General features: G+C 60.5%; 111 protein-coding genes and 1 tRNA gene (1 of these 112 only partly in view). 59 read left to right on the forward strand and 53 right to left on the reverse strand.

Going from position 1 to position 112645, the window contains the following annotated elements; all coding sequences use genetic code 11:
- Positions 1–23 precede the first annotated feature (23 nt).
- From ACST81_RS08795 to ACST81_RS08815, 5 genes are all read left to right on the forward strand, one after another.
- Positions 24–1661 carry an ABC transporter substrate-binding protein gene (locus ACST81_RS08795; RefSeq protein WP_438752546.1) on the forward strand — a complete coding sequence of 546 codons (1638 nt, stop codon included), beginning with the start codon at positions 24–26 and terminating at the stop codon, positions 1659–1661.
- 77 nt (positions 1662–1738) lie between these two features.
- Entirely contained in the window at positions 1739–2749 is a 1011-nt protein-coding gene (locus ACST81_RS08800) for an ABC transporter permease (RefSeq protein WP_438753456.1), read from the forward strand.
- Positions 2746–3675 (forward strand): ABC transporter permease, encoded by a 930-nt coding sequence (locus tag ACST81_RS08805; RefSeq protein WP_438752547.1) that lies wholly within the window; start codon positions 2746–2748, stop codon positions 3673–3675. Before ACST81_RS08800 ends, ACST81_RS08805 begins: the two co-directional genes overlap by 4 nt.
- Complete coding sequence (locus ACST81_RS08810; RefSeq protein WP_438752548.1) at positions 3672–4505, forward strand: ABC transporter ATP-binding protein; 834 nt, start codon at positions 3672–3674, stop codon at positions 4503–4505. Before ACST81_RS08805 ends, ACST81_RS08810 begins: the two co-directional genes overlap by 4 nt.
- Complete coding sequence (locus ACST81_RS08815; RefSeq protein ID WP_438752549.1) at positions 4502–5266, forward strand: ABC transporter ATP-binding protein; 765 nt, start codon at positions 4502–4504, stop codon at positions 5264–5266. The genes ACST81_RS08810 and ACST81_RS08815 overlap by 4 nt, the downstream gene beginning before the upstream one ends.
- Before the next feature lie 106 nt (positions 5267–5372).
- Here the strand turns inward: ACST81_RS08815 and ACST81_RS08820 are convergent, their stop codons facing one another.
- From ACST81_RS08820 to xylF, 5 genes are all read right to left on the reverse strand, one after another.
- Positions 5373–5678: a hypothetical protein gene (locus ACST81_RS08820; protein WP_438752550.1), complete on the reverse strand. Its 306-nt coding sequence runs from the start codon at positions 5676–5678 to the stop codon at positions 5373–5375.
- 191 nt (positions 5679–5869) lie between these two features.
- Positions 5870–5946: transfer RNA gene (locus tag ACST81_RS08825), tRNA-Arg, on the reverse strand.
- 169 nt (positions 5947–6115) lie between these two features.
- Complete coding sequence (locus ACST81_RS08830; RefSeq protein WP_438752551.1) at positions 6116–6901, reverse strand: ATP-binding cassette domain-containing protein; 786 nt, start codon at positions 6899–6901, stop codon at positions 6116–6118.
- Between the two features lie 13 nt (positions 6902–6914).
- Complete coding sequence (locus ACST81_RS08835; RefSeq protein ID WP_438752552.1) at positions 6915–8228, reverse strand: sugar ABC transporter permease; 1314 nt, start codon at positions 8226–8228, stop codon at positions 6915–6917.
- Positions 8229–8450: 222 nt separating this feature from the next.
- Positions 8451–9491 (reverse strand): D-xylose ABC transporter substrate-binding protein, encoded by a 1041-nt coding sequence (gene xylF / locus ACST81_RS08840; protein WP_438752553.1) that lies wholly within the window; start codon positions 9489–9491, stop codon positions 8451–8453.
- Positions 9492–9721: 230 nt separating this feature from the next.
- Between xylF and ACST81_RS08845 the strand changes: the two genes are divergently transcribed.
- The gene (locus tag ACST81_RS08845; protein WP_438752554.1) at positions 9722–10957 is read left to right on the forward strand and encodes an ROK family transcriptional regulator; all 1236 of its coding nucleotides are present in this window, start codon (positions 9722–9724) and stop codon (positions 10955–10957) included.
- Positions 10958–11275: 318 nt separating this feature from the next.
- On the opposite strand, the gene iolG is transcribed toward ACST81_RS08845, so the two are convergent.
- Positions 11276–12271, reverse strand: coding sequence for an inositol 2-dehydrogenase (gene iolG, locus ACST81_RS08850; RefSeq protein ID WP_438752555.1), 996 nt, complete (start codon positions 12269–12271; stop codon positions 11276–11278).
- 210 nt (positions 12272–12481) lie between these two features.
- On the opposite strand from iolG, the gene ACST81_RS08855 reads away from it, so the two are divergent.
- Both ACST81_RS08855 and ACST81_RS08860 read left to right on the forward strand, forming a co-directional pair.
- Positions 12482–12649 (forward strand): hypothetical protein, encoded by a 168-nt coding sequence (locus ACST81_RS08855; protein WP_438752556.1) that lies wholly within the window; start codon positions 12482–12484, stop codon positions 12647–12649.
- Positions 12649–12876 (forward strand): hypothetical protein, encoded by a 228-nt coding sequence (locus tag ACST81_RS08860; RefSeq protein ID WP_438753458.1) that lies wholly within the window; start codon positions 12649–12651, stop codon positions 12874–12876. Before ACST81_RS08855 ends, ACST81_RS08860 begins: the two co-directional genes overlap by 1 nt.
- Positions 12877–12881: 5 nt before the next feature.
- Here ACST81_RS08860 and ACST81_RS08865 read toward each other — a convergent pair whose 3' ends face one another.
- Both ACST81_RS08865 and ACST81_RS08870 read right to left on the reverse strand, forming a co-directional pair.
- Positions 12882–13343 carry a hypothetical protein gene (locus ACST81_RS08865; protein WP_438752557.1) on the reverse strand — a complete coding sequence of 154 codons (462 nt, stop codon included), beginning with the start codon at positions 13341–13343 and terminating at the stop codon, positions 12882–12884.
- Positions 13344–13397: 54 nt separating this feature from the next.
- Positions 13398–14375: a LysR family transcriptional regulator gene (locus tag ACST81_RS08870; protein ID WP_438752558.1), complete on the reverse strand. Its 978-nt coding sequence runs from the start codon at positions 14373–14375 to the stop codon at positions 13398–13400.
- 296 nt (positions 14376–14671) lie between these two features.
- On the opposite strand from ACST81_RS08870, the gene chvE reads away from it, so the two are divergent.
- The 6 genes from chvE (at position 14672) to araD (ending at position 23130) form a co-directional block, all read left to right on the forward strand.
- Entirely contained in the window at positions 14672–15742 is a 1071-nt protein-coding gene (chvE, locus tag ACST81_RS08875; RefSeq protein WP_438752559.1) for a multiple monosaccharide ABC transporter substrate-binding protein, read from the forward strand.
- 119 nt (positions 15743–15861) lie between these two features.
- On the forward strand, positions 15862–17397 hold the full coding sequence (gene mmsA, locus ACST81_RS08880; protein WP_438752560.1) for a multiple monosaccharide ABC transporter ATP-binding protein: 1536 nt from the start codon (positions 15862–15864) through the stop codon (positions 17395–17397).
- A gap of 2 nt (positions 17398–17399) precedes the next feature.
- Positions 17400–18599 carry a multiple monosaccharide ABC transporter permease gene (gene mmsB, locus ACST81_RS08885; protein ID WP_438752561.1) on the forward strand — a complete coding sequence of 400 codons (1200 nt, stop codon included), beginning with the start codon at positions 17400–17402 and terminating at the stop codon, positions 18597–18599.
- A 230-nt stretch (positions 18600–18829) separates the two neighbouring features.
- Positions 18830–19822, forward strand: a complete 993-nt coding sequence (gene araD1, locus ACST81_RS08890; RefSeq protein WP_438752562.1) for an AraD1 family protein — start codon at positions 18830–18832, stop codon at positions 19820–19822.
- A 73-nt stretch (positions 19823–19895) separates the two neighbouring features.
- The gene (locus tag ACST81_RS08895) at positions 19896–21329 is read left to right on the forward strand and encodes an aldehyde dehydrogenase family protein (RefSeq protein ID WP_438752563.1); all 1434 of its coding nucleotides are present in this window, start codon (positions 19896–19898) and stop codon (positions 21327–21329) included.
- Between the two features lie 61 nt (positions 21330–21390).
- Positions 21391–23130 (forward strand): L-arabinonate dehydratase, encoded by a 1740-nt coding sequence (araD, locus tag ACST81_RS08900; RefSeq protein WP_438752564.1) that lies wholly within the window; start codon positions 21391–21393, stop codon positions 23128–23130.
- Between the two features lie 48 nt (positions 23131–23178).
- Here the strand turns inward: araD and ACST81_RS08905 are convergent, their stop codons facing one another.
- The 5 genes from ACST81_RS08905 to ACST81_RS08925 form a co-directional block, all read right to left on the reverse strand.
- Positions 23179–23595, reverse strand: coding sequence for a type II toxin-antitoxin system VapC family toxin (locus ACST81_RS08905; RefSeq protein ID WP_438752565.1), 417 nt, complete (start codon positions 23593–23595; stop codon positions 23179–23181).
- Positions 23592–23831 (reverse strand): type II toxin-antitoxin system Phd/YefM family antitoxin, encoded by a 240-nt coding sequence (locus ACST81_RS08910; protein WP_438752566.1) that lies wholly within the window; start codon positions 23829–23831, stop codon positions 23592–23594. Before ACST81_RS08910 ends, ACST81_RS08905 begins: the two co-directional genes overlap by 4 nt.
- A 69-nt stretch (positions 23832–23900) precedes the next feature.
- Positions 23901–24722: a transglutaminase family protein gene (locus ACST81_RS08915; protein ID WP_438752567.1), complete on the reverse strand. Its 822-nt coding sequence runs from the start codon at positions 24720–24722 to the stop codon at positions 23901–23903.
- Positions 24723–24743: 21 nt separating this feature from the next.
- Positions 24744–25682: an alpha-E domain-containing protein gene (locus ACST81_RS08920; RefSeq protein WP_438752568.1), complete on the reverse strand. Its 939-nt coding sequence runs from the start codon at positions 25680–25682 to the stop codon at positions 24744–24746.
- 5 nt (positions 25683–25687) lie between these two features.
- Positions 25688–27082 (reverse strand): circularly permuted type 2 ATP-grasp protein, encoded by a 1395-nt coding sequence (locus ACST81_RS08925; protein ID WP_438753460.1) that lies wholly within the window; start codon positions 27080–27082, stop codon positions 25688–25690.
- A 358-nt stretch (positions 27083–27440) separates the two neighbouring features.
- On the opposite strand from ACST81_RS08925, the gene ACST81_RS08930 reads away from it, so the two are divergent.
- Complete coding sequence (locus ACST81_RS08930; RefSeq protein WP_438752569.1) at positions 27441–28331, forward strand: DMT family transporter; 891 nt, start codon at positions 27441–27443, stop codon at positions 28329–28331.
- A 44-nt stretch (positions 28332–28375) separates the two neighbouring features.
- Here ACST81_RS08930 and ACST81_RS08935 read toward each other — a convergent pair whose 3' ends face one another.
- From ACST81_RS08935 to ACST81_RS08945, 3 genes are all read right to left on the reverse strand, one after another.
- Entirely contained in the window at positions 28376–28606 is a 231-nt protein-coding gene (locus ACST81_RS08935) for a hypothetical protein (protein WP_438752570.1), read from the reverse strand.
- A gap of 156 nt (positions 28607–28762) precedes the next feature.
- Positions 28763–30304: a DEAD/DEAH box helicase gene (locus ACST81_RS08940; protein ID WP_438752571.1), complete on the reverse strand. Its 1542-nt coding sequence runs from the start codon at positions 30302–30304 to the stop codon at positions 28763–28765.
- Positions 30305–30605: 301 nt separating this feature from the next.
- Positions 30606–31706: a DNA alkylation repair protein gene (locus tag ACST81_RS08945; protein WP_438752572.1), complete on the reverse strand. Its 1101-nt coding sequence runs from the start codon at positions 31704–31706 to the stop codon at positions 30606–30608.
- Between the two features lie 15 nt (positions 31707–31721).
- Here ACST81_RS08945 and ACST81_RS08950 point away from each other — a divergent pair, with 15 nt between their 5' ends.
- Complete coding sequence (locus tag ACST81_RS08950; RefSeq protein WP_438752573.1) at positions 31722–32390, forward strand: host attachment protein; 669 nt, start codon at positions 31722–31724, stop codon at positions 32388–32390.
- A 10-nt stretch (positions 32391–32400) separates the two neighbouring features.
- Here the strand turns inward: ACST81_RS08950 and ACST81_RS08955 are convergent, their stop codons facing one another.
- Both ACST81_RS08955 and mnmD read right to left on the reverse strand, forming a co-directional pair.
- Complete coding sequence (locus ACST81_RS08955; protein ID WP_438752574.1) at positions 32401–33987, reverse strand: trimethylamine methyltransferase family protein; 1587 nt, start codon at positions 33985–33987, stop codon at positions 32401–32403.
- Positions 33988–34101: 114 nt separating this feature from the next.
- Complete coding sequence (gene mnmD / locus ACST81_RS08960) at positions 34102–34851, reverse strand: tRNA (5-methylaminomethyl-2-thiouridine)(34)-methyltransferase MnmD (RefSeq protein ID WP_438752575.1); 750 nt, start codon at positions 34849–34851, stop codon at positions 34102–34104.
- Positions 34852–34889: 38 nt separating this feature from the next.
- On the opposite strand from mnmD, the gene ACST81_RS08965 reads away from it, so the two are divergent.
- The gene (locus ACST81_RS08965; protein ID WP_438752576.1) at positions 34890–36029 is read left to right on the forward strand and encodes an NAD(P)/FAD-dependent oxidoreductase; all 1140 of its coding nucleotides are present in this window, start codon (positions 34890–34892) and stop codon (positions 36027–36029) included.
- A gap of 70 nt (positions 36030–36099) precedes the next feature.
- Here the strand turns inward: ACST81_RS08965 and ACST81_RS08970 are convergent, their stop codons facing one another.
- A complete protein-coding gene (locus ACST81_RS08970) occupies positions 36100–36489 on the reverse strand; it encodes a PRC-barrel domain-containing protein (RefSeq protein WP_438752577.1) in 390 nt (129 codons plus the stop codon).
- Between the two features lie 176 nt (positions 36490–36665).
- On the opposite strand from ACST81_RS08970, the gene ACST81_RS08975 reads away from it, so the two are divergent.
- The 7 genes from ACST81_RS08975 to ACST81_RS09005 all read left to right on the forward strand — a co-directional run bounded on the left by ACST81_RS08975 (position 36666) and on the right by ACST81_RS09005 (position 40622).
- Positions 36666–37472 carry a DUF1045 domain-containing protein gene (locus ACST81_RS08975; RefSeq protein WP_438752578.1) on the forward strand — a complete coding sequence of 269 codons (807 nt, stop codon included), beginning with the start codon at positions 36666–36668 and terminating at the stop codon, positions 37470–37472.
- Between the two features lie 131 nt (positions 37473–37603).
- A complete protein-coding gene (puuE, locus tag ACST81_RS08980) occupies positions 37604–38533 on the forward strand; it encodes an allantoinase PuuE (protein ID WP_438752579.1) in 930 nt (309 codons plus the stop codon).
- Positions 38533–39036: a 2-oxo-4-hydroxy-4-carboxy-5-ureidoimidazoline decarboxylase gene (gene uraD, locus ACST81_RS08985; protein ID WP_438752580.1), complete on the forward strand. Its 504-nt coding sequence runs from the start codon at positions 38533–38535 to the stop codon at positions 39034–39036. The genes puuE and uraD overlap by 1 nt, the downstream gene beginning before the upstream one ends.
- A gap of 42 nt (positions 39037–39078) precedes the next feature.
- The gene (locus tag ACST81_RS08990) at positions 39079–39576 is read left to right on the forward strand and encodes an ureidoglycolate lyase (RefSeq protein WP_438752581.1); all 498 of its coding nucleotides are present in this window, start codon (positions 39079–39081) and stop codon (positions 39574–39576) included.
- Positions 39577–39589: 13 nt separating this feature from the next.
- On the forward strand, positions 39590–39952 hold the full coding sequence (gene uraH / locus ACST81_RS08995) for a hydroxyisourate hydrolase (protein ID WP_438752582.1): 363 nt from the start codon (positions 39590–39592) through the stop codon (positions 39950–39952).
- A gap of 93 nt (positions 39953–40045) precedes the next feature.
- Positions 40046–40348, forward strand: a complete 303-nt coding sequence (locus ACST81_RS09000) for a type II toxin-antitoxin system RelE/ParE family toxin (protein WP_438752583.1) — start codon at positions 40046–40048, stop codon at positions 40346–40348.
- Positions 40338–40622, forward strand: coding sequence for an addiction module antidote protein (locus tag ACST81_RS09005; protein WP_438752584.1), 285 nt, complete (start codon positions 40338–40340; stop codon positions 40620–40622). The genes ACST81_RS09000 and ACST81_RS09005 overlap by 11 nt, the downstream gene beginning before the upstream one ends.
- Before the next feature lie 5 nt (positions 40623–40627).
- Here ACST81_RS09005 and ACST81_RS09010 read toward each other — a convergent pair whose 3' ends face one another.
- From ACST81_RS09010 to ACST81_RS09025, 4 genes are all read right to left on the reverse strand, one after another.
- Positions 40628–41764: an alpha-hydroxy acid oxidase gene (locus ACST81_RS09010; protein ID WP_438752585.1), complete on the reverse strand. Its 1137-nt coding sequence runs from the start codon at positions 41762–41764 to the stop codon at positions 40628–40630.
- A 131-nt stretch (positions 41765–41895) separates the two neighbouring features.
- Positions 41896–43203: a guanine deaminase gene (guaD, locus tag ACST81_RS09015; protein ID WP_438752586.1), complete on the reverse strand. Its 1308-nt coding sequence runs from the start codon at positions 43201–43203 to the stop codon at positions 41896–41898.
- Positions 43200–44438, reverse strand: a complete 1239-nt coding sequence (locus tag ACST81_RS09020) for a urate hydroxylase PuuD (RefSeq protein ID WP_438752587.1) — start codon at positions 44436–44438, stop codon at positions 43200–43202. The genes guaD and ACST81_RS09020 overlap by 4 nt, the downstream gene beginning before the upstream one ends.
- Positions 44439–44535: 97 nt before the next feature.
- Complete coding sequence (locus ACST81_RS09025) at positions 44536–45438, reverse strand: LysR substrate-binding domain-containing protein (protein ID WP_438752588.1); 903 nt, start codon at positions 45436–45438, stop codon at positions 44536–44538.
- Between the two features lie 12 nt (positions 45439–45450).
- On the opposite strand from ACST81_RS09025, the gene ACST81_RS09030 reads away from it, so the two are divergent.
- Positions 45451–45744, forward strand: a complete 294-nt coding sequence (locus ACST81_RS09030) for a hypothetical protein (protein WP_438752589.1) — start codon at positions 45451–45453, stop codon at positions 45742–45744.
- 56 nt (positions 45745–45800) lie between these two features.
- Here the strand turns inward: ACST81_RS09030 and xdhC are convergent, their stop codons facing one another.
- From xdhC to xdhA, 3 genes are all read right to left on the reverse strand, one after another.
- The gene (gene xdhC, locus ACST81_RS09035) at positions 45801–46619 is read right to left on the reverse strand and encodes a xanthine dehydrogenase accessory protein XdhC (protein ID WP_438752590.1); all 819 of its coding nucleotides are present in this window, start codon (positions 46617–46619) and stop codon (positions 45801–45803) included.
- Positions 46620–46633: 14 nt separating this feature from the next.
- Positions 46634–48976 carry a xanthine dehydrogenase molybdopterin binding subunit gene (gene xdhB / locus ACST81_RS09040; RefSeq protein ID WP_438752591.1) on the reverse strand — a complete coding sequence of 781 codons (2343 nt, stop codon included), beginning with the start codon at positions 48974–48976 and terminating at the stop codon, positions 46634–46636.
- Between the two features lie 163 nt (positions 48977–49139).
- Positions 49140–50615, reverse strand: coding sequence for a xanthine dehydrogenase small subunit (gene xdhA / locus ACST81_RS09045; protein ID WP_438752592.1), 1476 nt, complete (start codon positions 50613–50615; stop codon positions 49140–49142).
- A gap of 212 nt (positions 50616–50827) precedes the next feature.
- Here xdhA and glpK point away from each other — a divergent pair, with 212 nt between their 5' ends.
- From glpK to sbmA, 7 genes are all read left to right on the forward strand, one after another.
- On the forward strand, positions 50828–52321 hold the full coding sequence (glpK, locus tag ACST81_RS09050) for a glycerol kinase GlpK (protein ID WP_438752593.1): 1494 nt from the start codon (positions 50828–50830) through the stop codon (positions 52319–52321).
- 57 nt (positions 52322–52378) lie between these two features.
- Positions 52379–52675 (forward strand): type II toxin-antitoxin system Phd/YefM family antitoxin, encoded by a 297-nt coding sequence (locus tag ACST81_RS09055; protein ID WP_438752594.1) that lies wholly within the window; start codon positions 52379–52381, stop codon positions 52673–52675.
- Positions 52672–53094, forward strand: a complete 423-nt coding sequence (locus ACST81_RS09060; protein WP_438752595.1) for a type II toxin-antitoxin system VapC family toxin — start codon at positions 52672–52674, stop codon at positions 53092–53094. Before ACST81_RS09055 ends, ACST81_RS09060 begins: the two co-directional genes overlap by 4 nt.
- 112 nt (positions 53095–53206) lie before the next feature.
- The gene (locus tag ACST81_RS09065) at positions 53207–54265 is read left to right on the forward strand and encodes an LLM class flavin-dependent oxidoreductase (RefSeq protein ID WP_438752596.1); all 1059 of its coding nucleotides are present in this window, start codon (positions 53207–53209) and stop codon (positions 54263–54265) included.
- A gap of 77 nt (positions 54266–54342) precedes the next feature.
- Positions 54343–55092 carry a type I methionyl aminopeptidase gene (gene map, locus ACST81_RS09070; protein ID WP_438752597.1) on the forward strand — a complete coding sequence of 250 codons (750 nt, stop codon included), beginning with the start codon at positions 54343–54345 and terminating at the stop codon, positions 55090–55092.
- 84 nt (positions 55093–55176) lie between these two features.
- Complete coding sequence (locus tag ACST81_RS09075; protein ID WP_438752598.1) at positions 55177–56373, forward strand: MFS transporter; 1197 nt, start codon at positions 55177–55179, stop codon at positions 56371–56373.
- 109 nt (positions 56374–56482) lie between these two features.
- Entirely contained in the window at positions 56483–57760 is a 1278-nt protein-coding gene (gene sbmA / locus ACST81_RS09080) for a peptide antibiotic transporter SbmA (protein ID WP_438752599.1), read from the forward strand.
- A gap of 24 nt (positions 57761–57784) precedes the next feature.
- Here sbmA and ACST81_RS09085 read toward each other — a convergent pair whose 3' ends face one another.
- On the reverse strand, positions 57785–58786 hold the full coding sequence (locus ACST81_RS09085) for a polysaccharide deacetylase family protein (protein WP_438752600.1): 1002 nt from the start codon (positions 58784–58786) through the stop codon (positions 57785–57787).
- Between the two features lie 136 nt (positions 58787–58922).
- Between ACST81_RS09085 and ACST81_RS09090 the strand changes: the two genes are divergently transcribed.
- The 3 genes from ACST81_RS09090 to der all read left to right on the forward strand — a co-directional run bounded on the left by ACST81_RS09090 (position 58923) and on the right by der (position 61783).
- The gene (locus tag ACST81_RS09090) at positions 58923–59510 is read left to right on the forward strand and encodes an NnrU family protein (RefSeq protein ID WP_438752601.1); all 588 of its coding nucleotides are present in this window, start codon (positions 58923–58925) and stop codon (positions 59508–59510) included.
- Between the two features lie 108 nt (positions 59511–59618).
- Positions 59619–60290 (forward strand): tetratricopeptide repeat protein, encoded by a 672-nt coding sequence (locus ACST81_RS09095; protein WP_438752602.1) that lies wholly within the window; start codon positions 59619–59621, stop codon positions 60288–60290.
- Between the two features lie 71 nt (positions 60291–60361).
- Positions 60362–61783, forward strand: coding sequence for a ribosome biogenesis GTPase Der (gene der / locus ACST81_RS09100; RefSeq protein WP_438752603.1), 1422 nt, complete (start codon positions 60362–60364; stop codon positions 61781–61783).
- A 19-nt stretch (positions 61784–61802) separates the two neighbouring features.
- Here the strand turns inward: der and ACST81_RS09105 are convergent, their stop codons facing one another.
- The 3 genes from ACST81_RS09105 to ACST81_RS09115 all read right to left on the reverse strand — a co-directional run bounded on the left by ACST81_RS09105 (position 61803) and on the right by ACST81_RS09115 (position 63429).
- Complete coding sequence (locus tag ACST81_RS09105) at positions 61803–62192, reverse strand: type II toxin-antitoxin system VapC family toxin (RefSeq protein ID WP_438752604.1); 390 nt, start codon at positions 62190–62192, stop codon at positions 61803–61805.
- Positions 62189–62428: a type II toxin-antitoxin system Phd/YefM family antitoxin gene (locus ACST81_RS09110; RefSeq protein WP_438752605.1), complete on the reverse strand. Its 240-nt coding sequence runs from the start codon at positions 62426–62428 to the stop codon at positions 62189–62191. Before ACST81_RS09110 ends, ACST81_RS09105 begins: the two co-directional genes overlap by 4 nt.
- A gap of 80 nt (positions 62429–62508) precedes the next feature.
- Positions 62509–63429, reverse strand: a complete 921-nt coding sequence (locus tag ACST81_RS09115; RefSeq protein ID WP_438752606.1) for a sugar kinase — start codon at positions 63427–63429, stop codon at positions 62509–62511.
- Positions 63430–63661: 232 nt separating this feature from the next.
- On the opposite strand from ACST81_RS09115, the gene bglA reads away from it, so the two are divergent.
- Positions 63662–65311 (forward strand): beta-galactosidase BglA, encoded by a 1650-nt coding sequence (gene bglA, locus ACST81_RS09120; RefSeq protein ID WP_438752607.1) that lies wholly within the window; start codon positions 63662–63664, stop codon positions 65309–65311.
- On the opposite strand, the gene ACST81_RS09125 is transcribed toward bglA, so the two are convergent.
- The 5 genes from ACST81_RS09125 to ACST81_RS09145 all read right to left on the reverse strand — a co-directional run bounded on the left by ACST81_RS09125 (position 65303) and on the right by ACST81_RS09145 (position 70442).
- Positions 65303–65557, reverse strand: a complete 255-nt coding sequence (locus tag ACST81_RS09125) for a type II toxin-antitoxin system RelE family toxin (protein ID WP_438752608.1) — start codon at positions 65555–65557, stop codon at positions 65303–65305. The two genes, bglA and ACST81_RS09125, sit on opposite strands and share 9 nt — an antisense overlap.
- Positions 65554–65754, reverse strand: coding sequence for a hypothetical protein (locus tag ACST81_RS09130; protein ID WP_438752609.1), 201 nt, complete (start codon positions 65752–65754; stop codon positions 65554–65556). Before ACST81_RS09130 ends, ACST81_RS09125 begins: the two co-directional genes overlap by 4 nt.
- A gap of 61 nt (positions 65755–65815) precedes the next feature.
- Complete coding sequence (gene ade, locus ACST81_RS09135; RefSeq protein ID WP_438752610.1) at positions 65816–67513, reverse strand: adenine deaminase; 1698 nt, start codon at positions 67511–67513, stop codon at positions 65816–65818.
- Between the two features lie 131 nt (positions 67514–67644).
- A complete protein-coding gene (locus ACST81_RS09140; RefSeq protein WP_438752611.1) occupies positions 67645–68751 on the reverse strand; it encodes a branched-chain amino acid ABC transporter substrate-binding protein in 1107 nt (368 codons plus the stop codon).
- Positions 68752–69113: 362 nt separating this feature from the next.
- On the reverse strand, positions 69114–70442 hold the full coding sequence (locus ACST81_RS09145; RefSeq protein ID WP_438752612.1) for an aspartate aminotransferase family protein: 1329 nt from the start codon (positions 70440–70442) through the stop codon (positions 69114–69116).
- A 261-nt stretch (positions 70443–70703) separates the two neighbouring features.
- On the opposite strand from ACST81_RS09145, the gene ACST81_RS09150 reads away from it, so the two are divergent.
- Both ACST81_RS09150 and ACST81_RS09155 read left to right on the forward strand, forming a co-directional pair.
- Positions 70704–73016 carry a glycoside hydrolase family 9 protein gene (locus tag ACST81_RS09150; RefSeq protein ID WP_438752613.1) on the forward strand — a complete coding sequence of 771 codons (2313 nt, stop codon included), beginning with the start codon at positions 70704–70706 and terminating at the stop codon, positions 73014–73016.
- A complete protein-coding gene (locus ACST81_RS09155) occupies positions 73013–74158 on the forward strand; it encodes a Gfo/Idh/MocA family protein (RefSeq protein WP_438752614.1) in 1146 nt (381 codons plus the stop codon). Before ACST81_RS09150 ends, ACST81_RS09155 begins: the two co-directional genes overlap by 4 nt.
- On the opposite strand, the gene ACST81_RS09160 is transcribed toward ACST81_RS09155, so the two are convergent.
- From ACST81_RS09160 to ACST81_RS09185, 6 genes are all read right to left on the reverse strand, one after another.
- Positions 74153–75214, reverse strand: coding sequence for a Gfo/Idh/MocA family protein (locus tag ACST81_RS09160; RefSeq protein ID WP_438752615.1), 1062 nt, complete (start codon positions 75212–75214; stop codon positions 74153–74155). The genes ACST81_RS09155 and ACST81_RS09160 overlap by 6 nt on opposite strands.
- Before the next feature lie 365 nt (positions 75215–75579).
- Complete coding sequence (locus ACST81_RS09165; protein WP_438752617.1) at positions 75580–75921, reverse strand: ArsR/SmtB family transcription factor; 342 nt, start codon at positions 75919–75921, stop codon at positions 75580–75582.
- Positions 75922–76040: 119 nt separating this feature from the next.
- The gene (locus tag ACST81_RS09170; RefSeq protein ID WP_438752618.1) at positions 76041–76784 is read right to left on the reverse strand and encodes a HugZ family protein; all 744 of its coding nucleotides are present in this window, start codon (positions 76782–76784) and stop codon (positions 76041–76043) included.
- 81 nt (positions 76785–76865) lie between these two features.
- Positions 76866–77912: a choline ABC transporter ATP-binding protein gene (gene choV / locus ACST81_RS09175; protein ID WP_438752619.1), complete on the reverse strand. Its 1047-nt coding sequence runs from the start codon at positions 77910–77912 to the stop codon at positions 76866–76868.
- A complete protein-coding gene (choW, locus tag ACST81_RS09180) occupies positions 77909–78751 on the reverse strand; it encodes a choline ABC transporter permease subunit (protein WP_414692928.1) in 843 nt (280 codons plus the stop codon). The genes choV and choW overlap by 4 nt, the downstream gene beginning before the upstream one ends.
- A 105-nt stretch (positions 78752–78856) precedes the next feature.
- The gene (locus tag ACST81_RS09185; protein WP_438752620.1) at positions 78857–79804 is read right to left on the reverse strand and encodes a choline ABC transporter substrate-binding protein; all 948 of its coding nucleotides are present in this window, start codon (positions 79802–79804) and stop codon (positions 78857–78859) included.
- A 243-nt stretch (positions 79805–80047) separates the two neighbouring features.
- Here ACST81_RS09185 and ACST81_RS09190 point away from each other — a divergent pair, with 243 nt between their 5' ends.
- The 11 genes from ACST81_RS09190 to ACST81_RS09240 all read left to right on the forward strand — a co-directional run bounded on the left by ACST81_RS09190 (position 80048) and on the right by ACST81_RS09240 (position 90812).
- A complete protein-coding gene (locus ACST81_RS09190) occupies positions 80048–80629 on the forward strand; it encodes a thymidine kinase (RefSeq protein ID WP_438752621.1) in 582 nt (193 codons plus the stop codon).
- Between the two features lie 68 nt (positions 80630–80697).
- Positions 80698–81081 carry a c-type cytochrome gene (locus tag ACST81_RS09195; protein ID WP_438752623.1) on the forward strand — a complete coding sequence of 128 codons (384 nt, stop codon included), beginning with the start codon at positions 80698–80700 and terminating at the stop codon, positions 81079–81081.
- 164 nt (positions 81082–81245) lie between these two features.
- The gene (locus ACST81_RS09200; RefSeq protein ID WP_438752625.1) at positions 81246–82334 is read left to right on the forward strand and encodes a hypothetical protein; all 1089 of its coding nucleotides are present in this window, start codon (positions 81246–81248) and stop codon (positions 82332–82334) included.
- 189 nt (positions 82335–82523) lie between these two features.
- Entirely contained in the window at positions 82524–83672 is a 1149-nt protein-coding gene (locus ACST81_RS09205) for a hypothetical protein (protein ID WP_438752627.1), read from the forward strand.
- Between the two features lie 3 nt (positions 83673–83675).
- On the forward strand, positions 83676–85592 hold the full coding sequence (locus tag ACST81_RS09210; RefSeq protein ID WP_438752628.1) for an AAA family ATPase: 1917 nt from the start codon (positions 83676–83678) through the stop codon (positions 85590–85592).
- Between the two features lie 54 nt (positions 85593–85646).
- Positions 85647–85895: a type II toxin-antitoxin system RelE family toxin gene (locus ACST81_RS09215; RefSeq protein WP_438752630.1), complete on the forward strand. Its 249-nt coding sequence runs from the start codon at positions 85647–85649 to the stop codon at positions 85893–85895.
- A 15-nt stretch (positions 85896–85910) separates the two neighbouring features.
- On the forward strand, positions 85911–86321 hold the full coding sequence (locus ACST81_RS09220; RefSeq protein ID WP_438752632.1) for a helix-turn-helix domain-containing protein: 411 nt from the start codon (positions 85911–85913) through the stop codon (positions 86319–86321).
- A gap of 21 nt (positions 86322–86342) precedes the next feature.
- Entirely contained in the window at positions 86343–87644 is a 1302-nt protein-coding gene (locus tag ACST81_RS09225) for a DUF6638 family protein (RefSeq protein WP_438752633.1), read from the forward strand.
- Positions 87637–88785 carry a DUF2333 family protein gene (locus ACST81_RS09230; RefSeq protein WP_438752635.1) on the forward strand — a complete coding sequence of 383 codons (1149 nt, stop codon included), beginning with the start codon at positions 87637–87639 and terminating at the stop codon, positions 88783–88785. The genes ACST81_RS09225 and ACST81_RS09230 overlap by 8 nt, the downstream gene beginning before the upstream one ends.
- 13 nt (positions 88786–88798) lie before the next feature.
- Entirely contained in the window at positions 88799–88981 is a 183-nt protein-coding gene (locus tag ACST81_RS09235; RefSeq protein WP_438752637.1) for a hypothetical protein, read from the forward strand.
- Between the two features lie 151 nt (positions 88982–89132).
- Complete coding sequence (locus ACST81_RS09240; protein WP_438752638.1) at positions 89133–90812, forward strand: formate--tetrahydrofolate ligase; 1680 nt, start codon at positions 89133–89135, stop codon at positions 90810–90812.
- A gap of 333 nt (positions 90813–91145) precedes the next feature.
- Here the strand turns inward: ACST81_RS09240 and ACST81_RS09245 are convergent, their stop codons facing one another.
- The gene (locus ACST81_RS09245; protein WP_438752640.1) at positions 91146–91655 is read right to left on the reverse strand and encodes a DUF1993 domain-containing protein; all 510 of its coding nucleotides are present in this window, start codon (positions 91653–91655) and stop codon (positions 91146–91148) included.
- A 129-nt stretch (positions 91656–91784) separates the two neighbouring features.
- Positions 91785–92648 carry an extensin-like domain-containing protein gene (locus ACST81_RS09250; protein ID WP_438752642.1) on the reverse strand — a complete coding sequence of 288 codons (864 nt, stop codon included), beginning with the start codon at positions 92646–92648 and terminating at the stop codon, positions 91785–91787.
- Between the two features lie 179 nt (positions 92649–92827).
- Here ACST81_RS09250 and ACST81_RS09255 point away from each other — a divergent pair, with 179 nt between their 5' ends.
- The 5 genes from ACST81_RS09255 to queF all read left to right on the forward strand — a co-directional run bounded on the left by ACST81_RS09255 (position 92828) and on the right by queF (position 97975).
- Positions 92828–93262 carry a MarR family winged helix-turn-helix transcriptional regulator gene (locus ACST81_RS09255; protein WP_438752643.1) on the forward strand — a complete coding sequence of 145 codons (435 nt, stop codon included), beginning with the start codon at positions 92828–92830 and terminating at the stop codon, positions 93260–93262.
- Positions 93263–93337: 75 nt separating this feature from the next.
- The gene (locus ACST81_RS09260) at positions 93338–94081 is read left to right on the forward strand and encodes an SDR family oxidoreductase (protein WP_438752644.1); all 744 of its coding nucleotides are present in this window, start codon (positions 93338–93340) and stop codon (positions 94079–94081) included.
- Positions 94082–94324: 243 nt separating this feature from the next.
- Complete coding sequence (locus ACST81_RS09265) at positions 94325–96514, forward strand: anthranilate synthase (protein WP_438752645.1); 2190 nt, start codon at positions 94325–94327, stop codon at positions 96512–96514.
- Between the two features lie 76 nt (positions 96515–96590).
- Positions 96591–97514: a cation diffusion facilitator family transporter gene (locus ACST81_RS09270; RefSeq protein ID WP_438752647.1), complete on the forward strand. Its 924-nt coding sequence runs from the start codon at positions 96591–96593 to the stop codon at positions 97512–97514.
- Positions 97511–97975, forward strand: coding sequence for a preQ(1) synthase (queF, locus tag ACST81_RS09275; protein WP_438752648.1), 465 nt, complete (start codon positions 97511–97513; stop codon positions 97973–97975). The genes ACST81_RS09270 and queF overlap by 4 nt, the downstream gene beginning before the upstream one ends.
- Positions 97976–98142: 167 nt before the next feature.
- Here queF and ACST81_RS09280 read toward each other — a convergent pair whose 3' ends face one another.
- On the reverse strand, positions 98143–98721 hold the full coding sequence (locus tag ACST81_RS09280; protein ID WP_438752650.1) for a HupE/UreJ family protein: 579 nt from the start codon (positions 98719–98721) through the stop codon (positions 98143–98145).
- A gap of 290 nt (positions 98722–99011) precedes the next feature.
- Here ACST81_RS09280 and ACST81_RS09285 point away from each other — a divergent pair, with 290 nt between their 5' ends.
- Positions 99012–99593: an ATP-dependent Clp protease proteolytic subunit gene (locus tag ACST81_RS09285; RefSeq protein WP_438752652.1), complete on the forward strand. Its 582-nt coding sequence runs from the start codon at positions 99012–99014 to the stop codon at positions 99591–99593.
- A 55-nt stretch (positions 99594–99648) separates the two neighbouring features.
- On the opposite strand, the gene ACST81_RS09290 is transcribed toward ACST81_RS09285, so the two are convergent.
- The 3 genes from ACST81_RS09290 to ACST81_RS09300 are packed head-to-tail and all read right to left on the reverse strand — an operon-like array spanning position 99649 to position 100688.
- Positions 99649–100041, reverse strand: a complete 393-nt coding sequence (locus tag ACST81_RS09290) for a type II toxin-antitoxin system VapC family toxin (RefSeq protein WP_438752653.1) — start codon at positions 100039–100041, stop codon at positions 99649–99651.
- A gap of 3 nt (positions 100042–100044) precedes the next feature.
- Entirely contained in the window at positions 100045–100320 is a 276-nt protein-coding gene (locus ACST81_RS09295) for a type II toxin-antitoxin system Phd/YefM family antitoxin (protein ID WP_438752655.1), read from the reverse strand.
- Between the two features lie 23 nt (positions 100321–100343).
- Positions 100344–100688 carry a hypothetical protein gene (locus ACST81_RS09300; RefSeq protein WP_438752657.1) on the reverse strand — a complete coding sequence of 115 codons (345 nt, stop codon included), beginning with the start codon at positions 100686–100688 and terminating at the stop codon, positions 100344–100346.
- Between ACST81_RS09300 and leuA the strand changes: the two genes are divergently transcribed.
- Positions 100688–102403: a 2-isopropylmalate synthase gene (gene leuA / locus ACST81_RS09305; RefSeq protein ID WP_438752658.1), complete on the forward strand. Its 1716-nt coding sequence runs from the start codon at positions 100688–100690 to the stop codon at positions 102401–102403. The genes ACST81_RS09300 and leuA overlap by 1 nt on opposite strands.
- 328 nt (positions 102404–102731) lie before the next feature.
- Entirely contained in the window at positions 102732–104693 is a 1962-nt protein-coding gene (locus tag ACST81_RS09310) for a methyl-accepting chemotaxis protein (protein ID WP_438752659.1), read from the forward strand.
- A 71-nt stretch (positions 104694–104764) separates the two neighbouring features.
- Here ACST81_RS09310 and ACST81_RS09315 read toward each other — a convergent pair whose 3' ends face one another.
- From ACST81_RS09315 to ACST81_RS09330, 4 genes are all read right to left on the reverse strand, one after another.
- On the reverse strand, positions 104765–105595 hold the full coding sequence (locus ACST81_RS09315) for an anti-sigma factor family protein (RefSeq protein WP_438752661.1): 831 nt from the start codon (positions 105593–105595) through the stop codon (positions 104765–104767).
- A 3-nt stretch (positions 105596–105598) separates the two neighbouring features.
- Entirely contained in the window at positions 105599–106117 is a 519-nt protein-coding gene (locus tag ACST81_RS09320; protein WP_438752663.1) for an RNA polymerase sigma factor, read from the reverse strand.
- Positions 106118–106315: 198 nt separating this feature from the next.
- Positions 106316–106864, reverse strand: coding sequence for a tetratricopeptide repeat protein (locus ACST81_RS09325; RefSeq protein WP_438753463.1), 549 nt, complete (start codon positions 106862–106864; stop codon positions 106316–106318).
- A gap of 166 nt (positions 106865–107030) precedes the next feature.
- A complete protein-coding gene (locus ACST81_RS09330) occupies positions 107031–107933 on the reverse strand; it encodes a metallophosphoesterase family protein (protein ID WP_438752664.1) in 903 nt (300 codons plus the stop codon).
- Between the two features lie 87 nt (positions 107934–108020).
- On the opposite strand from ACST81_RS09330, the gene ACST81_RS09335 reads away from it, so the two are divergent.
- Entirely contained in the window at positions 108021–108509 is a 489-nt protein-coding gene (locus tag ACST81_RS09335; RefSeq protein WP_438752666.1) for an NUDIX domain-containing protein, read from the forward strand.
- Positions 108510–108512: 3 nt separating this feature from the next.
- On the opposite strand, the gene ACST81_RS09340 is transcribed toward ACST81_RS09335, so the two are convergent.
- Entirely contained in the window at positions 108513–109496 is a 984-nt protein-coding gene (locus ACST81_RS09340) for a glutathione S-transferase family protein (RefSeq protein WP_438752667.1), read from the reverse strand.
- A gap of 277 nt (positions 109497–109773) precedes the next feature.
- On the opposite strand from ACST81_RS09340, the gene ACST81_RS09345 reads away from it, so the two are divergent.
- Positions 109774–110274, forward strand: a complete 501-nt coding sequence (locus ACST81_RS09345) for a GNAT family N-acetyltransferase (RefSeq protein ID WP_438752669.1) — start codon at positions 109774–109776, stop codon at positions 110272–110274.
- Between the two features lie 409 nt (positions 110275–110683).
- Here ACST81_RS09345 and ACST81_RS09350 read toward each other — a convergent pair whose 3' ends face one another.
- A protein-coding gene (locus ACST81_RS09350) for a hypothetical protein (protein ID WP_438752670.1) crosses the window boundary here: on the reverse strand, positions 110684–112645 show its 3' portion. 108 nt of this gene lie beyond the right edge of the window; only the last 1962 of its 2070 coding nucleotides appear in the window; its start codon lies beyond the right edge, outside the window — the gene reads right to left on this strand; its stop codon occupies positions 110684–110686.

A 112645-nucleotide genomic window follows, 5' to 3' on the forward strand; every position in this document is an offset into this window, starting at 1 on the left:
GGTTTAAAAAAGGGAACGGAACGATGATGCATGCACTGAACAGACATGTCCGAATGTTGACGGCAGGCGCCGCCACGCTGATCCTGATGGCGGGCGCGCCGGCTTTCGCCGAAACGCCGGCGGATACATTGGTCGAAGGCTTTGCGATCGATGACATCATCACCATGGACCCGGGCGAAGCCTTCGAATTGTCGACGGCCGAAGTGACCGCCAACACTTACAGCTACCTCGTCCGCCTCGACCTCAACGACACGTCCAAGATCGTCGGCGACCTCGCCGAAAGCTGGACGGTTTCGGATGATGGTCTGACCTATACGTTCAAGCTGAAGCCGGACCTGAAATTCGCCTCCGGCAATCCGGTGACGGCGGAAGACGTGGCCTATTCCTTCGAACGTGTCGTCAAGCTCGACAAGAGCCCGGCCTTCATCCTCACCCAGTTCGGCTTGAGCGGGGACAATGTCACGGAAAAGGCAAAGGCGACGGACGCATCCACCTTCACCTTCACTGTCGACAAGGCCTACGCGCCGAGCTTCGTGCTGAACTGCCTGACGGCAACGGTTGGCGCCGTCGTCGACAAGAAGCTGGTTCTGGAGCACGTGGCGGCCGTCACGCCGTCTGACGAATACAAGTACGACAACGACTTCGGCAATGAATGGTTGAAGACGGGCTATGCCGGCTCGGGCGCCTTCAAGCTGCGCGAATGGCGCGCCAACGAAGTCGTGGTGCTGGAGCGCAACGACAATTACTACGGCGAAAAAGTGCCGCTCGCCCGCGTCATCTATCGCCACATGAAGGAAAGCTCCGGTCAGCGTCTGGCGCTCGAAGCCGGCGATATCGATGTTGCCCGCAACCTCGAGCCAGGCGATCTCGACGCCGTCACCAAGAACGGCGATCTTGCGACGACATCAGCGCCGAAGGGCACCGTCTACTATTTCAGCCTCAACCAGAAGAACCCCAATCTCGCCAAGCCGGAAGTGGCGGAAGCCTTCAAGTATCTGGTTGACTACGATGCGATCGGCTCGACCCTGATCAAGGGCATCGGCGATATTCACCAGACCTTCCTGCCGAAGGGCGTTCTGGGCGAACTGGATGAGAATCCCTACAAGCTCGACGTCGCCAAGGCGAAGGAACTGCTGGCGAAGGCCGGCCTCGCCGATGGCTTCAGCGTCACCATGGACGTGCGCAACACGCAGCCGGTGACGGGCATCGCCGAATCCGTGCAGCAGACGCTCGGCCAGGCCGGCATCAAGATGGAAATCATTCCCGGCGACGGCAAGCAGACACTGACCAAGTACCGCGCCCGCACGCATGACATCTATATCGGCCAGTGGGGCCAGGATTATTTCGATCCGAACTCCAATGCCGAGACCTTCACCGTCAACCCGGACAATTCGGACGAAGGCAAGAACAAGACGCTCGCCTGGCGCAATGCCTGGGACGTTCCGAAGGAATGGACGGAGCAGAGCAAGGCGGCGCTTCTCGAAAAGGACGCCACCAAGCGCGCCGATATGTACAAGGACCTGCAGAAAAAGGTGCTTGAAAAGAGCCCGTTCGTGATCGTCTTCCAGCAGACGGAAGTGGCCGGTTACAGCGCGAAGCTGAAAGGCTTCAAGCTCGGTCCGAGCTTCGACACCAACTACGTCTTCACGGTCTCCAAGTAGCCGTTGGCAGGGATCCTCCGTTGACCATTCCTGAAGCAACACAATCGGCCGGGCGCAAACGCGCCCGCGCCAAAGGCATGGCGACAAGCATTTTCCGTTTTCTCGTCGTGATCGTCACGACCTATCTCGGTCTGCTTGCCGTGACCTTCTTCATTGGCCGGGTGATCCCCATCGATCCGGTTCTTGCCGTTCTGGGCGACCGGGCGCCGACCCATGTCGTCGAGCGTACCCGCGAATTGATGGGCTTCAACAAGCCGCTCTATGTCCAGTTCTATATCTATGTCCGCGATGCGCTGACCGGCAATTTTGGCACGTCGGTGCTGACGACCAATCCGGTTATGGCCGATATTCGCCGCGTCTTCCCCGCGACGCTGGAACTGGCGACCGTCGGCACGATCATCGGCAGTTTGATCGGCGTGCCGCTCGGCGTTCTCGCCGCCGTCAAGCGTGGTTCGATCGCCGACCAGATCGTCCGCGTCGTCGGCCTTGTCGGCTATTCCGTGCCGATCTTCTGGCTGGCGCTTCTGTCGCTGCTTCTGTTCTACGCCAAGCTGCGCTGGGTCGCGTTTCCCGGCCGCATCGACATCGTCTACGAATACAGTTTCACGCCGGTCACCGGCCTGTACCTGCTGGACTCGTTGTGGCAGGGGCAGTGGGATGTGTTCCGCGATGTCTTCCGCCACATCATCCTGCCGGCATCGCTGCTCGGTTATTTCTCGCTCGCCTATATCAGCCGCATGACCCGCAGTTTCATGCTGAACGAACTGAGCCAGGAATATATCGTTGCCGCGCGCGCCAAGGGTCTGTCGGAAACACGCATCATCTGGGGCCATGCGTTGCGCAATGCCGCGGTGCCGCTGGTCACCGTCATCGCGCTCTCCTATGCCGGCCTGCTCGAAGGCTCGGTGCTGACGGAGACGGTGTTCGCCTGGCCGGGGCTGGGTCTCTACATCACCAATTCGCTGCAGAACGCCGACATGAACGCGGTTCTCGGCGGGACGATCGTCATCGGCTCCGTCTTCATCGCCATCAACATCCTGTCCGATCTCTTGTATCGGACGCTTGACCCGAGGACGCGCGCACGATGAGTGAGATCCCGTCCACGCCCATGACCCGCCGCCAATGGCTGATGTCCGACCGGCCGCAATCGCGGCTGCAGGCACGGCTTGGCCGCGCCTACATGACCTGGCAGCGGTTTTCCGCGAACAAACTGGCGGTCGCCGGTCTTTGCATCATTCTCCTGCTCATCCTGATCGCCATCTTCGCCGATGTGCTGGCGCCGCATTCACCCGTGATCGGCGATCTCGGCGGCGCGCGCCTGCTGCCGCCGGGCAGCGAGGGCTATCTGCTCGGCACCGATGATCAGGGCCGGGATATTCTCTCTCGCCTGCTGCATGGATCGCGCCTGACCTTGCTGGTCATCGTGCTGGTGGCGATCATCGCGGCGCCCATCGGTCTGCTTGTTGGCGCCGTCTCTGGTTATGCCGGTGGCTGGGTCGATGCCGTGCTGATGCGGATCACCGACATTTTCCTCGCCTTTCCGAAGCTCGTTCTGGCGCTGGCCTTTGTCGCTGCCATGGGGCCGGGCATCCAGAACGCCATCATCGCCATCGCCATCACCTCCTGGCCGCCCTATGCCCGCATCGCCCGGGCTGAGACACTGAGCGTGCGCAATTCCGACTATATCGCCGCCGTCCGCCTGATGGGAGCGTCGCCTTTCCGCATCGTCCTGCGCCATGTCATGCCGATGTGCGTGTCGTCGCTGATCGTCCGCGTCACGCTCGACATGGCCGGCATCATCCTGACGGCGGCCGGCCTCGGCTTCCTCGGTCTTGGTGCGCAGCCGCCATTGCCGGAATGGGGCGCGATGATCGCATCCGGTCGCCGCTTCATCCTCGACCAGTGGTGGGTCGCCACCATGCCCGGCGTCGCCATCCTCATCGTCAGCCTCGGCTTCAACCTGCTGGGCGACGGCCTGCGCGACGCGCTCGATCCGCGGGAGAGCGGCCAATGAGCACGATGCTTGATGTCGACGATCTCCGGGTTTCCTTTCCGACCCGTACCGGCCTGATCGAGGCGGTGCGCGGCGTCTCCTTTAAGCTCGGCCGCGAGCGGCTGGGCATTGTCGGCGAAAGCGGGTCGGGGAAATCGCAGACGGGCAGGGCGATCATGGGGCTGACGCCATCGCATGCCCGGATTTCGGCAAAGACGCTGAATTTCGACGGGATCGACCTGTTGACCGCGCCGCAGAAAGTCCGGCGCAACCTGCGCGGCAGCCGCATCGCCATGATCCTGCAGGACCCGAAATATTCGCTCAATCCGGTCATGAGCATCGGCCGCCAGATCGTCGAGACGCTGCGCACCCATGAAAATGTCAGCAAGCGCGAGGCGCGCGACCGGGCGATTGCCATGCTGGAGGCCGTGCAGATCCGCGATGCCGCCCGCGTCTTCGATCTGCATCCGCACGAAGTGTCGGGCGGCATGGGGCAGAGGGCGATGATCGCGATGATGCTGATCGCCGGTCCGGAACTGCTTGTTGCCGACGAGCCGACATCGGCGCTGGATGTAACCGTCCAGCTCGAAGTCCTGGGTATTCTCGACAAGCTGGTGGCCGAGCGCGGCATGGGGCTGATCTTCATCTCCCACGACCTGCGCCTCGTCTCGTCCTTCTGTGATCGTGTCATCGTCATGTATGCCGGCCGGATCGTCGAGGAACTGGCGGCGTCGGAGTTGGGCAACGCCAAGCACCCCTATACGCAAGGGCTGCTCAATTGCATGCCGATGCTCGGCACCAGCAGGCATCCGCTGCCGGTGCTCGACCGCAAACCGGAGTGGGCGCTATGACGGCAGGCGTTTCGGTCGAAAACCTCACGGTCGCCTATGACGATTTCCTCGCGCTCGACACTGTCAGCATTGAGATAGCGGCGGGTGAAGCCTATGGTTTGGTCGGCGAATCCGGATCAGGAAAATCGACCTTGCTGCGCGCCATCGCCGGTCTGTCGCCGGTTGCCGGCGGCCGGATCCTGCTCGACGGCAAGCCGCTGGATGTGCGCCAGCGCGACAAGGCGTTCTATCGCAAGGTCCAGATGGTCTTTCAGGATCCCTATGGTTCGCTGCATCCGCGCCAGACGGTCGACCGGCTTCTGCAGGAGCCGCTGGCGATTCACGGTATCGCCGATTCCGAACGGCGCATCCTGCAGGCGCTCGACGAGGTCGGTCTCGGCTCGTCCTTCCGCTTCCGCTATTCGCACCAGCTTTCCGGCGGCCAGCGGCAGCGCATCGCCATTGCCCGGGCGCTGATCATCGAACCGCAGGTCATGCTGCTCGACGAGCCGACCTCGGCGCTCGACGCATCCGTCCAGGCAGAGGTTCTCAACCTGCTCGAACAAGTCCGCCGCGACCGCAAGCTCACCTATATCATGGTCAGCCACGACCTCGGTGTCGTCACCCATATGTGCGAGCGCCTGGCGGTGATGAAGAACGGCAAGGTGGTGGAACGCCTGTCGTCGGCCGATCTGGTGGAAGGGCGGCTCAGTGAGGATTACACGAAGAACCTGATGGTCGCGAGCAAGGGGTTCGTGCGCGCTGTTGCATTGCCACAATAGCATTTCAGTTTTTCTAAAAGGAAATGGCCCTCAGATCAGTGATTTGAGGGGCTGACTTGCGATGGAAAAGCTTGACGGAAAAAGCGGTCATGATCTCGAAGCGGCGTCACTCCGGAAGGCTGGACGAATGTAATTCACGCCGGATACGTTCATGAAGCGCATTCGCGACGGCCTGCAGAAATTCCTTTCTACGGCTGTCCAAAGTTACCTCAGCGTCATACTGCAAGGGCTCGCGAATTTTTTCCATGAACCCCGAGTGATCAAATCGATCGGAAGCCACGTTGACTTCGACCTCGTTGGTGAAGTGAGCGACAAGGGGCTCCAAGGCGAGCCCAGTATCTTTCTGATATTGGATCGCCATATGCTGAGCGAGCTTGCGCATCTGTATATACGGGCCAAATTCGGTGCTCACTCAGCTCTCCTGTGAATCGAAGTGTGGGAGACGTAGATATATAGCCGGTAGTGACGTCGCAAGGATGCGGGTGAAATGACTTTTCTTCCGGCAAAATCCGGGCTGTTCCAACCTGGATCGGGGAAGGGTGGGTGAGCGGACTGGTCCACGTCAATTTACTTTATCAAAGTCAAAGTTTTAATGGAATTTTGTGGCGCACCCGACTGGATTCGAACCAGTGACCCCTGCCTTCGGAGGGCAGTACTCTATCCAGCTGAGCTACGGGTGCATCCGCGACGGCAAGGCGTCGAAGCAGGCTGTGAGCGGTTCATAGCCTAGGACAGGCGGCGCTTCAATGGTGAAAGCGGTTACGGTCAAAGGAAATTTCCGAGTTTTCGCCGAAATGAAAATGCCGCGCTCCGGGAGCGCGGCATCGGTTTTTCTTGGAAGTGGACCAATCAGGCCGTCTGCATGGCACCGGGGCCGGGGGTGGCCTTCGGTGGCACCTTGCCGAGGATGATCATGCCGAGCACCTCGTCCTTGGTGACGTCTTCGGTGCGGGCGTGGCCGACGACCTGGCCGTTCTTCATCACCGAGACGCGGTCGGCGAGATCGAACACGTCGTGGATGTCGTGGCTGATCAGGAAGATGCCGATGCCCTCGCGCTTCAGCTGCTTAATCAGTTCGCCGACCTGCGCCGTTTCCTGCGGTCCGAGTGCTGCCGTCGGCTCGTCCATGATCAGGATGCGGGCGTCGAACAGGATGGCGCGGGCGATGGCGACCGACTGGCGCTGGCCGCCCGAAAGCGCTTTCACCGGCTCCTTGAAGCGGCGGAAGTTCGGGTTGAGGCGGCCCATGACCTCGCGGGCCTTGGCCTCCATTGCGACATCGTCGAGCGTGCCCCAGGGGGTGCGCAGTTCGCGGCCGAGATAGAGGTTGGCGGCGGCGTCGACGTTGTCGGCGACGGCGAGCGTCTGGTAGATCGTCTCGATGCCGTAGCCCTTGGCGTCGCGCGGATTGCTGATATGGACCTCTTCGCCGTTGATCAGGATTTCGCCGCCGTCGCGTTTATAGGCGCCCGAGAGAATCTTGATCAGGGTCGACTTGCCGGCGCCGTTGTGGCCGAGCAGGGCCACGACTTCTCCCGGATAGAGATCGACCGAGGCGTTGTCGACGGCGTGGATACCGCCGAAGGAGATGGAAATATTCTTCATTTCCACCAATGGAGTGCGTTTGTCCGTCATTGTTCGAACTCCTCTACTTGGCTCGGCCGCGGTACACGGTGTCCAGCCAGACGGCCATGACCAGTACGATGCCGATGACGATGCTTTGCAGCGGCGTGTCGATGCGCAACAGCACCATGCCCGATTGCAACGACTGCATGACGATGGCGCCGAGAACCGCACCGGAGATCGTGCCCATGCCGCCGGCAAGAGACGTGCCGCCGATGACGGCCGCTGCGATCGTGTACAGTTCGTCAAGCGTGCCCTGCGCGTTGGTCGCGGCATTGAGGCGGGCGGTCGAGATCGCCGCGGCGATGGCGCAGAGCGCACCCATCAGCGCGAAGATGCGAACGGTGACCCAGCGGGTCTTGATGCCGGCGAGTTCCGCTGCTTCCGGGTTGCCGCCGATGGCGAAAACGTAGCGGCCGAAGCGGGTGCGGGTTGTGAGGAAGCTCATGGCGATGGCGATGCCGACGGCCATCAGGACCGGGATGGCAATGCCGAGCGGGATCTGCAGTCCGCCTTCCGGCCAGGGAATGTTGTGCGCTTCGGCGTATTTCTTGGCGAGGTTGACCGGCATGTAATAGCTGTTGAGCACCCAGACGGCGGCCAGAACCATGATGCAGCCGACGGCCGACAGGAAATATTCGGCCCACATCGGACGCAGCGGAAAGCCGAAGCGCTTGCGCTGCTTGCGCGAATTGATGATGGAGGCAACGATCACCAGGCAGGCCAGCACGCCGACGATCCAGCTTGCCGTTGCGCCGATCGAGCCTTCAGCGCCACCGCCCATCAGGCGGAACGTCGAGTCCATCGGGGCGACCGTCGCGCCGCTGATGACGAGGAAGGCGCCTGCGCGCCAGATCAGCAGGCCGCCGAGGGTGACGATGAAGGCGGGAACGTTGAGAAAGGCGATGATCAGTCCCTGGAACGCGCCGATTGCCGTTCCAAGAACGATGCCGACGGCAAGCGCGATGATCCAAGTTGCCGGATTGTCGAAACCGATCAGCGGCGGCAGGATCTTCGCCTGGGTGATCGCCATGATCATGCCGACGAAGCCGAGGATCGAGCCGACCGACAGGTCGATGTTGCGTGTGACGATGACCAGCACCATGCCGGTCGCCATGACGGACACCGATGCGGCCTGGACCGTGAGGTTCCACAGGTTGCGCGGCGTCAGGAAAAGGCCGTCGGTGGTGATCTGAAAGCCGATCCAGATGATCAGCAGGGCGCCGATCATGCCGAGAAGGCGTGTATCGATCTCGGTCGCCTGCAGGAAACGCTGCAGGGCAGAGCCTTGCGTCTTCAGCGTGTTGCTGGCGGGTGTGGCAATGGTGGTGTTTGCCATTTCCTGATTTCTCCCCCTTTATTGCTGTCTTCTACAGCGCCATGCGCCGGATGCCGCGCCAAGGCTGCCGTAAATGTTGTCACTGTACCACTGGGCATCATCCTTGGACCAACATGGGTCGAGGAAATGCGCCGGGTCGCGTCTGCGCATCGGAGAAGCGCCGCAACGGTGGCCGTTGCGGCGCTCTTGACGGGACCCTAGATGCCCATGGTCAGGATCGGATCAGTTGCAGACAGCAACGGTTCCGGCCTTGACGCCCTGGCAGGTTTCTTCCTTGGAGATCCAGCCGGCGTCGATGACGACGTTCAGGTTGTCCTTGGTGATCGGCTGCGGAGCGATGAAGAACGAGTTCATTTCGACGCCCTTCGGACCGCCGGAGAACTTGACCGTGCCTTCGACGGCATCCATGGCGGCGCCGCCAGCCAGAGCGACTGCGATTTCGCCGGCCTTCTTGCCGAGCTCGCGCGAGTCCTTCCAGACCGAAACGGTCTGCGTGCCGAGCGCGACGCGGTTGAGGGCAGCCTTGTCACCGTCCTGGCCCGAAACCGGTACCGAGCCAGCCAGGCCCTGGGCTTCGAGAGCCGCGACCACGCCGCCGGCCATGCCGTCGTTGGACGAAACGACGCCGTCGACCTTGTTGTCGTTGGCGGTCAGGAACTGCTCCATGTTCTTCTGTGCAGCTTCAGGCTTCCAGCCGTCGGTGTAGGCTTCGCCGACGTTCTTGATCTTACCGGCGTCCATGGCTTCCTTCAGCACTTCCAGCTGACCGGAGAAGAGGAAGTCGGCGTTCGGATCGGTCGATGCGCCCTTGATGAAGACATAGTTGCCTTCCGGCTTCACCTTGAACACTTCGCGGGCCTGCATGCGGCCGACTTCCTTGTTGTCGAAGGTGATGTAGTAGGCAGCCGGATTTTCGATCAGGCGGTCGTAGCCGACGACCGGGATGCCTTCTGCGGCGGCCTTTTCGATGGCCGGGCCGATGGCTTCCGAATCCTGGGCCAAAACGATGATGGCGTTGGCGCCCTGAGCGATCAGCGATTCGATGTCGGTCAGCTGCTTGGCGGCGGATGCCTGGGCGTCAGCGGAGATGTACTTGTCGCCCGATGCTTCGAGTGCTGCCTTGATGGCGGCTTCGTCGGTTTTCCAACGCTCTTCCTGGAAGTTCGACCAGGAAACGCCGACCACGAGGTCCTTGGCGTGCGCGACGGAGTGCAAGGATGCAATGATGGCAACGCCTGCCATCAGTTTCAAAACTGATTTCATGAAGTCCTCCCAAGTGACCGCTGGCCGTCCATGCGAACCTCCCGCACAGCCCCCGGCCAGCCAATATGCTGTCGCAAAACCGATAAGAGTTTTTTCTCGACAGTCGAGAAAATAGATGTCAGAGTTTTAGAAGGCTGTCAACAAGGCTTTGAAAAAGCTCTGGCGGAGCCGCAGATGCTTTGGGAGGGGCATGTGTTCGTGGGAATCTTCAGTGGCAACAGGGATACGCAATGCTGACAAAATCCAGCACCGAACTGGTGCGTCAGCAGAACAGCGCCCTGGTGCTCGCGACGCTCCGGCGCCTGGGCTCGCTCTCCCATACCGATATTTCCGAACATACCGGTCTGGCATCGGCCACCGTTTCGGCTATCACCGCGGACCTTGAACGTGTCGGCGTCATCGAGAAGGCGGAACAGCAGGCGCCGTCCGGTCGTGGCCGCCCGCGCGTTTTTTTCGCCCAGCGCCGCGACAGCGGGTATCTCATCGCTGTGCGCATTTCGTCCGATGCCATTCAATATTCGCTGGTCGATTATTCTGGACGGCTGATCGACCGTTTTGAGGAACCGCGCAATCACGGTTTTGCCGGGACGCGGCATTTCGCCGCCGGTTTCCTCGATGCGCTCGATCGGCTCGTCCAACGCTCGCGGCTGGAGCGGGCGCAGGTTCTTGCTGTGTCGATCAGCAGCAAGGGGACAGTCGATCCGGCTGGCAAGCGGCTTCTGTGGTCGCCGGTCCTGGGGGGAGAACAGATCGATTTCGCGGCCCTTCTGGAGCAGGAATGGCGCGCCAAGGTGACCCTGAACAACGAAACATTGCTCGTTGCCCAGGCTCTCGGCATGAAGGCGGATGCCAGCCAGAACGGCGGTTTCCGGGGGCTGGCGGCGCTGTCGCTGGGCCATAGCATCGGGCTTGGCGTCGCGCGCAAGGACAGGTTCGGGGAGTTGGAAGTCACGGCGCCGAATTTCGGCCATATGCTGCATGCTGCCAATGGCTGCCTCTGCCGATGTGGCTCTTTCGGCTGTATCGAGGCATCCGCCGGCTTCTATGGCATCCTGCGCACCGCCTTCGAGGTTCCGCCGGACACGATCCCGGCAAAGTTCGTGCCGCTTGCCGAAATGGACAAGATCGCAACGAGTGCCCGCCAGGGAAACCGCATGGCGGGGTATGCCTTCCGGCAGGCGGGTATCGCGCTCGGCAACGGTCTCTCCAGACTGCTCAGTCTCTATGACCGCATGCCGATTTCCATCACCGGGCCGGGGACGCGCTATTTCGATCTTTTGCAGCGAGGGGTCGACGAGGGGCTGGAGCAGTCGCACGAGGTTCGCCTGCAGGGGCGCCCGGAGATTTCGGTGATATTCGACGAACAGCGTCTGGTCTTTGATGGACACCTCGACAGGGCGCTGACCGATATGGATCATGACATCGCTGCCTTTCGGCCAGTTCCCGCAGCCGGTGATATCGCCTGATAAAATAGAAAGTCCGGTCAAGCCCGGCCTTCGGAGTGCTGACAAAGTCATCTTTCCGCGATTTTGGACATCGTTTGGGGAGTGCGGAGCCACCATTCTCTCCCTCATTCCCGTGCTTGTCACGGGAATCCAGCCAGCTCAAATCATTGAGCTGAAAGAGTCTTTTGACCCGACGGACGTCGGGTCGCTGGATCCCCGCCACAAGGGCGAGGATGAGGGAGAGTGGGTGTTGCCTCGTTCTCAAACAACCGGCCTGGGAGTTCGTCAGCGGTCTGAGGCCGGTCAAACCCGGCCTTTCCATAGATGTTCGAATCTGGATTACGCTTCGATGCGGATCTGGCGCTTTTCGGCGACGGACTTGACGGCCGCATCGGCGAGTACGAGTGCGGCAAGGCCATCGGCGCCGGACGGCGATATCGTCGTGCCTTTTTCGATCGCGGAGATGAAACCGGCGATTTCGTTGGCATAGGCTTCGGTGTAGCGGGTCATGAAGAAGTCGTGCAGCGGCGGGCGGGTATAGCCGTCGCCATTGGCGATCTCGATCGAGACGGCGCGCTGGTTTTCCGCCGAGACGACGCCCTTCGAGCCGTGCGCTTCGATGCGCTGATCGTAGCCATAGGTGGCGCGGCGCGAGTTCGAGATGATCGCCTGCTTGCCGGACGCGGTTTCGAGAATGACGGAGACGCTGTCATAGTCGCCGGCCTTGCCGATTTCCGGATCGACGAGAACGGCGGCGTGTGCGGTGACGATGACGGGTTCTTCGCCGAGCAGGAAGCGGGCCATGTCGAAGTCGTGGATCGTCATGTCGCGGAAGATGCCGCCCGAACGCTTGATATAATCGACCGGCGGAGCACCAGGGTCGCGCGAGATGATGGTGACCATTTCGACGTCACCGATCTTGCCATCGTCGATCGCCTTTCGCACGGCCATGAAATGCGGGTCGAAGCGGCGGTTGAATCCGACCATCAGCTTGCCCTTGGTTTCCTCGACAACCTTCATGCATTCGCGCACGCGGCCGACATTGAGATCAACAGGCTTTTCGCAGAAGATCGCCTTGCCGGCGCGGGCGAAGCGCTCGATCAGGTCGGCATGGGTGTCGGTCGGGGTGCAGATGACGACCGCATCGATATCACCGGCCTTTTCGATCGCTTCGATCGTGCGGACGTCGCAGCCATATTGTTTGGCGATCGCGTCCGCCGCGTCCGGAAACGCATCCGCCACGGCGACGAGCACCGCATCCGGATTGCCGCTGACGGCCTTGGCGTGAACCTTGCCGATGCGGCCGGCGCCGAGAAGACCAAATCTGACAGTCATGTTACATCTCTTTTCGTCGAGCGGCAGGTCGCCGCGAAGGGGGGCGGTGTGATGACGCTCACTCCGGACAGGCGTTATAGGTAGAGGTTTCGATGGTTGCGTTTCAAGGGCTTTTGGGCGCCTGACAGTCCCAAGTATAACAACCGCTCTTGGTCCATTTCATTCGATGCACATCCGTGAACTCTTGTCCCGCAGCGGATATAAATCGGAATGAAAAGTAGATTTTTTTATTTTCGGAATATTTATTCCATTCAAGATGTCTCCGTCAAGCCGTTAAAGGTGTCGTCCCCTTGCGGCGGGCATCTTTTTGGACATAAAGCTGTTGCCCTGACGCCCGGCCGTGATGGTTCGGCTTATACCGAGGATGTTTCTGCATGATGATGAAGTTCATTGACCCGGACCACCCGTTCTACCGGCCGCTCTGGGTTCGGCTTCTGATCGTCATCTTCTGCTCGGCCTGGACGGCGGTGGAATTCTACAACGGCGAGAACACCTGGGGCATGATCTTTCTCGCCGTCTCGACCTATGCCGCCTGCGTGCTGATTATTTTCTTCAAGCCCAAGACGGAAATGATCGAAGAGGCAAAGCCCGACGATCCTGCCTGAGCGGATCAGGCGATTCGCAAGCGTCTTTGCGCCTCGTCGATCAGCATGTTGGCAATCTTCATGCGGATGGTGGCATTGGCGCGGAAATCCGGATGATGGCGATCGGGATGATTGTCGGCCGCAAAGGTCCGGCGCTTGTCTGCGAGGCTCTGTTGGCTCTCTGTTCCCGTGATGCCCAAATCGGTGGCGATTTCCTCGGGGCGAACGCGGCTGAGATGATCCGGAATAACGGGAGCGGGAAGCGGCTTGGGCGGCACCAGCATGTCGTCGCCGGCCGTATCGAAATAGGCGCGCTGCACCGCGCGGCTGTCCGCCAGTCCCGCCGACACTGCGAGGTTGCCGACGAAGCCGGCATTGAGGCCGCGAATGGAAGGGGCCGTCGATTGCTCGTCGCGGAGTTCCGCCTCCGCGTCTTCTTCCGTTTTCAATCGCTCCAGCACCGACTGGAATACCGACATTCCGAACATGGCCGTCTCCATTTGCGGCGGAAATCTGAGCATATCAAGGTTTTGCGGGCCTGATCATGCCGTGCTCTGCTTCAGGATGAGATCATAGAGCAGTTTGGCGCTGGGAGGCAGGGCACGGCCGCGGGCGGTGATCAGGCTGTAGGGCCTTATCCTGATATCGAAGTCTGTTGGCAGGATACGGATTTCCCCCGCCTGGCCGCCGTTGCTGGCGATCAGATTGGCGACGTCGCGGGCGACCGGAGCGATCGCATTGGAGTTGCGCACGATGGAAATGGTCAGGATGATCGACGACGTATTGATGATCGTGGCGGGAAGGGGCGTGCCGGCCGATAAAAAACTGTCCTCGACCGCGCGCCGCAAAAGGGTTCCCGATGGTTGGAAAACCCAGTCGTAACCGGGCAGGTCGGTGGTCGCGACCATGCCCTTTTCCAAAAGCGGATGTCCTTCTCGTACGATCAGGCACACGTCTTCCTCGCCGATCTCGATCAGGTTGAATTGCCGCGGGTCAATGTCGTCAGGGATACGGCCGATGACGAAGTCGTGCCGTGCCGCAAGAAGTTCGCGCACCAGCACGTTGCTGTTCTCGATCTGGATGTTGATCTCGATGCCCGGGTAGGCGGTGGATACCTGGCGAATGGCCGGAACTGCGAGGTTGAGAGCTGGTCCGGTTACCGACCCAAGGGAAACGGAGCCACCGCTTCCTGTTCTCAACTCGTTGATTTCGCGAGCTGTTTCCCGCAGTTCGAGAAACACCGTGCGAGCCCTTCGGGCAAGTGCCCTGCCATACTGCGTCAGCTCGACGCCGCGCGCGACACGGGCGCAGAGCGGTGCCTTCAGGATGGCTTCGACTTCACCGAGCATGCGCGAGGCGGCCGGCTGCGAAATGCTCAGCGCATCGGCTGCCGCACTGATCTGACCATGGTCCTCGATGGCGAGAATCAGCTGGAGGTGACTCATTTTTAAGCCTGATCGAAAGATCCCGCGTTCGGAATAATCCGCAGGCACGGATGTGAGCAGCACCGGATCGTCCATATTTTACCCGCCTCCCGAGAAAAATCGGTTAATTTTGTGAAAAAATCACACTGTTGTCGATGATTATATCAAAAATGTTATGCGGATACACCTATATTGCATTTGACAGTTATGATGTTTGATTCCAGTTTGCAGCCATGTGCGCCAGCGTGCTCAGGAGCGTGTAAGGCCTGGGAGGGCTTTCTTTCACCCCTTAAACCTCCGCCATGGATCGTTTGGATCTCGTGGTTACGCGAAGCGCTGCACATATCGAGACGAGCCGATGCTTGTCTGGATCAACACTCAGGGAGAGATACATGAAATTGATTACTTCGCTTCTTGCCGCCGCAGCGCTCAGCGTGGCGTCGTTCGTCGTTCCGGCGCTCGCTCAGGACAAGGGCACCGTTGGCATCTCGATGCCGACCAAGACCTCGACCCGCTGGATCTCCGACGGCGAAACCATGGAAAAGCTGTTCAAGGAAGCCGGCTACACCCCGGACCTGCAGTTCGCTGACGACGACATTCCGAACCAGCTCGCCCAGATCGAAAACATGGTCACCAAGGGTGCCAAGGTTCTCATCATCGGCGCCATCGACGGCACGACGCTCTCCGACATCCTGGCCAAGGCTCACGAAGCCGGCGTCAAGGTCATTGCTTACGACCGTCTGATCCGCGATTCCGGCAATGTCGACTACTACGCAACGTTCGACAACTTCCAGGTCGGCGTTCTGCAGGCAACCAGCCTCGTGGACGGCCTGAAGAAGAACTTCGCCGGCGTGAAGCCGTGGAACGTCGAACTCTTCGGCGGTTCGCCGGACGATAACAACGCCTTCTTCTTCTACGATGGTGCAATGTCGGTTCTGCAGCCGCTCATCGACAGCGGCGACATCGTCGTGAAGTCCGGCCAGCAGGGCATGGACCAGGTTGGTACGCTGCGTTGGGACGGTGCCGTTGCACAGGCCCGCATGGAAAACCTGCTCTCCTCGACCTACACGGACGCACAGGTCAACGGCGTTCTGTCGCCCTACGATGGTCTGTCCATCGGTATCCTCTCGGCTCTCAAGGGCGTCGGCTACGGCTCGGGCGACCTGAAGACCCCGGTCGTGACCGGCCAGGACGCTGAACTTCCGTCCGTCAAGTCGATCCTGGCTGACGAACAGTATTCGACCGTCTTCAAGGACACCCGCGAACTGGCCAAGGTCGCCGTCACCATGACGGACGCCATCCTCGGCGGCAAGGAGCCGGAAGTTAACGACACCAAGACGTACGACAACGGCGTCAAGGTCATCCCGTCCTACCTCCTGAAGCCGGTTGCTGTCGACAAGACCAACGCCAAGGACATCCTGGTCGGCGCCGGTTACTACACCGAAGACCAGATCAACAACTGATCCCGTCTTTTTCAACTTGGGCCCGCGATCACTTGCGGGCCCTTTTATCTTGATGAGAGAGTTGTATTGTCGGCCTGTCTGACCTCATCATTCACGGACTGCCGCAGGAATACCTGACCATGGACAACATCATTCTGGAAATGCGGGGCATCACCAAGACGTTCCCGGGCGTCAAGGCGCTCGACAACGTCAACCTCAAGGTCCGCGAGGGTGAAATTCACGCGCTGGTCGGCGAAAATGGAGCCGGAAAATCGACACTGATGAAAGTGTTGAGCGGCGTTTACCCGGCCGGCAGCTATGACGGCGACATTCATTACGACAACGAGGTTCGCCATTTCTCGACCATTTCCGACAGCGAACATCTCGGGATCATCATCATCCACCAGGAGTTGGCGCTCGTGCCGCTTCTGTCGATCGCCGAAAACATCTTCCTCGGAAACGAAGTCGCTACCAAGGGCGTCATCGACTGGAAACACACTTTCTCGCGCACCAAGGATCTGCTGCAGAAGGTGGGTTTGAAGGAGCCGCCGACGGCCCGCATCACCGACATCGGTATCGGCAAGCAGCAACTGGTGGAAATCGCCAAGGCGCTGTCGAAGAAGGTGCGCCTGCTGATCCTCGACGAGCCGACCGCTTCGCTCAACGAAACCGATTCCGACTCGCTCCTGAAGCTTTTGATGGAATTCCGCAAGCAGGGCATGACCTCGATCATCATTTCGCACAAGCTGAACGAGATCAAGAAGGTCGCCGACAAGATCACCATCCTGCGCGATGGCGGCACGGTTGAAACGCTCGACTGTCACAACGAGGACATCAGCGAAGACCGTATCATCAAGGGCATGGTCGGCCGAGACATGGAAGACCGCTACCCGCCGCGCGAACCCAAGATCGGCGGTACGCTGCTGGAAGTGAAGCACTGGAACGTCTTCCACCAGCATCACCGTGATCGGCAGTTCCTCCATGACATCAATTTCACCGTGCGGGCCGGCGAAGTCGTCGGTATCGCCGGATTGATGGGGGCAGGCCGTACCGAGACCGCGATGAGCATTTTCGGCAAGTCCTGGGGCCACAAGATCACCGGCGACGTGTTCATGCACGGCAAGCAGGTCGATGTCAGCACCATTCCACGTGCGATTGATGCCGGTCTTGCCTATGTCACCGAAGACCGCAAGCATCTCGGCCTCGTGCTGAGCAACAACATCATGCACAACACGACGCTGTCGAATCTCGAAGCGGTATCATCGACCGGCGTGATCGACGATCGCAAGGAACGCACCGTCGCGACCGACTACAGGACGAAGCTGCGCATCCGTTCGCATTCGATCTATCAGGAAGCGGTCAATCTTTCCGGCGGCAACCAGCAGAAGGTCGTGCTGTCCAAGTGGCTGTTCACCAATCCCGAGGTCCTGATCCTCGACGAACCGACGCGCGGTATCGACGTCGGCGCGAAATATGAAATCTACACCATCATCAACCAGCTTGCCGCAGAGGGCAAAGGCATCCTCATGATCTCGTCGGAGATGCCCGAACTTCTCGGAACCTGCGACCGAATCTACGTCATGAACGAGGGATGCATCGTGGCCGAGCTTTCCAGGGCTGAAGCCAGCCAGGAGTCAATCATGCGCGCCATCATGCGTTCCGGGGAGAAACACTAATCATGGTCACCGAAACCAAAACCACCCAGTCTGTCGGCGAATATCTGCGGGCCAACATCCGCGAATACGGCCTGCTCGTCGCCCTCGTCGTCATCATGGTGTTCTTCCAGATCGTGACCGGAGGCGTCTTGTTCCGCCCCGTCAACATCACCAACCTGATCCTGCAGAACTCGTTCATCGTCATCATGGCGCTGGGCATGCTGCTGATCATCGTCGCCGGACATATCGATCTGTCTGTCGGATCGATCGTCGCTCTGACAGGCGGCCTTTCGGCCATCATGCTCGTGAAGATGGGCATTCATTATTCGCTGGTCGTGCCCCTGTGTCTCATCCTTGGCGGCGTGATCGGCGCGGCGCAGGGTTACTGGATCGCCTACCAGAAGATTCCGGCCTTCATCGTCACGCTCGCCGGCATGCTCGTCTTCCGCGGCCTCACCTATCTCGTTTTGCAGAACCGCCCGATCGGCCCGTTCCCGAAGGAATTCCAGGTCCTCTCCACCGGTTTCGTGCCTGATATCCTGTGGTTCCTGAACCCGGCTCCTGGCTTGATCACCAACATGTTTGCCTTGGTCGCCGTCCTGGCGCTGGTTGCTCTCGCCATCTATTTCGGCCTGCGCGATCGCGCGGAAAACGACAAGCACGGCACCGAGAATGAGCCCTTCGCCTTCTTCGCGGCCCAGATGGCCATCATTGCCGTGGTCGCGATCTTCCTCGGCTTCCAGTTGTCGACCTATCGAGGCCTGCCGAACGTCCTCGTCGTCATGGCCGTGCTGATCGCGCTCTATACGTTCGTCACCACCCGCTCGACGATCGGCCGCCGTATTTATGCGATGGGCGGTAACGAGAAGGCGGCCAAGCTTTCGGGTATCAACACCGAACGCCTGACCTTCTATACCTTCGTCAACATGGGTGTTCTCGCAGCGCTCGCCGGCATGATCATCGCGGCCCGCCTCAACTCGGCGACGCCGAAAGCCGGCGTCGGCTTCGAACTCGACGTCATCGCGGCCTGCTTCATCGGTGGCGCTTCCGCTTCCGGCGGCGTCGGCAAGATCACCGGTGCGGTCATTGGCGCCTTCATCATGGGCGTGATGAACAACGGCATGTCGATCATGGGTCTCGGCATCGACTACCAGCAGCTCGTCAAGGGCCTGGTCCTGCTCGCTGCCGTGTTCTTCGACGTCTACAACAAGAACAAGGGCTGATCGGTTCCGATCCGTCCCGCGTCGCCGGCATCTGCCGGCGCGCAAATCCTGGACCGGAGCGCGTCTCGCGCTCGCATCGAAACGATGACGCCCCGGCCCGCGCATTCATGATGAGACGGTGGCATGCCACCATGTGTGGGAGCGCCTGCCGTGTCTCCCGATGGGTTGTCGTTGCCGAAAGCCCCGCTTGACGCCGACCGGACAGCCCGGATTTAGAAAAGGACAAAGCTGTGCTGATTTCCCAGGTGAAGAACAATGACGGCTCGATCACGGTTGCCGTTCGTGAATTGGGCGAGGCCGCGCGCGCCGTGAAAGGCGCGGCCAGCGTCTACGCGCTGGCGATGGAAGCGGCGAATTCGGGCAAGAGCCTGAAGGCTGTCGTCGATGCGCACGGCCTTGGCGAGGAAATCGATCTTCAGGACGTCTACGCCAAGGGCCGGTTCCTGCCGCCGATCACGCATCCGGACATTGCCCATCTCCACCTCACCGGTACGGGCCTGACGCATCTCGGTTCAGCATCCACCCGTGACGCCATGCACGCTGCGGTCTCCAAGGTCGAGGGAGGCGCCACCGACACGATGAAGATGTTCAAGATGGGCCTCGAAGGCGGCAAGCCGAAGGCCGGCGAGAAGGGCGTCCAGCCCGAATGGTTCTATAAGGGCAATGGCAGCCAGGCCGTAGCCCCCGGCGGCGATCTCGTTTCCCCGTCCTTTGCCGAGGATGGTGGTGAGGAGCCTGAAATGGCCGGCATCTACGTCATTTCGGACAAGGGTGCGGCTTTTCGCATCGGCTTTGCCGTGGCCAACGAGTTTTCCGACCACGTCACCGAGCGGGTGAACTATCTCTACCTTGCGCATTCAAAGCTGCGTCCGGCAAGCTTCGGCCCGGAAATCCGCGTCGGTGAAGCCCCTAGCGATATTCGCGGCGCCTCACGCATCATCCGCGATGGCGCGGTCTTCTGGGAAAAGCCGTTCCTGTCGGGCGAGGCCAACATGTCCCATACTTTCGCCAATCTGGAATATCATCATTTCAAATACGGCATTTTCCGTGCGCCGGGCGATGTGCATGTCCATATGTTCGGGACGGCGACGCTATCTTTCGGCGACGGTATCAAGACGCAGGCCGGCGATATCTTTGAAATCGAGGCTTCCGAGTTCGGCCTGCCGCTGCGCAACACACTGGCGCTCGCCGCCGAAGACGAGATCGTGATCGGCCAACTCTGAGCGGCCGTTTTTGACAGGGCGCGTGCCTGTCCCAAGGGTGCGCGCGGACAAGAAACAAGGAGGGCTTGAGCCCATGACACTTCATCATAACCTGATCGCCGGCGAATGGGTCGGCAGCAACGGCGTCGAGAACATCAATCCGTCGAACACCAACGAGGTCGTCGGCCTCTATGCCTCGGCCAGCGCCGACGATGCCAAGACCGCGATCGCGGCCGCCAAGCAGGCTTTTCCGGCCTGGTCGCGTTCGGGCATTCTCGAACGCCATGCGATCCTAAAGAAGACGTCCGACGAGATCCTCGCCCGCAAGGATGAACTCGGCCGCCTGCTGGCCCGCGAAGAAGGCAAGACCCTGCCGGAAGCGATCGGCGAAACCATCCGCGCCGCCCAGATCTTCGATTTCTTCGCTGGCGAGGCGCTGCGTCTGGCCGGTGAAGTTCTGCCGTCCGTGCGCCCGAATATCGGCGTCGAGATCACCCGCGAGCCGATCGGCGTCATCGGCATCATTACGCCGTGGAACTTCCCGATCGCCATCCCCGCCTGGAAGATCGCGCCGGCACTCTGCTATGGCAACACGATCGTCTTCAAGCCGGCCGAACTGGTGCCGGGCTGCTCCTGGGCGATCGTCGACATCCTCCACCGCGCCGGCCTGCCGAAGGGCGTCTTGAACCTCGTCATGGGCAAGGGCTCGGTCGTGGGGCAAGCCATGCTCGAAAGCCCGGATCTTGCCGGCATCACCTTTACCGGCTCGACCGGCACCGGCAAACGGGTGGCAAGCGCCTCCATCGAGCATAACCGCAAGTTCCAGCTGGAAATGGGCGGCAAGAACCCGATGGTCGTGCTGGAGGACGCGGATCTCAGCGTTGCCGTCGAAGCAGCCGCCAATTCCGGCTTCTTCTCGACCGGCCAGCGTTGCACGGCCTCCTCGCGCCTGATCGTCACCGAAGGCATCCATGACAGGTTCGTGGCGGCCCTGACCGAAAAGCTGAAGACGCTGGTGGTCGATGATCCGCTGAAGGCCGGCACCCATATCGGACCGGTCGTCGACGAACGGCAACTGGCGACCGATACCGACTATATCGCCATCGGCCGCCAAGAAGGCGCCAAGCTTGCCTTCGGTGGCGAGACGATCAAGCGCGACAATCCCGGTTTCTTCCTGCAGCCGACGCTGTTTACCGAGGCCACCAACCAGATGCGCATCAGCCGCGAGGAAATCTTCGGCCCGGTCGCATCGGTGATCCGCGTCAAGGATTACGAGGAAGCGCTGGCCGTTGCCAACGATACGCCATTTGGCTTGGCGGCCGCTATCGCCACGACGAGCCTCAAGCATGCGACGCACTTCAAGCGCAATTCGGAAGCGGGCATGGTGATGGTCAACCTGCCGTCGGCGGGCGTGGACTTCCACGTCCCGTTCGGCGGCCGCAAGGCCTCCTCCTTCGGCTCGCGCGAGCAGGGCAAGTACGCGAGCGAGTTCTTCACTGTGGTCAAGACTGCCTACACGCTGGCGTAAGTTTTCCGGTCGGATCGGTCACGGCGGCCGATCCGGTCCGGTTGTTCAAAGGACAAGGACAATGCATAAAAAAGCGGAATGGCCGCGCAGACTGAGGTCGCAGGAATGGTACGGCGGCACCAGCCGTGACGTCATCTATCACCGCGGCTGGATGAAGAACCAGGGATATCCGCACGACCTGTTCGATGGGCGCCCGGTCATCGGCATCCTCAACACCTGGTCGGATATGACGCCCTGCAACGGCCATCTGCGTGAGCTGGCTGAGAAGGTGAAGGCGGGCATCTGGGAAGCCGGCGGCTTTCCGATGGAAGTGCCGGTGTTCTCGGCCTCGGAAAACACCTTCCGTCCGACCGCGATGATGTACCGCAACCTTGCGGCGCTCTCGATCGAGGAAACCATTCGCGGCCAACCGATGGACGGCTGCGTGCTGATGGTCGGCTGTGACAAGACCACCCCGTCGCTGCTGATGGCGGCCGCCTCGGTCGACCTGCCGTCGATCGTCGTCACCGGCGGCCCGATGCTCAACGGCTATTTCCGCGGCGAGCGCGTCGGCTCCGGCACGCATCTGTGGAAGTTCTCCGAAATGGTGAAAGCCGGCGAGATGACGCAGGACGAGTTCCTAGAGGCTGAAGCCTCGATGAGCCGTTCGTCGGGCACCTGCAACACGATGGGCACGGCTTCCACGATGGCCTCTATGGCCGAAGCGCTCGGCATGGCTCTCTCCGGCAACGCCGCGATCCCGGGTGTCGATAGCCGCCGCAAGGTCATGGCACAGATCACCGGCCGGCGTATCGTGCAGATGGTCAAGGACGACCTGAAGCCCTCCGACATCATGACCAAGCAGGCCTTCGAAAATGCCATCCGCACCAATGCGGCGATCGGCGGCTCGACCAACGCCGTCATCCATCTCCTCGCCATGGCCGGCCGCGCCGGCATCGACCTGACGCTGGACGACTGGGACCGTTGTGGCCGCGATGTTCCGACGATCGTCAACCTGATGCCGTCGGGCAAATACCTGATGGAAGAGTTTTTCTACGCCGGCGGCCTGCCGGTCGTGCTGAAGCGTCTCGGCGAGGCCGGCCTCTTGCACAAGGATGCGCTCACAGTGTCCGGCGAGACCGTCTGGGATGAAGTCAAGGACGTCGTGAACTGGAACGAGGACGTCATCCTGCCGGCGGAAAAGGCGCTGACGCAATCGGGCGGCATCGTCGTCGTGCGCGGCAACCTTGCTCCTAAGGGTGCTGTCCTGAAACCGTCGGCCGCTTCGCCGCATCTTCTCACCCATCGCGGCCGCGCCGTGGTGTTCGAGGACATCGACGACTACAAGGCCAAGATCAATGACGACAATCTCGACATCGACGAGACCTGCGTCATGGTCATGAAGAACTGTGGTCCGAAGGGTTATCCGGGCATGGCCGAGGTCGGCAATATGGGCCTGCCGCCGAAGGTGCTGAAGAAAGGCATTACCGACATGGTCCGTATCTCGGACGCGCGCATGTCCGGCACCGCCTATGGTACCGTCGTGCTGCACACCTCGCCGGAAGCCGCCGTCGGTGGCCCGCTGGCCGTCGTCAAGAATGGCGACATGATCGAGCTGGACGTTCCGAACCGTCGCCTGCATGTCGATATTTCCGACGAAGAAATGGCACGCCGCCTGGCCGAGTGGAAGCCGAGCCATGAACTTCCGGCGTCCGGTTATGCCTGGCTGCACCAGCAGCACGTCCAGGGCGCCGACACCGGTGCCGACCTCGATTTCCTCAAGGGATGTCGTGGTAGCGCGGTTGGCAAGGACAGCCACTGATCGGTTCAGTTCAACCAGCGAGTGGCCGGTTTTCCGGCCATTCTTCTTCTATCGGGGAATCGCCAAGGCTATTCCAAGCTGGCCGGCTGCAGCCGCCAAGGCTTTATCCTTGGTAGCGAGGGATGCTCCACTGCGCGCGGCGAGTTCAAGGTAAGCTGCGTCATAGCTCGTCAGCTTATGCGTTCTGGCAAGAGATAGTGTCTCGCTCCATGCTCTGCCTGCGGTTTGTGGATCCGTCTCAATTGGCATCCGAGTAATCAATTCGAGTCGTTGAGATATCTCGGCGGCTGAGATACGCCCACGCCTTTCTGCCTGGAGAAGTACGTTTGCAAGCTCCAGATGGAAGAGCGAGGGAACAAGGCCGCCGCTGGCGATTATATCCTGTGTCACCGCATCGGTTTCGTCCGAAGCCTCATCCTCAAAACACCACGCAAGTGCGATCGAAGCGTCAATGACAATTGTCATTTCCGACCTTCATCGCGTAGTTCTTTCCAAGAAAGATCGCCTAGCGTATTGCTCCGTCGCAGTTCCTTCAATTTTTGAAAGGCACTCTGAGGCGTGGTGGCCTCATCGGGTTCAGCACTCACGAGCCGGGCAATTGCCCTTCCATGTTTGGTGATGGTGATTTCTTCACCATTTGCAACGCGGTCCAGCAATGAAGAAAAATGCGTCTTGGCTTCAAATGCACCAATTTTTGACATGAAGCGCCTCCAGTTCTGGTTTGAATTTTAAACCAGAACTCAAGGCAAGTAAACGCTTCCTTGCGACAGTTACTGACTCTGCGTCTGGCTTTGCCCCTGCTGCTCGACCGTGACGGCCACCTTCAGCGCTTCGGTCGCCGAACCGTGGATCAGGCCGGAGATAGGGGCGGCATCACGATAGTCCAATCCGCAGGCGATGCGGACATAACGATCGTCGGGGCACATCTTGTTGGCGGCATCGAATCCCACCCAGCCGAGACCACTGAGGTGGACTTCGGCCCAGGCGTGGCTTGCCGTTTGCTCCGGCAGGTTTTCCATCATCAGGTAGCCGGAAACATAGCGGGCGGGCAGGCCGAGCGTGCGGGCGGCTGCGATCATGATATGGGCGTGGTCCTGGCAGACGCCGCTCTTTTGCACCAGCGCCTGTTCGGCGGTTGTTTCCGTTCCGGTTTCGCCTTGCCGGTATTCCACTGTTTCGGCGATCGTTTCCATCAGCGCGTGCATTTTGGCAAGATCCGTGTCGCCGGCCATCGCCTTGGCGAGGTTGCGGATCGGCTTGCTCGTCTTGGTCAGCGGCGTCTCGCGCAGGTAAAGCCACAGCGGTGCATAGGATTGGTGCGCGCCGTAGACGCCGGCCCGATCCTCTGTGTCGACCTCGCCGGTTGCGATGATGCGAATGAAGGTCTGATCGCCGTTGACGCTGACGAGACTGACGCGATTGCCGAAATGGTCGTCATAACCCACCTCCATCTTGGCGCCCTCGACGGATGTCTCCCAACTGATGACGGTTTGTCCCGGCTGCGTCAGCGGCGTCAACCGCAGGCGCTGCAGCGAATATTGCACCGGCTCGTCATAGGTGTATTCGGTGGTGTGGCTGATCTTCAGACGCATCGGTCTCTCCCCATCCGAATCTCAGTAGAAGCGGTAGCCATCTGAGATTTCCTGTCCCAAACGGTTGTTATGGCTGATGAAATTCTCGATATATTCGTGCAGGCCCTGGTCCATCACATCCTTGATCGAATGGCTGCGCAGTGACGACAGGGTTTCTTCCGCCGTTGTGTGCGCCGCATGGCTCTCGCCATATTCGCGCGAGAGATAGCCAAGATTGCTGACGATCTTGTCGTAGCAATAGGCAAGCGAGCGCGGCATGCGTCCGTTGAGGATCAGGAAGTCTGCGATATTCGACGGCTTGTATTCGGCCTCGTAGACCCAGCCGTAGGATCGGTGCGCCGAGACGGAGCGCAGGATCGATTCCCACTGAACATTGTCGATCGAGGAACCGACCTGCGAGACCGCCGGCAGCAACACGTAATATTTGACGTCGAGGATGCGGGCCGTGTTGTCGGCCCGTTCGATGAAGGTGCCGATGCGCGAAAAGTTGAAGATCTCGTTGCGCAGCATCGTGCCGTGGAAGGCGCCGCGGATCAGGCCGGTCTTCCGCTTGATGCCGTCGATCACCTCGGGCAGTTCCGCCGCCTTGATGCGGCGCGCCAGGATGTTCTTCAGGTCCAGATAGCACTCATTGGTCGCTTCCCAGGTCTCCCGAGTCAGCGCGGTGCGGACCATGCGGGCATTGCTGCGGCCGGCGTCGATGCAGGACATGACGCTCGACGGATTGGAACGGTCGCGCAGCAGGAAATCGATGGCGTCGGCGCTGGTCAGCTTTTCATAGAGATCGTCGTAGATGTCACGGACACCCGAACTCTGCAGCACGCCGTCCCAATCGTCTTCCGTGGCTTCCGAGCGTGTCAGCGACATGCGCAGGCCGGCATCGATCAGGCGGGCGCTGTTTTCGGCCCGCTCGATGTAGCGGAACATCCAGTAGAGGCCGTTTGCGGTTCTTCCAAGCATGCGTATCAGTCCTCCAGAACCCAGGTATCCTTGGTGCCGCCGCCCTGGCTGGAATTCACCACCAGCGAGCCGGCCTTCAGAGCCACGCGGGTAAGGCCACCCGGAATGATCTGCACCTTGTCTGAGACGAGGACATAGGGACGAAGGTCCACATGGCGTGGAGCGATGCCCTTGTTGACGAGGATCGGCACCGTCGAGAGCGACAGTGTCGGCTGGGCGATGTAATTGGCGGGGCGCGCTTTCAGCTTTTCGGCAAAGAGCGCCCGTTCCTTCTTCGAGGCCGTCGGCCCGACCAGCATGCCGTAGCCGCCGGATCCATGCACTTCCTTGACGACGAGGTCGGCGAGGTTGTCGAGCACATATTGCAGGCTATCGGCTTCCGAACAGCGCCAGGTCGGCACGTTTTCGAGCAGCGCCTTGCGGCCGGTGTAGAATTCGACGATCTCCGGCATATAGGAATAAATCGCCTTGTCGTCGCAGATGCCCGTTCCCGGCGCGTTGGCGATGGTGATGTTGCCGGCCCGGTAGACATCCATGATGCCGGGAATGCCGAGCGCCGATTCCGGCTTGAATGTCAGCGGATCGAGATAGTCGTCATCGACGCGGCGGTAGAGCACGTCGATCGCCTCATAGCCACGCGTGGTGCGCATCTTCACCTTGCCGTCGATGACGCGAAGATCCGAACCCTCGACCAGTTCGACGCCCATCATGTCGGCGAGGAAGGCATGTTCGTAATAGGCGGAATTGTAGATGCCGGGCGTGAGCACGGCGACGCGCGGCTTGCCTTCGCAGCCGGGAGGCGCCAGCGACGCGAGGCTGTGGCGCAGAAGGTAGGGATAGTTCTCGACCGGGCGCACACGGTTCTGATGGAAGAGTTCGGGAAACATCTGCATCATCGTCTCGCGGTTTTCCAGCATGTAGCTGACACCGGACGGCGTGCGGGCATTGTCTTCCAGGACGTAGAACTGGTCTTCGCCGGTGCGCACGATGTCCGTGCCGACAATATGGGTATAGACACCGCCCGGCGGACGGAAGCCGATCATCTGCGGCAGGAAGGCGACATTGCGCTCGATCAGTTCGCGGGGGACGCGGCCGGCCTTGATGATTTCCTGCTTGTGATAGATGTCGTCGAGGAAGGCATTGAGGGCAATGACCCGCTGTTCGATGCCCTGCGCCAGCTTGCGCCATTCACGGCCGGAAATGATGCGCGGTATCAGGTCGAAGGGGATGAGCTTTTCGGCGCTGTCCGCGTGTCCGTAGACCGCGAAAGTGATGCCGGTCTTGCGGAAGATATTCTCGGCCTCTTTCGATTTTGCAATCAGGCGGGCCCGGTCCTGGCTGGCGTACCAATCATTATAAGTCGAGTAAGGCTGGCGCGGGCTATTGTCCGCATTCATCATTTCGTCAAATGCCAACGGTGTGATCCCCTTTTTTGTCATTTGAGTACAACAACAGGGGCAATGCAAGAACCATGCACGTTTCAGGGCAAAAGAAATTCCGGTGGAAGATCGCCGCTTTTTTAAGCCAAGACCGGCCTTTCTGCTGACTTATGCTGCAGGCTGAGAGGATTTGCAGCGCAGCTACATTGTATGTCCTTGAACGGCAGAAGCCAGTGTCCGGCACAGGCATCATTTTTGCCTGTTTTATGGGCGGTTATCTTGTTGGCCCGGAAGGTCAATATCAGGAATTTTGTTTTGACCATCAATGGCGGGCGCTCTATCGCAGTCTGCGATCACGATACCCTATCAGGAACCCCATATGACCCTCGACCGCCTGGCCCCGGCCATTTTCGTTATGCTCTGGTCGACCGGATGGGTGATCGCGAAATATGCGGATATCTACGCTGATCCGCTGACATTCCTGGTGCTGCGCTATTTCGGGGCGACGCTGCTGTTCATCGGCTTCTGCGTGGCGACCGGCGCGGCCTGGCCGAAGACCTGGACGGCGGCCGGGCATGCCATCGTGTCGGGAATCTTCCTGCACGGCCTTTATCTCGGCGCCGTCTGGTGGTGCATCGGGCAGGGCGTTCCGGCGGCGATCTCCGGCATAATCGCAGGGCTGCAGCCGCTGATGACGGCCGCCGTCGCTCCGGCCTTGCTGGGTGAGAACCTGTCGGGCCAGCAGAAGATCGGGCTCATTCTCGGCTTTCTCGGCATCGGCCTCGCAGTGCTGCCCAAGGTCCTGGTGATCGACACCGGGGCAACGCCGATCCACCTCTTTCCGGTCATCGTCAATGTTATCGGCATGGCGGCGGTCACCTATGGCACCATCTACCAGAAGCGGCATTTGCAAGAAGGTGACATCCGTTCGACCGCTGCCCTGCAATATATCGGTGCGCTGATCGTCACCCTTCCGGCCGCGTTTTTTCTGGAGGATATGCGCGTCGTCTGGAGCGTCCAGCTGTTCGCCGCCTTGGGATGGGCGGTGTTCGGCCTGTCCATGGGAGCGATCGTCCTGCTGCTTTACCTGATCAGGCGGGGACAGGTGTCACGCGCGGCATCGCTGATCTATCTCGTGCCACCGCTTGCCGCTGTCCAGGCCTGGCTGTTCTTCGATGAGGCCCTAACGCTGCCGATGATCATCGGCACGTTCATCGCAGTTGCCGGCGTCTACCTCACCAATAGAAAGCCTGCACCCGCCAACGCTTGAGCGCGGCGGGCCGACGTACATCATTTGAATGAGGGGTGGCGCGCTCAGGCGGTTGCGCCGTGAGCCGGGCCTTCTTCCTTCACCTCGCGCGGTGTCGGTGTGGTGATGACGCCGTGATTGGGATCATGCACGTCCTGGCCCTTGGAGCCATCGGCCGCCACCGGAAGTTCACGGGCCTTGCTGCTGCGCTGGGTGTCGCGCAGGCTGGTTGCTTCATCGATCAGGGCGGTCAGTTCGTCTTCGGAGAAGTCGGAAAGGTCAAACGTCTTGGCCATGATGGTCTCCTTTTGGCGCGTTTATCTCAGGGGATAAACGCACGACATCCGAAATCGACCAAGGCAATGGGCAATTTTTTCTAAGGGGGAGACGAAACGCAAACGGCGGGATTTTCATCCCGCCGTCGTCTTCAATAACAATGCCTTCGATAAGGCTTACGCCTCATCACGGCGCTGGCCGTTGGCGCGCTTGCGCTGGGTTTGGGCGCCGGGGCCGGTGGCTTCGCGGTTCTGGTTGGCGCCGCCATGGTTGCGGTTACGCCATTCGCCCTGTTTCTGGCCGGGACGTCCGTTGCGGTTGCCGCCCGGACGCTTGGCAAGCGCCTGTTCGTGGGCAGCCTGCGCTGCCGGACCCTGACCCTTGCGATGCTGCTTCTTCTGCTGGTTGTCGCCGACAAGAAGATCGTCACCGGCAAACGGGCTCGGGGCTGCACGTTCGGTGCGATGAACGTTGTCGCTGCCGCCTTGCGGACGCGGACGACGCTCGTTGTGGCCATTGCCGGCCGGACGCGAGGCGTTGCGTGCGCCATTGCCGCCACGGGCACCCTTGGGGCGCGCACGGTCGGCCGGAACGTCGCCGCTGGCAACGGCGATCTCGATGTTCATCAGGCGCTCGATATCGCGCAGAAGACGGATTTCGTCGGGTGCGCAGAAGGCGATCGCGATGCCGTCGCGACCGGCACGGGCGGTGCGGCCGATGCGGTGAACATAGGCGTCGGGAACTTCCGGCAGGTCGTAGTTGTAGACATGTGTGACGCCGGGGATGTCGATGCCGCGAGCGGCGACGTCTGTCGCCACCAGCACGCGGGTTTCGCCGTCACGGAAGGCCTTCAGGGCACGCTCACGCTGGCCCTGGCTCTTGTTGCCGTGGATCGAGGCGACGGAGAAGCCGACATGGTCCAGATGCTTCATCAGTTTTTCGGCACCATGCTTGGTGCGCGAGAAGACCATGGCACGGCCATCGGGATTTTCGGTCAGCGTCTTCTTCAGGATTTCCGTCTTCTGGCTGGCGCCCTGGACGAAGTGGACAAACTGCTCGACCTTGTCGGCAGCCTTGCCCGGAGGCGAAACTTCGACGCGCTTCGGATTGCTCAGATATTCGGCTGCCAGATCAGCGATTGCCTTCGGCATCGTGGCCGAGAACAACAGCGTCTGGCGGTTCTTCGGAACCAGCTTGGAAATCTTGCGCAGGTCATGGATGAAGCCAAGGTCCAGCATCTGGTCGGCTTCGTCGAGCACGAGGTAGCGGGCCTGCGTCAGCGTCACGGCCTTGCGGGCAATAAGGTCGAGAAGACGACCGGGCGTCGCGACGAGAATATCGACACCCCGTGACAACTGCTCGGACTGCTTGTTGATCGACGCACCGCCGACGACGAGACCGATCTTAATCGGGGTCTTCTTGACGAAGTCCTTCAGGTTGGCGGCGATCTGGTTCACCAGTTCGCGGGTCGGGGCGAGAACCAGGGCCCGGATGTTGCGCGGATCGGGGCGCTTGCCGTCGGCCATCATCTTTTCGATCATCGGCAGGCCGAAAGCGGCCGTCTTGCCGGTGCCGGTCTGGGCAAGACCGATCAGGTCATGGCCTTCCATGACGAGCGGAATGGCTTGGGCCTGGATCGGCGTCGGCGTTTCGAACCCGAGGGAGGAGAGGGTCGAAAGCACGTGCTCGGAGAGGCCAAGGTCTTTGAAAGTGGTCAATGTAGTGCCTTTATCGGGGGCGCAAAACGAATAGCGCCGGAACTGCACCATGCGGTTCCGGTTTCGCTTCGCGTCAAGAACCCCGCGTGATTTGGGAACTTGTGGGTTGATTAAGCTGTCTGCGCTGCATTTTGCCACGTTTGGCAAAACATTTCTGGATGCGCTTATCCTTCGTTACGGATCGGTTTGATCCCGCAGGGCTCGCTCACGCGGCGGCCGGAAGGTGACGCTGCGCCTCATGTCGTTGTTTTGCCGTCAAAAGTCAAGGGATAGTTTTTGCAGATGCGAAGAGGCTGGCCCATCAGTTCATGGTGAGCGTGAAATCACCACACGCCAGAACCGCGCCATTGATGAGGATCTCGATGCGGTGGCCACCTGGATAGTACTGCCGGGTAGTGATCGCCCGCATGGCATGACTGCGCGCCATGTCGATGGTTTCGCCGGGCTTCAGCGTCAGGCTCTTCCATTTGAAGACCTTGGGCGCCAGGCTGCCATTGGCTTTCCGGTGATGGATCGCATAGTCGATCATCAATTGCTGCGATGCATCATCATCATTGGTGACGGTGAGCGAGAAGGCGAGCGAATTGCCGAAATTCACCACATCGTTGTCGATGCTCAGAGTGGCGCGAATGCCGGTGCTTGGTGCGAAACCAAAATTGGCGAGCGCCATGGCATCGCCCTTCTTCAACAGTGTTCGAGAGGCATGCCGCAGCAATTGCCGCCGTTCGGATGAAGCTCCGCTGATATGCCGCCCGACGAAGGCGGCGACAAGGGCAGGGTGGTCCTTGGCGATGTCGTTGAGGCTGTTGGCGACAGAGCGGCGGACATAATCTTCGGGGTCGTCGAGCAGGGCGGTGAGGATCGGCAGAATCGGTTGCGGATCGCGCATCAGCGCCGGCAGGCGCATGGCCCAGGGCAGGCGCGGGCGGGTGCCTTCGCTGGCGAGCCTGCGGACATGGTGGTTGGGATGAGACACCCAACCCCCGATCGTTTTCAGCGCACGGGTCTGATCGGCATGAATGAACGGACGGATACCGAACTCGGCGGTGAAATGCGGCGTCAGTTGCTTGAGGAGTTCCAAGGACAGATCGAAATGGCCAAGTCCGTTCTGCGCCACGAACTGGCTGATCGGCAGCAGAGCCCAGCCGGTGATCCCGGCGCGACCGTCCTGCGGCAGGCTGGCGGACAGGATGGCGGCCGCTTTTTCGAAATCCTCCGGCAGGGTTTCGCCGAGCGCATCGCGGATCTGCAAGGCGCGCTGCATCAGTTCCAGCCGGTCCATGTCCCGGCTTGCCCGTTCCACGAAGCGGTCGCTGTCGAAACTGGTCGAATGTTGCGCGATATGCCCGGCCATGGATCGGACGAGGGCCGGGTGAAGCAGGTTTTTTAGCGGTTCAGGCATGGCGCGGGTCCGGATGTGATTCTTGAAGACCATAGCTGCTGTTTGGCCGCGAATGTAGCCAAGCCTGGCCTCGGCCTCCGGTTCTTCCGGTCTTCGCGAAAAATCTCGGGAACCTTCCTTTTTCCTGCGGCGTTGGTTCTCTCGCGTCGCTCGTTCCCCACGGGCGGCGAGGTGTTCGATCCTGCGCCGCCGGCGCTGGGATCATTGAACGCCGAGATCACGCTCGAGGAGACGAATATGACCACCACATGGATTCTTGCCGCCGACGGAAATCAGGCCCGTCTATTGAAGGGCGTGAACTTTCTCAAGGATGGACCCCAAAGCCCCGAGCAGGAAATTTTTCAACTGGAACCCAAGCGCGTCCAGGACATCATGGCCGACAAACCGGGCCGCAGCCATTCGTCGAATGGGCAGGGACGGTCGGCAATGGAATATTCCAGCGATCCGGTGCGCGAGGAGCAGCAGCGGTTCACGGCGGAAATTGCCAGCAAGATCGACGGATATGAGCAGGAGGGCGCCTTCGACCGCCTCGTCGTTTGCGCCGCGCCCCAGACCCTCGGTGACCTGCGTTCCATGTTGTCGACGGCGACGCGCGCAAAGACGACGGTGGAGATCAGCAAGGACTACAGCAAGATGCCGACGGATAAGTTGATCTCGTCCGTCCGTTCCGCCATGTCCAACTGATCGCTGATCCTCAAAAGTCCGTCGGGACGCCACCTTCGGCTTTCCGGCGGGCGACGAAGGCATCGAGCTCCTCCTCGATTGCCGGATCGAGCGGCGGCTTTTCGTATTCGTTCAGCTTTTCCTTAAACACGCGGTTGGCGTGATCATAGGTGGTCGGCCGGCCGGCTTCCGTCCAGGTTTCGAAATTGCGCCAGTCCGACAGGATCGGCGAATAGAAGGCCGTCTCGTAGCGCGACAGGGTATGGGCGGTGCCGAAATAATGGCCGCCGGGGCCGACATCGCGTACCGCGTCGAGACCGAGCGCATCCTCGCTGACATCGAGCGGTGTCAGAAACTCCGCCACCATCTGCAGCATATCGACATCGAGAATGAATTTCTCGAAGGACGCGGTCAGGCCGCCTTCGCTCCAGCCGGCCGAATGCATGATGAAATTGCCACCGCCCTGCGTCAGCGCCCAGAGCGACAGGGCAGATTCATAAGCTGCCTGCGCGTCCAGCGTATTGGAGGCGTTGGTGTTGGACGTGCGATAGGGGATGCCGTAGCGACGCGCCAGTTGTCCGCCGGCGATGACCGCCTTCATGTATTCCGGCGTACCGAAGGCGGGTGCGCCCGTCTTCATGTCGACATTGGAGGTAAAACCGCCATACATGGCCGGCGCGCCACGGCGAACCATCTGCGTGAACGCGATCCCGGCCAAGGCCTCGGCATTCTGCTGCACGACCGCGCCGGCGATGGTGACCGGCGCCATGGCGCCTGCCAGCGTGAATGGCGTGACCACGACGACCTGATTGCGCGACGACATTTCCATAATGCCCTGCAGCATCGGCCCATCGAGACGCAGCGGTGAGGATGTGTTGATGATGGTGAAGAGCGACGGCTCGCGCTCCATCTGCTCGGCGGTGATGCCGCGGCCGATCCGGGCGATTTCCAGCGCGTCGATATTGCGCTGCTGGCCGAGAGAATAGCAATGAAACACCTTGTCGGTGAGCTTCACCATGTCCGACAGGCAGTTGAGATGACGCACCGAGGCATGAATGTCGATCGGCTCGACCGGATAGCCGCCAGTCGTATGGATGATGTCGTAGGACTGGGCGAGCTTCACCAGCTTGCGGTAATCCTCCTGGTTGCCGGCGCGGCGACCGCCTTCGCGATCCGCGACGAAGGGAGCGGAGGCGATCTGCGCGAAGACGAGGTTGTTGCCGCCGATCTGGACATTGCGGATCGGATTGCGTGCATGCATCGTGAAGCCTGATGGCACGGACGAGATCATGTCCATGATCAGGCCGCGATCGAAGCGGACGCGGTCAGTGCCGGGCATGACGTCGGCGCCGGCTGCCTTCATCCGCTCCCGGGCTTCCGGCAGGATGACGTCCATGCCGATCTCTTCCAGAATGGTCAGCGAGGCGTCGTGGATCGCTTCGAGCGCTTCCTCGGTCAGGACGGTGGATTTTGCGATGGTGTTGACGAGGTTCAGATATTTCGAACTTCCGGCGCCCTTTCGCGGACGGTCCGCACCGCGCCCGCCGGTTCGGCGGCGACGCTCTACCGGCGCATCGGTATCGCTCTGGGGGACTTGCGGAAAGTCATTCTCACTCATGGTTTTTCCATCGGTTTGGACAGAGGCGCATGGTGCAGATTCGACGTCGTTTATGCGCCACCATTTGCGACAGCAAAAATCCCTGGGAGAGAAGGCCGTTTTTGGGGCTGGCTTTTACGCGACGTCGGATGACGATTTCACGCCGCTGAGCATTTCGCGCTTGCTGCCAAATCCTTTTCTTCGCTCAACGGCAAAGCCGGCTGCCTGAAGATTGCGGCGTACGAAACCGGCCGCGGCATAGGTGGCAAACGTGCCGCCCTCGACCGTCTTGCCGTGGACGCGGCGCATCAGCGCTTCCGACCACATGTCCGGATTGCGCCGGGGTGCAAAGCCGTCGAGATACCAGGCATCGAAATGGGGATCGAAACCATCGATCTCATCGAAAGCGTTGCCGCAGGCAACCGTGAGCCGGAGGTTGCCGGGGAAATCCAAAGTGACATGGCCTATGGGCGCTTCCGGCCAGGCATCGCATAGCGCCTGCCGCTCGGCGGCGATTTCGGGCCAGCGCGACAAAGCCTTGCCGATGTCATCGGTCTGCATGGGAAACCGTTCGAACGAGACGTAGTGCAGCCTGCTATCCGGCGTCCGCGTTTCCGTCCAACGTCGCCAGGTTTCGCAGAAATTCAGACCGGTGCCGAAGCCCAGTTCACCGATGGTGAAATCCTGTTGCTTTGTCCAGCGTTGCGGCAGGCCGTTGCCTTCCAGAAAGACATGGCCGCATTCCAGCCGACCATCTTCTCGGCAATAAAAATGATCGCCAAATTCCTGCGAATAGGGCATATCGCCCTCGTGCCATTCGAGGGTCGACTGATCCGGAATTTTCGCTTCTGGCGCAGATGCAAGATCGGGGTGTTCGGTGGACATGCCGAACCGATAATCTCCACGTCCGGGAAGGTCAATCGATGACGGATCTGTTGATCGTCGGCGGCGGTATCATGGGGCTCTGGGCGGCCGTGATGGCTGAGCGGGCCGGGCTGAAGACGGTGCTGATCGAGAAAGACCGCATCGGGGCGGGTTCCAGCGGCGGCGTCGTGGGCGCGCTGATGCCGCATATGCCGGATCGCTGGAATGACAAGAAGCAGTTCCAGCTCGATGCCCTGGTCTCGCTCGCAGCCGAGATTGCCGCGCTTGAAGGGCAGACGGGGCTATCCGCCGGTTACCGACGTTCGGGACGGCTCATTCCCTTGCCCAAACCGCACCTGCGCACGATCGCACTTCGCCACGAACAGGACGCCTTAACCAACTGGCGTGTCGGCGACCGACAGTTTTTCTGGCATGTTCGTGACGATTCACCATTGGTCGGTTGGCCGCAGGGCGAGGCGATGGCAAGCGGCGTGGTGCTCGATACATTGGCTGGTCGCGTCGATCCGCGCCGGATGCTGGCGGTGCTTGCAACTCATCTTCGCGGTTCGAGCCTTGTCCGGATTGATGAAGGGAGAGAGTTGCTTGATCTCGATCCAGTTACAGGGCGGGCGTTCCTTGCCGATGGAGAAATGCTTTCCTTCGGTGCCTGCATTCTTGCTGCCGGCGTTCAATCCTTTGCGCAACTCGACAAGCTGGAAACGGCAGACGCAATCCCGACCGGCGTTGCGGTCAAGGGTCAGGCAGCCGTTTTAAAGGCCGATATCGATCCCTCTCTCCCGGTTATCTTCCTGGATGGCCTCTATGTGATCCCGCACGACAACGGCTTCGTGGCCGTCGGCAGTACGAGCGAGAACAGTTTCACCGATCCCCGATCGACGGACGAGCAACTGGAAAGCCTCCTCGACCGGGCGAGGGCCGTTGTGCCTCTCCTTCGTGATGCGCCGGTTGTTGAACGCTGGGCCGGGTTGCGCCCCAAAGCGATCGGCCGTGATCCGATGGTCGGGTGTCATCCGGATTTTGAAAAGCTCCATGTTTTGACAGGTGGTTTCAAGATCAGTTTTGGCCTTGCACATCGGCTGGCCGAAAGCGTCATCGGTGAGATCATCGGCCGCACAGATATAGCACTGCCGGAATCGTTTCGCTGCCACCAGCATTTTTCGCTATCGAAAAAATCCTGAACGCAAAACCCCGAAGTTGGCGCTCCAACTTCGGGGGCGGTTCGATAGCAGGGCTTCCTGCGCGGGATGCTTACATCCAATAGGGCGGGACACCGTAATAGTCGTAGACGCGACGCCCATTTTCCTTGTTCCAGTCGTATTCTTCGTCACTGTGATATCTTGGCGCTTTTTCGACCTGTTCACGGGTCACATCGGTGCGGTAGCCGCCAAGGTTTTCGTCATAGCTCAGCTTGCTCCAGGGCAGCGGATAGTGATCCTCACCAATGCCGAGGAAGCCGCCAAAGCCCAGCACCGCATAGGAGACGCGGCCACTGCGCTTTTCTAGGATCACGCGCTCGATCGAGCCGATATGCTTGCCGTCCTGGCCATAGACCCTGGTGCCCTCGACCTTGTCGCTGGCGATCAGGTCATGGGTTTCCCGGATGTCGGCATCCTGAAAATTGCTGGTCTGGTAGGTCATTGTTTTTCTCCTCGTTGTTTTCACGGATTAAAACGAGGCGGGGCGCTGTTGGTTCCTTCAGCATTCACGCAACGCCGCCCGGTGATTGCAATTTTGTACCCATCCAACTTCGTCATTCTGTCACGCAAATCACTTAACTCCGGTCCCAGATTTCAAGTTGGAACGGAGCGAGCCCGATGCGGTACGCGATCTATTACACGCCGTCGATGTACGACCCGCTGTCGGTCGCCGCGGCAGGCTGGCTTGGCCGCAACGTTTATTCCGGCGAAGCGCCGGAGGCTCCGTCAATCGCCGGTTTCAGCCGGCAGGAGCTTGCCTTTCACACGGCCGTGCCGCGCCGCTACGGCTTTCATGCGACAATCAAGGCGCCCTTCCGGTTGCATCCGGATACCGATGAAGCTGCTTTGCTTAAAGCCTTGATGCATTTCGCCAGCACCATGACGCCATTTGAAATTCCGCGCGTGGAAATCGCGCGGCTGGGCGAGTTCTTCGGGCTTGCTCCGTCGGTTCCCTGCGAGCAGATGAATCATTTGGCGGCGTCCGTCGTGCAGGCATTCGATGCGTTCCGCGCGCCGCTGACCGATGTGGAAATCGAGCGGAGGGATCCCGACCGCCTCACGGCGCCGCAATTTTCCAACATGCATCGCTGGGGGTATCCCTATGTCATGGACGAATTTCGTTTCCACATGATGCTGACGGGTCCCATCCATCCAAAGCTGAACATGCGTTTTGAAACCGCTCTGCGTGATTTCTTCACGCCGGTTCTGGTCGCCCCCCTGAGGATTTCCAGCCTCGCTCTTTTCGTCGAGCAGGAGCCCGGTGCACCGCTGAGGGTTCATTCGCAGCACCCGCTCGGCAAGCTTTCGGCGCATCATCCGGTGTCCGGCGGCGTGCGGACGATGGCCGCGGCGGTCTCGAACGGTCCACGCATTTCAGAAAGCCGGGCGACCCTGGCGGCCCGCCGTCTGCAGGCCAGTTGCTAAGAGACTGGCGCGGGGAACCACTTCCGACGCGTGAGAATTTTCACGTCAGGACAGGCCGGGATTTTTGCCATTTTCACCTCGACTTTCCAGTCTCGAATGCTACCGTTCCGGCACATTCGAGGGGTGATTTGATGGTGGAACAATCTTATCCGCGTGATCTCGTCGGCTATGGCCGCAATCTTCCGGACGTCCGCTGGCCGGGCGATGCGCGGATCGCCGTGCAGTTCGTCGTGAATTATGAGGAGGGCGGCGAAAGCTCTATCCTTGACGGCGACAAGGTGTCCGAGATGCTGTTGTCGGAGATCGTCGGCGCGCAGGCTTGGCCGGGCCAGCGCAATCTTAACATGGAATCGATCTACGAATACGGATCGCGTGCCGGCTTCTGGCGGCTGTGGCGGCTGTTCACCAGCCGCAATGTCGATGTCACCGTCTATGGCGTCACGCTTGCCATGGCCCGCAATCCCGAAGCCGTCGCCGCCATGAAGGAAGCCGGCTGGGAAATCGCCAGCCACGGTTATCGCTGGCTGGAATACAAGGATTTTTCCGAAGAGGAAGAGCGCAAGCACATCCGCGACGCCGTGCGCTTGCATACGGAACTCACCGGCTCGCATCCGCTCGGCCTGTATCAGGGCAAGCCGTCCTCCAACACCTTGAAACTGCTGCTGGAGGAGGGCGGTTTTGTCTATTCTTCGGACAGCTATGCCGACGAACTGCCCTATTGGGTGCCGGGCCTGACCGAGGACAAGCCGCATCTGATCATACCTTATACGCTTGATGCCAACGACATGCGCTTTGCAACGCCGCAGGGGTTCAATTCCGGCGATCAGTTCTTCGCCTATCTCAAGGATACGTTCGACGTGCTCTATGCCGAGGGCAAGGAGGGCAGCCCTAAGATGATGAATGTCGGCCTGCATTGCCGCCTTGTCGGTCGGCCCGGCCGCGCGGCGGCGCTGGCGCGTTTCGTCGATTACGTGCTGAGCCATGAGAAGGTCTGGATCCCCAAGCGCATCGATATCGCCCGGCACTGGCATGAGCATCACAAGCCGGAAGGAGGCCTGTGATGGACAACGCAGCCCGGTTCGTCGAGCGGTTCGGTGGCGTTTTCGAGCATTCGCCATGGGTGGCGGAGCGTGCGTTTCTCGATCATCCTCAAATCGCTTTGACTTCGGACGCCGTGCATGCGGCCCTCGTCGCATCGTTTCGCGCCGCAAGTGACACCGAGCGCCTGACCGTTCTTCGCGCGCATCCTGATCTTGCCGGCAAGCTGGCTGTCGCGGGCGAACTGACCGAGGATTCGAAGGCCGAGCAGGCCTCGGCCGGGCTCCATCGCCTGACGCCATCCGAACATCGCCGCTTCACCGATTTGAACAGCGCCTATACCGACAAATTCGGCTTTCCCTTCATCATCGCGGTCAAGGGATTGGGCAAGGACGATATTCTCTCCGCCTTCGAAAGCCGGGTTGACAACACGCCGCAACAGGAATTTGAAACGGCAACGAAACAGGTCGAAAAGATCGCCCTGCTGCGATTGCGCGCCATGCTGCCCGGAGAAGACAATGCCTGAAATGAAATCGTCGCGACTTCGTCACGCGGGGCAACTGCACTGATGGCCCGCATTCTGACGATTGAACCGCTGACGCAGGCCGCCTTTGCTCCCTTTGGTACCGTCATTGGGGCCGAACCTGCCTCGATGCGGCTGATCAATGGTGGCACGACGGAACGTTTTCACGCGCTTGGCGCGGCCGACGTGGTCGGTGACGGTGCCCGTGTGATCATCAATATCTTCCGTGGTCAGCCACGCCGTTTTCCCTACACTCTCGATATGATGGAACGCCATCCGCTCGGCTCGCAGAGCTTTTCGCCAATCGGCGGTGGTAGTTGGCTCGCGATCGTGGCGCCTGATGAGGGCGGAAAGCCGGGCCTGCCGCGGGTTTTCCTGGCGACGGGCGCTGAGGGTGTCAACTACGGCCGCAATGTCTGGCATCATCCGCTGATGTCGCTGGATGCCGTCAGCGATTTTCTGGTTGTCGATCGCGATGGCCCGGGCAACAATCTCGAGGAAGTGTTTTACGACGAGCCCTTCGTCATTCCTTATCCTTTGTGAAAGCGAAATCTCCATGAGCTCATCCGGCCGGCTGACCACCCATGTCCTTGATACCGCTCTTGGAAAGCCGGCGCAGGGACTGAGGATTGATCTGTTTCGGATCGAGGGGGATGAGCGGACATTGCTGCGCTCCGTCGTCACCAACAGTGATGGCCGGGTCGATGGGCCGATGCTGGAGGGCGATGCTTTTGCTACCGGAACCTACGAATTGCTATTCCATGCCGGCGATTATCTGCGTGCCGACGGCGCCACCTTGCCGGACCCGGCCTTCCTCGATCTCATCCCCCTCCGCTTCGGTATCGCCGATGCGGGCAGCCACTATCACGTGCCGCTCCTGCTATCGCCGTTCAGCTATTCGACGTATCGGGGGAGTTGAGGGCGCGGTGCGAAATCGGGAGTGGCTGGTCACTTTAGATTGCTGAATTTGTGAATTGTAGTTCACGATTTTTGCTATAAACTGGGCTCGAAAATGGAAGTGCGCCAAACTCTTATCTTCCGGAACTGGCTTGACGGACTAAAGGATACGAGAGCCAGAACGCGAATTGCGCAGCGTATCGTACGTCTTCAGGCGGGCCTGTTTGGAGACGCGAAGTTTTTCGAAGGTATCGGCGAGCTTCGTATCGACCATGGTCCAGGTTACCGCGTCTACTTTGTCCAGCGCGGCGCCGTCGTCGTCATTCTTCTCTGTGGCGGCGATAAAAGTACGCAAGACAAGGATATCAGGAAGGCCAAGTCGATGGTGGACGATCTGGATTTTGGCAATGGCAATTGAAACACTGCCGTTTGATGCGGCCAAATATATCGACACGCCGGAAGCACAGGCCGAACTTCTCAGCGACGCGTTTGAGAGCGGCGACGCCGCCTATATAGCTGCGGCGCTTGGCACCGTCGCCCGTGCAAAAGGCATGACACAGGTCGCGAGGGATGCGGGCGTAACGCGAGAGGCGCTGTACAAAGCCCTGAGCTCGGAAGGCGATCCGAAGCTTTCAACCCTGCTTGGGGTGATCAAGGCACTTGGCGTCAACCTGACCATCACTTCGGTCTAAACAGATCATTCCGCAATCACATCCCTGTTGATATCCCGGATATCCCGCTTGCCGCAGAGCGCCATGGTAATGTCGAGTTCCTTGCGGATGATTTCGAGTGCGGTCGTCACGCCGGCCTGGCCGCCGGCGCCGAGGCCGTAGAGGAAGGGGCGGCCGATATATGTGCCCTTGGCGCCGAGCGCGACGGCCTTCAGCACATCCTGACCGGAGCGGATACCGCCGTCCATGTGAACCTCGATCATGTCGCCGACCGCATCGACGATCTTCGGCAGCATGCTGATGGAGGAAGGGGCGCCGTCGAGCTGGCGGCCGCCATGGTTCGATACGATGATCGCGTCGGCCCCGGTGCGTGCGGCCATCTTCGCGTCCTCGACATCGCAAATGCCCTTCAGGATCAGCGGTCCATCCCACATTTGCTTGATCTCGGCGACGTTTTCCCAAGACAGTTGCGGATCGAACTGCTCCGCCGTCCAGGACGATAGCGAGGAAAGATCGGACACATTCTTGGCGTGGCCGACAATATTGCCGAAGCTGCGGCGCTTGGTCTGCAGCATCTGCATGCACCAGAGCGGCCGCGTCGCCATCTGCCAGATATGTTTTGGCGTGAATTTCGGTGGTGCCGAAAGGCCGTTGCGCAGATCCTTGTGGCGCTGGCCGAGGATCTGCAGGTCGAGCGTCAGCACCAGCGCCGAGCACCTTGCGGCCTTGGCGCGGTCAATCAGGTTTTTGACGAACTCCCGGTCGCGCATGACGTACAACTGGAACCAGAAGGGCTTGGTTGTTACCGAAGCGACGTCCTCGATCGAGCAGATGCTCATCGTCGACAGCGTGAAGGGGACGCCGAACGCTTCCGCCGCCTTTGCCGCCAGCATCTCGCCATCGGCATGCTGCATGCCCGTCAGGCCCGTCGGCGACAGCGCCACCGGCATCGACACCTTCTGGCCGATCATCTCGCTTGCCAGCGAGCGATTGGTCATGTCCACCAGCACGCGCTGGCGCAGCTTGATCTTGTGGAAATCCTCCTCGTTGGCCCGGTAGGTGCCTTCGGTCCATGCGCCGCTGTCGGCATAGTCGAAGAACATTTTTGGTACGCGACGCTTGGCAAGTGCCTTGAGGTCACGGATTTCGAGGGTTTTGGCCATGGCACGGATTTCCAGCTGACGGGATGCCCCGGCAATATCATGTTTCCGAAACCGATGTTAAGAGTGAAAAGGCAAAGAGGTAAAATAATTTTACCTCTCTTGATGCGTCGCCTATCCCTCGCGAAAGGTCGTCAAAGCGCCGCCTTCATCGCCACACCCGCCACATAGGTTTCCGCGATCGCCCGGTCGTCGCCCATGGTCTGCAGCAGGAAAAGCTCGTCGGCCAGCGAGTTGACGACTTCCGCCTTCAGCGCCATGGCGGGCGTTGCCGCCATGTTCAGGATGATGAAATCGGCGTCCGTGCCGGGTTCCAGAGTGCCGATTCTGTCTGCCAGCGACAAAGCCTGCGCGTTGCCTGCTGTCATCAGGTAGAAACTTTCGAACGGGTTCAGCCGTTCGGCCAGCAATTGCTGGATCTTGTAGGCTTCGTCCATCGTCCGCAGCATCGAATAGCTGGAACCGCCGCCGATATCGGTGGCGATGGAAACCCGGACGGGCTTTTCGCGCCGCAGCAGCGACTTCAGCGGGAATAGGCCCGAGCCGAGGAAGAGGTTGGAGGTCGGGCAATGCACGGCGATCGAACCGGTTTCGCTCATGGCGTCCATTTCCCGTTCGGACAGGTGGATGCAGTGGCCGAACAGGGACTTTGGACCGAGCAGGCCGTAGCGTGCATAGACATCGGTGTAGTCGATGGCCTCCGGATAGAGAGAACAGGTGAAGTCGATTTCATCGCGGTTTTCGGAAAGATGTGTCTGCACATGAAGGTCGGGGAATTCGCGAACCAACGCCTCCGCCGCGGACATCTGTTCCGGCGTCGAGGTGATGGCGAAGCGCGGCGTGATGGCGACGTGGCTGCGGCCCTTGCCATGCCATTCGGCGATGACGGCGCGCGTCTCGTCATAGCCCATTTGCGGTGTGTCGAGGAGGCCCTGCGGCGCGTTGCGATCCATCATCACCTTGCCGGCGACCATCCGCATGTTGCGGCGCATGGCTTCGGCGAAGAAGGCATCGGCCGATGTCTTGTGGACCGAGCAATAGGCAACGGCCGTGGTCGTGCCATGGCGGATCATTTCGTCGAAGAAATGCCGGGCGATCCGCTGCGCATGCTCTGTCTCGACGAAGCGGCATTCCTCGGGAAACGTATAGGTGTTCAGCCATTCCAGGAGGTTGGCCGCATAGGAGCCGATCACCTGCATCTGCGGGAAATGCAGGTGCGTGTCGATGAAACCGGGCAGGATGAGATGCGGCCGGTGGTCGATCTCAGCCATGCCTTCCGGCGCGCCTGCCTTGACGGCCTCATAGCTGCCGCTCGCCAGGATCAGGCCGTTATCGATCAACAGCGCGCCATCCGCTTCATAGGTATAGGCGTCGTGATCGTCCATGCCCGTTGGCATGCGGTTGAAGCTCAGCGCGCGGCCGCGGATGAGGGTAACGGTCATTCCGGCTTGCCTTCCTGTACGGCGCTTTCGAACCATGCGGTCAGCAGCGCGCGCTCGTCCGCTGTCATGTCGGTGATATTGCCGGGCGGCATGGCATGGCTGCGGCCGGCCTGGATATAGATTTCGCGGGCATGGGCGGCGATCTCGCCGTCGTTTTCCAGCATGACGCCCTTCGGCGGACGGTTGATGCCTTCATAGACGGGCTCGGCCGAATGACACATCGTACAGCGTGTCCCGATAGCATCGCGCGCTGCGGGAAAGTGACTGTTTTCGGTGAATTGTCTCAAGCGGGGAGAGAGTTCGGCGGTTTCGTCGGCCACCGGCAGTTTCGGAACCGTCGAGAGCCACATGATAAGGATAAAGATGATCAGGGTGACGATCCACGTCCAGGTTGGCTTGCCCTTGCGGGCATGGGTCGTGTTGAACCAGTGGCGAATGGTGACGCCCATCAGGAAGACAAGGGCGGCGATGATCCAGCTATAGGCCGTGGCGAAGGCCAGCGGATAGTGGTTCGAGAGCATGAAGAAAATGACGGGCAGCGTCAGGTAGTTGTTGTGCAGCGAGCGCTGCTTGGCGATGACGCCGTATTTCGGGTCGGGTGTGCGGCCGGCAATGAGATCGGCGACGACGATCCTCTGGTTCGGCATGATGATGAAGAAGACATTGGCCGACATGATCGTGGCGGTGAAGGCGCCGAGATGCAGGAACGCGGCGCGGCCGGTAAAAACCTGCATATAGCCCCAGGCCATGGCGACCAGCGCGACGTAAAGGATGCCCATCAGCGTCCAGGTGTTCTTGCCGAGCGGCGATTTACAGAGCAGGTCGTAGAAGACCCAGCCGATGCCGAGCGATGCCAGCGAAATCAGGATGGCGGTGGTCGAGGAAATATCCAGCACATGACGATCGACGAGGAACAGATCGGCGCCGCCATAATAGACCAGACAGAGCATGGCGAAACCGGACAGCCAGGTGGCGTAGCTTTCCCATTTGAACCAGGTCAGGTGCTCCGGCATGGCCGCCGGCGCGACGAGGTATTTCTGGATATGGTAGAATCCACCGCCATGGACCTGCCATTCCTCGCCATAGGCGCCGACCGGCAGATGCTCGCGCTTCACCAGACCGAGATCGAGCGCGATGAAATAGAAGGACGAGCCGATCCAGGCGATGGCGGTGATGACGTGCAGCCAGCGGACGGCGAAGCTCAGCCATTCCCAGGCAATGGCGTATTCATACATGCAAGTTTCCCTTTCTTGCCTCCCGCTTCGGCACTGTGCGAAAATTTCTGTCGGGAGGGAAGAGGGCGAATTTCGCGGCCGATTGCTTTCCCGTGTTTTACGACGAGCCTTCCGGGGTTTTCAACTGTTGCAAGATCCAGTCGCGAAAACCCTTGATCTTTGGGGAATGCCGCCGCGCTGTCTGATAGACAATCCAATATTGGTGGCCATCGTTGCCGCGCAGGTCGAAGGGTTGGTAAAGCCGCCCGAGCGCAATGTCGTCAGGGTAGAATTCCGGCGTGAGAATCGCGACACCCTGACCGGCAATCGCCGCGCGGGCCTCGAAGGATTGCGCACCGAGACGGCTGGCCGGTCGGCTGGCCAGATCGGCGTCATCAACGCCAGCCGCCGTAAACCAGTGTGCCCACCAGGGATCGCCGGGATCGATGATCCGCAGTTTGAGGAGATCACGGGGCGTGTGGATGCCGCCGACGCTTTCGGCGAGTTGCGGACTGAGCATCGGCGTGAAGTCGACGCTCATCAGCGGATGGCTGGTCAGGCCCGACCAGTCTCCTGTGCCGGAGCGGATGGCGAGATCAACCGCTTCACGATTGAAATCGACAATGGTTTCGCTGGTCGTCATGCGCACCGCGACGCTCGGATGCTTGAGCTGGAACGAACCGAGATGGCGAGCGAGCCACTGCGACGCGAAGGTGGGTGTCGAATGGATGAGAAGCGTGGCCTCCGCATCGTTGCGAACGCTTGCCATGGCGTCCCGCAGCAGGTCGAAAGCTTCCCCGACCTTCGGCGCCAACATTTCACCCGTTCTGGTCAACTGAATCTGGCGTGGCCGGCGCAGAAACAGCGGCTCGCCGACATTGTCCTCTAGGAGCTTGATCTGGTAGCTGACCGCCGTCTGGGTCATGCCGAGTTCTTCGCCTGCCTTGGTGAAACTGCCAAGCCGTGCGGCGGCTTCGAAGACGCGCAGCGCGTTCAAGGGAAACTGTTTCGACATTTTCATGGATAAGTTCTCTTGATGCATGCAGACGGTTGTTCGATTGGAAATGGAGCATGTTTGCGGGCATCCTGCAATCACGATCTTCCCAAGAGAACAGGTGCTGTCATGGAATGCCAAGTTGTTGAAAAATATGAAATCCGCTCACCATCCTGGTTTCAGCGCACATGGTTTTCGCTGCGCCGCGGACTGGCCTGGACGCAACCCCGCTACCCTAGGCTCGACCTCGAAGTCATGTCCGATTACATGAAACGGGACATGGGTTTTCTCGATGGGCGCGACCCGCATCAAGATACCGATCTGCCGGGATGATCTACCTGATCGCGGGTGGGAGCGCATCGGGTATGCGCTCCCATTGACGAAACTGTCTACCCCTGCGCCCGATGTTGTGTCAGCGCCACGAGAATTTCGGCTGAGGTCATGGCGGCGATGATCGCGGGGCGCTTGTCAGCGACGGTCTTGCCGCCGATCGGCAGGACGAGCCGGTTGATCGCCTCGCCGTCCAGACCTTCCTTGCGGGCCCAGCTTGCGAAGGTCGCGCGCTTGGTCTTCGAGCCGATCATGCCGACATAGGCGAGATCGTTTCGGGAGAGCGCCTCCTTGGCGATCAGGAAATCCAGCGCATGATCATGGGTCAGGATGACGACGGCGCCGCCCGGGGCGATGTCCTTGACGATCGATTCCGGCATGGCGACCAGCCGATGATGGGCACCGGCCGACATCAGGTCGAACTCGGTCTTGCGTGTTTCCACCGCATAGGTCTTGAACGGCAGTAAAAGCAGTGCGTCGGCGAGGGCGCGGCCGACATGGCCGGCGCCGAACAGCCAGACTTCCGGGAATGCTTCCAGCCGCGCCTTTATCCTGTCGTCGAGGGCCGCGCGGGCCTCGTCGTCGCCGATGCGGAATGTCAGGATCACCCGGCCGCCGCAGCACTGGCCGATATCGGGCCCGAGCGGAATATCCATCTCGAAGGTGTCGCTGATGCCGGCCAGGAGTGCACGGGCATTATCGATCGCCACATGCTCCATCTGTCCGCCGCCGATCGTGCCATGCGCGTCGGTCGGCGAGACCAGCATGAAAGCGCCGGTTTCGCGCGGCGTCGAGCCCAGTGCCTGGCTGATCTCGACGATGACGATCCTGTATTCGCGCTCCAGAAAGGCTTCGAGGCTATCGACTGCAAAGTTCATTTCAGGTCTGCTTTTCAGGCTTTCGTGGCGCGCAGCCGCTCGACGGCCATCAGCACGCGTTCCGGTGTCGCGGGTGTATCGAGCCGCGGGCATTTCTTGTAATCGGCGATGCTGGCGACGGCCATGGACAGCGCCTCCAGCACCGAGATCGGCAGCATGAAGGGCGGCTCACCCACGGCCTTGGACCGGCCGATGGTCATTTCGGCATTCTCCGCCCATTCGGCCAGCTTGACGTTGAAGATTTTCGGACGGTCGGAGGCGAGCGGGATCTTGTAAGTGGAGGGTGCATGGGTGCGCAGTCTGCCCTTGGCGTCCCACCAGAGTTCCTCCGTCGTCAGCCAGCCCATGCCCTGCACGAAGGCACCCTCGACCTGGCCGATATCGATGGCCGGATTGAGCGACTTGCCGACATCGTGCAGCACGTCGACCCGGTCGACCATGTACTCGCCCGTCAGCGTATCGATGGAGACTTCGGAGACGGAGGCGCCATAGGCGAAATAGTAGAATGGCATGCCGCGACCGGTGTTGCGATCCCAGTGGATTTTTGGCGTCTTGTAGAATCCGGCGGCCGACAGTTGCACGCGGGCGAAATAGGCCTGCTTGATGAAATCCGGGAAGGGGACAAGTTCCTCGCCGATCTTCACATGGTTGGGCACGAAGCTGACATTTTCCGGATCGGTCTGCCAGCGTTCGGCGGCGAAGGTGACCAGTCGATCCTTGATCTGGCGCGCGGCGTCGTAAGCCGCCATGCCGTTGAGGTCAGAGCCGGAGGAGGCCGCCGTCGCCGAGGTGTTCGGCACCTTGCCGGTCGTCGTCGCCGTGATCTTCACATTGGTGATATCGACCTGGAAACTGTCGGCCAGGACCTGCGCCACCTTGGTATAGAGGCCCTGGCCCATTTCGGTGCCGCCATGATTCAGGTGGATCGAGCCGTCCTGATAGACATGCACCAGCGCGCCGGCCTGGTTGAAGGCGGTCATGGTGAAGGAGATGCCGAATTTCACCGGCGTCAGCGCGATGCCCTTGCGGATGATGCGGCTGGTGCGGTTGAAATTGATAACGGCCTTGCGCCGCGCCTGATAGTCGGCACTTTCCTCCAGTTCGGCAACGATGCGCTGGATGATGTTGTCCTCGACCTCCTGGTGATAGGGCGTCAAGGTGCGGCCGGAGCCTTTCTCACCATAGAAATTCAGCTTGCGGATCTCAAGTGGATCCTTGCCGAGCGCATAGGCAATTTCCTCGATGATGCGCTCGCCGCCGACCATGCCTTGCGGTCCGCCGAAGCCGCGATAGGCGGTGTTGGAGACGGTGTTGGTCTTGAGCGGCTGCGAGGTCAGCTTCACGTGCGGATAGAAATAGGAACTGTCGGCATGGAACAGCGCCCGGTCGGTGACCGGGCCGGAAAGATCGGAGGAATAACCGCAGCGCGCGGCATAATTGGCCTTGACCGCATGGATGCGGCCGTCATCGTCGAAGCCGACGTCGTAGTCGACCAGGAAGTCATGCCGTTTGCCGGTCGCGGTCATGTCCTCGTCGCGGTCCGGTCGCAGCTTGACGGCGCGGTTGAGCTTCTTGGCGGCGACGGCGGCGATGGCCGCGAACTGGTTGCTCTGTGTTTCCTTGCCGCCGAACCCGCCGCCCATGCGCCGCACTTGCACGGTCACGGCATTGGACGGCACGCCGAGCACATGGCCGACCATGTGCTGCACTTCGCTGGGGTGTTGGGTCGACGACCAGACGGTGATCTCGTCGTCTTCGCCGGGAATGGCAAAGGCGATATGGCTTTCGAGATAGAAATGCTCCTGCCCGCCGATCCGCATGCGGCCGGTCAGGCGGCGCGGAGACAATTCCAGTTCGGCTTCCGCGTCGCCCCGTGCCAGCGTCAGCGGCTTGGTGACGAGTTCGGCGCCGTTTTCCAGCGCGTCGAGGATATCCGTGTGATGCGGCAGGTCGCGATAGGTGATCTTCGCTCTGCGCGCCGCGCGCCGGGCGATGTCACGGGTTTCCGCAATGACCGCGAATGCCGGCTGACCGTGAAACTGAACGAGGCCATCGGCCAGAACCGGTTCGTCGTCGAGATGGCTGGGGCTGATATCGTTGGAATGCGGCATGTCCTTCGCGGTCATCACCCAGACGACGCCGGGCGTTGCCTCGACCTCCGACAAGTCCATTGCCGTTATCTCGGCATGGGCACGGTCGGTCATACCGAGCGCGGCGTGCAGCGTTCCAATGGGTTCGGCGATGTCGTCGATATAGTCTGCGGTGCCGGAGACATGCTTGTGGGCGCTGTCGTGACGGAGGTTCGCATGCATGCCGCCGGCGATGGTCTTGCGCGCCTCGAAGGTAGAGTTGTCCATTAGAGCGGTCTCCATTTGCGTAGCCCCTCATCCGCCCTGTCGGGCACCTTCTCCCCGTTTTGACGGGGAGAAGGGACAAGCGGCAACCTCGATCGTCCCCTCTCCCCGCGAGCGGGGAGAGGGCTAGGGTGAGGGGCATTTTTCAAGAATGTTATATCCTGATTCACGCCACCACCTCGAACCTTTTGATTTCCGCCCTTTCGCCGGATGTCTCCAGAAAAAACCGTAGCAACAGGTTTTTCGCCGTCAGCGTCCGATAGGCGGCGGTGGCGCGCCAGTCTGTCAGTGGCTGGAAATCAATTTCGAAGGCTGGTTGCGCCAGCGTGACGGTTTCCTCGTTCCAGGTCTTGCCGATCAGCGCCGCCTCGACGGTCTTTGCGCGCTTCGGCGTTCCCGCCATGCCGCCGAAGGCGATGCGCGCATCCATGACCCGGTTTTCGCGATCGAGGGTCATCCGGAACGCGCCGCACAGTGCGGAAATATCCTCGTCGCGGCGTTTGGAAATCTTGTAGACAGCGAAGCGATCGTCTTTCGGCAGGGGCGGAATGAAGATGCTCTCGACGAATTCGCCCGGTGTCCGGTCCTGCCGGCCATAGTCGATGAAATAGTCTTCAAGCGGCACGGTGCGCTGCCCAGCGGTGGAGCGGAGCGTCACGCTGGCCCCCAGCGCGATCAGCGGCGGCGGACTGTCGCCGATCGGCGAGCCGTTGGCTATATTGCCGCCGATCGTACCCATGTTGCGCACCTGCTCGCCGCCCAGGCGATCAAGCATGCGGCCGAACGCCGGATAGGACTCGGATATGGCGGAGAAGGCGGCGGAATAGCTGACGCCGGCGCCGATGGAGAGGCCGTCTTCGGTCCTGCGGATGGATTGCAGATCGTCGATGCCGTTGATGAAGATCACCGGGTTGAGCGCGCGCATCTGTTTGGTGACCCAAAGGCCGACATCGGTGGAGCCGGCGACGATCGTTGCCATCGGATGCGCGGCCAGCGTATCTGCGAGCGCCGCGGCACTGCCGGGGATGATCAGGGTGCTGTCGCCATCGGAAATCGTGATTGTTTCTTGGGAACGCATCACGGCAAGCTTGGCCCTCACGTCCGCCCGCACTTTCAGGATCGGATCGAACACCGCATTCGGCCGCGCCTGTGCCACAGCCTCCGCCGCCCGGATGATCGGCTCATATCCGGTGCATCGACAGAGATTGCCTTGCAGCGCCTTTTCGATATCGGCCCGCCCCGGATTGTCGTTTGAAAGCCAGAGGCCATAGAGCGACATGACGAAGCCGGGCGTGCAGAAGCCGCATTGCGAGCCGTGATAATCGACCATGGCCTGTTGCACGGGATGAAGCGTGCCATCCTTCGCCGCCAGATGCTCGACGGTGACCACATGGGTGGCATTGAGCGAGCCGGTAAAACGGATGCAGGCATTCACGCCTTCATAAACGAGATCGTCTCCCGAAAGACGCCCGACCAGTACCGTGCAGGCACCGCAGTCACCCTCGGCGCAGCCTTCCTTGGTGCCGGTCAACCGGCGTTCAAGGCGCAGGAAATCCAGGAGCGTTGATGTCGGCTTCAGACTGTCGAGCACTACCTCCCGATCGTTGAGGATGAAACGGATGCTGCCGGCCGACTGTGTCATGCGGACTCTTCTTCTTATTTCGGTGCTTGAAACTATGCCCGAAACCGCCACCGTGACAATTGTGTTTTTGCCATCGTGCCCCGGACTTTTCGCAAGCGCGAGGGTGCGTTTTGTTTTCGTTTGACATTCGTTTTTGCATCGTATTGAAGTTTTTGAAATGGTTTGCCGTCTTGAGGAGAGATAGCGCACCGACAAACGCCGGGGAGGGCAGGATGGGCGGATATATTCTTGCAATCGATCAGGGCACGACATCGAGCCGTGCGATCGTCTTCGATAAAAACCAGAAAATCGCCGGGTCCGGCCAGAGGGAATTCAAGCAGCATTTCCCGAAATCCGGCTGGGTCGAGCATGATCCGGAAGAGATCTGGGACACCGTTGTTTCGACCATCAAGCAAGCGCTCCGCAACGCTGGCATCGAGGCCGGCGACCTCTCTGGAATCGGCATCACCAATCAGCGAGAAACTGTCGTCGTCTGGGAGCGCGAGACCGGAAAGCCGATCCACAATGCCATCGTCTGGCAGGACCGCCGCACCGCCTCCTATTGCGACAAGTTGAAAAAGCAGGGCTTTGAAAAGACCTTCACCAAAAAGACCGGCCTGCTGCTTGACCCGTATTTTTCCGGCACCAAGCTCTCGTGGATGCTGGCCAATGTTAAAGGGGCACGCACGCGGGGCGCTAAGGGCGAATTGTGCTTCGGCACGATCGATGCGTTCCTGATCTGGCGACTGACGGGCGGAAAATCCTTCGTGACCGATGCGACCAACGCGTCGCGCACGCTGATGTACAACATCGTGACCAACGAATGGGACAGCGAACTGCTCGAAATCTTGCGGGTTCCCGATGCGATGCTGCCGCAGGTGCTGGACTGCGCCGCGGACTTTGGTGTGACGGACGCTTCCGTGATCGGCGCCGAAATCCCGATCCTCGGCGTCGCCGGCGACCAGCAAGCGGCGACGATTGGTCAAGCCTGCTTCCAAGCGGGCATGATGAAATCGACCTATGGCACCGGCTGCTTCGCGCTGCTGAACACAGGCAAGGATATCGTTCGCTCGAAGAACCGGCTGCTGACAACCATTGCCTATCGTCTGGATGGCGAGACGACCTATGCGCTCGAAGGCTCAATCTTCGTCGCCGGTGCTGCCGTGCAGTGGCTGCGCGACGGACTGAAGGCGATCAAGTCCGCGTCCGATACCGGCACGCTCGCCGAACAGGCGGACCCGTCGCAGGAAGTCTATCTCGTGCCCGCCTTCACCGGTCTCGGCGCGCCGCATTGGGACCCGGATGCCCGTGGCGCGATCTTCGGCATGACCCGCAACACCGGCCCGGCCGAGTTCGCGCGCGCAGCGCTGGAAGCCGTGTGCTATCAGACGCGCGACCTGCTCGATGCCATGCACAAGGACTGGAAGAGCGACGGCAAGGAAACGGTCCTGCGCGTCGATGGCGGCATGGTCGCCTCCGACTGGACGATGCAGCGCCTGTCCGACCTGCTCGATGCGCCGGTCGATCGACCGACCATTCTGGAGACGACCGCGCTCGGTGTCGCCTGGCTTGCCGGCAGCCGGGCAGGGGTCTGGCCGAACCAGCAGGCATTCGCCAAGTCCTGGTCCCGCGACCGCCGCTTCGAACCGACCATGGACGACAAGACGCGCGCCGGGAAAATGAAGGGCTGGCGCAACGCGGTGAAGCGAACGCTGACCGAGGTCTGATTGATTCTGCCTGCTGAATGTAGTAACGTTGCTACAATTGAGCTTGAGAGGTGTTTCATGACCACCATGTCCAGCCGGGAGTTCAACCAGGAAACTGGCCGCGCCAAAAAAGCGGCGGAAATCGAGCCGGTTTTCATCACGGATCGGGGCGAGCCGTCGCATGTGCTTTTGTCGATCGAGGAGTACCGGAAACTGACAAGCAGTCACCTCTCGGATACGGAAATCGCTGGTCAACCGGTCAGGAAGACCATCATCGAGCTTCTTGCGATGCCAGGATTGGAGCAGGTCGACGATGACTTTGAATTTCCCGAATTGAAAGGGGATTGGGGCCTCAAAATTCCTGATTTCTCATGAACTACATACTCGATACGAATGTGATTTCCGAGTTTCGGAAGGCCGCCAACAGCAAATGTCATCCGTCCGTCAAAGATTGGGTGGAGGCGGTTGATCCGGACGCGCTTTACTTGTCCGTTATCACGATCATGGAGCTTGAACTCGGTTATCTGTCGTTGCGCCGCCGTGATCAGGTGCAGGCCACGCGGCTAAAAATCTGGATTTCGGAATATGTCCCGAGAGTCTTTCGGGACCGCATTCTTGTCTTTGATAACGACGTGGCTCTTCTCTGCGCAGGATTGCACGTCCCCGACAGGCGGCCGGAGCGGGACGCAATCATCGCGGCCACCGCGCTTCACCACGACCTCACCGTGGTGACGCGCAATATCCGGGACTTCAATGGCACCGGCGTCCGGTTGCTTAATCCGTGGGAAACCTGATCCTTGCCGAAACACACTGTTTCGGCCGCCATGCTGTCATGTATCCATGAGATTGATTATCTGAACGCTCGAAACACCCCTTCGCCCAAAGGCTGACAACAGGTAGCATCCCATGGAACTCGGACTTTACACTTTCGGCGACGTTCATCCCGAGGCCCCGACAGGCCGCGGCCGGGAGGGCGAGGAGCGGGTGCGCCATCTGATCGAGGAGATCGAACTGGCCGATCAGGTCGGGCTCAATGTCTTCGGCCTGGGCGAGCATCACCGCCCGGACTATGTCGCCTCGGCGCCGGCGATGATCCTGGCTGCAGCCGCATCCCGTACGAAGAACATCAAGCTGACGAGTGCCGTGACGGTGCTGAGTTCCGAGGACCCTGTGCGGGTGTTCCAGCAGTATTCGACGCTCGACCTCATTTCCAACGGCCGGGCCGAGATCATGGCCGGGCGCGGTTCGTTCATCGAATCCTTCCCGCTGTTCGGCTACGACCTCGAAGATTACGACCAGCTTTTTTCCGAAAAGCTCGACCAGCTGCTGGCGATCCGCGACGGGGAGACGGTGAGTTGGGCCGGTGAAAAGCGCGCACCGATCAATGGGCGTGGCGTCTATCCGCGTCCGGTCAACGATCCGCTGCCGGTCTGGATCGCCGTCGGCGGAACGCCGCAATCGCTGGCGCGCGCCGGCGTTCTCGGCCTGCCGGTGGCTCTGGCGATCATCGGTGGCGAGCCTGCCCGCTATGCGCCGCTGTTCGACCTCTACCGCGAATCGGCGCGCCGGGCCGGGCAGGATGCATCGACCTTGAAGACCAGCATCAATGTCCACGGCTTCATCGCCGATAAGACCGAGAAGGCAGCCGATCAGTTCTATGGCCCGCAGGCCGAGGTGATGAACCGGATTGGCCGGGAACGCGGATGGGGGCCGACCAACCGGGCGCATTTCAACCAGTCAATCGGACCGAACGGCAATCTCTTTCTCGGCGATCCCGATACGGTGGCCGAGAAGATCATCCGGCATCACGCGATCTTCAGGAACGATCGTTTCCTGCTGCAGATGGCGATAGGCCTGATGCCACATGACCAGATCATGCGGGGCATCGAGCTTTACGGCACAAAGGTCGCGCCGCTCGTGCGTGCTGCCCTTGCCGATGGCAACAAACCGGCACAAACCGCCTGAAATTGCCGATTTTCTTGTGATCTACGTCTGGATCGACGGCTTTCGGCGCGTTACATGTCTGCCGAAAGCGAGAGACGATGACCCTCAACAATGACGAAGATCTGGAGCGGCTGAAGGAAATCGGCCGTATCTGCGCCAATGCGATACAAGTGATGGCGGGAGCAATGGAACCGGGCATGACCACGGCCGAGCTCGATGCCATCGGCCGCAAGGTGCTGGAGGATGCGGGTGCGCGGTCGGCGCCGGAGCTTTGCTACGATTTTCCGGGGGCTACCTGTATCAGCGTCAACGAGGAAGTGGCCCATGGCATTCCGGGGACGCGCGTCATCCAGGCCGGCGATCTTGTCAATATCGATGTCTCCGCTGAAAAGAACGGATTGTTTGCCGATACCGGCGCGTCTTTCGCTTTGTCGCCCGTCAAGCCGCAGATCGAGCGCCTCTGCCGGGATGGCAAGCGCGCAATGTGGGTTGGGTTGAACGAGGTGAAATCCGGCAAGCCCTTGGCGGCGATCGGCAATGCCATCGGCGCCTTCGCCAGGAAAAACCGCTATACGCTTGTCACCAACCTCGCCAGCCACGGCGTCGGCCGTTCGCTGCACGAGGAGCCGACCGAGATCGCCACCTGGCCGGACAAGCACGAAAAGCGCCGGATGACCGAAGGCATGGTCTTCACCGTCGAGCCGTTCCTGTCGCTCGGCGCGCAATGGGCCGAAGGCGGCGACGATGCTTGGACGCTCTACAGCGAGCCACGCGCGCCGACGGTGCAATACGAGCACACGGTCGTCGTCACGCGAAACGGGCCGCTGGTCGTCACTTTGCCGGGCTGACCTATCGCACGCATTCACGCCGTTGAACGACAGCATCAAATTTTGTCGATTGTGCCGTGCATGTTGCATTGCGATATGTGAGCTATGAGCATTGCAGACACTCCCCGGAATGAAAGCCTGGCGGCAACCGCCGTCGCGGGCGCTATCGCCATGGCGGTTGCCATGGGCTTCGGCCGCTTTTCCTATACGCCGATCCTGCCGGGGATGATGGCCGGGCTTGGCCTGTCGCCGGCTGATGCCGGCATCATCGCGTCGGCCAATTTCATTGGCTATCTCGCTGGCGCCGTTGCCGCCGGCTACGGCTGGGCCGCCGGGCGCGAACGGCTGATCAGTCTCTCGGGGCTTTTCGCCACTGCGATCCTGCTTCTGGCGATGGGGCTGACCTCATCGCTCACGGCCTTTTCCGTCATCCGGTTCCTCGCCGGCGTGGCGAGCGCTTTCACGATGATCTTTACCTCGGCCATCGTGCTGAGCCGTGGGCTCGCCGCCGGCAATCCGCATGTGCAGGCCACCCATTTCGGTGGAGTTGGCATCGGCATCGCGGTTTCGTCGGTCATGGTTTTCCTGCTGCCCGCGCAAGGGTTTGGTACTGTGGCGGGCTGGCAGGCGTCCTGGTTCGGCGGTGCGGTCATCGCCTTTGCCGGGACGGCCATCGTGGCCATGCTGCTGCCGCGCGGGCCGGCGGTGGGCGCTTCGAGCGTGAGGGAAAAACCACTGATCTGGACGCGACCGCTGGTGGTTGTCACTTTGACCTACGGCCTGTTCGGCTTTGGGTATGTGATCACCGCAACCTTCCTTGTTGCCATGGCGCGGCAGGGTGCGACCGATCATACGGTCGAGTTTCTCGCCTGGCTGATCACCGGTCTCAGCAGCGCGGTCTCGGTCTTTCTATGGCGCTATGCCGTTCCCCGCCTCGGCATTGTCGGCGTCTATCTTGCCGGCATGTTCGTCGAGGCCATCGGCCTCGTTCTCGTGGTTGCGCTTCCGTCTCCCGCAGCGCCCCTGATCGGCGGCCTGATGCTGGGCGCCACCTTCATCATGGTCACCGCCTACGGTCTGCAGATCGGCCGGGCGCTGGCGCCGCAAAGCCCGCGCAAGGCGCTCGCCTTCATGACCGCCGCCTTCGGCGTCGGCCAGATCATCGGGCCGCTGGTGGCGGGGTGGCTTGCGCAAGGCAGCGGCAGTTTCGGCTTGCCGACCCTTCTTGCGGCCGGCGTGCTGCTTTTCTGCGCGGCCCTGATCGGCGTGGAAATGCGGCGCATCGTGGCGGCGAGCCGATAGGCGGTTCCCGATTAAATAACGGTAACATTAGCTTGACGTGATTGGCAGGGCAGGGCTTTTGCCCTAGGTTCCGGCAAACCATGCTTCACCGCCAACGAAAGCGTTTGACTTGTTCATTTCCTTCTTTCCCCATCCACGTTTGTTCTTTCCGTCCGTTCTCGTCTGGGCGCTGCTTTCGGTTGCGGTCTGGTACGCCGGGGGCGAACAGTTCGGTGCGCTTATCGGACTTCCGCCGCTCGCTGCGGGTCAAGAGCCCGTCATTGGCGTTTCCGTCTTTTGGTCTGCCTCCTTTTTGTGGTTCTATATCTATTACGCGGTAATGGTCGGGCTGTTTTCAGCCTTCTGGTTCACCTTCCGCCCGCATCCCTGGCAGATGTGGTCAGTGCTTGGCTCAGCGCTCATCGTCTTCACGACCTATTTTTCCGTTCAGGTCAGCGTTGCCATCAATGCGTGGTACGGGCCCTTCTACGATATGATCCAGCGGGGTCTTGCGCGCACTGCGCCCATCCCGACCGCGATGGAATATTATCTGGGCATGGTGGGTTTTGCCGGTATCGCGTTCGTGGCGATCACTGTTGGCGTGCTCAACCTGTTTTTCGTCAGCCACTACGTTTTCCGTTGGCGCACGGCGATGAACAATTTCTACATGTCCCACTGGGACAAACTGCGCCACATCGAAGGGGCTTCCCAGCGCGTGCAGGACGACACCATGCGTTTCTCGCGGACAATGGAAGGGCTCGGCGTCAGTCTCGTCAGCTCGATCATGACGCTCGTCGCTTTCCTGCCGGTTCTGTTCAAATTCTCAAGCACCGTGACTGAATTGCCCTTGATCGGCGAAATCCCGCACGCACTCGTCTGGGCGGCCGTTTGCTGGTCGCTGTTCGGGACAGTCTTTCTGGCATTGGTCGGGATCAAGCTTCCGGGGCTGGAGTTTCGCAATCAACGCGTCGAAGCAGCCTATCGTAAGGAACTCGTCTACGGTGAGGACCATGCCGACCGAGCGCAGCCGCCGACGGTGCGAGAACTCTTTGCCAATGTTCGCAAGAATTATTTCCGGCTTTACTTTCACTACATGTATTTCAATGTCGCCCGCATCTTCTACCTGCAGGCGGACAACCTTTTCGGCACGCTCGTTCTGATCCCGTCGATCGTGGCCGGCAAGTTGACGCTCGGCGTCATGAGCCAAATTCAGAACGTCTTCGGTCAGGTCCGTGAATCCTTTCAATATCTGGTCAATTCATGGACGACGATCGTGGAACTCCTGTCGATCTACAAACGACTGAAGGCATTCGAGGCGGCGATCTACGACGAGCCATTGCCAGAAATCGACCAGCGTTACCTTGCGCGTGAGGAAACCGACGGCGAGTTCGTGGCCGAGAGGCCGTAAACGCGGAAGATGCGACGATAAACTTCAAAAGGCGGAGCGGTCCGCCTTTTTCTGTTTTTCGATCAGCGGCAGGGCTTCGGCGTAGCTGACGCAGGCGACGTCCGGTTTGCTGCAGGTTTCGGTCAGGAACCGGTCGAGCGCGCGCCAATAGGCGCCGCCGTTCATTTCGACGAAATGGAAGCCGAGCTGCAGCGGAATGCGGCTGCCTTCATATTCGTGCTGGAAGGCCTTGTGATAGGCGTCGAGCGTGCGTTCCTCGAACGTTGCGCTGTCCTTGCGGTTTTCGACGCCCATCGAATGACGGACGAAGAGATTGTAGTCCATGCCGATGACGCGGCGCTGGCTGGGGCCTTCGGGGATGAGCGGCAAGCCGAAACGCGGCATGCCGTCGGCAGACGCCGGCCAGTCCGGTCCCTTGGTGACGAGACTGGCGTCATAGACAAAGCCATGTTGTTTCAAGGCCGGCAGCAGCCCGTCGCTCAGCGAGAGATAGGGCGCGCGAAAACCCTTGATGTCGTGATCGACGAAATCCGTCCAGCCCTGCGGCTCCTCATTGCCGATGCCACCAGCCTTCCAGGCGTTTTCCAGCGCGGAATGGAAGGCGGTGAATTCCCCGTTCCAGTCTTTCTCGCTCCAGTCCTTGCCGTCGAAATGACCGCAGGCATGGCTGCCGATATCGTGGCCGTCGAGATGCGCCTGCCAGATATGGCGGGCCCGGGTCTGGATTTCCTCCTGGCTCTGGGCAAAGCCGACATTGGAGCGCCCGGTCTTGTGGCCCGGTGCCTGATAGGCCTTGCCGCCATCCGCGCGCGTCATCAGGAAGGTACAGGAGAGGAAATAGGTGAAATGCGCGCCCGTGCGCCTGGCCATGTCGAGGCTCCTGTCCCACAACCGGTTATCATGCGCGCCGTCGAACGAGATGATGACGATCTGCTTGGAAGGGGCGGATGCCGACGGCTGCGTGGCGCCGGCAAGCGTCGGGGTCAGTGTCAGCGCGAGAGCCAGGGCGGCGGAAAATCGGGGCATGCGGAAACCTTGGACGGCAGGGGCGGGATTGTGTTCCCTGCGCGCAGAATGCGGCAATCCCGTGATTGGCCTTTCAACTTCGCGATGATCCGGCTATGCGAGAAGATAGAAAATTTCACGGAAACGGATGGATATCATGGCATTGCTTATTCTGGGGATCGTCATTTTTCTGGGCATGCATCTGGTGCGCGTCGTCGCCCCCGGGCTGCGCACGTCCATCATCGAGAGCCGTGGAAAAAGCACCTGGATGGGGCTTTATACCATTGTCAGCCTGATCGGTCTCGGCCTCATCGTCTATGGTTTCGGTGAGGCGCGGATGACCACCGGCATGCTTTACGACCCGCCGGTCTTCCTTCGTCACATTGCCCTGCTGTTGATGCTGCTCGCCTTCATCTGTCTTGCCGCCGGCTTCCTGCCGGCTGGCCGCATCGCCGTCGCGCTGAAGCATCCGCAGATCCTGTCGATCAAGATCTGGGCCTTGGCCCATCTGCTCGCCAACGGCGAGACATCTTCCGTCATTCTGTTCGGCTCGTTTCTGGCTTGGGCGGTGATCATGCGCATTTCGATGAAGAGACGACAGCGGGCGGGCGAGCAGGTGCTGCCGGTGTTCCGTTCCGGCTCCAACGACATCCTGGCGATCATCATCGGCCTCGTCGCCTATGGGCTGTTTGTCTGGAAATTGCATGAATGGCTGATCGGTGTCGCACCGATTGTGATGGGGTAACAGGCGCTAATTCACGCTGCCCCCTTACAACGGACGCAAAATACGGTAGAAGCGCGGAAATCTTTACATTCATCACTGCAGGGAAGGCCGGGCGACCGGAACTTACGAATGGCGAACCAGGACGACAGTTTTATCCGTGAGGTCAATGAAGAACTCCGTTCCGAACAGGTGAAAGCCGTCTGGACGCGGTTCGGCAGCGTGATCGTCGGGATCGCCATTCTGATCGTGCTCGGCACGATCGGTAAGGTCGGCTACGAATATTGGCATGAGACCTCGGCCTCCAAGTCCGGAGACCAGTTCCTCGCGGCGCTGACGCTGTCGAAGGAAAACAAGACCGACGAGGCGATCGCCGCCCTGAACACGCTCGAGAAGGATGGCTACGGCGCCTATCCGGTTCTGGCCAAGATGCGGGCTGCAACCATGCAGGCGCAGAAGGGCGATGTCGCCGGCGCCGTGCAGGTCTTCTCCGATATTTCCAAGGATGCCAGCCTGCCGCAGGCGATGCGCGACGCAGCCCGCGCCCGTGCTGCCTACCTACTCGTCGATACCGGTACCTATGAGCAGGTTTCGGCCGAGGTCGAGCAGCTTGCCGTTCCCGGCAATGGCTTGCGCCATTCGGCACGTGAAGCGCTGGGTCTCGCAGCCTACAAGAGCGGCGACATGGCCAAGGCGAAAACCTGGTTCCAACAGATTGCCGACGATCAGGAGACGCCGCGCAACCTGGCCAACCGTGCCCAGATGCTGCTCGACCTGATCACCGCGAGCGGAAAGGCCTCCTGAAGAGGCGCGCACACGAAACCTCAGGACGCCGCGGACTGATTCGCATCAAGCCCTGAAGACAGGATTAATCGATGAACTTCACCGTCGCCATCGTTGGGCGCCCCAATGTCGGAAAGTCGACGCTTTTCAACCGGCTGGTTGGAAAGAAGCTGGCGCTCGTCGATGATACGCCGGGCGTGACCCGCGACCGTCGTCCGGGCGACGCCAAGCTGGTCGATCTTCGTTTCACCATCATCGATACCGCCGGTCTCGAGCAGTCCGGCCCGGAAACCCTGCAAGGCCGAATGTGGCTACAGACGGAGGCTGCGATCGACGAGGCCGACCTGACACTATTCGTGGTCGATGCCAAATACGGCCTGACGCCGGCGGACGAAACGCTGGGTGAAATGCTGCGCCGCCGCGGCAAGCCGGTGGTGCTGGTTGCCAACAAGTCCGAAGCCAAGGGCTCGGATGGCGGTTATTACGATGCGTTCACGCTGGGGCTCGGCGAACCCGTCGCGATCTCGGCCGAACATGGCCAGGGCATGATCGACCTGCGCGACGCGATCGTCGCTGCGATCGGCGAGGACCGTGCTTTTCCGCCCGAGATGGACGAAGCGGAGACCAACATCGACCTCAGAGGCGACGAAGAGATCGAGGACGAGGAGTCCGAGCCCGAATATGACGAGACAAAGCCGCTGCGCGTCGCCATCATCGGCCGCCCGAACGCCGGCAAGTCGACGCTGATCAACCGCTTTCTCGGTGAGGATCGTCTCCTGACCGGCCCAGAGGCCGGCATCACCCGCGACAGCATTTCCGTCGAATGGGACTGGCGCGGCCGCACCATCAAGATGTTCGACACCGCCGGCATGCGCAAGAAGGCGCGCGTGCAGGAAAAACTCGAAAAGCTCTCCGTCGCCGACAGCCTGCGCTCGATCCGTTTTGCCGAAGCCGTGGTCATCGTCTTCGACGCCACGATTCCGTTCGAAAAGCAGGACCTGCAGCTCGTCGATCTCGTGGTGCGCGAGGGCCGTGCCGCGATCCTCGCCTTCAACAAGTGGGACCTAGTCGAAGACCCGCAGGCATTGCTGGCCGATCTGCGCGAGAAGACCGAACGCCTGCTGCCGCAGGCGCGCGGCATCCGCGCCGTGCCGATCTCCGGCCAGACCGGCTACGGCCTCGACAAGCTGATGCAGTCGATCATCGACACCGACAAGGTCTGGAATCGCCGCATCTCGACGGCGCGCCTGAACAAGTGGCTGGAAGGCCAGTTGATCCAGCATCCGCCGCCGGCAGTTTCCGGCCGCCGCCTGAAGCTGAAATACATGACCCAGGTCAAGGCCCGGCCGCCCGGCTTCATGATTTCCTGCACGCGTCCTGACGCCGTGCCGGAAAGCTATCTCCGTTACCTGACCAACGGTCTGCGCGTCGATTTCGACATGCCGGGCGTGCCGATCCGCATTCATCTCAGGGCCGCCGACAATCCGTTCGAAGGCCGGAAGAAGAAGCGGTAGGACGGGGAGCGCTGTAGACCTACCAGGTGATGCAGGTTGGGCTGTAGGCTGCAATCTTGCTGTCGCGGGTGACCAGAATCAACGGCTCGGTGATGGCTTGCGCGATCAGCAGGCGGTCAAAAGGGTCGGCATGCGGCGTGACGACTTTCTCTGTCGCCGCCGCATGTTCGGCGGTGATGTCCAGAATGCGGCTTCCGGCGTTGTGGAAATGACGAATGGCGTCATATCCGCTGAAGGGTATGGCCTTATCTCTGCCAACCATGAACTTGATCGAGATTTCCCAAATGCTCGCGGTGGAAATATACGTCTGATTGTCCGAATCCCTGAGGATGGCTTTGATTCTGGAGGACAGCATTTCAGGCGACGCGATCGCCCATATTGCCACATGCGTGTCCAGAAGAAGCTTCATTCGTTCTTCAATCCGAAAAGCTTGGCAACCTCTTCATCAAGAGCATTGAAATCTTCCAGCGACATCGGGGGAAACCGGCCTTCCAGCAGTCCGAGATGCATCCCTTTTTTTTCGCTTTGTGCGAGTGGCACCAGCCTTGCCGCCGGCTTTCCGTCGCGCGCGATGATGATCTCGTCCTCGGCGCCGCTTTCAACGGCACTGACAAGCTGAGAAAGACGCGTCTTGGCTTCCAGCATGTTGACGGTCGTCATGATCGGTCCCTTGGCTAAGCTTGACCAAAGTTAGGGCCGGAACACCGAAATTGCAAGCTTTTCACTTACCGCAGGCATTCCAGCTTGTCTTTCGCAACAAGCGCGCCGTGATGCTGAATCACTGCCGCGGCCGTTGCTGCCGCGAACTTGGCTGCGGATTGTGCGTCGCCGTTGACCGCATAGTGGGCCAGGAACGCGCCATTGAAGCTGTCACCGGCGCTGGTCGTGTCGACGATCTTGTCCACTTTCGCGGAGGCGACGAAAACGGGGGCGGCATCTCCGAAGGCGAGGGTAACGCCGGCTGCGCCATCCTTGACGACGACATTGTCGACGCCGAGGTTGCTGTAGCGTGAAATCGTTGCCGCCACATCCGCATCGCCGAAATGCGTCGCTTCGTCGTCGAAGCTCGGCATCACGAGACTTGCCGCACGGGCGCCGGCAGTAATGGTGTCGCGCATAGTGCCCTTGTCGTCCCAGAGACGCGGCCGGATATTCGGATCGAAGACCACCGTCTTGCCCGCTGCCTTCGCGCGGCGCAGCTCCGAAAGCAGCGTCTCGACCGCCGTCGGCGCGAGGATGGCGAGCGTGATACCGGAAAAGACGATGATGTCGGAGGCATCGATGGCGCCGCGCAAATGATCGGCGTCGTCGGCCAGGGTCTTGGCGGCGGAGACGGAGCGCCAATAGGAGAAGCTACGCTCGCCGTCCTTCAAGTGGATCATGTAAAGCCCGGGCGAGCGGCCCTCGATGCGGCGAATGTGGTTGATTCCGACACCGGTGCTTTCGATGAAGGCCAGCATGTCGTCCGACACCGTGTCATTGCCGACTGCCGTGAGATAATCGACCGACCAGTCCTGCGGCAGGAAGATGCGAGCGTAATAGGCGGTGTTGAACGTATCGCCGGCATAACCCTTGCGAAGCAGATCCCCTTCGGCCTGCATGAGTTCCACCATGCATTCACCGATCGAAAGCAGCCTGTCCGCCATGAATCCCCCCGCTGGTTGCGCCCTTATACGAAAGTCGAGATACGGCTTACCGGCATGGAAGGCAAGCGAATGCCGTCATCGCCATTCAGGGAACCCGGCCGATCCAAGGTCGTCATATCGGCATTGTCCGCTCCGCTACCGTCAATCTCCGCCGAGGTTTGAGAATGCCGTTTACTCCCTGCAGCCGCAACGATACATCTTGGACATATCCTTGTGATCGCGGAGTTTTTTGATGGCACCTTCCCTGAAGTCCAATCCCGATTGGTGGCGCGGCGCGGTGATCTACCAGGTCTATCCACGCTCCTTTCAGGACACAAAGGGCGACGGGGCGGGCGACCTCAAGGGCGTGACGCAGCGGCTTGACTATATTGCCAGCCTCGGCGTCGATGCCATCTGGCTATCGCCCTTCTTCACCTCGCCGATGGCCGACATGGGTTACGACGTTTCGGATTACTGCGATGTCGATCCGATGTTCGGCACGCTCGCCGATTTCGACGCGCTGTTGAAGAAGGCGCATCAACTCGGCATCAAGGTCATCATCGATCAGGTGATTTCCCATACATCCGACCAGCATCCCTGGTTCAAGGAAAGCCGCTCCGACCGAACCAACGCCAAGTCGGACTGGTATGTCTGGGCCGATCCGAAGCCGGACGGTACCGCGCCGAACAACTGGCTGTCGATCTTCGGCGGACCGGCCTGGGAATGGGACGGCGTGCGCAAGCAATATTACATGCACAACTTTCTAGGCTCGCAGCCGGATCTCAATTTCCACAATCAGGACGTTCAGGATGCCCTGCTGGAGACCGTGCGCTTCTGGCTGAAGCGCGGCGTGGACGGCTTTCGCCTCGACACGGTGAATTTCTATTTCCACGACAAGGAACTGCGCGACAACCCGCCACTCGTCCATGACGAGGACGCGATCGGGCTCGATGCGCCCGACGTCAATCCCTATGGCATGCAGAACCATCTCTATGACAAGACCCAGCCGGAAAATATCGGTTTCCTGCAGCGGTTTCGCGCCCTGCTCGACGAGTTCGGCGATCGCGCGTCGGTGGGCGAGGTCGGCGACGGCGCGCGCTCGCTGAAGACGGTGGCGGCCTATACCAGCGGCGGCGACAAGCTGCAGATGTGCTACACGTTCGACCTACTCGGGCCTGATTTTACCGCGACCCATATCCGCCGTTGTGTCACCGCCTTCCAGGACGCGGTCACCGATGGCTGGGTCTGCTGGGCCTTCTCCAATCACGACGTTACCCGCCATATCAGCCGTTTTGCGCAAACGATCGAGGAGCGCGACCGCATCGCGAGGCTGGCGATTTCGGTGCTTTCGGCGCTGCGCGGCTCGATCTGCCTCTATCAGGGCGAGGAACTGGCCTTGCCGGAAGCCGAGCTCGAACTCGCCGATCTGCGCGATCCCTACGGCATCCGCTTCTGGCCGGCCTTTAAGGGGCGCGACGGATGCCGCACGCCGATGGTCTGGGAGAAGGATGTTGACTATGCCGGCTTCTCCGACGTCAAGCCGTGGCTGCCGGTCCCGAAGGAGCATCGCCCGCTCGCCGCCGATGTGCAGGAGGGCATTCCGGACTCCGTCCTCGCGCACTACCGCCAGACGCTCGCCTTCCGCAGGGAGCATGCTCCGATGCTCGATGGCAGCATGAGCTTCGTCGAGACAAATCAGGACCTCCTGATGTTCATTCGCGAAAAAGCCGGCGAAAAGCTGCTGTTCGTCTTCAACCTTCGGCGAGGGCCGCAGACGGTGTCGCTGCCCAAGGGCGTTGTGATCGCCGAGGCCGTGCCGATGCCGGGTTTTGCGCCGCTGTTCGAAGGCGGTGAGATATCGCTCGAGGCGCTGGATGTATTTTGCGGGCGGATGTCACTGTAGCAGCTTGTCATACTGAGCGTGCGAACCGATCCAGAACCAGATGACATCGTCATTGTCCCGGACGGCCAGCGCACGCCAGGATGAGCCGACCCGTACTGACCAGAAACGCCCGACCTGTTTGAAGTGCAGGGACGGATGTTTTGGGTCTGCTTTCAATTTCTCAAAATTGTTGTCGGCGATTTCGCGAACATGCTTGGGCAGCTTGTCATAGGCTTCCCAAAAGGCAGCCGTTGCATGATGCCTCACAGGCTGCGAGACCGGCCGGACTTGAAGTCCGAAAGCGCTGCGTCAGCGAGTGCGTCCAATGCGCCACTCTCTGCGTCCTTGGCGAACTGCGTATCCCATCGCGCGGCTTGAAGGTCATCGAACCAAGCCGCGAACGCTTTCAGTTCTTCTGGGCCGAGTTCAGAGACGGATTTTTCGATCTGTTCCAATTTGGTCATGCCTAAGCTCCTATATCCGGCAGTTTAAGCTCGGGAAGTGGCCGTTCCAAGCGAAATGATCTCACCCGATCAACGCAAATTTATCCACATCCACCAGACCCATGTCCGAAATCTTCAGGTGCGGGATCACCGGCAAGGGCAGGAAAGCGAGTTGCAGGAAGGGTTCCTGCAGGGTGGCTCCGAGCGCAAAGGCGGCTTCGCGCAGGTGGTGCAGCGTGTCGCGTACGCTCTCGTAAGGTTCGAGACTCATCAGGCCGGCGACGGGCAGCGCGATTTCGCCGGTGACCTTGCCATCTTGGACGACGACGAAGCCGCCCTTGATCTTTCCCAGACGATTGGCGGCGAGCGCCATGTCGTCCTCGTTGACGCCGACGACACAGATATTGTGGCTGTCATGGCCGACCGTCGAGGCGATCGCTCCCTTCTTCAGGCCGAACCCCTGGACAAAGCCGTTGGCGTGATTGCCATTGACCCCGTGTCGCTCGATGACGGCGACCTTGATGATGTCGCGGCCAAGATCGACGCCTGCCTGGTTGCCCGATGCCGGCAGCTTGAAGCGCCGGTGTTCGGTGATGATCTTGCCCGGTAGGGCACCGATCACCGAGGTCTCGCCTTCCGCATAGGGCACGCCGAAATCGGCGGCGTTCACGTGGCCCGCCTTGACACTGTCGAGGCCGATGGGGGCAACGGCGCGGCGGGTCGCGAACAGGGCGTCGTCGACGCGACGGCCAGCGGCGAAAACCATCTCCGCCTTGCAGTTTTCGAGGGCGTCGATGACCACGAGATCGGCCCGCCAGCCAGGCGCGACGAGGCCGCGATCCCGAAGGCCGAAGGCGCGGGCAGCCGAGATCGAGGCGGCGCGATAGACCGCCAAGGGCTCGACGTCGTTGGCGATGGCTTCGCGGATCATGTAGTCGAGATGACCCTGTTCGGCGATATCGAGCGGGTTGCGGTCGTCAGTGCAAAGCGCCAGGAACGGCGACAGGCGCTCCGTCAGAATCGGCAGCAATGCATGCAGGTCCTTGGAGACCGAGCCTTCGCGCACGAGGATGTGCATGCCCTTGCGGATTTTTTCGAGCGCTTCCTCGGCGCTCGTGCATTCATGATCGGTGCGGATGCCGGTGGAGAGATAGCCGTTGAGATCGCGCCCGCGCAGTAGCGGCGCATGGCCGTCGATGTGGCCGCCCTGGAAGGCTTCCAACTTGGCGAGGCAGATCGGGTCCTTGTGGATGACGCCGGGGAAGTTCATGAATTCCGCAAGGCCGATGACTTTTTCATGGTCGCGGAAGGGCAGCAGTTTCTCAATCGGCAGATTGGCGCCGGAGGTTTCCAGATGCGTTGCCGGCACGCAACTCGAGAGCTGGACGCGGATATCCATGATCGTTTCAAGGGACGAATCCAGGAAGAAGCGGATGCCGTCTGTGCCGAGCACATTGGCGATCTCGTGAGGATCGCAGATTACCGTCGTCACGCCATAGGGCAGGACGCAACGGTCGAATTCATGCGGGGTGACGAGCGAGGATTCGATATGCAGATGCGTATCGATGAAACCGGGAACGATGATCCGGCCGGAAATATCGATCTCCTGCGCGCCGCTGTAGGTACCGCAGGTGCCGACGATCCGGTCGCCGCTGATGGCGATGTCGGAGGCGACCAGTTCGCCGGTGACGAGATCGAAGAAGCGGCCACCCTTGAGCACGATGTCTGCTGGCACGCGTCCCGTGCCCTGATCGATCAGCGTTTCCAGTCTCTTGCTCATGATGATCCTGCTTCCTGCCTGCTGTTTGCTGCCAGCATAAACGCTGTCGCGCTATAATGCACAGGGATAGCGAGGATCATCCAAATGAAAACGGGCGCCGAAGCGCCCGTTTCCGTCAGAGTGGAGCCCGCTTATTCGGCGGCGACGATCTTGCCGGCGTCCCACTTGTAGAGCGAGAAGCTCTGCGAGGTGAGGTCGCCGTTTTCGCCATAGGTGACGTCGCCGATCGCCGTCTTGATCGGCTCGCCGGCCTTGAGCGCGGTGGCAACAGCGGTTGCATCCTCGGCGCTGCCGGCCTTTTCGATGCCGGCCTTGATGACTTCGACGGCGGCATAGGCGTTCAGCGTAAAGGCTTCCGGCGGAATGTTGGCGGCCTGCAGCGCGGCAACGGCGGCCTTCGAGCTGTCGTTCTTCAAAGCGTCGGACGCGTTGGTGAAGACCGTGCCGGCTGCCGCATCCGTGCCGATGCTCCAGAATTCGGTGTTGGACAGGCCGTCGCCGCCGATGACCTGGATCGGGGCGGAGATGTCATGCAACTGGCGCACCAGAAGGCCGGCTTCGGGATGGTAGCCGCCGAAATAAAGGATATCGACTTTCTCAGCCTTCAGGCGTGTGGTGATCGCGCTGAAGTCCTTTTCGCCGGGTGTCAGCGAATCGTTGAAGACTTCCGTCACGCCACCGGCGTTCAGCGTTGCCTTGAAGGAATCGGCGAGACCCTTGCCGTAGGCGCCCTTGTCGTTAAGGATGCCGATGCGCTTGTCCTTGAACTGCTTGAGAACATAGGCTGCAGCGACTTCAGCCTGCTGATCGTCACGGCCGCAGGTGCGCAGGATCGTCGCCAGACCGCGCTTGGTGAGATCGGGCGTCGTTGCCGTTGGCGTGACCATCAGCACGCCGTTTTCAGCCAGGACATCGGATGCCGGCATGGCGACGCCCGAGGTTACCGGGCCAACGACGAAGCGGATGCCGTCGCCGACGATCTGGTTTGCGGCCGAGACACCCTGCTTGGGTTCACCGGCATCGTCGGTCAGCTTCAGCACGACCTGTTCGCCGAGAATGCCGCCGTTCTTGTTGATCTGATCGACGGCGACCTGTGCGCCATTCTTCACCTGATCGCCATAGGCGGCGACGGGACCGGTCAGCGGCGCAATCAGGCCGATCACGATTTCCGCATGGGCGAGCGGCGAAAACGCCAGCGAGGCGGCGAGCGTGACGCCAGAGACTATCTTAAAGTTCATCTTGCTTCTCCTTGAATGGGTTGGTTCCCCCGCAGCGCCAGCGTCGTGATCGCCAGCCGCACGGGGACAGTCCCTCCGGTCGAAGCAAGCTTACGCTGGATGGGTTCCCCTGTCTTCTGCGAACAGGCCTTTCCCATGTCCAAGGGTCTATGAACCCCTCGCGGATTCCGCAAGGCGGTTTTCTAGGCAATTGCGAAATATTTGTTCAATTTACCGTATTGGGACGGCCCCGGACGGTCGCAGGATCGGATGGCGGGGAATGTTTCTTTCGCAGGTGGCTATTTTGCAGTTTTCCTGCTGTTGTCCCCGCCTGACGAGCGCCCTCTCGCCAAGCGGGAAAGGGCACTCGCCGGTTTCGCTCATCAGGCGTTGGCAATCAGTACCTTGCGGATACCGTCGATCAGTTCGTCGATCTGGGCCTTCGAGATGATCAGCGGCGGCGACAGCGCGATGATGTCGCCGGTGGTGCGGATCAGGTAGCCGTTCTCATAGGCTTTCAGGAAGGCGGAGAAGGCGCGCTTGGTTGGTTCGCCTGATATCGGGGCAAGCTCGATCGCGCCGATCAGGCCGATATTGCGGATATCGATGACATGCGGGCAGTCCTTCAGCGAATGCAGCGCGTCGGCCCAGTAGGGGGCGAGTTCGGCGCCACGGGTGAGCAGGCCTTCGTCGCGGTAGGTGTCGAGCGTGCCGAGTGCGGCGGCGCAGGCGATCGGGTTGCCGGAATAGGTGTAACCGTGGAAGAACTCGATCATGTGTTCCGGGCCGTTCATGAAGGCGTCGTGGATTTCCGCCGTGACGAACACCGCGCCCATTGGAATGACGCCGTTGGTCAGGCCCTTGGCGGTGACGATCATGTCCGGTTTGACGTCGAAATACTGGGCGGCGAACGGGGTGCCGAGACGGCCATAACCGGTGATGACTTCGTCGAAGATCAAGAGGATGCCGTGCTTGGTGCAAATCTCGCGCAGCTTCTGCAGGTAACCCTTCGGCGGGATGAGGACGCCAGTGGAACCGGCAACCGGCTCGACGATGACGGCGGCGATGGTCGAGGCGTCATGCAGGGTGACGATGCGTTCCAGTTCGGTGGCGAGGTCTGCGCCATGCTCCGGTTCGCCCCTGGTGAAGGCATTCTTTTCCGGCAGATGGGTGTGGGGCATGTGGTCGACGCCCGACAGAAGCGTGCCGAACATCTTGCGGTTGGAGACGATGCCGCCGACGGAAATGCCGCCGAAGTTGACGCCATGATAGCCGCGCTCACGGCCGATCAGGCGAGTTCGCGAACCATTGCCCTTGGCGCGGTGATAGGCGAGCGCCACCTTGAGTGCTGTCTCGACCGATTCCGAGCCGGAATTGGTATAGAGCACATGTTCCATGCCGTCGGGCGCGATGTCGATCAGGCGGTTGGCCAGTTCGAAGGCCTTGGGATGGCCGAGCTGGAAGGCGGGCGCATAGTCGAGTTCGCCGGCCTGCTGCTGAATGGCTTCGGTGATCAGTGGCCGGCAGTGGCCAGCGTTTACGCACCAGAGGCCAGCCGTGCCGTCCAGCACCTGTCGCCCGTCATGGGTCGTGTAGTGCATGTCCTTCGCCTTGACGAACATGCGGGGTTCTTTCTTGTACTGCCGGTTGGCCGTGAACGGCATCCAGAAAGCTCTGAGATCGTTGGGCGTGGCATTGAGGCGGTTGGACATCGTGTTCTCCGTGGCGTTTTTGCCTGGCGGCCAAAGCCAGGGTATCAGGCTGAATCTTTTACCTGATGGTCAAACTATCAGCGCGCCTTGCAGCGTCAAGCCTTGGCCAGATGTTCCAGGCCTCCGGCGATAGCGCTGAAATAAACGGTTTCTTGAGCATGGCGGCAGGAATGGGCGTGACATCGTCTTCGTCTTTTCCGAAGTTTAACGTGTTCGGACACAGTGTCTCGCCGCGCCCCGACATTTGGCTTCAGGATGAAGATGTTGCGAAAAACCCCTGTCTGCCCGAAGCTGGTCTGCCTGACGCTGGTCTGCCTGACGCTCGCTGTCGTTTTTCGTCTTCCGGCGCAGGCCGCAAACATGATCACAGATGGCACGTTCGAAAACGGCTTGGATGGTTTCTGGGCTACCGGTGGCGTGACGCTGTCGCGGGAAAAGGGAAGACTCTGCGCCGACGTCGAAGCGGGCGGGCAGCCCTGGGATCGGTTGATGGGCGTCAACGATCTGCAGTTTACGTCAGATATATCCTATCAACTGACCATGACGCTCGAAGCGCGCGAGGACCATTCGTTTCCGCTGCTCGTTCAGCGCAACGCGGATCCCTGGACCGCGCAGGCGACACTCGAAGCCGCCACCAAAAACGGCAAGCAGGCATTCTCGTCGGTGTTCAAGGCGACCGATGCGGAGCCGGCCCAGATCCTCTTTCAGCTTGGTGGCGCCGTAAATCCTTGGCGGTTCTGCCTCGACGACATCACCGTCGATGAAGCCAAACCGGAGGCGATTGCTGCCGCAGCCGCCATTTCAGCCGTTGCAAAGCCCGCGCCGCATGCATTGCCGGCTCTGGTCAACCAGACAGGCTATTTCATTGATGGCCCGAAGCGGGCGACGATCCTTTCCAAAGGCACCGAACCGATGGCCTTTCAGCTAGAAGATGCGGCTGGTGCGGTGGTCGGCGAAGGCATGACCGCGCCCGGCGGTTTCGACCAGACCGTCGGTTCCGAAACGCAGATCGCCGACTTTTCCGCCTTCACGACGGCGGGCGAGGGATACCGGTTGATCGTCGGCGGCAAGAAGAGCTATCCGTTTTCTGTCGGCAGCGATGTCTATGGCAAATTGCGCGTCGATGCGTTGTCCTGGTTCTATCCGCAGCGCAGCGGCATCGAAATTCAGGGCGATATTGCCGGTGAGGCCTATGCGCGGCCGGCCGGCCATGTGCAGGAGGGGCCGAACCTCGGCGATATCGACGTTTCCTGCCTGACCGGGAAGACGGCGGCGAAGCTCTACGGCAAGGACTGGACCTGCGATTACACGCTGGATGTCTCGGGTGGCTGGTATGACGCCGGCGACGAAGGCAAGTATGTGGTCAATGGCGGCATCGCCGTGGCGCAGCTTCTCGGCACGTTCGAGCGCGGACTGCTGTATGGCAAGGGAGCATCACCCGTCATCAGCGACAGCCTGTCGCGCATTCCCGAGAATGGCAACGGCATTCCCGATATTCTCGACGAAGCGCGCTGGGAGCTGGAATTCCTTCTGAAGATGATGGTTCCGGACGGTCAACCCATGGCCGGCATGGTGCATCACAAGGTGCATGATATCAGTTGGACCGGCGTGCCGATGTTGCCGCATCTCGATCCCGAGGAGCGCGTCCTCCATCGCCCGTCGACCGCCGCCACGCTCAATCTGGCCGCCGCCGCAGCGCAGGGCGCACGTCTTTTTGCGCCCTATGACGCGGCATTTTCACAGCGCTTGCTGGCGGCGGCGGAAAAAGCCTGGCTTGCCGCCGCTGTCAATCCGGTGCTGTTCGCGCCGGAATCGGACGGTCTGCAGGGCGGCGGCGATTATCACGATACCGACATTACCGACGAAACCTACTGGGCGGCCGCCGAACTCTATATCACCACCGGCGAAGCGAAATACCTGACGACGCTGAAGGGCTCTTCCTATTGGGCCGGTCCGGTGTTTCCCGCTATCGGCGCCTTTGATTGGCGCAGTGTCGCCGGACTGGCCCGGCTCGACCTTGCCTTGTTCGGCGATCGCTTGCCGGAGGATGACAAGGCTACGATCCGCGCCTCCGTGGTATCGGCTGCGAAAAATTTCATCGGACTTCAGAAAAAGGAACCTTTCGGCCATATCTACCGCCCGGCGAATAACCGCTATGACTGGGGTTCCAACCAACTCATCCTGCACAACATGATCGTCGTTTCCGCCGGCTATGACCTGACCGGAGAAAAGGTCTTCCTCGACAGCGTCCGCGAAAGCATGGATTACATCTTCGGGCGCAACGGGATGAACCTGTCCTATGTCACCGGCTATGGCAGCGTCTTTTCCAAGAACCAGCATAGCCGCTGGTATGCGCATCAGGTTGATGACAGCCTACCCAATCCACCTGTTGGGACACTGGCCGGCGGACCGAACTCGACGCTGGTCGATGCGGTCGCGCAGGCGAGGCTCAAGGGCTGCATGCCGCAGATGTGCTATATCGACGACATCATGGCCTGGGGTACCAACGAAATGACGATCAACTGGAACGCGCCGCTGGTCTATATCGCGTCCTTCCTGGCGGATGCCCGATGAGCGGACAGACGGGCATTGCTTTCATCGGCACCGGCTTCGTCGCCGATTATTATATGACGACGCTTGCCAATCATCCGAAGCTGCGTCTGGTCGGTGTGTGGGACATCGATCCCGCCCGCCTCAAGCAGTTCTGCGACTACTGGAACGTTCGCGCCTATGCGTCGCGTGAGGAGTTGCTGGCTGACCCCGCCATCACCATCGCCGTCAACCTGACGACGCCGGAAAGCCATTACCCGGTCAATAAGGCGAGCCTTGTTGCTGGCAAGCATGTCTATTGCGAAAAGCCGCTGGCGATGACGGTCGAGCAGGCGCGCGAGGTCGTGGCGACGGCCGAGGAGAAGGGGCTGATCCTCGCGGGTGCGCCGGCCAATGCCCTGAGCGATGCCAAGGCGCATTGTGGGGATATCCTCGCCTCCGGGGTCATCGGGATACCGCGCCTTGCCTATGCGGAGATGGAGGACGGGCCGGTCTTTCTCGACAACTGGCAGGACTGGCGAAGCCGTTCCGGTGCGAAATGGCCGGGGGTGCATGAATTCGAGATCGGCTGTACGCTGGAACATGCCGGCTACGCCACCAGTTGGCTGGTCTCACTGTTCGGTCCCGTCGCCAATGTCGCTGCTTTTTCGGCGCTCACCTTTCCGAACAAGGGGCCGGGGACGGAAAGCCTCATGCTCGGGCCTGATTTTTCGACGGGCTGCCTCACCTTCCAGTCGGGTCTTGTCGCCCGCCTGACCAGCGGCCTTGCCGCACCGCGCGACCGGTCCCTCACCATCATCGGCGACAAGGGAACCATCGTCGTTCGCGATCTCTGGGATAACCGCTCGCCCGTTCACGTCTCGCTGGTGGGTGCGAGACGCCCGCTGCGGCACCGGCTGCTGGAGCGCATCGAACGCCAGATCAAGCGCAAATTGCCGCTCAACCTGATGGCTGGAAAGCCCGTGCCCTATCCACAGGCTGCAGCGAAGAACGCGCTGCCGGCTTACCCTTCGCAGATCGATTTCGTCCGGGGTATTGCGGCGCAAGCAGAGGCGATCGCTGCCAGGACCCAACCAGTCTTTTCGGGCAAGACCGCGCTGCATCTGACGGAAATCGTCCTGGCGCTCAATGCTGGCAAGCGGGACTACACGCCGACCGGCCTATGACGCAGGCTCAGCCAAGACGGTTTCGATGATGCCGAGTGCCGCGATACTGGCACTGAGCGGCATCGTGCGGCTTTCGCGATCGCCCTGAAGAATGGCCTTGCTCGCGGCCTCGATCTCGAATTGCAGACCGTTTCCGGCGAAGCCGTGGGTGTGGACCGTGAGGCCGGGCAGGGGCAGTCTGGCTGCAAGCTTGCCAATCAGGCGGGAGAGACGACCGGAGCCAGAAGGCGTTGCCAGCCACCCTATCAATCGATTGCGTATGACGAACACGCGACTTGCGCGCAGGAACGGAGCATCAATGACGATGCTCCCGGTCTCGCCTTCGATAACGAAGCGATTGCCACCGTTTCGATCGAAGCCGCAGCTGATCTGGGCCGCAAATCCGTCATAGCCAAGCCGGAGATCGGCCGCCATGTCGACGCCGGTCGGAGCAGCGCGCCAGCGGCCGGTCACCGATCCGGGGACGCCGAACAGCGCCAGCGCCAGCGCGATCGGATAGGTGCCGAGGTCGAACAGCGAACCGCCACCAAGGGATTTCGAGAAGAACCGGCTCTTGCTGTCGAAGGGCCTGACATAGGCAAGCTCGGCGCGAACGCCGGTGATGGCGCCTATGGTTTTGTCGGCCAGCAGCGTGCGGACATGATCGACCGCCGGCAGGAAGACGGTCCAGAGCGCTTCCATTGCAAAGGTCTGTTTTTCGTTCGCAAGATCGGCGATCTGGCGGGCCCGCGCCGCCGTCGTGACCATCGGCTTTTCGATCAATACCGGCTTTCCGGCGCTGAGCAGCCGCTGTGCCGCATCGAAATGGGCGGTGTTCGGCGTGGCGATGTAGACGGCGTCAATCTCTGGATCATGCGCCAGCGCATCGATATCCTGAACGACACGCAGGCCGCCGAAACGCTGCGAGAAGGAATTGGCAGCGTCGGGTGTACGCGAGCAGACCGCCGTCAGCCGTGCATGTCCGGCCAACTCCATATCCTGTGCAAAGGTCGCCGCGATCGACCCGGTTCCGAGGACCGCCCAGGCAATCGTCCTGTCGTTTTCACTGTCATTCATGGCACGGATACTGCACGCCAACTCTCAAGGGCGCGTTAAGCGTTGAAAAGGGTTGACGCCGACCATTGTGGATTGCGCAACTCTGCAAGCTTTGCACAACCCTTTCGTGCGATTGAAGGCCGTCCCGCAGCTGGAGTGGTGGATCAAGGGCAATTGCCGCTGCTTCGTGAAGGGCACATGACCTTCGTCCGTCGCGTTCGACAAATCGGTTGGATGCGGCGGGCGAATTTGCCGGCTGGATCGAGACCCAGGCTATCGTGGCGAGGTGCCATCGGCCCGGCTGGTATCAGCGACCAGCGGTCGATCCAAGTCTGATTTTGGAAAATGGATATGGACGGGGGCCGGCGAGCGGCCCCGGTCAAGGATCAGGCAGTACGGCGTTGGGCGAGCTTTTCAGCTGCGACAGATTCTTCGCCGTAGATATCTTTCAAGGTTTTCAGCACTTTCAACACTGCATCCGACGAGCTGGAATAGTAGATCGTCTGCGCATCCCGGCGGGTGGTCACCAGATTCTGGGCACGCAATTTCGACAGGTGTTGCGACAGGGCAGACTGGCTGAGGCCGACCTGGTTCGCCAAGGCACCGACAGCCATTTCCTCGTTCACCAGTGAACTGAGAATCAGCAGGCGCTTGGGGTTTGCCATGGCCGACAGAAACTCCGCAGCTACTTCAGCCTTGTCGTGTCTCTGAGGGGAAATCGTTTGCATTCGGTACTCCATGCGAAGATCACATCACGCTTGGTTATGATTGTGAGTGTTAGATAATTAGGCGTGATGAATAAAAGGACAACCACCCACTGCAAGAATTCGGGGTAGGTGAGGTCTGGTTAACCGTAAAGTTTAACCAGCATCGCCCGTAATTCCGCCGCGGATTGCAGCGGAGAGTCGTATTCAAGGCGCTTCAGCTGGTCCTTTTGCGCCAGATCGAGACCATCAGCATCGAGCCCCGTGATTCGCCAAGCGTTTCCCTTGGCGGCGCAGTAAACCTGAGCATAGCGGCTCGCCGCGTCCGCATGATCGGTATTCATGTGATCAATCGCGCGGGTTTCCATCGCTGCGATCTCGCCGATCGCCGGCGAGTGGATCAGGAGGTCGGCTCCCTCCAGAGCATAGGCACGGCCGAAGCCGCCGTTCAGGCCGGCGCGCTCGGGCACCAGCCTGAAGAAGGCGAAGTCCGGAAAGTCGACATAGAGCTGAGACTTGGGATGACGACGGACAAAACGCTCGCGGATGCGGATATGCGCATCACTGTCGCGCGCAATTTTCTCGGCCTGGCATTGAACCGTCAGGCGGGGGTGGGCGAGAGGATCGCCCTTGCCGATCTCGCCTGTCAGCAGTGAGCAGCGCCGGTCGGCGGAGAGCGCCTGCGTGTGGGTGGAGAGGGCGGAGACGAGGATGACCGGCGTGCCGTCGGTATCGATGCCGAGGAGAACACGGCTGACGAAGGGAAAGCCGTCGCTTGCTGGTTCGATGACGGCCATGGATGCGCTACGGGCCGAGCGCAGGGTAATGCGGGCGAGCTTGCGGGCCTCGTCGTCGGTATCGCGCAGGACGGAAGGTTTGTCGGCCATCGGCTTGCCTCGTGTTTGAACGCAGGACGCCCGGAACGATGGGGTCCGGGCGTCCTTATAGTGGCGTCGAGGCGGTTGCGGTCAAGGTCTGTTGCGGTGACGTGTTAGACCTTCCACGACGTTCTGGGCATTGATGGTGCCGACGATGGCGCCGTTGTCGACGACGCCGATGCTGCCTGGCTGGCGCGACATGGCGTCGAGAATGTCGATCAGCGGCGTGGTCGGCTTGGCGGTGGCCGAGACGCCGACGGCGCTGTCGGTGCGGTTGACGCCCTGGCTCATCACGTCCATCGCCGTCAGCATGGTGATCGGGTTCATGTGCTGGACGAAATCGGCGACATACTGATTGGCGGGATTCTTGACGATATCCTGCGGTGTGCCGCACTGGATGATGCGGCCGCCTTCCATGATGGCGATGCGGTTGCCGATGCGAAACGCTTCGTCGAGATCGTGGCTGACGAACAGGATGGTCTTCTTCAGGCGCCGCTGGAATTCCAGCAATTCGTCCTGCAGACGCGTGCGGATCAGCGGATCGAGCGCCGAGAAGGGCTCGTCCATCAAGAGGATCGGCGCACCGGTCGCAAAGGCACGGGCTAGGCCGACGCGCTGCTGCATGCCGCCGGAAAGCTCCTTGACCTGGCGGTTGGCCCACTTGGTCAGGTTGACCAGTTCCAGCTGCTCGGCGACACGCGCCTTGCGCTCGTTGTCCGGCACGCCGGCAAGCTCAAGCCCGAAGCCGACATTGTCTTCCACCGTGCGCCAGGGCAAAAGCGCAAACTGTTGGAACACCATGGAAACGTCATGCATACGAAAATCGCGCAGCGATTTCGCCGAGGTCTTGTAGGGATTGATCGAACCGTGCCGGGTCTTGACCTCGACTTCGCCGCGCACCACCGGAGCAAGCCCGTTGACGGCGCGCAGCAGGGTCGACTTGCCCGAGCCGGACAGGCCCATCAGGACGAGGATTTCGCCTTCTTCGATGGACAGCGACGCATTGGCGACGCCGAGCACCAGACCCGTCGCGGCGCCGATCTCGTCGCGGCTCTTGCCCTGATCGACCATGGCAATGGCGGCATCCGGCTTGTTGCCGAAGATGATATCGACATTCTTGAAAACGACGGCGGTCATGCGCCTTCTCCTTCATCGGACGAACGGAACAGACGGTCGAGAATGATCGCTAGAATGACGATGCAGAGGCCGGATTCAAAGCCCATGGCAATGTTGACGGTATTCAAGGCGCGCACGACGGGAACGCCGAGACCAGCGGCACCGACGAGCGCGGAGATGACCACCATCGACAGCGACAGCATGATCGTCTGGGTCAGGCCCGCCATGATCTGCGGCATGGCGAAGGGCAGTTCGATCTTGCGCAGCACCTGAGCCGGGGTCGCGCCGAAGGAGACGGCGGCTTCGACCAGTGAAGGCGGCGTTGAAATGATGCCGAGGCGCGTCAGCCGGATCGGCGCCGGAATGGCGAAGATCACGGTGGCGATCAGGCCGGGCACCATGCCGAGACCGAACAGAACCAGCGCCGGGATCAGGTAGACGAAGGTCGGAATGGTCTGCATCAGGTCGAGGATCGGCCGCATGACGGCATAGACCCATGCCCGGCGGGCGGCAGCGATGCCGAGCGGAATGCCGACGGCCATCGAGACGAAGCTGGCCGCGAGCACCAGCGCCAGCGTCTCGGTCGTCGCCTTCCAGTAACCGAGGTTGATGATCAGCAGCAGGCCGAAAAGCGTGAACAGCGTAACGCCGATCGATCGGCGGAACCAGTAGGAAAGGCCGGTCACGATCGCCACGACGATCAACGGATGCGGTGTCTGCAGTATCCACAGGATCACGTTGACGACGCCCGCGAGGACGGCGGAGACCTGGTCGAAGAAACCGGTGAAATTGGTGGTCAGCCAAGTGAAGAAACTCTTCGCCCAGCCGCCAATGGGTATGCGTCTGTCAGGATTGGTCAGCCATTCCACGGAAAATCGCCTGGTTCTTGGAGCCGATGATAGGAGCGGAAGCGCAACAAGCGCGCTTAAAAAAGGCGGGGACTGTGCCCCGCCTTCATCTAACGGTCAGAGACCGAGCGCGGTCTTCACCGCAGCCAGTCCGTCGCCACCGTCCTTGGTGGTGACACCTGCGAGCCAAGGCTCGACGGCGGTCGGATTGGCCTTCAGCCAGGCATTGGCAGCTGCTTCCGGATCCTGGCCGTCATTGAGGATCTTGCCCATGATCTCGTTTTCCATCGGAAGCGTGAACTTCAGATTGGTGATCAGCTTGCCGACATTCGGGCATTCGGTCGTGTAACCGGCGCGCACATTGGTGAATACGGTTGCGCCACCGAAGTTTGCGCCAAAGATATCGTCGCCGCCGGAGAGATAGGTCAGCTTGAAGTTGGCATTCATCGGGTGCGGTTCCCAGCCGAGGAAGACGACCGGCGTTCCATCCTTTTCGGCGCGGGCGACTTGCGCCAGCATGCCTTGTTCGGAGGATTCGACGACTTCAAAGCCCTTGAGGCCGAACGTATCCTTGTCGGCCATGTCGATGATCAGGCGGTTGCCGTCATTGCCCGGCTCGATGCCGTAAATCTTGCCTTCGAGCGCATCCTTGTGGGCGGCGATATCCTTGAAATCCTTGATGCCGAGCTCGGCGCCCTTGGCATTGGTCGCCAGCGTGTACTTGGCGCCCTCGAGGTTCGGACCGAAGGATTCGACCGACTTGTCGTCGAGGAACGGACGAACGTCGTTTTCCTGAGTCGGCATCCAGTTGCCGAGGAAGACGTCGATGTCCTTGTTCTTCAGCGACTGGTAGGTCACCGGAACGGACAGGACCTTGATATCGGTCTGGTAGCCGAGGCCCTTCAGGACCGATGCGACAGTTGCCGTCGTAGCGGTGATATCGGTCCAGCCGACATCCGCAAAGCGAACGGTGCCACAGCTTTCCGGCTCCGCGGCATAGGCGGACGTCAACGCGGACAGCGATACAGTTGCGGTCAGCATGAATTTCAGTGTCAGTCTGGTCATCGTGGTTATTCCCCTGCCTTTTGATTTTAGCCAATCACCAAATGTCCGCCAGTTCAAGCGCCCTGATGTTGGCTCAAGTGTATTGGGACAATCTCTGGACACGCCCGCGTAAAACGACGTGAAATGTCGCATTGCTAATGTTCTGCGGATCGCTGTCGATTTTCTGTGACTTTCGCGCCCGCGCTCTGGTCTTCCTCGCTCGGCCTGTTCATGAACAAGCAGCAGCATACAGAAGAGGACGCAATGGCAAAACTGTATTTCAGCTACGCCACGATGAACGCCGGAAAATCGACGATGCTCCTGCAAGCGTCCTACAATTATCGCGAGCGCGGTATGCGGACGGTGATCCTGATCGCGGCCTTCGACGACCGGGCGGGCAAGGGGCGCGTATCGTCCCGCATCGGCCTGTCGGACGACGGTATCGCCTTCAAGCATGAGGACAATCTCTACGCGCTGGTCGAGCGCATGCATGCCGAGGATCCTATTGCCTGCGTCTTTGTCGACGAGGCCCAGTTTCTCGGTGCGGACCAGGTCTGGCAGCTTGCGCGCGTCGCCGACCGGATCGGCATTCCGGTGATGGCATACGGCTTGCGCACCGATTTTCAGGGCAAGCTTTTCCCCGGTTCGGAGGCGCTCCTGGCGATCGCCGATGAAATGCGCGAAGTCCGCACGATCTGCCATTGCGGCCGCAAGGCGACGATGGTGGCGCGGATGGATGCCGAGGGCAATATCGTGCGCGAAGGCGCGCAGGTGGATGTCGGCGGCAATGAGAAATATGTCGTCTACTGCCGACGCCACTGGGACGACATTATGAATGAGGGTTGAGGCGGCTATCGCGCCAGCCTTGCTCCGTGTCATGATGGGGATCCGCACCGTCCGCCGCAGGAGTTCGCATGCCGTCGCGCCTCGTTCTGATCAGTTTTTTTCTCTGTCTTGGTAGCGGCCTTGCGCATGCGGGCGGTGATGCGAGCGCCGGCGCGCAGGTCTTCAAGAAATGCGGTGCCTGCCATACGGCAACCGAGCCGGTAAACCGCGTCGGGCCGAGCCTGATGGGCGTGGTCGGCCGTCCGGTCGCGACCTTTCCGGATTATAGCTATTCGAGCGCGATGTCGGATTTCGGCGCCGACGGCAAGGTCTGGGACGAGGATCGGATTTCCGAGTATCTTCTGGCGCCGAAAGCCATGGTTCCGGGCACCAAGATGAGCTTTGCTGGCCTGAAAAAGCCGCAGGATGTCGAAAATGTCATCGCCTACCTGAAATCGACGGCGACGAATTAGGCCGGCTTTCATCCGCCGGCGTGACGACCAATGTGATACGGAATTGAAAATCGGCAAGTGGGGCTTGAGCTTCACCTTGCCGTTCCCATTATATAAGCTGATGTCACGACTGAATAATTAGGCTGCGCGATGCGTTAGCATCGGAGCAACAAGGGGAAAAACCGATGGCGACACTTCAGAATTTTGAGAGCGAAATCGAAAAGACCCGCGGTATCGTCGAGCAGATGCGCGGCAAGATGGATCAGTCGGCGGTCGTGCTCGACCAGTTCGCCAAGTCCGATACCAAGCTCGGCGACGCCAATTTCGACATCGAAAATGCCCGCATCCAGGATGTCATCAACCAGCAAAAGGTGATGGAAGGCAATATCGCCGACCTGATCATCGGCCTGGAAGATGCGACCAATGCCTTCGGCTCCGAATTCGAGAGCATGAAGAGCTACACTGGCTACGAAAAGTTCATCGGCATATTTTCCAAGCAGAGCGCGCAGCGTATGCGCACCGATCGTGTCCGCAACATGTCGCTTGCCGGCAACCTGCAGGAACTTCTGGCCAAGTCCGACACGATCGTCGGCATCCTGAAGGAACAGAAGAGCGTTCTCGACCAGCGCTACAAGACCTCCGAGGCGAGCCTCCTGCAGGTGATCGAGCGCCGCAAGGGCACGATGGCCAATCTGCAGGAAACCCAGAAGCGGATCGAGGAACTGAACCCGCTGCTGATGGACATCGAAAACAGGATCGCCGCCTCGACCGACCAGATGTCCCGCACGCAGTTGGAGGGCGAACGTTCGGTGCTGGCGACGGAATATAACGAGAAGCAGGCCAAGGAACAGGAACTCTTGGCCGAGAGCCAGACCTACGAGCGTTATACCTCGATGTTCCAGACTTTCGTGGACAGTCTCAACAACCAGATCGCCGCGCAGAATACGCTGATCAACAAGCTGACCATCGATACCGAGCAGCGCATCGTGCTTTACAAGGCGCTGGAAGATTCGCTGAAGACGGCGGCGCAGCAGGATGTGGCGCACAAGATCAACACGCTCGGCAGCCAGGTCGATACCGCCGCTGAAGAGACCATGGCCGGCATCGGCTCCGCCTCGCAGCGCCACATCGGCGATCTCCTGGAAATGCACGAAAAGAACATGCTCTCGACCCAGGACATCCAGCGCCGCAAGAAGCTCGCCGACGACGCCTTTGCCAGGCGCTTCCAGGCCGTCATGGACAAGCACAATTCCGCGAATTACGTGAAGCAGTGATCTGCGCATGTTAGCGGACTACAATTTCGTGATGCCCCTCACCCTAGCCCTCTCCCCGCACGCGGGGAGAGGGGACGACGGAGATTGCCGCTTGTCCCTTCGCCCCGTTTACGGGGAGAAGGTGCCCGACAGGGCGGATGAGGAGCAATTGGAAGAAAAGGCGTTTTTTTATTTACAGAGCATGCCGTCATGAACGCCGCATCCGAAGGCAGTGTCGGCCAGTATTTCGCCTCGATCCGTGCGGCGCTCGGCGGGCTGGAAATCTTTCTCGGCGACCGCAACTCGCCGCTCTACAAGAACACCGTCGTTGGCGAAGTGATCGTGCCCTATCTGGCCCGGCTGAAGGCGTCGTTTTCCTGCTGGGAAAACCGCATCGGCTTCATCGAGCAGTTTCGCATTTCCCGCGCGGAAAGCGGCTTCCCGGTGTTCCAGAACGTACTGGAGCTGGAAAACGACCGTCAATCGGCCGAAAAGCGACTGTCCGGCATTCCGGTCGCCGATGCACTGCGCCAGGAAATGGCTGATTTCATCCTGCGGCAGAAGGCTTTTCCGACTGCGCTGCAATCGCGCATGGCCGAGCGGCTCTATCTTGAGCAGATCGGCAAGGGCGATATCTTCTCGCCCTTCATCATGCCCGAGACGGTGCGCGTCGCCGTCAATCCGAAGACCATGCGACCCTATTACATCGTCTGCTGGGGCGCCTTCGACGGTGCCAGCACCTTGCCGATGGTCTACATGGCGACGATCGAGGATTCGTCGGAGAAGATCGCCAAGATGCTGGTGACGCCGGACGGCAAGCTCAATCCGGAGGTCGATATTCCGCTGCCGATCGGCGGACTGCTCAATCCGGAATTCGCCAGTCGGTTCGATGATTTCGCATTGAAGAACAGCGCCTATTCGCTGACGCCGGTGACGATCGCCACCAATCTCGACCGGGATTTTCCGGAACTACGGCCCAAGCAGTTGCGCCGTCTCGTGCTCGGGCCGTTTTATTCGGCCGGGATTACCGAAAACAACGCCAAGATCAACGATATCCTCTCCAAGGTACGCAAGCCGGAAAACGCCTGGCTTCTGACCTGGACGGTGCAGGAGGTCTTTTCCAAGGCCGAACGCCCGGCCCAGCGCGGCTTCTGGTCATCGACGCCGCCGAGCGAGGAATTTCATATCGATACCGACAATCTGGAAGCGACCCGCATGGGTGTCAGCTCCTACGAGAAGCACGCGCTTGTTCCGCACGAAGCCTATCAGGCGCTCTATGCAGCCGGCGACGCTGCGCAGATTTTCGGCGACTACAAGGTGCATGTGATATCCGGCAACCAGGTCATCAGCGAGGTGTAATCCATGTCCCTGAACGCGGGTTTGACGACGTTGCACGAGGACGACATTGCCAAGCATCAGGCGGTTGCGCAAGGCCTCGTGACGCGGCTTATCATCCTGGAGGCGGATGATCCCTCAAATGGAACGGCAATTGCCGGCACCGGTCGTCGCTTCGTCTCTACCGTTTCCACCGGCGGGCAGCGCCGCACCCGCGAGGTGGAACTGGTCAAGACCATCCAGTCGATCCGCTCCGCCGACCCGCTGTTTTCGCCTGCCCAGCATGCTCTTCTCTACCGTGCTCGCCGTGGTGCGCAGGTGGCGCTGGCCGTTGGAGACGTTTTCGCCCGCCAGACAAATCTCGAAGGCCTGCAGTCGCGCAACGCGACGTCGCCGCTGTCAGGGGACGATGCGGCCCAGTTCAAGGCGCTCTTGTCCGCCTCCGCCTATATCGCCGCCTTCACATTCGCCGCCTATCTCGGCGCCACCCTTGCCGGCGACAGCGAGCCGGTTGAGGATGGGGCGGAACCGGACTTCCTATTCGATACGCCGCAGGATGCCCTGAAGGGCATGATTTCGGCGCTGGACAAGACCATAGCCGGTGCGCCCGACGATGCGGCGCTGACCAGCCGGGCGCGCGCCTTCGCGCGGCTCGCGCTTGAAGGGTTGATCGGCCGCAAGGCCCGCTTTACCGGGCTTGCGAGCTTCGAGAATGTCCATATCCGGCTCGATCAGGACGATTTTACGCTGGATGGTTTCGACGTTGCGCCGGGACAGAAGCGCAAGCCGCTGGTGATGACCTTCAAGAAGCCGGAGGAGATCATCGGCAACCACATCGCCAAATATCAGGCGCTGAAACTGTCGAAGATGCTGATGGCCTATGATTTCGAGCGGCAGATGAACCCGTTTGTCGAGCTTGGCGGTTTCCTCTTCACCTTCATCGGCGACGGCATGCCCGGCACCGGCAAGACCATCCTGATCCAGATGCTGGCCGGCCTGCTGAACGATTACTGCCAGATTGCCGGTTATGCCTTTCACTACGAGAATTTCGGCGTCGACCAGATTTCGTCCTATCAGGGCAAATCCGGCCAGAACTGCAAGGCCTTCGTCAACAATGTCATCAACCCGAAGGCCATCGGTTTCGGAACCGTCGACGACGTGGACCAGGTTGCCGCCAAGCGCTCGGACGACCGGGCGTCGGCCGGCCAGCACGAGGTGACGGCGGTGCTGATGGAAAGCTTCGCCGGCGCTTCGACTGTGATCCGCGGCAATTGCAGCTTCGGCATGTTCTCCAACTATCCGGAAAATGTCGATGATGCCCTGCGCCAGCGCGCCGGCGCTCGCTGGCTGGTGGATGGCCCGCAGTTTGAGGGCGACTACATCGATATTTTCGCGATGCTGGTCGGCAAGAACCACAAGATCCCGCTCGGCCAACACCAGCTTTTCGCCGGCCAGGAGATCAAACAAGCCGTGTCGCAATCCTACGCTGAGCATGCCCACCCCAAGGAGGAAGGCCTGCTTGCCGTCTGGGAGCGACACGAAAAGGCGGAAGGCAAGATCGAGACGCTTGCCGACGTCGGCTCCTACCTGCACATGATCAAGGAGGCCGAACCCCGCTTTACCGGCCGTGCCATCAAGAACATCACCGATGCGATCAAGATGCGCGCGATGGATGTCGATCTTCCCGACGACTGGTTCGTCACGCCGCAAGCCTTCATGCACAAGAACTACGATGAGAAGAAAGCCATGATCGAGGATCTGCGCGGCCCGATCACGCTGGACATGGTGCTGCAGGAGATCAACCGCTATGCCGACAGCGAATTCCGCTACACCGACAAATCCGACGACGCCGCGGTCACCGACATCATCCGGCGTGAGCGGCAGCGCGAAAAAGCGATCCGGGAGATCGAGGCCATGAAGGCAGACGGGCGATGGCAGGGGTGACGATTAGCTGATAGCGAATTCTGTTGCGGATAGGGGGAGCGAACTGTAGAATTCATGAAGACGATCATCTTCCATAGTTCTGCAATAAAGGCTTTGGCGCGAATTCCCGCCAATGAGGCCAGAAAGATACGGCAAAAGATATCGCTCTATGCGGCCGACCCGAATGCCCTGAAGGGAAATGTTAAAAAACTGCAAGGTCGTGAGGGTTATAGACTTCGTGTTGGGAATTGGCGGGTCATTTTTGACGAAGATGGCGAAGTGCTCGACATTTTGGACATTGGAAGCCGTGGCAGCATCTACTAGACAAGAGGTATCATCATGAACACGGTGACCGCGTTTAAAACGCCGAGTGGCGACGAGATGGTCGTTCTGCCACGGGCCGAATATGAGACGCTCGTCGATATGGCCGAGATGGCTGCGGATGTTGCCGCCTATGATGAGGCAAAGAGGCGCATCGCGGCGGGCAATGACGAGCGTGTTCCTGCTGAATTTGTCGATCGCCTCATCGACGGTGAAAACCCGATCCGCGTGTGGCGGGACTTTCGTGGTTTGACGGGAAAGGAACTTGCAAACCTGGCCGGTGTCAGTGCGGCTTATATTTCCGAGATGGAAACGGGAAAGAAGGAGGGGAGTCTCTCTGTCCTCAAGGCCATCGCCAAAGTTCTTCGTATTGATCTCGACCATCTGGTTTGGGTCCACGAAGAATCGCCGTCCACTGATGGCCTATAAACGCAAAATCGCAGCAAACGCATGAAACGCCTCCTCGAAGCCGAACTCATATATGGTCGTCTGCTCGAAATTTCCGAGCCTCACCTGATTGCGCGTTACAACAAGGCGCTGCAGGGCTTTGGCCTGCGTCCGACGGCATTGTCCTCCTTCCGGATCGACATGACGGGCTTTTCGCCGGAGATCGCCGACGAACTGGGCGACCGCGATTATCTTGATCCCAATCGAGTCAACCGGCGCTTCATCATCATGACCCCGAGCCAGGAAGAACTGCCGGTCGTTCATACCAGCTTCTCCAACACCGCCGCTTTGATGCACGAGTTCTTCTCCGCCAATGCGCGGGCGATCAACGCGGTGACGATCAAGGATGCGCTTTACGGCGAGATCGAGGATTCCGTTTCGGCCGTCGAAGATATCGACGATCTCCTGTCGATCAACGAGGTGCGGTTTCGTGTCATGTCGGCCGAGGACATGCTCGGCAAGGCGGCGGAACTGCGGGCCTTGATCGATCGGCTGAAAACGGTGCCGACCGCCTGGTCCGACGACGCCATGCTCAATCGGATGGTCGAGCTTGCCAAATTGACCGGCGACATCCGGGAAAACGCGCTGGTTCCCGACAAGCTGGTGTTTCGCCATGACGCCTTCTGGGCCAATCATTTCGGCGGCGTCTATGTCTTCCTCGACGAAAAGACGACGACGGTTATCTGCGATCCCTCGGTGCCGGGCTTTCGCCGGTCACGTCCCTGGCAGGTCAGCTATATCAGCCTGTCCGATCCGCTGCGGATCTACGAATTCCTGGCATCGACCAACCGGCTGCAACTGCCGCAGGCATCCTGGGTGGAAAGCTCGGGCCTCTACCAGCACCGTTCGGACATGATCCTGCGCGGCCTCGTCAACGAGGCGGATCCGACCACCGATATCAATGCCATCGACGCGATCTGGCTGCAGACCTGGATGCACCGCAATTCCGCCCGCGTGGCAGCGGATGGGGCCTATCCGTTCCTGCAGAACATGCTGCGGACCGTGCTTGCATCGGGAACGGTCAGGATGCAGGACGTTACGCCGGAAAACCGCTTCCTGCTGGTGCGCGCCGCGCCCGATCATCCGGATCAATGGCTGACGAACCGGCTGATTTCACAGCTCGTGCCGCGTGATTTCGTATCGCGTTTCGTCTTTGACAAGCATGGCTTCTATGCCGCCTATGAGCATTACAGCGAAAAGTTCAGGGAATATGTTGTGGCGACGCTGACCGGCACATATCTCAGAGACAAGGTGGCGTTTCGCAAACGCCTTTACGGGTTGAAGGAGGATAACAGCAATGCTTGATCCGATCGTCGCGTTTTTCCAGCGTGTGTTTGCAGCGATCGGCCGGGGCATTGGCCTGGTGGTCTCCTGGATACTCTATCCCTTCATCACGGTTGCCAATTGGTACCGGGGCCGCGCCTGGATCATCAAGGGACCGATCGGCATCGGTCTCCTGGTTCTCTTTGGATTTTATTTCTATTTCATCTGGCAGACGCAGGTCTGGACGGGTTTCAACCCCGATTATGTCAATGACTACAATTTTGCGCAGCGCAAGCAGGACGCTGGGGTTGCAGCTACCGATACCAATACAACGGCGGCGGCCAGCGAGGCATCCGAGCCTGCGCCGAAAACCTGCATACGTTCGGCGGTGGTGGATGTGACGGCCGACCTGATCGACCAGAATGTCGATCAGAATGCATGGATTTCGTCGATGTTGCTCTACAAGCTTGGCTTCTTTGGCCTGGATTGGGACAACACGCCCTGGTTCGACAACAAGGCTTCCTTCCAGCGCGGCGTCAATCAGGCGGTGCGACGTACATCGGTGGAACTGGTCGATTCGCTTGGCCGCGTGCGTGGTACGTCCGGCGTCAATGCGGATCTGCAGCGTGCCCGGGGCAATATCCAGTTCGACGAGGAGACCTGGTATTTCGGTTCGGATTCGCTGCTGCCGAAGACGCCGACACCGACCTATTATCGCACCGCGATGGAAGATCTGCGCAAGTTCAACACGTCTCTCGAAGCCTGCGAGGCGATCTTCGATGGCCGCTCGGACAACCTGATCGAATTCCTCGATCGCATCGCCAATGATATCGGCTCGACTTCGGCGATCATCCGCGAGCGCTCGGAATTCCACAATGGCGGGTGGTTCGACACGCGAGCCGACGACCGGTTCTGGTTCGCCTACGGTCAGCTCTATGGCTATTACGGGATCCTCGCCGCCGCCGGTGCCGATTTCGATGCCGTCATCAAGGCGCGTGGCATCGACCCGATCTGGCAGGAAAGCATCAAGCAGCTTCGCTCGGCCCTGAATATCCAGCCGGCCATCATTTCGAATGGCCGCGAGGATGGCTGGATCATGCCGACGCATTTGGCAACGATGGGCTTTTACATCCTTCGGGTGCGTTCGAACCTTGTCGAAATGCGCGATATCCTGGCGCGGTGAAAAAGGTGCATTGGTGCGCCCGATCGTCCGGCTGACGGCGGGTTTTCTTCTCTGCCGCGTCTGCGGCAGGCAGGCGCTTGCCGAGGAAAAGCTGCGCACGCCGCCGCAGTTTTCGCCGATGGTGTTTTCTATCGTGCGCAGCGCGATTACCGCTGCTGCAGGCGTGCCGGTACTCTCCGGCCCGCCGCATCCATAGTCGCAATTACAACAGCCCTCCGGCGGCATGTCGTTCCGAACGCATCATCTGTCGTTTTTGGTCCATTTGACGGCAAATTAAGATATGGAAAGCGGCGTCAATTCAGGCTCTTATGCTTCCTAATAAAAAGGGTGGAAGGGAGAGACACCAAATGGCCGACGTGAAGTCCGATATCGAAATTGCACGTGCAGCGCAGAAAAAACCGATCCTCGAGGTTGGCGCAGGACTTGGAATTCCCGCGGAAGATTTGCTTCCATACGGCCATGACAAGGCAAAGATCAGCGCCGATTTCATATCCCGCCAAAAGAGCAAGAAGAACGGCCGCCTGATCCTCGTCACGGCGATCAATCCGACGCCCGCGGGCGAGGGCAAGACGACGACCACGGTGGGGCTCGGTGACGGCCTCAACCGCATCGGCAAGAAAGCGGTTGTCTGCATTCGTGAGGCATCACTCGGGCCTTGCTTCGGCGTCAAGGGCGGTGCGGCGGGCGGCGGCTACGCACAGGTGGTGCCGATGGAGGACATCAACCTGCATTTCACCGGCGATTTCCATGCCATCACCTCGGCCCATAACCTGCTGTCGGCGCTGATCGACAACCATATCTACTGGGGCAACGAGCAGAATATCGATATCCGCCGCGTCGCCTGGCGTCGGGTCATGGACATGAACGATCGCGGCCTGCGCCAGATCGTCGGTTCGCTCGGCGGCGTCGCCAACGGGTTTCCGCGCGAGACGGGCTTCGACATCACCGTCGCCTCGGAAGTCATGGCGATCCTGTGCCTGTCGACCGATCTCAAGGATCTGGAAAAGCGCTTGGGCGATATCATCGTCGCTTACAGGCGCGACAAGACACCGGTCTTTGCGCGCGATATCAAGGCCGACGGCGCCATGACCGTACTGCTCAAGGATGCGATGCAGCCGAACCTCGTGCAGACGCTGGAGAACAATCCCGCCTTCGTGCATGGTGGGCCATTCGCCAATATCGCCCACGGTTGCAATTCGGTGGTGGCGACGACGACGGCGCTGAAACTTGCCGATTATGTCGTGACGGAAGCCGGCTTCGGCGCTGATCTCGGGGCGGAAAAGTTCTTCGATATCAAATGCCGCAAGGCGGGGCTGAAGCCGGACGCCGCCGTGATCGTTGCCACGGCGCGGGCGATGAAGATGAATGGCGGCGTGAAGAAGGAGGACCTTGGCCAGGAGAATATCGAGGCCGTGCGCAAGGGCTGCGCCAACCTTGGCCGGCATATCCAGAACGTCAAGAAGTTCGGCGTGCCGGTCGTCGTGGCGATCAACCATTTCACGCTGGACACCGAAGGGGAAATCCAGGCGATCAAGGATTTCGTTGCCACGCTCGGCGCCGAGGCGGTGCTCTGCAAACACTGGGCGCAAGGGTCTGCCGGGATCGAGGATCTCGCCCACAAGGTGGTGGAACTGGCTGAAAACGGCCGCTCGCAGTTCTCGCCGCTCTATCCCGACGACATGCCGCTGTTCAAGAAGATCGAGACCATCGCCAAGGACATCTACCATGCCGGCGAAGTGATCGCCGACAAGTCGGTGCGCGACCAGTTGAAGACCTGGGAGGATCAGGGCTATGGCCATCTGCCGATCTGCATGGCCAAGACGCAGTATTCATTTTCGACCGACCCGAACCTGCGCGGCGCCCCGAGCGGCCATACCGTCCCTGTCCGCGAGGTTCGCCTGTCGGCCGGCGCCGGCTTCATCGTCGTCATCACCGGCGAGATCATGACCATGCCGGGCCTGCCAAGAGTGCCGTCGTCGGAGAAAATCTATCTCAACGCGGACGGTTTCATCGAAGGGCTGTTCTGAAACGGAAAGACCGGCCGCGCTTTTGCCGCGGCCCATCCCGTTCATCCGTGAGCCTATTGGCCCTTAGAGCATCGTTCCCTTAATACGCCCCATTCTGCTGGAAGGAATTTTGGCCAGAACCAAGGCGGCTGGCGAAAAGCGCAGCAAAAGCTGCGGTTGAGACGGCCACCGCCGGTGGTGGCCAAAATTCATCCAGCCCTTCGGGTTGGCTGAAAACGGCCGCCCACTGCGGCGGATGGCTGGACCGATGGATGTCGCATCGCTCTGCGCCATCCTTCTTGTGGATCGGCCGTTTTGAGCCAACAGAATGGATCGTATTAAGGGAACGATGCTCTAGTTGTAAGCACCGAGAAAATCGGCCTTACCGACGGCGACGCCCTGGTTGCGCAGGATGTCGTGGGTCGTCGTGACGTGGAAGAAGAAGTTCGGGATGGCGAATTTCAGCATGTAGTCCTCGCCGGTGAAGCTGAATTTCACCTTGCCGAAATTGATGTTCACCTCCCGCTCGTCGCTGCCTTCGAGATCGGACGGCTTTACGGTTTCCAGGAATGCGATGGTCTTGGCGATGCGCTCGCGCAGTTCGGCGAAGGTCTTCTCGTCATCCGGAAAGCTGGGTGCGGCCACGTCGCTCAGGCGGGCGATCGTGTTCTTGGAGGTGTCGCTGACGCGCTGGATCTGTCCCGACAAAGCCAGCATGTCCGGCGCGAGGCGGGCGCTGAACAGATCGTCAAGCGGAATCTCGTGCTCGGCCGCATGCGCCTCCGCCTTGTCGAGCAGGTTCGCTAGAATGTTGAGGCCGCGAATAAAGACCGGCACGGAGAGCTTATACATGGAAACGGGCATGAAACATTCCTTGTGGAGAGAGGCAGGCCTGCGTTCAGGCCAACGCTCGATGCAGATGGGGTGCGATGCCGCCTCCGGCAAGGCGAGGCACGGCTGCTCGCAAAGTATTTCCTAAACTGCGCGGATGCCTCACCGGCAGTAGCGATAGCCACCCTTGCGCTCGATCACGTCGAAATGCAGGTGGTTCTCGTGCGCCTCGTCGCTGCCGGGGTCGAGCACGGTCTCGAAATAGAGGCAGCCGGTTGCCGTCACCGCCCGCTGGAAGGCTCCTGCCAATGTCGAATCCTCGTCGCGCGGCTGGATTTCGATCGACGTGCCGCTCTTGAAGGTGAAGGATGCGATGTCGATGGCATTGCCGCGCGCGTGCTCGGATATCTTTCCTGCCTTGGCATTGTTGCGCAGCCGACAGATATAGCTCGACGCTTGGTTGATCGTCGTCATCGGTCCTTCCTCGTCAAGTGCTGCCTTCGCCGCCGGCAGGACGGCATCCTTCGTCCATCGCGCCAGTTCAAGCGCTGTTTCGCAACGCATCGTGCCTTCGGGCTTCAGGCTGATGCCGGGCAGCACGGTGGTGACCGTCAATGGCTTGTCGATGCCGCACCCCTTGCCGTCATCGATCCGCGTGGTTTCCTGGAAGCCCGCGCCGATTGCCTTCAGGTCTGCGAGGCAGGCGGCATACTCCTTGCCGTCTTCCGGCTTGATCGTCAGCACCGGCTCGGGTTTTACCTCCGGCTTCTCGATTGTGGCCTTGTCTTCCGTGGGCGAGGTGTCCTTCTTGTCTTTTTCCACCGCCGCCGGCTTTTCCTTTTCCTCCTTTGCAGGTTTCCGCGCGTTCCTGTCCTTCTCCTCGGCCTTCCTATCACCCGGCTTTTCGGCCGGTACGGGAACCTCGACGGTCACCGGTTTCTTCTCGGGGAGGGGGCCTTGTTTGGGGAGGGCTGCGCTGGACAGGACAAGGATGGAAGCGAGCGAAAGGGCGATGCGAAAAGACATGGAAAGGCTCCGTTTTCTGCCGGAGATGGCAGGGGTTCGGTTCACAACGCTTTTGGGCCGCGCGAGGTTGCATCGGCGATGTCCACCGGCCGTCCTTTTGTCGGAGGGAACGGGGCCGATTTTTTCCTTTTCATAAATCGTAGTTGACAAAGTGCATATACACATCTATTTGTCTTCTCATGAGATCGCAGTCATCAATCACCACCTGCAATTGCTTTGCCATTCGCCAGGCTGCGCGCTTCGTCTCGCAGCTTTACGAGCGGCATTATGCCAGGGCAGGGATCACGGCGGCGCAGTTTTCATTGCTGGTCTATATCGCCGAGGCGGAAAAGACCGGCATGGCCGAGATCGCCGAGGCCATGGTGATGGATCGCACCACGCTGGTGCGGGCCTTGAAGCCATTGGAGCGTGACGGTTATGTGGTCAGCGTGCCGGAAGGCAAGGGATCGCGCAAACTGCTTCTGATGCTGTCCGATGCCGGGCAGAGGAAACTGGCGGAGGGAGCCGAATGCTGGCATGCCGCACAGGCCGAATATGTCGAACTGGTCGGAGCAGAGCGGGCGGATGAACTGCGCCAAATGCTTCTTTCCGTGCCGACCGGCATCGCAACCTGAGAAACATGAGGCCGAAACATTCGGCTTTTTTGATATCACAAATAGTGCATATGCACTTTTATAAGGAAGAAACTGATGTCGCAGAGAATCGAAAATTCCGTCGCGCTCGTTACCGGCGCCAACCGTGGTATCGGCCGCGAATTCGTCGCCGAACTGCTTCGGCGCGGGGCAAGCAAAGTCTATCTCGGTGCCCGCGATCCGGCAGCACTTGCCGATCTGGTTGCACTGGATCCGAAGCGCCTTGTTCCGCTCAAGCTGGATGTCACGAATGCGGCGGATATCGCCGAGGCGGCGAAGGTAGCGACAGATGTCACGCTGCTCATCAACAACGCCGGTTTCGCCGGTGAGCACGGCGTCTTTTCGACACCGGATCTGTCCGTCGCCCGTGCTGAAATGGAAGTGAACTATTTCGGTGTTCTGGCGCTGTCGAAAGCCTTTGCGCCGATCCTCGCCAAGGCAAGCCAGAGCAGCATTGTCAACGTCCTGTCGTTCCTGTCGCTGGTGACACTTCCCTCCGCCGGCACATACTCCGCCTCGAAAGCGGCCGGTCTGGCTGCGACCCGTTCCATCCGCGCTGAACTGAAGGGGCAGGGGACACAGGTGATCGCCACCATGCCGGTACAGGTGGATACGGATATGGGCAAGAACCTGCCCGAGCCGCGCCTGAAGCCTGTCGAAGTCGCGTCGGAGACGCTGGATGGTGTCGAAACCGGTGCCGAGGAAGTGTTCCCGGGCGAACTGACCCGCAATGTCGCAGCCGCCTTTGCCGCTGATCCGAAGGGTGTGCAGGCGCATATGTCGACTCGTCTGCCGGCCTGATCAACGTCGAAGTCGCGGCGGAAAATGGCAATTATTTTTCCGCCGCCGCCCGCTTGCACAATCCTCTCTCTCACGCTAACAATTCTGCCATGACACAGGCACGCAACATTGCAATCTGGTGGTGGGCTCGCTGAAGCGGCCTTGACCAGTCATGCGTGATTGAGACGATAAGCCGCCCGGAAGTTTCGAGGCGGCTTTTTTGTATTCGGGCCGCAGGAATGCCGGGCCTGAATGGAGCGACAGATGGCGACGACAATTCTTGCAGACGGCGGGGAAGCCTACACCACCAAGGGCGGCATTTCCGTCACCCGCCGGCGGCGCGAGGCTCCTTATGGTGAAGCGATCTCCAGCTATGTCGACAAGCTCGACGAGCGCCGGGGCGCGGTCTTCTCCTCCAACTACGAATATCCGGGCCGCTACACCCGCTGGGATACGGCCATCGTCGATCCGCCGCTGGCCATCTCCTCCTTCGGCCGATCGCTGTGGATCGAGGCCTATAACGAACGCGGCGAAGCCCTGCTGTCGATGATCTCCGATCATCTAACCGGCATCGCCGACATCACGCTCGGCGCATCGACGCCCCGCCGGCTCGACCTGACGATCAACATGCCGGACCGGGTGTTCACCGAAGAAGAACGCTCGAAGATGCCGACGGTCTTCACGGTGCTGCGCGCCGTTACCAGCCTGTTCTATTCGCAGGAAGATTCGAGCCTCGGTCTTTACGGCGCCTTCGGTTACGATCTGGCCTTCCAGTTCGATGCGATCGAACTGAAACTGAAGCGCCCGGACGATCAGCGCGACATGGTGCTGTTCCTGCCCGACGAAATCCTGGTCGTCGACCACTATGCCGCCAAGGCCTGGATCGACCGCTATGATTTCGCCAAGGAGGGCCTGACCACCGAGGGCAAGGCAGGGGATATCGCCTCCGAACCGTTCCGCACGGTCGACAGCATTCCACCGCATGGCGATCATCGTCCCGGCGAATATGCCGAACTGGTCACCAAGGCCAAGGAAAGTTTTCGCCGCGGCGATCTCTTCGAGGTGGTTCCCGGCCAGAAATTCTTCGAGCGCTGCGAAAGCAAGCCGTCGGAAATTTCCAACCGGCTGAAGGCGATCAATCCGTCGCCCTATTCCTTTTTCATCAATCTTGGAAACCAGGAATATCTGGTCGGCGCGTCGCCGGAAATGTTCGTGCGCGTTTCCGGCCGCCGGATCGAGACCTGCCCGATTTCCGGCACGATCAAGCGCGGCGAGGACCCGATCGCCGATAGCGAGCAGATACTCAAGCTGCTGAACTCGAAGAAGGACGAATCCGAACTCACCATGTGCTCCGACGTCGACCGCAACGACAAGTCGCGCGTCTGTGTGCCCGGTTCCGTCAAGGTCATTGGCCGCCGCCAGATCGAGATGTATTCGCGGCTGATCCACACGGTCGATCATATCGAAGGCCGGTTGCGCGACGACATGGATGCTTTCGACGGCTTCCTTTCCCACGCATGGGCCGTCACCGTCACCGGCGCGCCGAAGCTCTGGGCGATGCGGTTCATCGAAAGTCATGAAAAAAGCGCCCGGCTCTGGTATGGTGGCGCGATCGGCATGGTCGGCTTCAACGGCGACATGAACACCGGCCTGACGCTGCGTACCATCCGCATCAAGGACGGTATTGCCGAGGTGCGCGCCGGTGCCACATTGCTCAACGACAGCAATCCGGAAGAAGAAGAAGCCGAAACCGAACTGAAGGCATCCGCCATGATCGCAGCGATCCGCGACGCAAAATCCGCCAACAGCCGTGGCACTGGTCGTGACGTCGCTTCCGTTGGTAACGGCGTCAACATCCTGCTGGTCGATCACGAGGACTCGTTCGTCCACACGCTGGCAAATTATTTCCGTCAAACAGGCGCGACGGTCACCACCGTACGCTCGCCGGTCGCCGACGAAATTTTCGATCGCGTAAAGCCCGATCTCGTCGTCCTGTCGCCCGGTCCCGGCATGCCGAAGGATTTCGACTGCAAGGCGACGATCAAGAAGGCGCGCGCCCACGACCTGCCGATCTTCGGCGTCTGCCTCGGCCTGCAGGCGCTGGCCGAAGCCTATGGCGGCGATCTTCGCCAGCTTGCCGTTCCCATGCACGGCAAACCCTCGCGCATCCGCGTGCTCGAGCCTGGCATCGTCTTCTCGGGTCTTGGCAAGGAAGTGACGGTCGGCCGCTATCACTCGATCTTCGCCGATCCCTCGACCCTGCCGCGCGATTTCATGATCACGGCTGAAAGCGATGACGGCACGATCATGGGGATCGAACATACCAAGGAGCCGATCGCCGCTGTTCAGTTCCACCCGGAATCGATCATGACACTCGGCGGCGATGCCGGCATGCGGATGATCGAGAACGTGGTGGCCCATCTGGCCAAGCGGGCGAAGATCAAGGCTGCCTGACAGAGCAGGGCCGCAAGGTTGAAAACCGTCGCGCCCGCAAGGACGCGGCGGTTCTTTTATTGAAATGGAGCCGGAAATGGCAACTGACAGTCACAAAAACAAGGCGCAACGCCTGGCGTTCTGGGGCATTCCGCTTGCCATTCTGGTGCTCGGCCTGAAACTGCTCGCCTGGTGGGTGACGGGGTCGGTGGCGCTTCTGTCCGATGGTCTGGAATCGATCGTCAATGTCGTGGCCGCCATCGTCGCCTTCCTCGTCATCGGTTATGCGGCCAAGCCGGCCGATGCGGGCCATCCCTTCGGCCATTACAAGGCGGAATATTTCTCGGCGGTCATCGAGGGCGTGCTGATCGTCGTGGCGGCATTGCTGATTGTCTGGGAAGCGATTCCGGCGATCCTTTCGCCGCGCCTGCCGGAAGCCCCGATGCTCGGCCTCGCGATCAATTTTCTGGCCGGTGTCGTTAACGCGGTCTGGGCCTATGTGTTGATCCGCGCCGGCCGCGCTCTGCGGTCGCCTGCACTGACAGCGGACGGTCACCATATCCTTTCCGACGTCGTCACCTCGATCGGTGTGCTGATCGGTCTCGTGCTGGCGATCGCCACCGGATATGCCCTGCTTGATCCCCTGCTTGCCGTGTTCGTTGCCTGCAACATCCTCTACCAAGGCTGGAAGGTGATTGCCCGTTCGATTGATGGCCTGATGGACAAGGCCGTCGCTGCCGACGAGGAAGCGGCGATCAAGGCGGCAATCGCCGCCAATGCCACCGGTTCGCTCGGTGTTCATGACCTGAAGACCCGGGAGGCGGGATCGGCGATCTTCGTCGATTTCCACATGGTCGTTCCCGCCGTCATGCCGGTTGGTGAAGCGCATGATATTTGCGATCGCCTTGAAGACGCCATACGAACGGTCAATCCCGGAGCCAAGATCGCCATTCACGTGGAGCCGGAGGGCGAAAAGGCCCATGGCATCCGCGTCAAGGTCAGTGAAGGAATGAAATCATGACCCAGACGGATGTTTCCGGGCTCTCCCAGCTCGGCCAGAACGTCGCTTCTCCGACGAGCCCGGAAGAGGCCATTCTCGAACGTGTGCCGACCGGTCATGCCGGCACGGATTTCGTCGTTCGCTTCACCGCGCCGGAATTCACCTCGCTCTGCCCGATGACCGGCCAGCCGGATTTCGCCCATATCGTCATTGATTATGTGCCGGACGGCTGGCTGGTCGAATCGAAGTCGCTGAAGCTCTACCTGCATTCGTTCCGCAATCACGGTGCGTTTCACGAGGACTGCACGATCGATATCGCCAAGCGACTGGTCGACCTGCTCGCTCCGAAATGGCTGCGGATCGGCGCCTATTGGTATCCGCGCGGCGGTATCCCGATCGACGTCTTCTGGCAGACCGGCAAGGTGCCGGAAGGCGTCTGGCTGCCGGATCAGGGCGTTCAGCCCTATCGCGGGCGCGGTTGATCTCAAAGACAACGGCGGGCCGAAAGCTCGCCGTTTTTGCGTTCGGAATGTGTCGTCTTTCTCGGCCGTCCCCATTCTCCGTCATGCTCGGCCTTGAGCCGAGGAGCCACGGTTTCCGTCATGGATAGTCGGGTCAAGCCCGATCATGACGAAACGAGGGGGGCAGATCAGCCGAGGATCAGGGCCAGGCCGGCAAAAGCGGTGAGGCCGCCGAGCACGCGCGACAGAGTGCGGCCCGCCGAAACCCGGCTAATGCCAAGCCCGAGGCCGATCCCGGCGATATGCAGCAGCGATGTTGCGATGACGAAGCCGGCGCTGAAGGGCAGCGTACCGGCAACACCCAGTTCGTCGCCATGGGCATAGCCGTGGAACAGGGCGAAGATGCCGACGATCGCGGCGCAGGCAGTGGTTTCCAGCCGCACGGCCATCGCGACCAGAAGGCCGAGAGCAACGATCGAGGCGAGGATGGCCGGTTCCACGAAGGGCAGGGGCAGGCCGGTCATGGCAAGCCCGAAGCCCAGCGCCATACTACCGACGAAGGCTGACGGAACGGCCCAGAGCGCCCGCCCGCCGATCTGCGCCGCCCAGAGGCCAACGGCGATCATGACGAGGATATGGTCCAGTCCCGACAGGGGATGGCTGATGCCGGCGAGTAGCGAACCGTGTTCGACCGGATCGAGATGGGCAAAGGCGGGAGCGGTCGATGTGACAAAGGCAACTGCTGCAAGAAGGATACGTCTTTTCATTGTGGTCCCCATTGAAGGACGGGAGCGTGGGAGGCGGCCCGCCGGATGCGAATTCATGACGTCGGCATCTTATTGGCGATTGATCGTGTGTCCATACGGCAATTGCCTCAGGTCGCGGCTAACGGCTGTCGCGCCGGGGAGGAAAATAAGCCGATCCGTCTTTACCATAGCGAAAATTGACGTGCGGATTGCCCTTTCATCGGCATCCGCTTTTGTTGCATTGTTTTCGCAGTCGAGTCGCCTTATCTGACAGCGGCAGGACATTTGATTTATTTTGCGGGAGACTTCGCATGAACGAAGAAGACGACGACAAGACAAAGGAACTGCCGCTCGGCAAGGAAACGGAGGCGAACCTTTTCAAGTCGCGTTCGATCTTCATCTATGGCCCGATCACCCAGGAACTGGCGCAGAAGGTCAACACGCAACTGGTGGCGCTGTCCGCAGCCAGCGACGAAGACATCCGCGTTTACGTGAACTCGCCCGGCGGTCACGTCGAATCCGGCGATTCCGTCCATGACATGATCAAGTTCATCAAGCCGAAGGTCTGGATGATCGGAACCGGTTGGGTCGCCTCCGCCGGCGCGTTGATCTATGTATCGGCGCCTAAGGAACGGCGCATCTGCCTGCCGAACACCCGTTTCCTGCTTCATCAACCGTCGGGCGGCACCCGCGGCATGGCATCGGACATCGAGATCCAGGCCCGCGAAATCATCAAGATGAACGAGCGCCTGAACAGGATCTTCGCCGAAGCCACCGGCCAGCCCTACGAAAAGATCGCCAAGGACACGGATCGTGACTACTGGCTCTCAGCCGAGGAAGCCAAGAGCTACGGCCTGGTTTCGCGGATCGTGACGTCGCAGGCTGATATCTGAAGGCTGCCTGCATCGAGCGTGCTAAACCCCACTGGTTCGTCCGGTGGGGTTTTTGTTATGCGCCTGCGGTGGCTGAGAGCGGGTGGCCGGATAGTGCGGCATCGAGCGTGACGAGCCTCATGCCTTCGACGGCGCATTGCGCCAGCAGAAGGCGATCAAAGGGATCACGGGTGGATGGTTCCGGCTGGATGCTCTGCAGCGCATGGTGCTCGTCGATCGGAACAAGCTGGATGCCATAACGTCGTGCCGTTTCCGGAAGTTCTTCGAGGTTCGACTTCAGGGCAAGTTTTCCGAGGCGATATTTTATTGCAATTTCCCAGAGGCTTGCGACGCTCAAATGGAATTTGGCCTCTGGATTCGCTATCTGCTGCCGCAACGATACAGGCAGCGCGGCGACGCGTTCTTCGACGATTGCCAGGAAGATGTGCGTGTCCAGCAACCGATCCATAAGCTATTCGCCGTGTATCGGGGGAAGGGGCGTCAGCAGGAAATCTTCAGGTAGTGGATCATCGAAATCGACGGGGATCTCCTCAAAGAAGCTGCTAATCCCACGCTCCTTCTTGTAGGCGCGGCCGCCTTCCCAATCGATGCCGCCTTTCTTCTTTGCCGGAACCAGTTCCATCACCGGCTTGCCATTGCGGGTGACGGTAATCGTCTCTCCGCCCTCCACGCGGCGGGCGAGTTCGGTCAGCTTGTTCTTGGCTTCGCGGATCGGGATCTTGGTCATGCAAGCAATGTAGCTGCAAGTGGCTACAATTTCAATATCCCGATCAAGACTTGCCCTTGCTTCTGTCTACGGTTATAAACCGCTTCATGTCGAACACAGGCGCCATCATCGTCGAACAGATTTCCCGCGGGCAGGTTGCCATCGCGGACCGTTCGCGCGCCTCGCTTCTTCTTCTCGGCCTTATCAGCGGTTGCCGGGTTCTTTGAAGGAGCGCCCGGTGGCCCAAAGCCCACCGGCCCCAGCTCCTTGCCCTTCCTGAAATTCAGAACCGAAAAGAACCCGAGAGCCAGCATTTTGCCGTCGCAATAGGACCGTCGATCGGTTATTGCATGCGGGAAATGCGCCTCACAGATGAAGAGAAGCCGCAATGATCATGAAATCCCACACCGTCAAGCAGGGCATGCCCGAGGCTGCGGTCAAGTATCAGCCCTATCCGCAGATCAATATTCCGGACCGGACATGGCCCGGCAACACCATCACCAAGGCGCCCATCTGGTGCTCCGTCGATTTGCGCGACGGCAACCAGTCGCTGGTTGACCCGATGGGTCACGACCGCAAGGCCCGGATGTTCCAGCTGCTGCTCGACATGGGCTTCAAGGAAATCGAGATCGGCTTCCCGTCGGCCTCGCAGACCGATTTCGACTTTGCCCGCTGGTGCGTCGAGGAAGGCAATGTGCCTGATGACGTGTCGCTGCAGGTTCTGGTCCAGTGCCGTCCGGAACTGATCACGCGCACGTTTGAAGCCCTGCGGGGTGCCAACAAGCCGATCGTGCATTTCTACAACTCGACCAGCGAATTGCAGCGCCGCGTCGTGTTCGCCAAGGATGTGCGCGGCATCAAGCAGATCGCCACCGATGCCGCCAAGATGATCGCCGACATGGCCGCCAAGGCCGCCACGAAAGAAACGGGCGGTTTCCGATTCGAATATTCGCCGGAAAGCTTTACCGGCACGGAACTGGAAGTTTCGCTGGAAATCTGCAACGCCGTTGCCGAGATCATCCAGCCGACGCCGGACAACAAGCTGATCCTCAACCTGCCGTCGACCGTCGAGATGGCGACGCCGAACATCTATGCCGACCAGATCGAATGGATGTGCCGCAATCTCGACAACCGCGAAAACCTGATCATCTCGCTGCATCCGCACAATGACCGCGGTACCGGCATCGCCGCCACCGAACTCGGCCTGATGGCCGGCGCCGATCGCGTCGAGGGCACGCTGTTCGGCAACGGTGAGCGCACCGGCAATGTCGATGTGGTGACCCTGGCGCTCAACATGTTCACGCAAGGGGTCGATCCCGAGCTGGATTGCTCCGATATCGAGCGGGTGAAGGAAGTCTACGAATATTCCAACCAGATGACGATCCCGGAACGTCACCCCTATGTCGGTGAACTGGTGTACACGGCCTTCTCCGGCTCGCACCAGGATGCCATCAACAAGGGCATGAAGGCGATCAAGCAGGCCAACAAGCCGCTGTGGGAAGTGCCGTACCTGCCGATCGATCCGCAGGATGTCGGCCGGTCCTATGAAGCGATCATCCGCATCAACTCGCAGTCCGGCAAGGGCGGCATCGCCTATATCCTGCAGCAGGACTACGGCATCAACCTGCCGCGCAACCTGCAGGTGGAATTCCGCGAGGATATCCAGCGCATTACCGACGAAGAGGGCAAGGAACTGCCGTCGAAGGCGATCCACGCACGCTTCATCGAGCGTTACGTCGATCAGCCCGGCGCCCGCATCAAGTTCGTCGATCACCATACCTATCCGGTCGGCGAACACCGGGGCGTGCGCGTCGTCGCCGCCGAAATTACCGACAGAGGCGAGACCAAGCGGATCGAGGGCAAGGGGACGGGGCCGATCGACGGTTTCATCAATGCGCTGTCGATCTATCTCGGTGTCGAGATGTCGGTTGCCGATTACTCCGAACATTCGCTGCAGCACGGCTCGAATGCGGCAGCCATCGCTTATGTCGAGGTGGAGTATCCCGGCGGCAAGCTGTTCGGTGTCGGCATCAATACCAATATTGTCGCGGCCTCGCTCGAAGCCATCGTTTCTGCCGCCAACCGGGTGCTTGAACAGAAATAACAGCCTGTTCCGCGGTCCATAGATCGAGGTCATCACCAGGATGGCCTCGATAGCGGTTGGTTGACGTGATGAAATATCGATCATTTTGCGTGTAAATCGTTCAGTAGAATTCGCGCTATAGTTTTAACTGTTTGTTAAAACAGTTTATTAACCACAACACGCTAATATGTGCTTCCAGCAAGACGGTTGGACAAACAGCGCCATATTTGGGCCTGATGCCATGATGGCATGCCCGATCCCGGTTCGCGCCGGGATGTCTTGAACATTCCCCTTCATTTGAAAGCGTCGCTGGTGCCTTTGCGCGTGCCGGCCAGCAAGAGGATTCAAGATGAAATCTATTTCGCGATTTGGCATTGGAATGCGCCTCAGCATCGGCTTTGGCTTTCTCGTTTTGCTTATGCTTCTCCTGACCCAGCAGTCTGTGTCGCGGGTCAACGAAATCAATGAAGACCTTGGCAAGATCAACGACGTCAACAGCGTCAAGCAGCGCTTCGCCATCAATTTTCGCGGCAGCGTCCATGACCGCGCCATCGCCATCCGCGACGTGACGATCGTCGAGACGGCGGAAGAGCGCCAGACGGCCGTGGCCCTGATTGCCAAGCTGGCTGACACCTATGCCGCCAACGAAGTGAAGATGAAGGACATGATTGCTTCGCCGGCCGGCGCCTCCGACCAGGAGAAGACGATTCTCGCCGAGATCGCCGACATCCAGTCCAAGACCAATCCATTGGTTGCCGAGATCATCGCGCTTGAAGACAAGGGCGATAAGCCCGCTGCCAAGAAGATCCTGCTGGAGCAGGCCCGTCCGCTCTTCGTTGCCTGGCTCGGCGCGATCAACAAGTTCATCGACTATCAGGAGGCGCTCAACAAGTCCGTCGGCGGCGACGTCCGCTCCATGGCAAGCGGCTTCCAGACACTCGCTCTCGGATCGCTCGGCGGCGCCGTCGTTCTGGCGATGATCGCAGCCTTCTTGGCAAGCCGCTCGATTACCGGCCCGATGGCCAAGCTGCAGGACGCCCTGCGTAAGATGGCCGAAGGCAAGCTCGAAGGTGACCAGGCGCTTGACGCCCGCCACGACCAGATCGGTGATCTCGCCCGCGCTGTCGGCGCCGTCCGTGACGCCGTCGGTTCGCAGGCCGCCCGGCAGGCCGAAAGCGATGCGCAGCGCGCCGCCGCCGAACGCACGCAGATGGAAGACACGGCCCGTCAGCGCGACGCGGAAGCCATGCAGACCAATCATGCGGTGTCCCAGCTTGGCCAGGCGCTCGAGGAAATGGCGAACGGCAATCTGGAGTTCCGCCTGTCGGAACCGTTCGGCTCGACGCTCGATGAACTGCGGATCAACTTCAACCATTCCGTCGACAAGCTGCATTCGGCCCTGAAGGCGATCGGTGGCAATGCCTTCTCGATCGACGCCGGGGCACGGGAGATCAGCGGCGCTGCCAATGACCTCGCCCGCCGCACCGAGCAGCAGGCCGCTTCCATCGAGCAGACGGCGGCGGCACTCGATGAAATCTCGACCACGGTCAACGATTCGACGAAGCGTGCGGAAGAAGCCGGCAGCCTGGTCGCCAAGACCCGGGAAAACGCCGAACGCTCCGGCGAAGTGGTCAAGCGTGCGGTCGCCGCGATGGGCCAGATCGAGGGATCATCGAACGAGATCAACAATATTATCAGCGTCATCGACGATATCGCCTTCCAGACCAACCTGCTGGCGCTGAACGCCGGCGTGGAGGCGGCTCGTGCAGGGGAAGCGGGCAAGGGCTTTGCCGTCGTCGCACAGGAAGTGCGTGAACTGGCCCAGCGCTCCGCCAACGCGGCCAAGGAGATCAAGCAATTGATCAACAATTCCGGCGAACAGGTCCGCTCCGGCGTGACGCTGGTCGGCGAAACCGGCAAGGCGCTGACGGAAATCGTCGCCGAGGTTCAGGAGATCAACCGTCACGTCAATTCGATCGTCGAGTCCGCCAAGGAACAGTCCGTCGCGCTGAAGGAGATCAACACGGCGGTCAACACCATGGATCAATCGACGCAGCAGAACGCGGCGATGGTCGAGGAAACCTCGGCGGCCAGCCAGAAGCTCGCCATGGAAGCCGCGTCGCTCTCCGATCAACTTGCCAAGTTCCGCTTCGAAGGCGGCGGCAATGCCCGCCATGTGCAGGCAGCCGGTCCATCATCCATACCGCGCTCGTCGCCCGCCGGCGCCATGATCCGCAAAGTCGCCTCGGCCTTTGGCGGCCGCGCAGCCGCTGCCCAAGCCCAACCCTCCGGCGACTGGCAGGAATTCTGATCACTGGCAACGGAAATGGAAAAGGCCGCATCCTTCGGGGTGCGGTCATTTCTTTTGAGAGTGAAGAAATTTCAGATCGTCGCGGAAACCGCATCTGCCAGCTGCTGCAGGCTGGCATCCGCGGACGGGCCGACGACCACATAGGACACACCGGACTTCTGCCAGGAAATCATCGCGATATCATCGCGCATGCTCTCCGTCATCTTGCTGTCGGCGGTGCCCGGCTTGCTCTTCAGAAAACAGATGGCGAAAACGTCGCCGTCCTCGTTCTTGTACATCAACTGCGCCACCGGCTTGCCGGCCGCCACGAGAAGGCGGGCGCCTTCGAAGGTGAGGCCCTTTTCGATAAGGTTCGGAAGGGCAAAGTTCACGCCGACGCTTGCCGACAGCCAGCTTTCGATCCTGTCGTCGGTGGCCGGCACTTCGACCAGACGTTCGGCGGTCTGGCGGGAATAGATGCGGTGATAGTCGGCGATGTCGTCGAGCCAGGTGCGGGCGGACGCCACGTTTGTCGGTGTCATGCCGTCATTGCCGGTTTTGCCGATGATGAAACCGGTAGAACCACCAATGAGCAACAGCGCGATCGAGGCGGCAAGCGCGCGCGGCCACAGGCGAACCTTCGCCTGGCGCGGCGCGGATGTCACCACGCGCTCTGCCTTCGGATTGGCGCCGGGACCCTGCTTGATCTGGCGCACCAGCGACAATGGAACCGGGTCATGCAGGAATTCCTCGAATGCCTTGTTGCCGAACGCATTGCCGGCTTTCAGCATTTCCAACACCAACCGGGCTTCGTCGTCACGCGCCACCAGTTGTTCGAGTTCCTTGCGTTCCGTTTCGTCGACTTCGCCGTCGATATAGGCCGACAGACGAACTTCGAGCGCGAGCCCTTTCGTGTTTTGCAACGCTCAGGCCCTCCTTTCCGTCGTCTCAGTAATCATTGCGGCCAGACGCATGCGCGCCGTCGAAAGCCTGCTCATCACCGTGCCAATCGGGATTTTCAGGATATCGGCGGCCTCCCGGTAGCTGTGGCCTTCGACATTGACGAGAACGAAGACGCTCGCCAGACCTTCCGGCATGGACAGGATCATCTTGTGCAACTGGTTGGCGTAAACGGCTTTTTCGCCTGACGGCTCGACGGACAGTTCATCGTTTTCAGAAGCATCGACGGTCCCGCCGCCGGTGCGCACCTTGCGCTTTCTGATTTCATCGATCCACAGGTTGCGTGTCATTGCGTATATCCAGCTTTCGAGCCGCCCTTCGCCGTTCCAGAGATGATAGCGGGTGATGGCCCGCTCGCAGACCTCCTGCACCAGGTCATCGGCATCGGCGGCATTGCGCGTCAGTGTCATGGCGAAACGGCGCAACTTGGGCAGCACACTGACCAAGTCCCGTCTGAATTCGTTCGATTCTGCCGCTGGACGCATTGCTCTTCCAAAGAAACGTTCCGGATCGGGGCTTTATTCACCCCTGTCGAAATACACGCCGTTGATATGAAACATTTGACCCATGGTCTGCAAGTCGAGAGCGGGCCGGAAGAGCATATTTTGCCACATCGGGAGAGTTCCCGATATCAAATAAGAGGCCGGGCACACCAAAAAGCGAAGCGCGGCCTGACCACGAGATCAATACTGACGGACACCGCCGAGCGACTGCAGAAGCGCCCGGTAGGCCCAGGTATTTTCGCCGCCACGGTCACGGATTTCGAGCAACTGGACCTTGGCTTCCTCTGTTCTGCCCTGTTCGACCAGCGCCTGGCCCATATAGGAGCGGGCCAGGATATAGTTTTCGTCCGCCTGCAGCGCGCGCTTGTAATAGGCCATGCCGAGTTCCATGCGGCCGGCCTTGCGGTTGGAATAGCCGCGATAATTGAGGATGCGGGCACTGTTCTGGTCGCGGACCGCGTCCAGCACCTTCAACGAATTTTCATACTGGCCGGCATAGGCGAGTTCCCGTGCCGCCTTGAACAGCGTGTCGTCGTCCAGCCCGCTCTTCTTGGGATCGACGCATTCCTTCTTGTCCTTGTCCCAGACCTTTCCGTCCTTGCATTCGGTGGAAGTCTTGGTTTCTTCCGGCGGTTTGGTCGTGTCTTCACCCATCGCCCACGCCGTCTGGCCCAGGGCAAACGTGGAGGCGGCAGAGAAAAAAGCGATCAATGCAAACTTGCTGTTCATCATGGTCCACTCCTGGCTGAAACTGCATCCGGCAAACCGGTTGGGCACGACATCTCCGATGTCGGCCGCCCCGTCTTCCGGTCAGTCCTGTATGACGGACGACGAGCCCCGATTATTTCGCGAGCATAACGCCTTTTATGGCTTTGGCGAGTGACGGTGCGCTAATTTAGAACCGTGTCGTTTCCGCCAGCGTCACCGAACGGCCATCCATTGTCAGTTCGAACCGCTCGCGAATGAGGTTCCATTGTCCGGGGCTGCCGGAGATGGAAAACAGGTTGAAGGCCGCCGGCGGTTTCTTGCCGCCGCGACCTTGCGAGGCCGAGGCGATACCGACGACGGGCACCGGTTTCACCTGGCCTTTCAGCGAATAGACGGTGTTGAGATGCGTGTGTCCGTGCAGCACGAGTTCGGCCCCACCGGCCGAAATCGTCGCGGCAAAGCGTCGGATGCCGAGCATGCGCTTGTGCATCGAGGTCGCGCCCTGGATCGGCGGATGATGGATCATCACGACGCGGAACAGTCCGGCCTCGCCGGCGGCGCGCAACAGGTTCACGGTCTCGCGGGCCTGCCGGCTGCCGAAATAGCCGCTGGCGGCAAAGGGCGGGGTCGCGACCGCTGTCGAGCAGCCGATCAGGGCGACCGGCCCCCGGATGCGCAGATAGGGATAGCAGTGAAAATCCTCATCCCATTCCGCCGGGCCGCGCTCGCCGCGCATGAAGGGATACCAGGCCTTGGTGGTCTTCTCGTAGGCACCCGGCACGTAAGCGTCGTGATTGCCCGGCACGACCGAAATGTTCTCCGGCTCGCCGGCTGCCTTCAGCCATTCCGTCACCACCTCGATCTCGCGCGACGAGGCCAGATTGACGAGATCGCCGGTGATCGCCAGATGATCCGGGGCGACGCGGTCGATTTCGTCCATCAAAAGGTTGAGCGTATCGCCGACCAGATGGTTGCGGCGGTTACGGTGCCAGTTGACAAAACCGGTGATCCGCTTCGACAGGAGTTCTCGGATCGAAAGGTCGGGCAGGGGGCCGAGATGAATGTCGGAAATATGCGCGAGTTTGAACATGTTCCGTACCTAGCGCATATTCCTGAAAAGGGGAATCATTCGAGGGATTTTATCCTCGGCTGGAATCAGGGGAGGAAAATCAACGGCATGACGGAAACGCCGCCGGAAATGCGCAATTGGAGAGCACGACTCGTCACCCGCCTGATTCATGGCTATTTCGCCTTCGCGCGAGGGATGACCATGGGGGTACGGGCTGCCTGTTTCGACGAAGAGGGCCGGATCTTCCTGGTCCGGCATTCCTACGTTCCTGGCTGGCACATGCCGGGCGGCGGGCTGGAACGGAGCGAAACGGCGTTGGTGGCGCTCGTCAAGGAATTGCGCGAGGAGGGCAACCTCGAAATGAGCGAGAAGCCGGAGCTTTTTCATGTCTATTTCAACCGGCTGACCAGCAAGCGCGATCATGTCCTGTTCTATCGATGCCAGAATGTGCGGCAGATGAGCCCGAAAAAGCCGGATTTCGAAATCGTCGAAACTGGCTTTTTCGCGCTCGATGCCCTGCCGCCCGATACGACGCCGGCAACGCACCGGCGCCTGGCGGAGCTTGCCGGCGAGACACCGCCGTCCGACGTCTGGTAGCGATCAGGCTGCCAGTTTTTCACGTCCATGCGGTGCGTCGAGGTCCAGCACCGGGCCGACGGGAACGACACCGGTCGGATTGATCATCGTATGGCTGCGGTAATAGTGCTCCTTGATATGGCGCATGTTGACCGTCTCGGCGACACCGGCGACCTGGTAGAGATCCTGCAGATAGGCCTGCAGGTTCCTGTAATCGGCGATGCGGCGAATGTTGCACTTGAAGTGGCCGACATAGACCGGATCGAACCGCACCAGCGTCGTGAACAGCCGCCAGTCAGCTTCTGTGATCGTGCTGCCGGTCAGGTAACGGCGGGTCGAAAGTCGCTCTTCCAGTTCGTCCAGAACGTCGAACAGCACGGTGACATTCTCCGCATAGGCGTCCTGGCTCGTCGCGAAGCCGGCCTTGTAGACGCCGTTGTTGACGGCGTTGTAGATGCGGTCGTTCAGGGCGTCGATCTCGCCGCGGAGCGCCTCGGGATAGAAGTCCACGTTGGAGCCGGTGATTCCGTCGAATGCCGAATTGAACATGCGGATGATTTCCGAGGATTCATTGGAAACCATCCTGTTCTGCTTCTTGTCCCACAGGACCGGAACAGTGACACGGCCGGAATAGTGTGGATCGGCCTTGACGTAAACCTGCCACAGCGCGTCCGATCCGAACAGGTGATCGACGGTGCCGCCGATCTCGTTCTTGAATTCCCATCCCTTCGACAGCATCAGCGGATCGACGATCGAGACGGTGATGAGGTTTTCGAGCTTCTTCAGCTTGCGGAAGATCAGCGTCCGATGCGCCCATGGACAGGCAAGCGAGACATAGAGGTGGTAACGGTCCGCCTCCGCCTTGAAGCCGCCCTCGCCGGAGGGACCGGCCGAACCATCTGATGTGATCCAGTTGCGGAACTGCGATGCTGCCCGCTTGAAATGGCCCTTCGTTTCCTTGGTGTCGTACCAGACGTCGTGCCAGACGCCATCTACCAGCATGCCCATCGTTCGGTCTCCTGCGGCGTGATCGCCGCTCATGTGTGTATTCGTTGCCTCTAGATAGCGCTTAAATTCAAAGCATATAGTCCGCGGATGCTGAACAGTGCGTTTTGGGCTTTGACGCCGGGATTTTTTCTGCTATCGGGCCTGACGCAATTTTTCATGCCGACGGATTCTATCGATGTTTTTCCCGGGAAGCCCACGACGACGCTGATGCTGAAAACGCCTTGAGGGCGTAGCCATCACCTTTTATCCGTCTCGTATGCCCGGTTTCCCGATGTTCATGAAAAAGCACGACCTCGTCTATCTCACCGAAGACGCTTCCCACGACGCAGCCATCGAAATCATCAATGAAGAAGCCTTTGGCCCCGGCCGCTTCGCCCGTGCGGCGGCGCGAATCCGCGAGCAGGGGCCGCACGACCTGTCGCTCTCCTTCGTCTGCGCCGACGATGGCGAGACGATCGCCTCGGTGCGGATGACGCCGGTTTGGGCGGGAACCGTCAAGGGCCACCTTCTCGGGCCGCTCGCCGTTCGTCCCTCGCACAAGAACCGCGGCATCGGCCGCGAACTGGTGCGCATCGCCGTCGAGGCAGCCAAGCGCAAGGGTTCGGAAGGCGTCATCCTCGTCGGCGACCCGCCCTACTACCAGCCTCTCGGCTTCCAAAAGGTTGCCTATGGCGCGCTGACCTTTCCAGGGCCAGTCGATCCCAACCGGGTTCTCGTCGTGCCGATGAAGGACGATGTCCATGCGGGTTTGAAGGGTGAAATCCGCTGGCGGGGTTGATCGGTTTCCGTCAGGTGCGCGGCGGATAGGCCCGCCCGGCATGGGGCAGGAAGGTCGGCTGCATACGCCGCTGGGAACCCATCGATTCTGGCCTGCCGACGGGGAAGTTGATCCGGTCTGGACGCGGCTGTGCCGATTCTGTGAAGCTCGGCGAAGAGCAAACCGAGGGCCGACACTTTGGCCCCTCATCCGCCCTTCGGGCACCTTCTCCCCGCGCGCGGGGAGAAGGGAGGAGCAAGTCGCGCCTTTATATGCAATAGCCCTACCGCTGCGGAGAGATGGGACGACGGGGTTGCCGCTTGTCCTTTCTCCCCGTTGAAACGGGGAGAAAGTGCCCGAAGGGCGGATGAGGGGCTCTGCTTTACGGCGAAACGGGAGATGATCATAGAAGCGCTGCCGCCAAATACGCTCACCGTCCCTCGCGATGCCAGGTCGCAGACAGCACGAACAGCAGCGCCGCCAGGCCGAGGAACCCGGCAAACAGCGACAGCGAGTTGATGCCCTTCAGCACCGTCTCGTCGGTCATGCGCAGCGACAGGCGCTGGTCGTCGGCGACGCGAACGGTGCCGCGGACGGGCAGGATCGGGGGCAGGTCGATCGGGCCGTCGGCGCTGGCGAGGCGGCGGACAAGGCCTTTGGTTTTTTCCGCCCAGGGCGTCAGCGTTTCCGTCGTCGAGATCGTTGCCTTGAATTCGGGCGCATCGACGCTGCCGACATGGACCAGCGTGTTCAAGTCGCCATTGGTGACCTCGAACAGGCCTGTCTCGGTGGTCTTGATGCTCGCCTTGTAGAGGCCGGGTTCGCCTTCGCTGAGCGTCACCTGTTCGCTCTTGCCGGAAGGGTAGGTGAGCATGGCTGCACCCGGATCGCCGGTGATGGTCTGGCGGGCGATTTCGAGTGTGCGGCCGCTGGCATGCGCCGTCAGGGCTTCTTCCTCCAGCGCCGGTTCCTGCATCAGCCAGTGGGCGGTGCGCCGATAGAGCGAGACGCTCGGGCCGCCGCCCTCGAAGCCGCGCGCCCAGAGCCAGCCCTGATCGGACAGCAGCATGGCGACGCGGCCCTTGCCGACGCGGTTGAGCACCAGCAATGGCTTGCCGTCGGCAGCCTGCATCACGGTCTGGCCGAGAGGCCGATCGACATCCACCGTGCGGAACCAGCGGCCCCAATGCGGCGGCTCGCTGTCGGCGCCTTCGAGGCCGCGGGTGACGGGGTGCTTCTTGCCTTCGTCGGAGAGGCGCGGATAGAAGGCTTTCTCGTTCATGAAGCCTGTGGGGCTTGCGGGCAGCACGGCCGATAGCGGCGTGGTGGCGATGGAATCGTCACCCGCATGTTCCGGTCCGGCGGCGATCAGCAGCGCGCCGCCGTTTTCGACATATTGGGCGATATTGTCATAGTAGAGAATCGGCAGCACGCCGCGATGCTGATAGCGGTCGAAGATGATCAGGTCGAATTCCTTGATCTTGTCGACGAACAGTTCGCGAGTCGGGAAGGCAATCAGCGACAGTTCGTTGATCGGCGTTCCATCCTGCTTTTCCGGCGGCCGCAAAATCGTGAAGTGCACGAGATCGACGGCGGCATCGGATTTCAGTAAGTTTCGCCAGGCCCGCTCGCCCGCATGCGGTTCGCCGGAGACCAGCAGCACGCGCAGATTTTCGCGGATGCCGTCGATGACATGGACGGCGCGGTTGTTGGTATCCGTCACTTCGCCAGGAACGCCGGCTACGGCAAATTCAAGGATATTGTTGCCGCCACGCGGGACGGTGAAGGCGAAGGGCACGTCGGTACCCGGTTCAGCCATTTCCGTGGCGATTTCGTTGCCATTGAGGCTGATGGTGACCTCGGACGTGCCACCGGGTGCTGCGCCATCATCGACGATGCGGAAGGAGACTTTCTGTTCCTCCCCGACGATGCCGAAGCGGGGTCCGCTAACGATCTCGATGCGGCGATCGTACTCGTCCGGCTTGCCGGTGATCAGCCCGTGGATCGGCGCGTCGAAGCCGAGCGGCTGGTTGACGTCTGGGACGTCGTGGATCTGGCCGTCGGTGATGAAGATTGCGCCGCCGACGCGGGCGGGCGGTACATCGGCAAGCGCCGTCTGCAGCGCCGTGAACAGTTTGGTGGAGGGAGTTTCCGTATCCTCGTCGTCGGCGGCCTCAACGATGCGCCCCTCGATCTGCGGGAACTTGGCCAGCCACTCCTTGAGCGTCGCAAGTGCCGCATCCGTCATGTCGCGGCGGCCGGCATTGTCCTGGCTCTGGCTGCGATCGACGACGACGCCGACGATGGTCGACAGCGGCTCGCGCTCCTCCTGGAAGAAGACCGGATTGGCGATGGCAAGGCAAAGTGCCGCGAGTGCCGCCGTGCGGAATGC

Source organism: Pararhizobium sp. O133 (assembly GCF_051669845.1).
Lineage (GTDB): Bacteria > Pseudomonadota > Alphaproteobacteria > Rhizobiales > Rhizobiaceae > Pararhizobium.

What these genes read in the sequence shown, in the direction of transcription:
- ACST81_RS08795 (WP_438752546.1), top strand. Translation starts at nt 24, where the DNA reads ATGATGCATGCACTGAACAGACATGTCCGAATGTTGACGGCAGGCGCC.
- ACST81_RS08800 (WP_438753456.1), top strand. Translation starts at nt 1,739, where the DNA reads ATGGCGACAAGCATTTTCCGTTTTCTCGTCGTGATCGTCACGACCTAT.
- ACST81_RS08805 (WP_438752547.1), top strand. Translation starts at nt 2,746, where the DNA reads ATGAGTGAGATCCCGTCCACGCCCATGACCCGCCGCCAATGGCTGATG.
- ACST81_RS08810 (WP_438752548.1), top strand. Translation starts at nt 3,672, where the DNA reads ATGAGCACGATGCTTGATGTCGACGATCTCCGGGTTTCCTTTCCGACC.
- ACST81_RS08815 (WP_438752549.1), top strand. Translation starts at nt 4,502, where the DNA reads ATGACGGCAGGCGTTTCGGTCGAAAACCTCACGGTCGCCTATGACGAT.
- ACST81_RS08830 (WP_438752551.1), bottom strand. Translation starts at nt 6,901, where the DNA reads ATGACGGACAAACGCACTCCATTGGTGGAAATGAAGAATATTTCCATC.
- ACST81_RS08835 (WP_438752552.1), bottom strand. Translation starts at nt 8,228, where the DNA reads ATGGCAAACACCACCATTGCCACACCCGCCAGCAACACGCTGAAGACG.
- xylF (WP_438752553.1), bottom strand. Translation starts at nt 9,491, where the DNA reads ATGAAATCAGTTTTGAAACTGATGGCAGGCGTTGCCATCATTGCATCC.
- ACST81_RS08845 (WP_438752554.1), top strand. Translation starts at nt 9,722, where the DNA reads ATGCTGACAAAATCCAGCACCGAACTGGTGCGTCAGCAGAACAGCGCC.
- iolG (WP_438752555.1), bottom strand. Translation starts at nt 12,271, where the DNA reads ATGACTGTCAGATTTGGTCTTCTCGGCGCCGGCCGCATCGGCAAGGTT.
- ACST81_RS08855 (WP_438752556.1), top strand. Translation starts at nt 12,482, where the DNA reads ATGAAAAGTAGATTTTTTTATTTTCGGAATATTTATTCCATTCAAGAT.
- ACST81_RS08860 (WP_438753458.1), top strand. Translation starts at nt 12,649, where the DNA reads ATGATGAAGTTCATTGACCCGGACCACCCGTTCTACCGGCCGCTCTGG.
- ACST81_RS08865 (WP_438752557.1), bottom strand. Translation starts at nt 13,343, where the DNA reads ATGTTCGGAATGTCGGTATTCCAGTCGGTGCTGGAGCGATTGAAAACG.
- ACST81_RS08870 (WP_438752558.1), bottom strand. Translation starts at nt 14,375, where the DNA reads ATGGACGATCCGGTGCTGCTCACATCCGTGCCTGCGGATTATTCCGAA.
- chvE (WP_438752559.1), top strand. Translation starts at nt 14,672, where the DNA reads ATGAAATTGATTACTTCGCTTCTTGCCGCCGCAGCGCTCAGCGTGGCG.
- mmsA (WP_438752560.1), top strand. Translation starts at nt 15,862, where the DNA reads ATGGACAACATCATTCTGGAAATGCGGGGCATCACCAAGACGTTCCCG.
- mmsB (WP_438752561.1), top strand. Translation starts at nt 17,400, where the DNA reads ATGGTCACCGAAACCAAAACCACCCAGTCTGTCGGCGAATATCTGCGG.
- ACST81_RS08895 (WP_438752563.1), top strand. Translation starts at nt 19,896, where the DNA reads ATGACACTTCATCATAACCTGATCGCCGGCGAATGGGTCGGCAGCAAC.
- araD (WP_438752564.1), top strand. Translation starts at nt 21,391, where the DNA reads ATGCATAAAAAAGCGGAATGGCCGCGCAGACTGAGGTCGCAGGAATGG.
- ACST81_RS08905 (WP_438752565.1), bottom strand. Translation starts at nt 23,595, where the DNA reads ATGACAATTGTCATTGACGCTTCGATCGCACTTGCGTGGTGTTTTGAG.
- ACST81_RS08910 (WP_438752566.1), bottom strand. Translation starts at nt 23,831, where the DNA reads ATGTCAAAAATTGGTGCATTTGAAGCCAAGACGCATTTTTCTTCATTG.
- ACST81_RS08915 (WP_438752567.1), bottom strand. Translation starts at nt 24,722, where the DNA reads ATGCGTCTGAAGATCAGCCACACCACCGAATACACCTATGACGAGCCG.
- ACST81_RS08920 (WP_438752568.1), bottom strand. Translation starts at nt 25,682, where the DNA reads ATGCTTGGAAGAACCGCAAACGGCCTCTACTGGATGTTCCGCTACATC.
- ACST81_RS08925 (WP_438753460.1), bottom strand. Translation starts at nt 27,082, where the DNA reads ATGATGAATGCGGACAATAGCCCGCGCCAGCCTTACTCGACTTATAAT.
- ACST81_RS08930 (WP_438752569.1), top strand. Translation starts at nt 27,441, where the DNA reads ATGACCCTCGACCGCCTGGCCCCGGCCATTTTCGTTATGCTCTGGTCG.
- ACST81_RS08935 (WP_438752570.1), bottom strand. Translation starts at nt 28,606, where the DNA reads ATGGCCAAGACGTTTGACCTTTCCGACTTCTCCGAAGACGAACTGACC.
- ACST81_RS08945 (WP_438752572.1), bottom strand. Translation starts at nt 31,706, where the DNA reads ATGCCTGAACCGCTAAAAAACCTGCTTCACCCGGCCCTCGTCCGATCC.
- ACST81_RS08955 (WP_438752574.1), bottom strand. Translation starts at nt 33,987, where the DNA reads ATGAGTGAGAATGACTTTCCGCAAGTCCCCCAGAGCGATACCGATGCG.
- mnmD (WP_438752575.1), bottom strand. Translation starts at nt 34,851, where the DNA reads ATGTCCACCGAACACCCCGATCTTGCATCTGCGCCAGAAGCGAAAATT.
- ACST81_RS08965 (WP_438752576.1), top strand. Translation starts at nt 34,890, where the DNA reads ATGACGGATCTGTTGATCGTCGGCGGCGGTATCATGGGGCTCTGGGCG.
- ACST81_RS08970 (WP_438752577.1), bottom strand. Translation starts at nt 36,489, where the DNA reads ATGACCTACCAGACCAGCAATTTTCAGGATGCCGACATCCGGGAAACC.
- ACST81_RS08975 (WP_438752578.1), top strand. Translation starts at nt 36,666, where the DNA reads ATGCGGTACGCGATCTATTACACGCCGTCGATGTACGACCCGCTGTCG.
- puuE (WP_438752579.1), top strand. Translation starts at nt 37,604, where the DNA reads ATGGTGGAACAATCTTATCCGCGTGATCTCGTCGGCTATGGCCGCAAT.
- uraD (WP_438752580.1), top strand. Translation starts at nt 38,533, where the DNA reads ATGGACAACGCAGCCCGGTTCGTCGAGCGGTTCGGTGGCGTTTTCGAG.
- ACST81_RS08990 (WP_438752581.1), top strand. Translation starts at nt 39,079, where the DNA reads ATGGCCCGCATTCTGACGATTGAACCGCTGACGCAGGCCGCCTTTGCT.
- uraH (WP_438752582.1), top strand. Translation starts at nt 39,590, where the DNA reads ATGAGCTCATCCGGCCGGCTGACCACCCATGTCCTTGATACCGCTCTT.
- ACST81_RS09000 (WP_438752583.1), top strand. Translation starts at nt 40,046, where the DNA reads ATGGAAGTGCGCCAAACTCTTATCTTCCGGAACTGGCTTGACGGACTA.
- ACST81_RS09005 (WP_438752584.1), top strand. Translation starts at nt 40,338, where the DNA reads ATGGCAATTGAAACACTGCCGTTTGATGCGGCCAAATATATCGACACG.
- ACST81_RS09010 (WP_438752585.1), bottom strand. Translation starts at nt 41,764, where the DNA reads ATGGCCAAAACCCTCGAAATCCGTGACCTCAAGGCACTTGCCAAGCGT.
- guaD (WP_438752586.1), bottom strand. Translation starts at nt 43,203, where the DNA reads ATGACCGTTACCCTCATCCGCGGCCGCGCGCTGAGCTTCAACCGCATG.
- ACST81_RS09020 (WP_438752587.1), bottom strand. Translation starts at nt 44,438, where the DNA reads ATGTATGAATACGCCATTGCCTGGGAATGGCTGAGCTTCGCCGTCCGC.
- ACST81_RS09025 (WP_438752588.1), bottom strand. Translation starts at nt 45,438, where the DNA reads ATGAAAATGTCGAAACAGTTTCCCTTGAACGCGCTGCGCGTCTTCGAA.
- xdhC (WP_438752590.1), bottom strand. Translation starts at nt 46,619, where the DNA reads ATGAACTTTGCAGTCGATAGCCTCGAAGCCTTTCTGGAGCGCGAATAC.
- xdhB (WP_438752591.1), bottom strand. Translation starts at nt 48,976, where the DNA reads ATGGACAACTCTACCTTCGAGGCGCGCAAGACCATCGCCGGCGGCATG.
- xdhA (WP_438752592.1), bottom strand. Translation starts at nt 50,615, where the DNA reads ATGACACAGTCGGCCGGCAGCATCCGTTTCATCCTCAACGATCGGGAG.
- glpK (WP_438752593.1), top strand. Translation starts at nt 50,828, where the DNA reads ATGGGCGGATATATTCTTGCAATCGATCAGGGCACGACATCGAGCCGT.
- ACST81_RS09055 (WP_438752594.1), top strand. Translation starts at nt 52,379, where the DNA reads ATGACCACCATGTCCAGCCGGGAGTTCAACCAGGAAACTGGCCGCGCC.
- ACST81_RS09060 (WP_438752595.1), top strand. Translation starts at nt 52,672, where the DNA reads ATGAACTACATACTCGATACGAATGTGATTTCCGAGTTTCGGAAGGCC.
- ACST81_RS09065 (WP_438752596.1), top strand. Translation starts at nt 53,207, where the DNA reads ATGGAACTCGGACTTTACACTTTCGGCGACGTTCATCCCGAGGCCCCG.
- map (WP_438752597.1), top strand. Translation starts at nt 54,343, where the DNA reads ATGACCCTCAACAATGACGAAGATCTGGAGCGGCTGAAGGAAATCGGC.
- ACST81_RS09075 (WP_438752598.1), top strand. Translation starts at nt 55,177, where the DNA reads ATGAGCATTGCAGACACTCCCCGGAATGAAAGCCTGGCGGCAACCGCC.
- ACST81_RS09085 (WP_438752600.1), bottom strand. Translation starts at nt 58,786, where the DNA reads ATGCCCCGATTTTCCGCCGCCCTGGCTCTCGCGCTGACACTGACCCCG.
- ACST81_RS09090 (WP_438752601.1), top strand. Translation starts at nt 58,923, where the DNA reads ATGGCATTGCTTATTCTGGGGATCGTCATTTTTCTGGGCATGCATCTG.
- ACST81_RS09095 (WP_438752602.1), top strand. Translation starts at nt 59,619, where the DNA reads ATGGCGAACCAGGACGACAGTTTTATCCGTGAGGTCAATGAAGAACTC.
- der (WP_438752603.1), top strand. Translation starts at nt 60,362, where the DNA reads ATGAACTTCACCGTCGCCATCGTTGGGCGCCCCAATGTCGGAAAGTCG.
- ACST81_RS09105 (WP_438752604.1), bottom strand. Translation starts at nt 62,192, where the DNA reads ATGAAGCTTCTTCTGGACACGCATGTGGCAATATGGGCGATCGCGTCG.
- ACST81_RS09110 (WP_438752605.1), bottom strand. Translation starts at nt 62,428, where the DNA reads ATGCTGGAAGCCAAGACGCGTCTTTCTCAGCTTGTCAGTGCCGTTGAA.
- ACST81_RS09115 (WP_438752606.1), bottom strand. Translation starts at nt 63,429, where the DNA reads ATGGCGGACAGGCTGCTTTCGATCGGTGAATGCATGGTGGAACTCATG.
- bglA (WP_438752607.1), top strand. Translation starts at nt 63,662, where the DNA reads ATGGCACCTTCCCTGAAGTCCAATCCCGATTGGTGGCGCGGCGCGGTG.
- ACST81_RS09130 (WP_438752609.1), bottom strand. Translation starts at nt 65,754, where the DNA reads ATGACCAAATTGGAACAGATCGAAAAATCCGTCTCTGAACTCGGCCCA.
- ade (WP_438752610.1), bottom strand. Translation starts at nt 67,513, where the DNA reads ATGAGCAAGAGACTGGAAACGCTGATCGATCAGGGCACGGGACGCGTG.
- ACST81_RS09140 (WP_438752611.1), bottom strand. Translation starts at nt 68,751, where the DNA reads ATGAACTTTAAGATAGTCTCTGGCGTCACGCTCGCCGCCTCGCTGGCG.
- ACST81_RS09145 (WP_438752612.1), bottom strand. Translation starts at nt 70,442, where the DNA reads ATGTCCAACCGCCTCAATGCCACGCCCAACGATCTCAGAGCTTTCTGG.
- ACST81_RS09150 (WP_438752613.1), top strand. Translation starts at nt 70,704, where the DNA reads ATGTTGCGAAAAACCCCTGTCTGCCCGAAGCTGGTCTGCCTGACGCTG.
- ACST81_RS09155 (WP_438752614.1), top strand. Translation starts at nt 73,013, where the DNA reads ATGAGCGGACAGACGGGCATTGCTTTCATCGGCACCGGCTTCGTCGCC.
- ACST81_RS09160 (WP_438752615.1), bottom strand. Translation starts at nt 75,214, where the DNA reads ATGAATGACAGTGAAAACGACAGGACGATTGCCTGGGCGGTCCTCGGA.
- ACST81_RS09165 (WP_438752617.1), bottom strand. Translation starts at nt 75,921, where the DNA reads ATGCAAACGATTTCCCCTCAGAGACACGACAAGGCTGAAGTAGCTGCG.
- ACST81_RS09170 (WP_438752618.1), bottom strand. Translation starts at nt 76,784, where the DNA reads ATGGCCGACAAACCTTCCGTCCTGCGCGATACCGACGACGAGGCCCGC.
- choV (WP_438752619.1), bottom strand. Translation starts at nt 77,912, where the DNA reads ATGACCGCCGTCGTTTTCAAGAATGTCGATATCATCTTCGGCAACAAG.
- ACST81_RS09185 (WP_438752620.1), bottom strand. Translation starts at nt 79,804, where the DNA reads ATGACCAGACTGACACTGAAATTCATGCTGACCGCAACTGTATCGCTG.
- ACST81_RS09190 (WP_438752621.1), top strand. Translation starts at nt 80,048, where the DNA reads ATGGCAAAACTGTATTTCAGCTACGCCACGATGAACGCCGGAAAATCG.
- ACST81_RS09195 (WP_438752623.1), top strand. Translation starts at nt 80,698, where the DNA reads ATGCCGTCGCGCCTCGTTCTGATCAGTTTTTTTCTCTGTCTTGGTAGC.
- ACST81_RS09200 (WP_438752625.1), top strand. Translation starts at nt 81,246, where the DNA reads ATGGCGACACTTCAGAATTTTGAGAGCGAAATCGAAAAGACCCGCGGT.
- ACST81_RS09205 (WP_438752627.1), top strand. Translation starts at nt 82,524, where the DNA reads ATGAACGCCGCATCCGAAGGCAGTGTCGGCCAGTATTTCGCCTCGATC.
- ACST81_RS09210 (WP_438752628.1), top strand. Translation starts at nt 83,676, where the DNA reads ATGTCCCTGAACGCGGGTTTGACGACGTTGCACGAGGACGACATTGCC.
- ACST81_RS09215 (WP_438752630.1), top strand. Translation starts at nt 85,647, where the DNA reads ATGAAGACGATCATCTTCCATAGTTCTGCAATAAAGGCTTTGGCGCGA.
- ACST81_RS09220 (WP_438752632.1), top strand. Translation starts at nt 85,911, where the DNA reads ATGAACACGGTGACCGCGTTTAAAACGCCGAGTGGCGACGAGATGGTC.
- ACST81_RS09225 (WP_438752633.1), top strand. Translation starts at nt 86,343, where the DNA reads ATGAAACGCCTCCTCGAAGCCGAACTCATATATGGTCGTCTGCTCGAA.
- ACST81_RS09230 (WP_438752635.1), top strand. Translation starts at nt 87,637, where the DNA reads ATGCTTGATCCGATCGTCGCGTTTTTCCAGCGTGTGTTTGCAGCGATC.
- ACST81_RS09240 (WP_438752638.1), top strand. Translation starts at nt 89,133, where the DNA reads ATGGCCGACGTGAAGTCCGATATCGAAATTGCACGTGCAGCGCAGAAA.
- ACST81_RS09245 (WP_438752640.1), bottom strand. Translation starts at nt 91,655, where the DNA reads ATGCCCGTTTCCATGTATAAGCTCTCCGTGCCGGTCTTTATTCGCGGC.
- ACST81_RS09250 (WP_438752642.1), bottom strand. Translation starts at nt 92,648, where the DNA reads ATGTCTTTTCGCATCGCCCTTTCGCTCGCTTCCATCCTTGTCCTGTCC.
- ACST81_RS09255 (WP_438752643.1), top strand. Translation starts at nt 92,828, where the DNA reads ATGAGATCGCAGTCATCAATCACCACCTGCAATTGCTTTGCCATTCGC.
- ACST81_RS09260 (WP_438752644.1), top strand. Translation starts at nt 93,338, where the DNA reads ATGTCGCAGAGAATCGAAAATTCCGTCGCGCTCGTTACCGGCGCCAAC.
- ACST81_RS09265 (WP_438752645.1), top strand. Translation starts at nt 94,325, where the DNA reads ATGGCGACGACAATTCTTGCAGACGGCGGGGAAGCCTACACCACCAAG.
- ACST81_RS09270 (WP_438752647.1), top strand. Translation starts at nt 96,591, where the DNA reads ATGGCAACTGACAGTCACAAAAACAAGGCGCAACGCCTGGCGTTCTGG.
- queF (WP_438752648.1), top strand. Translation starts at nt 97,511, where the DNA reads ATGACCCAGACGGATGTTTCCGGGCTCTCCCAGCTCGGCCAGAACGTC.
- ACST81_RS09280 (WP_438752650.1), bottom strand. Translation starts at nt 98,721, where the DNA reads ATGAAAAGACGTATCCTTCTTGCAGCAGTTGCCTTTGTCACATCGACC.
- ACST81_RS09285 (WP_438752652.1), top strand. Translation starts at nt 99,012, where the DNA reads ATGAACGAAGAAGACGACGACAAGACAAAGGAACTGCCGCTCGGCAAG.
- ACST81_RS09290 (WP_438752653.1), bottom strand. Translation starts at nt 100,041, where the DNA reads ATGGATCGGTTGCTGGACACGCACATCTTCCTGGCAATCGTCGAAGAA.
- ACST81_RS09295 (WP_438752655.1), bottom strand. Translation starts at nt 100,320, where the DNA reads ATGACCAAGATCCCGATCCGCGAAGCCAAGAACAAGCTGACCGAACTC.
- leuA (WP_438752658.1), top strand. Translation starts at nt 100,688, where the DNA reads ATGATCATGAAATCCCACACCGTCAAGCAGGGCATGCCCGAGGCTGCG.
- ACST81_RS09310 (WP_438752659.1), top strand. Translation starts at nt 102,732, where the DNA reads ATGAAATCTATTTCGCGATTTGGCATTGGAATGCGCCTCAGCATCGGC.
- ACST81_RS09320 (WP_438752663.1), bottom strand. Translation starts at nt 106,117, where the DNA reads ATGCGTCCAGCGGCAGAATCGAACGAATTCAGACGGGACTTGGTCAGT.
- ACST81_RS09325 (WP_438753463.1), bottom strand. Translation starts at nt 106,864, where the DNA reads ATGAACAGCAAGTTTGCATTGATCGCTTTTTTCTCTGCCGCCTCCACG.
- ACST81_RS09330 (WP_438752664.1), bottom strand. Translation starts at nt 107,933, where the DNA reads ATGTTCAAACTCGCGCATATTTCCGACATTCATCTCGGCCCCCTGCCC.
- ACST81_RS09335 (WP_438752666.1), top strand. Translation starts at nt 108,021, where the DNA reads ATGACGGAAACGCCGCCGGAAATGCGCAATTGGAGAGCACGACTCGTC.
- ACST81_RS09340 (WP_438752667.1), bottom strand. Translation starts at nt 109,496, where the DNA reads ATGGGCATGCTGGTAGATGGCGTCTGGCACGACGTCTGGTACGACACC.
- ACST81_RS09345 (WP_438752669.1), top strand. Translation starts at nt 109,774, where the DNA reads ATGAAAAAGCACGACCTCGTCTATCTCACCGAAGACGCTTCCCACGAC.